The organism is Lysobacter oryzae DSM 21044, assembly GCF_059568595.1.
Genome location: NZ_JCANTQ010000013.1, coordinates 172012 through 282234 on the forward strand (window position 1 = coordinate 172012; position 110223 = coordinate 282234).

Sequence of the window (110223 nt, forward strand, 5' to 3'; positions counted from 1 at the left end):
TCAAACCGCCGCCACTAGATTCACTCACGAAACGACACCTATCGTCTGATCGAATTGGCCAGCACCAGGGCCAGCGTGGCCGCGATAACGCCGGCCATCAGGGGTATTCCAGGGAGGCGGAACAGCCCCAGTGCGATCACGATTGCGACCAGCACCAGCAGCCACTTCAACGCCATCCCCATCAACAGCCGCGCGAACGCGACGCCCGCCGGACTTACCCCTCCACCCAGTGCCACCAGCGCCGAGAGCCAGGCCGCCAGGGTGACCGCGCCGCCGCCGACCAATGCGGCCAGCATCCAGGGCAGTCCCTTGGCGAGGAAGGCCAGCACCACCAGCACGGTGGCGACGGCCTGCCAGGCGATCGCTCGCTGCGCCAGCCGCCGGCCCGCGGCGATTGGATTCGACACGCGGCAGGCTCCATACGGAGAGCGTTGGGGTGGACAAATGGGGCAGAAAAGCGCCCTGCGAAGCCGCAAAAGTATAGCAGTGGGAACTTTTCCGCGGCAACCGCGAAAAGCCGGGGCCGGCCGGTCGGCGCCCGGGGCCCGCGCCGACCGGCCGGCGCTGGAATCGCCTGAAATCAGGGCAAAAGTGACGAGCGAACCGCGGCCGCGCATTCATGGAACCTTCGCCTAGCCCCCGGGTCGGACCCCATAGGCCTGCTCCTTCCTCGTCGATCCGTCGCAGGCCTGCGAAGCCCTGGTTCCGAGGCCGGGGCTTCGTCTTTTCCGCTCCGCGCGGAATCGCGCTCGCCGGGATCGGGTTATTCCGGCGCTTCGGCCAGCGCCCACGCGACCGCGTCCTCGGCGTGGATGCGGGTGGTATCGAACAGCGGTACGACGGCGTCCGCCGGCGCCACGAGCAGGCCGATCTCGGTGCAGCCCAGCACGATGCCCTGCGCCCCCGCCGCCACCAGGTCGCCGATCGCGCTTCGGTAGAAGGCCCGCGACTCCTCGCGGATCACGCCGCGGCACAGCTCCTCGTAGATCACCGCGTGGATGCGATCGCGCGCCGGCGCGTCGGGCACGATCACCTGCAGCCCGTTGCGCTCCAGGCGCTCCCGGTAGAAGGCCTGCTCCATGGTGAAGCGCGTACCGAGCAGGCCCACCCGTGCCAGGCCGGCGGCACGGATGCGCCGCGCCGTCGCGTCGGCGATGTGCAGGAGCGGCACCGACGTCGCCGCCTCGATCTGCGGCGCGACCAGGTGCATGGTGTTGGTGCAGATGAGCAGCGCCTGCGCCCCGGCCCGCTGCAGGCGCGAAGCCGCATCCGCCAGCATCGCGCCCGCCGCGTCCCATTCGCCCCGGTGCTGCAGCGCTTCGATTTCGGCGAAATCGACGCTGTAGAGCAGGAGCTTCGCCGAATGCAGGCCACCCAGGCGGGCGCGCACGCCTTCGTTGAGCAGGCGGTAATAAGGCAGCGTGGATTCCCAGCTCATGCCGCCGAGCAGGCCGAGGGTGCGCATGCAGGTGCTCCGTTCCGAGGCCGCTCAGGATACGGCGCGCCGGCGAACCTCACCCCTCCGCAGCCCGGGTTGCAGGCGCCGGCCCGCAACAGGACCGGCACCGCGGATTGCGGCGCGCCTATTTCTTCTTCGGCAGGTAGAGGTCGGTGATCGTGCCGTCGTACACCTCGGCCGCCATGCCGACCGATTCGCTCAGGGTCGGATGCGGATGGATGGTATGGCCGATGTCGTGGACCTCGCAGCCCATCTCGATGGCGAGGCCGAGTTCGGCGATCAGGTCGCCCGCATGCACGCCCACGATGCCGGCGCCGATGATGCGGTGCGTGGCCTCGTCGAACACCAGCTTGGTGAAGCCCTCGGTGCGGCCGATGCCGATCGCGCGGCCCGATGCGGCCCAGGGGAACTTGCCCACGCCGACCTTCAGGCCCTTCCCCTTGGCTTCGGTCTCGGTCACGCCGACCCACGCGATCTCCGGATCGGTGTAGGCCACCGACGGGATCACCCGCGCGACCCACTCCTTCTTCTCGCCGGCGGCCACTTCCGCGGCGAGCTTGCCCTCATGGGTCGCCTTGTGCGCGAGCATCGGGTTACCGACGATGTCGCCGATGGCGAAGATGTGCGGCACGTTGGTGCGCATCTGCCGGTCGACCGGAATGAAGCCGCGGTCGGTGACGTTCACGCCGGCCTTGGCGGCGTCGATCTTGCCGCCGTTGGGGGCGCGCCCCACCGCGACGAGCACGCGATCGAACAGCTGCGCCTCGATCGACGCGGGCTTGCCCGCCTCGGCGCCTTCGAACGAGACCTTGAGGCCGCCTTTCTGCGCCTCGGTACCCGCGGCCTTGGTGCGCAGGTGCACGGCGACGCCCTGTTTCTTCAGGCGATCGGCGAGCGGCTTGACCAGGTCCGGATCGGCGCCCGGCATCAGCTGGTCCATGAACTCGACGACGGTGACTTCCGACCCCAGCGCGCGGTACACCGTCGCCATCTCCAGGCCGATGATGCCGCCACCGACCACCAGCAGCTTCTTCGGCACGTCGGCCAGGTCGAGCGCGTCAGTGGAATCCATCACGCGCTTGTCGTCCCACGGGAAGCCCGGCAGCTTCACCGCCTGCGAGCCCGCCGCGATGATGCATTGCTCGAAACGGATCAGCTGTGTGCCGGCCTTGCCGGCGACTTCCAGCTCGTTCGCCGAGACGAAGCGGCCGACGCCTTCGACCACGCGCACCTTGCGCTGCTTGGACATGCCGGCCAGGCCCTTGGTGAGCTGGCCGACGACCTTGTCCTTGTACTCGCGCAGCTTGTCGAGGCTGATCTTGGGCTTGCCGAAATCGATGCCGTAGTCGCTGGCGTGGGCGGCCTCGTCGACGACCGCGGCCGCGTGCAGCAACGCCTTGGACGGGATGCAGCCGACGTTGAGGCAGACGCCGCCGAGCGAGGCATAACGCTCGACCAGCACCGTATCCAGGCCGAGATCGGCGGAACGGAACGCGGCGGTGTAGCCACCGGGGCCCGAACCGAGCACGAGCATGCGGCACTCGATGTCGGCCTTGCGGCCGCTGGCCGCTGCGGCCTGCGGCGCGGAGGACGCGGGCGCCGGCGCTGTCGCCTGCGACGGCGTTGTCGTTGCCGTTTTCGTTGGCGCGGACGCCTGCGGTGCGGGAGCGGGCGCCGGCGCGGCTGTGGGCGTCGGCGCGGGTGCGTTGGCATCGGTTTCCAGGATGGCGACGACGCTGCCTTCCGACAGCTTGTCGCCGACCTTCACCTTCAACTCCACGATCTTGCCGGACGCCGCGGCCGGCACCTCCATCGTCGCCTTGTCCGACTCCAGCGTGACCAGGCCCTGGTCCTTCTGCACCACGTCGCCGACTGCGACGAGCACTTCGATCACCGGGACGTCGTCGTAACCGCCGATGTCGGGAACCTTGAGTTCGATGTTGGCCATGGCCCTTCCGTTCAATGCGTGGTGCGCGCGGCTGCCTGCAGCCGGCGCGAAATGGAATTACTTCGCCGGGCTCATCGCCGCGAGCACCTTGTCCATGCGATCGAGCGACTCGCCCAACTGGCGCCAGCGCTTCTGCCGCTTCTCGTCGCCCTCGTCGCTCGCCTCGATCAGCAGGTCGATCTGGTCGCGCATCAGCTCGCCGAGGTCGCACGAGGGCGCCAGGCCACTCACGCGCAGGTCGCCGGCGACGAACAGCCAGGTGTCCTTCTCGCTGAAGGGCGCCTGGCTGCCTTCGGGAGCGGCGACGGACAACGCACGGCGCCATGCCTCGACGAAGCGGCTCGCGACCGCGGCGGGAATCGCGGCGTCGTTGAGATCGGGCTCCTGGTTGGTGCGCAGCTCGAGCTTGGTCGCGCTCCAGAAATGCACGCGCTCGTCGGCCACCGCGCGACGCAGGGTCCAGTCGCGCCCCTCCACGGCCGGGATCAGCAGCACGCCGCTTTCGACGCCGGAACTCGGCAGCAGCGTGAAGCTCCAGGCCGGCTGGCTGCCCACCGCGAACAGCCGTTCGACCGCGCTGCCGTAGTTCTCCGTGGCCGGCGGCCACCCGCGTCCGAGCGCGAGCTTGCAGTCGTCGGCGTGCGCCGCCGGTGCCAGCAGCAGCGCCGTGGCCAGCACCAGCGCGCGGATCACAGCAGCACCCGGCGCATGTCGGCCAGCAACTGGGCGAGATAGGCGGTGAAGCGCGCCGCGGCGGCGCCATCGATCACGCGATGGTCGTAGCTGAGCGACAGGGGCAGGAGCAAACGCGGCGCGAACTGCTTGCCGTCCCACACCGGCCGGATCGCCGACTTGGACACGCCGAGGATCGCCACCTCCGGCGCATTGACGATCGGGGTGAACTTGGTGCCGCCGATGCCGCCGAGCGAACTGATCGAGAAGCAGCCACCCTGCATGTCGGCCGGGCCGAGCTTGCCGTCGCGCGCCTTCTTCGCCAGCTCGGAGGTCTCCTGCGCGATCTGCAGCACGCCCTTCTTGTCGACGTCGCGCACGACCGGGACCACCAGGCCGTTGGGCGTGTCCGCCGCGAAGCCGATGTGGAAGTACTTCTTGAGCGTGAGGTTCTCGCCACTGGCATCGAGCGAGGCGTTGAAGGTCGGATACTTCTGCAGCGCGGCGACCGAAGCCTTCATCAGGAAGGCGAGCATGGTGAGCTTGATGCCCGCCTTCTCGTTCTCCTTGTTGAGCTGCACGCGCAGCTCTTCCAGGTCGGTGATGTCGGCGTCGTCGTGCTGGGTGACGTGCGGGATCATCGCCCAGTTGCGGGCGAGGTTGGCGCCGGAGATCTTCTGGATGCGCGAGAGCTCGCGCGTCTCGATTTCGCCGAACTTGGCAAAGTCGACCTTGGGCCACGGCAGCAGGTTGAGGCCGCCTCCGGCCGTGGCCGGCGCGCCGGCGGCCGCGACGCCGCCGCCGGTCATCACCGACTTCACGAACTTCGACACGTCGTCCTTGCCGATACGGCCGCCGCGTTCGCTGCCCTTCACCTGCGCGAGGTCGACACCGAGTTCGCGGGCGAACAGGCGCACGGCCGGGCTGGCATACGGCACCTTGTCCGGCATCAGCTCGTCGGCGGTGAAGGCCACCGGCGGGGTGCGCGGCGGCCCGGCTTCGGGATCGATGCCGGGGCGGTTGTCGATGGCGGTGGCGGCTCGCGCCTGGTCCGCCGGCTGGCGTTCGATCGACTGCTGAGCGATGCGATCGGGCTGGGCGGGCACCGCCACCGGCTCGACCTTGGTCGCGGTTTCCGCCGCCATGGTCGTGGGCTGCGCCACCGGTTCGGCGCGCGGCGGCTCCGCGGGGGCCGGGGCGGCGGCATCGGTGGCTTCGATCAGCGCGACCACGCTGCCTTCGGACAGCTTGTCGCCGACCTTGACCTTGAGCTCGCGCACCACGCCGGCGAACGGCGCGGGCACTTCCATGGTGGCCTTGTCGGACTCCAGCGTGACCAGGCCCTGGTCCAGCTTCACCGTATCGCCCACGGCGACCAGCAGTTCGATCACGGGCACGTCGTCGTAGCCCCCGATGTCGGGGACGCGTGCTTCCTTCAACTCAGCCATGGGGGGCCCTGCCAGCGCGAAAGTCCCTATTGTGTCCGCTGCGCTGGGGATGCGCCAACCGATCGCGGCCGGTCGCCCGGTACTGATTTCGTATTCCTGCAACGGGAGTCACCCGCGAGCGGGTGGCGAGCGATGCCGCGTCACGGTACGCCCGCGCATGGAAGGCATCCGCGCCATGCCGGCCTGAATGTGGATTTCACAAAGCCTTTCCACCTGCGGGCTAGCCTGCCTGCGCCGTTTTATCCGCCCGGAGCCTTCGCGATGACCACCAAGCTCGACAAGCCCATCCGCCGAGAAATCGAGATCGACGACAAGGCCTACACCCTGACCATCGACGGCGATGGCCTGAAGATCGTCGAAAAAGGCCGGCGTAACGGCCAGGAATTGCGTTGGCGCGACCTGATCGGCGGCGACACTGCGCTCAGCGCCGCATTGGGCGCCAGCACCGGCGGCTGATACGGCACGCGGTAGGCGATCGTGCCCGAAGGCCCGTCGATCGTCATCCTGCGCGAACAAGCGGCCGGCTTTGCCGGCAAGGTCGTCAAGGACGTCGCCGGCAACAGCCACCTTGAACTGGAGCGCATGCGCGGCCGCCGCGTGCTCGCGCTGCGCAGCTGGGGCAAGCATTTCCTGGTGTGTTTCGACGGCTTCGCGCTGCGCGTGCACTTCATGCTGTTCGGCAGCTACCGCATCAACGAACGCCGCGACGCCGCCCCGCGCCTGAGCCTGCGCTTCGCCCGTGGGGAACTGAATTTCTACGCCTGTTCGCTCAAGTACATCGAGGGCGACCTCGACGCGGTCTACGACTGGAGCGCGGACGTGATGGCGCCGGAATGGAATCCGCGCGCCGCGCACCGCAAGTTGCGGGCGATGCCGGATGCGCTGGCCTGCGACGTGCTGCTCGACCAGGACGTGTTCGCCGGTTGCGGCAACATCATCAAGAACGAAGTCCTGCACCGCATCCGCGTGCACCCCGAGAGCACCGTCGGCGCGCTCTCGCCGCGCAAACGCGGCGAACTGGTCCGGCAGGCACGCGACTACAGCTTCGATTTCCTCGAATGGAAGAAGGCCTACGTGCTGCGCAAGCACTGGCAGGTGCATGCCAAGACCCATTGCCCGCGTGACGGCATGCGCCTGTCATACCGGGCCAAGCTCGGCCGCCGGCAGCGCCGCGCCTTCTGGTGCGAGCACTGCCAGCGGCTTTACCAGTGACGGCAGCCGTACCCCGTGATCAGTCGCCGATGATGCGCAGGCCGAAGACGAAGCTGGCGTCGGCGACATGGTTCACCGCGCCGGCCAGGTTCATCCGCACCAGGGTTTCCTGCTGGAAGAACGCCGTCGCCTGCGCATCGGTCAGGCCGTAGTTGTCGACCAGGGCGCGCTTGCTGAGGAAGCCGGCGATGCACACCGCCGAGTCGCGGCTGCGCTGGGTGAAGGCGGCGCCCGGGGCCAGCGGCACTTCGTAGAACTCCGACGAGGTCAGGCCGGTATCGAGCCGGCCGCCGAACGGCAGCCCCGTCATCGGGTTCACCAGCGCCGGATCGTTGAGCACCGGATTCTCGATGGTCAGTGTCGGGCTGTAGCGCAGCAATGCGTTGACCGGCGTCGTGCCCGGGTTCTCGTAACGCACGGTCACCAGCGGCGAGACCCAGTAGCACAGCAGCGACTTGGTCGCCCTGGGCGGCAGGCGGATGCGGGCGAGGTCGTTGAAGCTGAAGCTGGTGAACGCACCGGGCGTGAGCACCTGGCAGCCCGGACCGGTCCAGGTCGAGCAGTCGGCGGTCAGCGCGGCGTTCAACTGGGTCACGCCCAGCCAGCGCAGGTTGCGGCCGAACGAATCCACGTCGCCGACGTCCTCGACGGTGACGGCGTCCGCGGCCGCGGGCGCGACCCGCTTGCTCAGGGTCAGGCCGCGCTGCTGCTGCGGCGACACCAGGTCGGCGGAGCGGACATCGACGGCATCGGGGCGTTGCGGCGCCTGCCCGGCATGTACGAAGACGGCCGCGAGTGCCAGGCCGATGGCGCCCACGGTGATCAGACCGCGCTGACCGACTACGGATTTCCTATGCATTGCCGATGCCTCCTATGGCGTGATGGCACCGTCAATTACGCATTCGGACCAGCGCAAGGGACACCCGAACGGGTTAGGGGTGCTCCGCCTCCGCGTGCACGCGCTCGCGGCGCAGCAGGTACAGGCCGCTGGCGACGATGATCCCGGCGCCGGCCCAGGTCACCGCGTCCGGCAGCACGCCCCACAGGGTGGCGTCGAGCAGCACGCCCCACACCAGCGCCGTGTACTCGAGCGGCGCGATCAGCGAGGCCTCGCCGAGGCGGAAGGCTTCGGTGATCGCGTACTGCCCGAGCGCGCCGGCGACGCCCACGCCGGCGATCACCCACGCGTCGGCGCCGCGGATCGGCATCCATTGCGGCAGCGCCAGCAGCCCCGCGCCCAGCGCCATGAAGCACAGCAGCCAGACCATCAACGCCTGCGTGCTGTCGGTGCGCGCGATGATCCGCACCGTGATGGCCGAAACCGAGTAGCCGAACGCCGCCACCAGCACCGCCAGCCCGGCCAGGCTCAGCACGCCCTCGCCGGTGGGGCGCAGCACCACCAGCACCCCGAGCAGGCCGACACCGATCGCGGCCCAGCGCCGCGGGCCCACGCGCTCGCCAAGAAAGGGCACCGACAGCGCGGTGATCATCAGCGGCGCGACGAAGAAGATCGAATAGGCCTCCGACAGCGGCAGGCTCCGCAGGGCGTAGACGAAGCCGCCCATCATCATGATGCCGAGCACCCCGCGCAGCAGGTGCAGCGACCAGCGCACGCGGAACAGCGTCCTGGCACCGCCGGTCCACAGCGCCCACACCAGCACCAGCGGCAACGATGATGCGCCCCGGATCGCCGACACCTGGAACGGCGGATAGTGCGCGCTCAGCGCCTTCAGGCCGGCGTCCATCAGGCAGAACAGCAGCACCGCGGCCAGCATGTAGGCGATCGCCTGCAGCGACCGTCCTGGATGTGCACTCACTTCGTCGATTCCTTGCGGCAATGGCGGTCGCGTCGCTCCGGCGGCGCGCGCAACACGTGGGGGAGGTAGTAGTCGAGCAGCGAACCGGCCAACGCGACGTCCTGCGCCGGGATGAGCGTCGCGGCGTCGCGCATCCAGCCCGCCTTGCAGGCCGCGGCGTCCTGGCCGCTGGCGGCGCATTGCAACAGATGATCGAAGGCGATGCGAAACGTGCCGAAGTGCGCGCGGTCCAGCGGCGCGCCGTGCCCCGGCACCAGCACGGCGAAATCCACGGCGTCCAGGCGCCGCAGCGCGGCCTGCCAGCCCGCGCTGCAGGCCGTATCGAACAACGGCACCGGCAGCGTCACCAGGTCGCCCGCGACCAGCGTGCGCGTGGCCGGATCGAACAGCCACACGTCGCCGCCGCTCACCGCGTTGTCTTCCAGGCCCAGGTGCAGGCGCCGCCCCGCCAGCGCTACGTCCTGCTGCGATGCGGCCACCACGTGCGTCGGCGCCAGGGCGCGACCGGCATCGATGCGCGCCACTTCCTCGCGCCACCCCGCGATCGCCTCGGCCGTCGCCGCCTCCGGTTGGGCGATGAGCGCCTGCAACTGCGCGCGATAGTCGGCAAGGAAGCCATGCAGGGCTTCGTCGATCGCTGCACTGGCAAAGACTTCGGCCTGCGGAAAGGCGTCGCGCAACGCCGCATTGCCGGCGACATGGTCCAGGTGCCAGTGCGAGTTGACGATGGCGGCTACTGGCAGCCCGCTGCTGCGCGCGGCGTCGATGATGCGCGCGGTGTGTTGCGCGTGGCGGCCGCTGTCGACCACGACCAGGCCGCGGCGACCGCGCAGGAGCACGGTGTTGCCGTCGGGCTGCGCACCGGCGACGAAGGTTCCCGGCAACAGCGACACGCCGGGGGCGACAACCGTACCCGGCAACGGCGGCCGCGCCGGCGTCGCCGCGCAGCCGGCCAGCAGGGCGATCGCCACCAGTGCGCCGATGCTGCGCATGCGTACCCCGTCGTCATTGCCTCCTGGCAACGTGCCGCAGCGCGCAGGCAGCGCCAATAGGCCGCAGGTCACGTCCGCCGCAGCCGGCCGCGCAGGCCCCAGGCATAGGCGAGGTAATGGCCGAGCACCAGCCCGCCCACGGCCAGCACGCTGCCTTGCTGCGACAGCCACGCCGCGTGCCCGCCGGCCGTCCACGCCTGCGCCATGCGGTACACGCCGAAGGCGAGCCGGGCCACGACCACCAGCGTCAGCGCCAGCACCAGCCAACGGTTGGGGGTGTAGAACAGTCCTTGTGGCGTGACCTCGAAGCGCGTGAGCGCCAGGCCCAGGATCCCCGCCAGCGCGCCCGCTGCCAGACCGGCGAGGGCATGCCGCAGCGCGCCGTCGATCCAGTGGCTCGTCAGCCACGCGCTGGCGACGAACACGCACGCCGACACCAGCAACGACCAGGCGTTGACCGCCGTCACCCAGCGCGCCGCGCGCCGGCGCGCGCGGCCGCTGCGATAGCGCTGCCACAGCGCGAAGGGCAGCAACAGCAGCCACAGCAGCACCAGCGCCATGACCAACACCGGCAGCAGCAGCAACAGCGGCACCGCTCAGCCCCGCAGGCTCGCGATGTCGATCACGAAGCGGTAGCGCACGTCGGCCTTGAGCATGCGTTCGTAGGCCTCGTTGATGCGGTCGATGGCAATCAGCTCGATGTCCGAGGCGATCCCGTGGCGGGCGCAGAACTCGAGCATTTCCTGGGTCTCGCGGATGCCGCCGATCAGCGAGCCGGCCAGGCGCCGGCGCTTGCCGATGAGGGCATAGGCGGCCACCGGCGCGGGCCGCTCGGGAATGCCAAGCAACACCATGGTGCCGTCCAGGCGCAGCAGGCCGAGGTAGGCGTTGTAGTCGTGCTCGGCCGAGACCGTGTCCAGGATCAGGTCGAAGCGCCGCGCCAGCTGCTTGAACGTCGCCGGGTCGCGCGTCGCCGCGAACTCGTGCGCTCCGAGCGCGAACGCATCGGCGCGCTTGGCCTCGGAGCTGCTGAGCACCGTCACCCTGGCGCCCATCGCGCGCGCCAGCTTGACCGCCATGTGGCCGAGCCCGCCCAGCCCGACCACCGCCACCTCGCTGCCCTCGCCCGCGCCGAAATGGCGCAGCGGCGAATAGGTGGTGATGCCCGCGCACAACAGCGGCGCGGCGCGATCCAGCGGCAGCGCGTCGGGGATGCGCAGCACGTAGTCCTCGTGCACGGTGATGCGGGTGGAATAGCCGCCGTAGGTCGGCGCCTGGGTGTCGCGTTCGCGCGAGTTGTAGGTGCCGGTCATGCCCTGGTCGCAGTACTGCTCCTCGCCCGCCCGGCACGGTTCGCACTGCCGGCACGAATCGACGAAGCAGCCCACGCCGACGGCATCGCCGACGCGGAAGCGCGTGACCTCGGCGCCGGCATCGGCCACGCGCCCGACGATCTCGTGCCCGGGCACCATCGGGAAGATGCCGCCGCCCCACTCGTCGCGCGCCTGGTGGATGTCCGAATGGCACACGCCGCAGTAAAGGATGTCGATCAGCACCTCGCGCGGCCGCGGCGCGCGGCGCTCGACGGTGAAGGGCGCCAGCGGTGCGCCGGCGGTGGCGGCGGCATAGGCAGGGCTACGGTGCATGGCGCGTCCTCGCGGGGAAACCGATGATCCGGAGGCGGCAGTCTATCCAGCGCCAACGTCGCTTGCGTTACCCTTGCGCCCCCCAAAACTGCATCGCGCCCCACGGAGTTCCCATGCCGTCCTTCGACATCGTGTCCGAGGTCAACCAGCACGAGCTGACCAATGCGGTCGACCAGGCCAACCGCGAGCTGTCCACCCGCTTCGATTTCAAGGGCGTCGACGCCCGGTTCGCGCTCGAGGAGCAGGTGATCAACCAGTCCGCGCCGAGCGACTTCCAGCTCAAGCAGATGGAGGACATCCTGCGCGCGCGCCTGATCGCGCGCGGCATCGACGTGCGCTGCCTGGAATTCGGCGAAGTGGAAAGCAACCTTGCCGGCGCGCGGCAGAAGATCACGGTCAAGCAGGGCATCGAGCGCGACCTGGCGAAGAAGATCCAGGGCGCGCTCAAGGACGCCAAGCTCAAGGTCGACAGCCAGATCAACGGCGACAAGCTGCGCGTCACCGGCAAGAAGCGCGACGACCTGCAGGAAGCCATCGCCCTGCTGCGCGCCGGCAACTTCGAGCGGCCGCTGCAGTTCGACAACTTCCGCGACTGAGCGCGCCGGCGATCGCCGTGAGCATCCAGCTCGACCACCTGCTGGTTCCGTCGCACGACCGCTGCGCCGCGGCGAAGCAGCTGGCCGAACTCCTTGGCGTGCCCTGGTCGGCAACCGGCGCGGGGCCGTTCTGCCCGGTGTACGTCAACGACGGACTGACGCTGGATTTCGACCAGGCGAGCGCGCCATTCCCGGTCCAGCACTACTGCTTCCGCGTGTCGCCGCAGGAATTCGAGGCGATCCTCGGCCGCATCCGCGCCGCGGGCATCGCCTATCGCAGTACTCCGCACGGCGCGGACGATATGCAGGTGAACACCAATCACGGCGGCAGCATCGTCTACTGGAACGAACCCGCCGGGCACGTCTGGGAGCTGCTGACCGTCAGCTACGCGCGGCAACCGCCGGCATGAGCGACGCACGCGACCCGATCGCCGACACCCGCCGCTGGCTCGAGCGCGCGGTGATCGGACTGAACCTGTGCCCGTTCGCGAAGTCGGTGTACGTCAAGCAGCAGGTGCGCTTCGTCCTGTGCGAGGCGCACGACCCGCAGGCCCTGCTGGCGCTGCTGCGCGATGAGCTGCAATGGCTGCACGACGCCGATCCGCAGCAGACCGATACGACCCTGATCGTGCATCCGCACGTGCTGGCCGATTTCCTCGACTACAACGACTTCCTTGACGCCGCCGACGCCCTGGTCGCGGAACTCGGCCTGGAAGGCGAGCTGCAGGTCGCCAGCTTCCATCCCGACTACCGCTTCGCCGGCACCGGCGAGGACGACATCGGCAACTGCACCAACCGTTCGCCGTGGCCCACCCTGCACCTGCTGCGCGAGGCCAGCGTCGAGCGCGCGGTGGCGGCCTTCCCCGACCCGGATGCGATCGTCGAACGCAACATCGCCACGCTGGAAAAGCTCGGCCATGCCGGATGGCAGCGCCTGATGCAGCCGCACGGTTCGCCGGACCCGCAGGACGGCAGCACCGACGCATAAGCGCGCAAAAGAAAACGGCGGCCCGGAGGCCGCCGTTCTGGTTGCATCACGCGGGTCGCTCAGAACCCGGCGGTGAAGTTCACGCCGGCGCCCCAGTCCGCGCTGCCGTCGGACAGGCCCTTGGTCGCGTACACCTGCATCTTGCTCGCGTCGGAGGTCGGGAAGCTGTAGAAGCCGGTGACTTCGCTGCGATCGTCCGCTGCTTCCGAGGTCGGCTGGCGGTAGTCGTACATCAGGCCGGCGCTGCTGTTGCCGAGCTTGTGGCTGAAGCCGACGTTGGCATTCCAGACCGAATCGACTTCGATGAAGTCCGAGTCGCCGAGCAGGGTGTAGCCGACGCCGCCGAACAGGGTCGTCGCGTCGCCCACGCTGCGGTACACGTCCACGGCCGCGCCATAGTCGTTGGCGCCGGTGCCCAGGCCCTTGTCCTCGTCGGCGGTGGCGACCTTGACGTTGCCGGTCAGGTCCACGCCCCACTGGCCCTGCAGCGGGATCGCGTAGGTCGCCGCCAGGCGCAGGTCGCCGATGCCGGAAGTGGTGCCCGAGGTCGGCGCGGTCGGATCGCCGCCGCCACCGCCGTTACCGCGGCCGCGACCGTTGGGATTGAGGTTCACCAGGCTGCCCAGGCCCGGGACGACGTTGGCGTCGCCCTGCACGCGCAGCCACGGCAGGCTGGCCTTGAAGGTCCAGTCGCCGGTCGCGTACTTGGCGCTGAAGGGCACCGAAAGGATCTTGGTGGTGGTGTCGCTGCCGTAGTCGCCGGAGCTGTAGTCGACACCGACGCCGAGGCTGAGGCCGTCGTCGGCGTGCGCCATGCCCGCGGCGAGGAACAGGGCGAGAAATACTGCAGAACGCTTCATCGGGGTTTCCTGGTCATGGATCTGTTTTCTGGTTCGACGCGGACGACGACGGGCGCCCTGGGGCGCCCGTCGTGCGAAACCACGCAATGCTTACGGGCGGCCGCCGCGTTCGGGCTTGCTCGGACGTTCCGGACGATCGACCTTCGCCGGACGCTCGACCTTGGCGATGCGCTCGACCTTCTCCGGCTTGCCGGTCACGCGATCCGCCTTGGCCACGTGGTCGGCCTTGTGGTCGGCCGACTTGCCGCGGTTGTCCTGCGCGCCCTTTGCCGTGTCCTTGCCCTTGGCCGACTTGTCGCTGGCCACGGAGGCAGTGCCGTCTTCGGTCGCGCTGTCGGCATCGGCGTAACGGCCGCTCTTGACCTCACCCAGGCTCTTGAAGCCCAGTTCCTTCGCGATCTGGCCCCAGCCCATGCCGTCCGCGCGCATCTGCAGGATGCCGCCGGAGTAGGTGGTGGTCGTGGTGGTGGTGCCATCGGCGTTGGTCACCGTGGTGGTGGTCGCGGTGCCCAGCAGCGCCTCGTCGAAGCTCGCGGCCTTGCCGCCATCGACCAGGGCCTGCGCGAGGCCGAGCGAATGATCGACCTCGCCCCAACCCATCGGGCCGTTGGCATTGGCGATCGGCGTTTCCACGGTCACCGTTTCCATCTTCGGCGTGCCGTCGGGGTTGGTCGCGAGCGTGCCGTCCGGGTTGGTCGCCTGGCGCGTCACCGTCGAGGTCACGGTGAAGTCGCCGCCGGTGCGCAGCGCGGTGATGGCGTCGCCCGCCGCGACTTCGTCGCCGGCGAACAGCGTGCCGGCGTAGGCATCGACGAGGCGATCCTTGGTCACACCGGCATCGGTTTCAGTGGTTTCGGGCGGCGGTGCGTCCTGGGCGAACGCCGGCGTGGCGGCGAACAGCGCAGCGGCCAGCGCGGCAAACAACAAAGTGTTCTTCGCAGTCATTGCTTCTTCCCTCATCGTTGAGTCGAGCCGCTGTTGCGGCGCGGAGGAGATGCTAGGCCGGGGTCGGCCGTTCGCAACGACCGTTCAGGCTCATATTCAGGCCGGATTTCGGAATTGAGCGGCAACGCGTGACGCACGCCCCAGATTGGCGGCCTTCCGGTTCGAATATGCCGCGCGCAAAAGGAGAACGACTTCACGCTCGACCGCGCCGGATGCGTGAAGGTGGTGTGAGCGCAACGCGCTCAGTCGGATGCGAACAGGCGCTCGCGGTCGCGCGCATCCAGCAAGCGCCACTGCCCCGCCGGCAGCTCATCCAGCGCCAACCCGCCGATGCGGCTGCGATGCAACGCCAGCACGTGATTGCCGACCGCGGCGAACATGCGCCGCACCTGGTGGTAGCGGCCTTCAGTGAGCGTGAGGTGCGCGCTGCGCGCATCGATGACCTCCAGCTGCGCCGGAGCCAGCGGCGTGGTTTCCGACTCGAGCTGCAATGTCCCGCTGGCGAAGATCCCGGCCTCGTCGCCGCGCAGGTCGTTCGCAAGCGTCACTTCGTACACCTTGGGCAGGTGGGTTTTCGGCGACACGATGCGATGCAGCAGCGCGCCGTCGTCGGTCATCAGCAGCAGGCCGCTGGTGTCGCGGTCCAGCCGTCCCACCGTGGACAGCAGCGGCGAGCGCAGGCGGAAGCGCGGCGGCAGCAGGTCGTACACGATGCGGCCGGGATCCTTGGTGGAGCAGGTGTAGCCGACCGGCTTGTGCAGCATCAGCAGCACGCCCGCCGGCGGATCGAGCGCCTCGCCATCGATGCGGATGTCGTCGTGCGCGACCTTGTCGTCGGCATACAGCACCTCGCCGTTGGCGTCGGTGACCATGCCGGCGCGGAACATCGCGGCGACGTCCTTGCGGCTGCCATAGCCGAGGTTGGCGAGGAGTTTTACGAGTTTCATGGGGATATCTGCAGACGCTTGTGGTTTGGGTCATGGGCGCGGACGCGACCGCGCCGGTGCGGTGCGGCGGCCTACTTGCGGATCGCCTCGATCACCTTGAAGCCCTGCTCCTGCGCGACCACGCGCACGGCGGAGAAATGCGCGGCCAGCTCGCTTTCGTACGGCAGGTGCCGGTTGGCCACCAGCCACAGGCGGCCGCCCGGGCGCAGCGCCTCGGCGGCGACGGCGATGAAGCGGCGGCCGAGGTCGGGGCGATCGGCGCGGCCCTGGGCATGGAACGGCGGGTTGCTGACGATCACGTCGAAGCGCTTGCCCAGCCCGGTCGTGACATCGTGCCAGTGGTACTGCAGCGCCACGCGTTCGTCCTGCGCCTGCAGGTTGCGGCGCGCGAGGTCCAGCGCGCGGCGTTCGGCCTCGTACAGGTCGAGCGATGCAATGCGCGGGCAACGCACGAGCAGTTCGTGCGAGAGATAGCCGTAGCCCGCGCCCAGGTCCGCCGCGGCGCCGGCGAGATCGGACGGCAGGTGGGCGGCGAGCAGCGCGGACGCGGTGTCGATGCGGTCCCAGGCGAACACGCCGGGGCGACTCACGAAGCGCCCGCCGGCGATCGCCCGCGGCGCGTCGAGCTGCAGCCATTCCGCGCACAACGCCGCGTTGGCGGCGCCATGCAGCGGGGCGGTCCAGAACGCGCGGCACTTGTGCTTGGACAGCTGGCCCAGCGGCCCTGCGAGCCTGGCCAGGTCGGCCTCGCCGGACTTGGCGCCTTCATCGTTGCGCAGGCAGGCGAGCACGCGGCCACCGGGAGCGGTGCGCGAGATGGCGCGTGCGTACAGCGCGCGCGCCTCATCGCGCTGCCGCGGCGGCAACACCAGCACCAGCGGGTGGCGCGTGGTGTCGTCTTCCGCGGCGAGCGCCAGGCCCGAGCGCTGCAGGGCATCGGCTTCCGGCTTGAAGCTCTGCTCGCACACCAGGCCCGGGAAGGCGCGCTGGTGCAACGGCCAGCCATCGCGCGCGCGCAGGAACAGCACGCCGCCTTCGGCCGGCCACGCCAAGGGGCCGTCGAGCAATGGCAGCAGCAGGGTTTCGAGCGCGGAGTCGGGACCGTCGGCGGACACGCGCGGCCTTCAGTGAAATGAACCAGCGCAGATTCTACGTCGCACGAGCCGTTCGCCGCGGCCGCGGCATGCGCGGTCATAACGCGCGGGCAACATGGCGGCGGGCATGATCGGGCTGCCTTCAAGCAGGAGTGCCTCGAATGCGCGCCCTCTTCATCGGCGGCTCCGTCGACAACAGCGAGCTCGACCTCGATACCGACCGCCCACCGCTGCACTACCCCGAGAACACCGGCGGCGGCCAGGCCCGTTACCGCCTGCATCACGTCGGCGTACGCGACGAAGGCGACATTGCCTACGTCGTGTATGCGGCGCCCGACCTCGCCGACGAGGTGGTGAGCAACATCAGCGACGAGCGCAACTATCCGCGCCGCTTCCACGCCACGCCCGCCCTGGTCGCGCGCTGACGCAACGACATCAGCAATGCGAAGGGCGACCGCGTTCGTCGGTTGCCCCTGCTGCGCACACCGGCGAGCACGCGGTGCTCGCCGATTGGATTCGCCGCCACAACCCCTGATCAGCGCGCCGCCGCGTGCATCTTCGAATCCCAGGCTGCACGCGACTGACGTTTCTTGTCTGCATCACGCCTACGGCACCGGCCGCGGGATGCGTTGCTAGACTCGCCGCATCCTTGCCAGAGAGAACTGCGATGCGCGCACACGGTGCAAGGCCGGACCTGGGCTGGATGAGCGGCGCGCTGCTCCTGCTGGCGCTCGGGGCCTGCGGCGGTGGCGGCGGTGGCGGCTCCGGTACGACACCGCCCCCGCCCGCACCACCGCCTCCGCCGCCTCCGCCGGCGACGGACCTGCAATACCTGGCCTCGGGTCCGTCCCCCTTCACGCTCGGCTGCGATGGCGGCGGCAGCACCGGAACGCTGTTCCAGAACGCCGAAGTCGAGCCGTACGTCGCGGTCGATCCCGGCAACCCGGCCAACCTGATCGGGGTGTGGCAGCAGGACCGCTGGTCGAATGGTTCCTCGCGCGGGCTAATGAGCGCCGCTTCCAGCGATGGCGGCCAGACCTGGACGCGCACGCCGCTGCCGGTGTCGCGATGCGGAGGTGGCACCTTCGCCAACGGTGGCGACTACGCGCGCGCCACCGATCCTTGGGTCACGTTCGCCCCGGACGGGACGGCCTACGCCATGGGCCTGGTCACCACCGGCGGTTCGTTCGAGCCCGGATCGGTCAACGCCATGCTGGTGGTGCGCTCGACCGATCGCGGGCATAGCTGGAGCGCGCCGACGACCCTGATCCGCGACGGCGCCGGCTTCTTCAACGACAAGAACACGATCACCGCCGATCCGTTCAGCGCGGCCTTCGTCTATGCGACCTGGGACCGGCTGGTGGCGGGCGATGCCGGCGGCCCGACGTATTTCGCCCGTACCGTCGACGGCGGAGCGACCTGGGAACCCGCGCGCGCCATCTACGACCCGGGTCCGTCCAGCCAGACCCTCGGCAACGTCATCGTGGTCGCGCCCAACGGCATGCTGGTCAATTTGTTCACCCAGATCGACCGTCTCTCGGCTACCACCACTGCCGCGCACATGGATGTCATCCGCTCGTTCGATCGTGGCGCGACCTGGAGCGGCCCGACCCGGGTCGCCGACCTGCTGGCCGTGGGCACGCGCGATCCGCAGAGCAACGTGCCGGTGCGCGACGGCGCCAGCCTGGCGCAGATCGCGGTGGGCCCCAGCGGGCACCTGTTCGTGGTCTGGCAGGACGCGCGCTTCAACAACGGCACCTTCGATTCGATCGCCATTTCGCGTTCGACCGACAACGGCGTGACCTGGTCGGCGCCGACGCGCGTCAGTGCGGTCGGCGCTGCCGCATTCACGCCCTCGGTGCACGTGCGCGCCAACGGCGACGTCGGCGTGAGCTTCTATGACCTGCGCAACAACACCGCGGCGGCCAGCCTGCCGACCGACTATTGGCTGGCCCGCTCGTCGGATGGCGGCGTGACCTGGAGCGAGACGCGCGTGGCGACCTCGTTCGACCTCACGACCGCGCCGCAGGCCAATGGCGCGTATTTCCTCGGCGACTACCAGGCGTTGGCCAGTCGCAGCAACGTGTTCGTTCCGTTCTTCGTCAAGACCACCGGCGACCTCACCAACCGCACCGATGTCTTCGCCGCGCCCGCGGTATCGATCACCGCCGCGGCAAGCCAGCCCAGCGCGATGCAGATGGCCGTATGGCGACGCGCGCGCCGGTCCGAAGTGGCGGCCCGCGCGATTCCGGGCGACTTCCGCATGACCGACTCGCTGCAGCGCGACGTCGGCCTGCAGCTGGAACGCAGCATGCGCTGGCGCGTAGCGCAGTGGGGTGAGCGGACCATGCGCGCGCCCACCGCGCCGCCGTAAGCGTTGTTGCGTGCATGCGCATCGGGCACCGGCGTGGCGACTCGCAACCGTTCGCCGGATTCGGCCCTTGCATTCGAAATGGCGCGTGCGCAAGGGGCGCGCCCTTCGCCATTGCGGCGACGCGTTCTCCGCGAGTTCCATGAAGTCCGTCCTCGACATCGCCCACCCGACTGCGCCACTGCCCTTCCGCCACCGCCCGGACGCGTGCGCGCGGCCGCGTGACCAACGCGGGCATCCGCGCTTCATCCGCAACGGCTGATCTTCGCTCGCGCAGATCGGTCAACCGATCTCCCGAGGCAACGCGAACGTCCTCGGGCCATTCCGGGGGGCGTTTTTCTTCCTGCGGTCGCAAAGCAATCGCCAGGGTCCATCGCGATGGCGCCGGTGCGCATGCACCTGAAGGATCTGAAAGCTCTGCAGAAGGTCTCCGAGAAGATCGACACGCTGACCGTGTTCGGCGCCCTGGACGCATCACCAGGCGACGGGTGCGCTTGAAGCAGTAAAATTCCTTGCGATCGAACGGAATCGATCGCATGTAACCAATTCACGGGAAGGAACCATGAACACGCAATACGAATTTCTCCATGCCGAGGGCAGCGCCACGCCGATCAAGGGCTGGGTGCACGGCGTCCCGCTGGAAGACCAGGCGCGGCAGCAGCTGCGCAACATCGCCACGCTGCCGTTCGTCGGTCCGTGGGTCGCGGTGATGCCCGACGTCCACCTGGGCATCGGCGCGACCGTCGGGTCGGTGGTTCCCACCAGGGGCGCGATCATCCCGGCCGCGGTCGGCGTCGACATCGGCTGCGGCATGGCCGCGGTGCGGACCACGCTGCATGCCAACGACCTGCCCGACGACCTGGCGCAACTGCGCAACTCGATCGAACGCAGCATCCCGGTCGGCAATGGCCCGGGCGGCGAGCACCGGCGCATTCCCGACAGCATCGAGACGAAGCTGGCGCAGTCGGAGCTGATGGCGCGCCTCGCGGTGATCCGCGACAAGCACCCGAAGATCCGCCCGGACAAGGTCGACAAGCAGACCGGCACGCTCGGCGGCGGCAACCACTTCATCGAGATCTGCCTGGACGAGGCCGACCGGGTGTGGGTACTCCTGCACTCGGGCTCGCGCGGCACCGGCAACCTGGTCGGCACCTACTTCATCGAGCTGGCGCGTCGCCAGCTGGAGCAGCGCGTGCTCGGCTTCCACCTGCCGGACAAGGATCTCGCCTTCTTCCTCGAAGGCGAGCCGCTGTTCGGCGACTACGTCGAGGCGGTGTCGTGGGCGCAGGACTACGCCCGGGTCAACCGCGAGGCGATGATGGCGCGGGTGCTGCAGGAGATGCGCCACCGCCTGCCGAAGTTCCAGCTGGAGAAGGAGGCGGTGAACTGCCACCACAACTACGTCCAGCGCGAGGAGCACTTCGGCGAGTCGCTGCTGGTGACCCGCAAGGGCGCGGTCAGCGCGCGCGCAGGCGAGCTCGGCATCATCCCCGGCAGCATGGGCGCGCGCAGCTACATCGTGCGCGGCAAGGGCAACGCGGACAGCTTCCACAGCTGCAGCCACGGCGCCGGCCGGGTGATGAGCCGGACCGCCGCGCGCGCACGGATCACCCTGAAGCAGCACCGCGAGGCCACCGCGCACGTGGAATGCCGCAAGGACGCGGGCGTGATCGACGAGTCGCCGGCCGCCTACAAGGACATCGACGCGGTCATGGCGGCACAGGGCGACCTGGTCGAGATCGTGCACACGCTGCGGCAGGTGGTGTGCATCAAGGGATGAGGGGGCGCGCCGGTGCGCCACTGGTGCATGCGCCGACCATCGCCTGACGGCTGTGCCGCGGGGCCATCCGGAGACGTCGCTCGCGCGCCACTGCGCGCGCCACGTCGAACATGCCAACGCTGCTCCGGCGGCGTTTCTGCTGGCCCTCAACCCAGCCGCGGCAGGCGCACGCAACTCTCCCCCATCGGCACGCCGTCCGGACCGAAGCGCCGCTCGGCGAACACGATCGACTCCGCATCCACCAGCACCACCGTGCTGCAGCGCGTGCCATAACGCTCGCCGCGCACGAACGGTGGCGACAGCCAACGTTCCATGTCCAGGCCTATGCCGGTGTCCGGCAACGCCGCGTCCGGCGCCGGCAGCGTGTCGGCCAGCGCGGCGAACAGCGGCTCCAACGCCGCGGCATCGATCGGGTGCAGCGACAGCGGCGCATCCAGCCAACTGCGCAGCGCGCGCGTGGCGTGGCCGCTCTTGGGCCAGGGCGCATCGAAGGCGCCGTTCGACATCGCATGGATCCCAGGGGCCACCGGGTGGAAGTGCGCCCCGGGATGGTTGGTGGCGAACATCAGGTCCCCGCCATCCCAGGCCAGCAGGTTGTAGCGCCCGTGTTCCGCGGCGATCGGCTCCAGGCCGGCCACGAAAGCGCGCGCATCGGCGGCGCCGCGCACGAAATCCCGCACCAGCGCCCCGCGCGACCGTGGTGCGGTTTCCGGATTGCGCCCAACCCGCACGTTGGTCACCGCGGCGAGCCGCCCGCGCGTGGACGCCTGCAACCAGCTGCCGCCGGCCTGCAGGTCGCGCCCGCCGTAGACCGTGGCCGCGTCCGGGTCGAATCCGGCGGCGGCGGTGGGCCGCGCATGGAACTCGTCGCGGTTGGCGATCAGCGCCAGCGTGTAGCGCGGATGGTGCTGCCAGGCGGCGGCGATCAGGCACATGCGCGCATCATAGGCGCGCGTCGCCGCGGCCGCGTGCCGGCGGTGGCACACTGTGGCCATGACGGTCTATGTCGACGACGCCGTGCATCCCTGGCGTGGCCAGCGCTGGGCGCACCTGATGGCGGACACGCTGCAGGAGCTGCACGCGATGGCCGCGCGCCTGGGGATTCCGCGCCGCGCCTTCCAGAACAAGACCAGCGGTGCGCATTACGACGTCACCGCCGACACCCGCGAGCAGGCGATCGCCTACGGCGCGACGCCGATCTCGCGGCATGCCGACCGCGTGCTGGTGAAAGCGGTGATCGCGCGCGCCAAGGCGCAGGGCAAGGGCGAGGCGCCCTAGGGCACGACGCAGCGGCGGGGCGTGGCCCGCCTACCGTTCCAGCAGGGTGCGCAGCACCGGCAGCGTGGTGACGTCGTCGATGCCCTTGTAGCCGGCGATGGCTTCGCGCACCTGCGACAGCATCGATGGCGTGTCCGCCTGCACCAGCACCAGCATGTCGGTCTCGCCCGCGACGCTGTGGCAGGCCTGCACCTGCGGCAGCGCTTCCAGCTGCGGCATCACGTCGTCGCAGCTGAAGCCGTCGGCGTAGCGCAGCAGCAGCCACGCGCGCAGCGGTTCGCCGCCGCTGCCCAGGCGCACGGTGTACTGGGCGATCACGCCGCTGCCTTCCAGGCGGGCGATCCGCTCCTGCACCGCGCTGCGGGACAGACCCACTGTCTTGGCCAGCTGTACCGTCGACAGGCGCGCGTTGTCCTGCAGCAGCGCGATCAGGCGGCGATCGATGTCGTCGAGTGTCTTCATCGGGCGGATTATGCCGCCGCTGTGCCGGCGCTATCGGCAGATTGCCGGGTTGAGACCGGCGCACGCCCCTCCGCACAGTGTGCGCATCCCTTCCCTGGAGCATCTGCATGCAACTCGACGAGCGCACCGCCCTGATCCCGATCGACGTCCAGCAGGCGTTCGACCACGCACCGTGGCCGCCGCGCAACAATCCCGACATGGAAGCCAACGGCCTGCGCCTGCTGGAGGCGTGGCGCGCCAGTGGGCGGCCACTGATCCACGTCAACCACGCCTCGGTAGTGCCCGGCTCCACGCTGGCGGCGACCCATCCCGGCCACGCCTTCCGCCCCGGCTACGAACCGCACGCCGGCGAACCGCTGGTGACCAAGTCGGTCAACGCCGCCTTCATCGGCACCGACCTCGACCTGCGCCTGCGCCGCCTCGGCGTCACCAGCGTGGTCCTGTTCGGCATCAGCACCGACATGTGCGTGTCGACGACCGCGCGCGTCGCCGCCAACTTCGGCTACCGCACGATCGTGGTCGGCGACGCCTGCTTCTGCTTCGACCAGCCCGCCCTCGACGGCGGCGTGATCCCGGCCGCGCAGATCCATCGCGCGCACCTGGCGACGTTGCACGCGGAGTTCGCCGAGGTGATCGATACCGAGCGGCTGCTCGCCGCGCTGGCACCACCGCGCCTGCAGGCCGCGGGCTGAAGCAGGGCGCCGATTCCGGTCGCATCGGGGGCCGCCTACAATGCGGGCCCCGATGCAAGCCTCGAGCACGACCATGTCCGACACCCCGCCCGATCGCCTTTCCAACGACCCGCGCAGCAAGTTCTACGACGAAGCCCTGCTCGAGCGCGGCATCGGCATCCGCTTCAACGGCGCGGAGCGCCACAACGTCGAGGAATACTGCATCAGCGAGGGCTGGGTGAAGCTGCCGGTGGGCAAGGCGCTCGATCGCCACGGCCAGCCGATGACGATGAAGGTGAAGGGCACCGTCGAGGCGTGGTTCCTGACCGATTCATCCAAGCAGGACTGAGCGCCGCGGCACCTTCACGGTGGGACCGTGACCGCATCCACTGCCCGCGCGCGCCATCGATCCTAGAATTCCCGCCCCGCAATCACGGTGCAGTGGAAAGATCGATGCTGAACGAGGAACAGGCCAAGGACTACATGCACAAGCTGCTGGCGGCGATGGCCAAGGCCGGCGGCTCCGACCTGTTCATCGCGCACGACTTCCCGCCGAGCATGAAGGCGCACGGCGCGATGACGCCGCTGACCCAGCAGAAGCTCACGGGCGAGGTCACCGCCAAACTCGCCACCGCGCTGATGAACGAGAAGCAGCGCGCCGAGTTCGCCACCGAGATGGAATGCAACTTCGCCATCGTCGTGCCCGGCGTGTCGCGATTCCGCGTCAACGTGTTCGTGCAGCAGGGCAACGTCGGCATGGTCCTGCGCACGATCGCCGCGGAGATCCCCAACTTCGAGAAGCTGCGCCTGCCCGAGGTGCTCAAGCAGGTGGTGATGGAGAAACGCGGCCTGGTCCTGCTGGTCGGAGGCACCGGCTCGGGCAAGTCGACCTCGCTCGCGGCCATGGTCGACCACCGCAACCGCACCTCGTCCGGGCACATCATCACCGTGGAGGACCCGGTCGAGTACGCGCACGTGTCGCAGAAGTCGCTGGTCACCCACCGCGAGGTCGGCGTGGACACGCACTCCTGGCACCACGCGCTGAAGAACACCCTGCGCCAGGCGCCGGACGTGATCCTCGTCGGCGAGATCCGCGACGCCGAAACGATGGAGCACGCGATCTCCTTCGCCGAAACCGGCCACCTGTGCCTGAGCACGCTGCACGCCAACAGCGCCAGCCAGACGATGGAGCGCATCATCAACTTCTTCCCGGAAGAGCGCCGCACCCAGCTGCTGATGGACCTGTCGGCCAACCTGCGCGCGATCGTCTCGCAGCGCCTGATCCGCACCGAGGACGGCAAGGGCCGCGTCGCGGCGATCGAGATCCTGCTCAACACCCCGACCATCGCCGAGAAGATCTTCAAGGGCGAGTTCCACGAGCTCAAGGGCGTGATGGAGAAGTCGCGCGAGCTGGGCATGCGCACCTTCGACTGGGCGCTGTTCGAGCTCTACAACGAGGGCCGGATCTCCTACGAGGAAGCGATCCGCAACGCCGACTCGGCCAACGAGCTGCGCCTGAACATCAAGCTGAAGAGCCAGCGCGGCGAACCGGCCGCGGCATCGGCGACGTCGCTGTCGCTGCACCAGGAGCCGTCGCCGGAGGAAGTGGAGGCGCTGCGGCAGGAGGAACTGCGCAAGCAGCAGGCCAAGCGCGACGCGCTCGAACTGGAACGGCTGCAGATGGCCAAGCGCGCGGCCAACGGCTGAGCGCCGTGCCCGCGTCAGCATCGAAGAGGCGGGCCTGGCCCGCCTCTTTCGTTTCCGTCCGCCGGGCTAGGCCTTGAGCTTGTAGCCGGTGCGGAAGATCCACGCGATCAGCGCCAGGCACAGCCCCAGGAACGCCAGGATCGCCGCCGCGCTCACCACGATGTTGACGTCACTGACGCCGTAGAAGCTCCAGCGCATCCCGCTGATCAGGTACACGACCGGGTTGAACAGCGCGAGCTTCTGCCACAGCGGCGGCAGCATGCCGATCGAATAGAACGCGCCGCCGAGGAAGGTCAGCGGGGTCAGGATCAGCAGCGGGATCACCTGCAGTTTCTGGAAGCTGTCCGCCCACACCCCGATGATGAAACCGAACAGGCTGAAGCTCAGCGCCGTCAGCACCAGGAAGCAGCCCATCCAGAACGGGTGCGCGATCTCGTACGGCACGAAGAAGCGCGCGGTGACCAGGATCAGCGTGCCCAGCATCAGCGACTTGGTCGCCGCGGCGCCCACGTAGCCGAGCAGGATCTCGCTGGTCGACACCGGCGCCGACAGCAGCTCGTAGATCGTGCCCGACCACTTCGGCAGGTAGATCCCGAACGAGGCGTTGGACACGCTCTCGTTGAGCAGCGACAGCATCACCAGGCCCGGAATGATGAAGGCGCCGTAGCCGACGCCGTCGACGTCGCCCATGCGCGAGCCGATCGCCGCGCCGAAGACGATGAAGTACAGCGAGGTCGACAGCACCGGCGACAGGATCGACTCCAGCAGGGTGCGGAAGGTGCGCGCCATCTCGAAGCGGTAGATCGCACGGATCGCGTGCACGTTCATGCTCATGCGCGCGCCCCGCCGTTGCCGTGGACGAGGGTGACGAAGATGTCCTCGAGCGAGCTCTCGCTGGAATGCAGGTCCTTGAAGTCGATCCCCTGCTCGTTGAGCCGCCGCATCAGCGTGGCGATTCCGGTCTGCTCGCGCTGGGTGTCGAAGGTGTAGACCAGCGCGTGGCCCTCGTCGGCCAGCTCCAGGCCGAACTCCGCCAGCGCGGCGGGCACCGCGGCCAGCGGTTCCTGCAATTGCAGGGTCAGCTGCTTCTTGCCGAGCTTGCGCATCAGCACGTGCTTGTCCTCAACCACGATCAGCTCGCCGTTGCTGATGACGCCGATGCGGTCGGCCATCTCCTCGGCTTCCTCGATGTAGTGCGTGGTGAGGATGATGGTCACGCCGCTCTCGCGCAGCGCGCGCACCATCTGCCACATGTCGCGGCGCAGCTCGACGTCGACGCCGGCGGTGGGTTCGTCGAGGAACAGGATCTGCGGCTGGTGCGCCAGCGCCTTGGCGATCAGCACGCGCCGCTTCATGCCGCCGGACAGCGTCATGATCTTGCTGTCCTTCTTGTCCCACAGCGACAGGTCGCGCAGCACCTTCTCCAGGTGCGCCGGATCGGGCGCCTTGCCGAACAGGCCGCGGCTGAAGCTCACCGTCGCCCACACCGTCTCGAACGCATCGGTCGACAGCTCCTGCGGCACCAGCCCGATCTTGGCGCGGGCGGCGCGGTACTCGCGCACGATGTCGTGGCCGTCCGCGAGCACGGTGCCGGTGCTGGCGTTGACGATGCCGCAGACGATGCTGATCAGCGTGGTCTTGCCGGCGCCGTTGGGCCCGAGCAGGGCGAAGATCTCGCCGCGACGGATGTCGAGGTCGACGTGCTTGAGCGCGACATGGCCGGACGCATAGGTCTTGCTCACGTCACGGATGGAGACGACGGCATCCACGCGGGGTTCCTGCACCGGGGCGACCGGCAGATCGTAATCGACGCGCGGGGCGGGACCGTGGGCCACGCTCAGCCCATCTCGCCGAGGCTGCGCGCGGGGATCGCCGGCGCCGTGCGGGTCAGGCGCGCCAGCAGGCCGCGCACCGCGGGCACCGCGACCCACGCCACCGGCAGGGCCACGGCGAAGGCGAGCGCCCAGTTGTGCAGCCAGGCCTGCAGCAGTCCGGGCTGGAGGCCGTGGTGGAGCGTGGTCATGGCCAGGCTGATCGTGGCCGACATCACGGTCACCATCAGCGGGACGAAGGCGAGTTGGGCCTGGCGCGGCGTGAGCATGGCGGACGGGTCCTCGGGGGAGGCGCACAGGCTAGGGCCGCCGCCCCGGCCTGATAAGCCGGGATTCGAGGGAAGAATCGTCCCGGCCACGGGGCAATCGGTGGCGGCGGTCACAGTGCCGGGCCAGCTGCATGAATGCGGGCCAACCCCCGCGCGCGCGGAACGGCGATGCCGGTCAAATTTCGCGAAGTCCGTGGTGAACTTCGCTCCCGCGCGGAGTGCCGGGCTCCTACCATCGGGGCTGCACACACGCACATTCATGCTTACGAGGGGGAATCCATGAAACGCCTGCTACTGGCCGTATCGCTTGCGCTGCTGTCTCTGTCTTCGGTCGCCGTCGCCAAGGGCCACGGCCGCGGTCATGGCGGTGGCGGCCATGGCGACCACCCGCCCGGCAACCACTACGGTTGGCACAAGGGCGAACGGGTCGACGTGGTCTACATGCAGCCGCGCTACTACGTCGAGGACTACCGCGTGTACCACTTGGCGCCGCCGCCGCGCGGCCATCGCTGGATCCGCAGCCCCGACGGCCGCTTCATCCTGGTCGCCGTGGCCACCGGCATCATCGCCGACATCCTGCTGCACCACTGATCGACTAAGCCCGGCGGCGCGATGCCCAGCATCGCGCCGCGGCTGAAGGACCGCCATGAAGCGCCTGATTCTTGCCATGTCCCTCGCCTCGCTGCTGCTCACCGCGGGCGCAGCGCTGGCCGACGACCACCACCATCGCGGCGACCGCCATCATCACGACCATGACGATGATGACGACGACGACGGCTACTACCGCAAGTCCAAGCACTGGAAGCACCGCGACTACCACCGCGGCGAACGCATCGAGGTCGTGTACCTGGAACCGCGCTACTACGTCGAGGACTACGACCGCTACGAACTGCGCGAACCACCCCGCGGCCACCGCTGGGTGCGCACCGAGGACGGCCGTTTCATCCTGGTCGCCGTGGCCACCGGCATCATCGCCGACATCCTGCTGCACCACTGAGCCGCCTTCCGGCAACAAGACGAAGCCCCGCAGATGCGGGGCTTCGTGTTTTCGGGCCGGGCGTCGCTGATCAATCCTTTTCCTTGCCGATCACCTTGCCGTTCTTCGGGTCGATCTTCAGTTCGACGTCCTTGCCCTGCGGATCGTCGGCCTCGGCATTCCAGATGCCGTCCTCGTAATCGACGTCGTGCACGTTGGTGTAGCCGGCCGCGGCGAGCTTGGCGCGCACGTCGGCCTCACTGAGGTTGGCGACCTGTTCGTCGGGATAGATCTCGCCGGTGGTGGGATCGATCCGCACGTCCACGCGATTGCCGTTGGCGCTGCGCGCATCGGCCTTCCACACGCCGTCGCGGAACTTCACGTCATTGACCTTGGTGTAGCCCTGCGCCTCGAGCCGCGCCTGCACTTCGGCCTTGGTCAGTCCCGGTTGCTGCTGGGCCGCCGCCACGCTGCACAGGCAGGCCAATGCGGCACCGAGCAGCATCGGGCTGCGCTTGCGAGTCACCTTCATCCGTTACTCCTGCGGTGGGGGAGCGTGCAGTCTTGGCAGCGCCGCGCGAATCACCGGTGAACCCCAGCGGCCGCGGCTCATCGATGGTTGGGCAATGTGGAGGGCGCGTCTACGCGCGCCGGTTCGCACTCGCGAGGCGCGGGCTCCCCCGTTCGGGGGACGCTGCACGACGGTGCGCGCACGACAATGCGCGGCGAGGGAACCGCCTTTTGCCTGGAGTCCCACCATGTACAGATCGATAGTGGCGCTTGCCGTGCTGGCCGCCACGATGAGCGCAAATGCCTGGGCCGCCGACGCGGCCGCCGACCAGAAGCTGATCAAGAGCGCGATGCAGGCCGCACCTGCCAAGGTCGCCGCCAAGGCCTCCATCGTGGCGATGGGCAAGGACGGCATGCGCACCCTGCGCGACGGCGACAACGGGTTCACCTGCATGCCCGACAACCCGACCACCCCCGGCCCGGATCCGATGTGCATGGATGCCGCCGCGATGGAGTGGGCGCATGCCTGGATGGGCCACAAGGATCCTGCGACCGGCAAGATCGGCTTCATGTACATGCTCGCGGGCGGGACCGACGCCAGCAACACCGATCCCTACGCGGACAAGCCGACGGCGAGCAACCACTGGGTCAAGACCGGACCGCACGTGATGATCGTGGGCGCCGATCCGTCGTTCTACGACATGTACCCGAAGTCCGCCGATCCCGATACGTCGGTGCCCTACGTGATGTGGGCCGGCACGCCGTACCAGCACCTGATGATTCCGGTGAAGTGATCCCGGAGGGCGTCGCCGCGGGCCCGCGGCGACGCCGGATGCCGCTCAGCCTTCGCCGAGGAAGTCGGCCTTGCCGATCGGCACACCCGCCTGGCGCAGCAGGTTGTAGGCGGTGGTGACGTGGAAGAACAGGTTCGGCAGCACATAGGCGAGCAGGTAGGTCTGGCCGTCGAACTTCAGTTCGCCGCGGCGGGTCTTGACCGTGATCGCGCGCGACTCGCTGCCGGCGAACTGCTCGGCGGTGAAGCTCTCCAGGTGCGCGATCGCCGCGGCGATGCGTGCATGCAGCTGCGCGAACGTGGTCTCGTTGTCCTCGACGCTGCGCGGTTCCTGCGCGGCCAGGCGGGTGGCGCCGCGCGTGGCCATGTCGGTCGCGATCTGCACCTGCCGCACCAGCGGCAGCATGTCGAAGATCAGGCGCGACTGCAGCAGGATCTCGGGCTCGGCGCCCTTCTCGCGCGCATGCGCCTCGCCCTTGGCGAGCACCTGGTCGAGGTTGCGCAGCACGCGCACGAACACGGGCACGGAAGCGTCGTACATGGACAGGGACATGGAAACTCCGGAGCTGGGGAAGGCAGGAAGGTTACCCGCTTGCCGGTGGGGCGATTAGCCGCGGATTCCGGGACGACGCATCCCGTGGGCGGGTCACGCGCCGTGACATGGTGCGTTTAGCGCCGGCGTAACGCCGGCATGCGGAGCCGGTAACAGCGCCGTGCCTAGCGTGGCCGTCGCCCCCTTCCGGAGCCGCAAGCATGAGCACCAATCGACACGCCGCCGATCGCGCCAAGGGCGACCACACCAGTCCTCCTCCGGGCCCCGATCGCATGACCGACCAGGACCACGCCCTGCGCGCGGGCCGGCAAGGCACGACGCAGCGCAGGATGGAAGCGCCCGAGGAAGCGCGCACGCGCAAGCAGGGGCGCGACGACGGTCGCAGCGGCAGCAGGCACTGACGCCGGGCGCGGCGATCCATTCGCACGCGCGCGATCCGACCGCGCCTTCGGCGCGGGCGGCACCGGATCGTGCATCGGCGGCTGCAGTGGTTCGGGCACGTCCGGCGGCGGCGCTTCCGGCGGCGCGGGCTCGGGCTCGGGCACCGGCTGCACCGGAATCTCCCGTTGCGGCGGGGCCGGCGCCGGCGTTGGCGATTCGGGTTGCGGCGGGCGCGCGTCCGGCGTTTCCGGCGGCGGCGCAGGCGACTCGGGCGTGGCCGGCACCGGCGGTGTCGTTTGTGCATTCATGCGCAGCGATCGCTCGTCCTGCAGCTGCCCGCCGGTGCCATGGGTCGACGTGGCGCCGTTATGGCGACTTCGGCGGCGTCTTGCCGGTCTTGTCGTGCTTCATCATCGTCGCGTGCCCGGCGGCGAGCTCCTGCCGCGACAGGCTGCCGTTGCCATCGGTGTCCATCTCCGAAAACATCGTCTTGGCCCCGGCGTCGTGCTCGGCGGACGACAGCATGCCGTCACCATCGGTATCCATCTTGGCGATCTTCTCGGCCGAGGACATCTCGCGGTGCATCGCGCCATGGTCCATCGCCGCGTCGTTCGAGGTCATCGGTTCCTTCGCCTTGGCGGGCTTCATCATGGCGTGGCGTGCGTCCATTTCCGCCGCGGTGACCTTGCCGTCGCCGTCGGCATCCATCTCGCCGAACATGCTGGTCACGGCCGCGGCGTGCTCGGCCGCCGACACCATGCCGTCGTTGTTGGTGTCCATCGCCTTGAACTTGGCTCCCGGATCCTCCGCGAACGCCGGTGCGCCCAGTGCCAGCGACAACAGCGTTGCCATGCGCCATGCGGGAATGCTTCCGCGCTTCGTATCGTTCATGCCAGGCCTCCCAGGGGCCGCGGGATTGCGGCCGTCAATCGACCGCCGGCCAGTGTGCGAAGGCAGGCGTTAGCTTCGCGGGGCGCGCAGGTTAGTCCGCGTTAACGACTCGCCGATGAACGGGCCTCTCCGGCGCGCCCCGATGCGGGTCCTGCAACTTCAAACCCGTGCGCCGGGAGAGGACAATCAATGGGTCGATCCGCACCGGGAGTCCGCCATGAACGCGAAATCCGCCCTGCCCGCGCTGCTGGCGATCGGGCTGGCATCGGCCGGCACCTTGGCATCGCCCGACGCCGCCGCGCGCATCCGCTTCGTCACCGACGCCGACGCGCCGCGCAGCCTGCCCGAACAGGGCGCGGTCGCGGTGCGCTGGGAAGACCCGGCGAAGTTCAGCGAGATCCGCTACAGCAACAACAGCTGGGAGTCCCGGCGCGGCAACTGGATCGAGACGCTGGCGCAGCATGTGCGCGACTACGCCGCCCCACGCCTGTCCGCCGGCGAACGCCTGGATGTCACCATCGTCGACGTCGACCTCGCCGGTGATTTCGAACCCTGGCGCGGACCGCAGTTCCAGGACACGCGTTTCCTGCGCGACCTGTATCCGCCGCGCATCACCCTGCGCTTCACCCACACCGCGGCCGACGGCACCGTGATCGCCCAGGGCGAACGCCGGCTGGTGGATGCGGGTTACCTCATGGCGTCGGGTCGCTTCGACAGCGAGCCGCTGCGTTACGAGAAGCGGATGCTCGAGCGCTGGCTTGCGCGCGAACTGCCGCAACGGCGCAGCGCGGCGCGCTGACGCAGCCTGCAAGCAACGACAAAGGCGGCCAGCGGCCGCCTTTGTGTTCTTCGCGGCGCGCCGGACTACAGCTTCAGCGCACCGTTCTCGATGATCGGCTTGCCGTCGAGGGTGACGGTGCTGTTGGGCAGGACTAGCACCAGCCCATAGGGCACCGAGTTGTCGCCTCCCGCCCAGACATTGACGCCGGTACCCACCGTCACCGAACCGGCGGGCACCCAGGTCCCGACCTTGCTCGTCGCGGCCAGCTTCACGTTCGGATTGATGCCGACGTCGAAGAAGCCGAGCTGGTCCTTGCGGGCGTCGTCGACCGCGTCGTACTCGGCCTTGAGCCCGGCGTAGCCGGGGCCTTCGCCGGTCATGGCGGTCACCTTGCCGCCGCTGACGGTGAGCGTGAGGTTGTTCACTTCCTTGCCGCGATAGTAGCTGCGCGTGTTGACGATCTTGCCCTCCGCGCTGCCGGCGACCGGGGTGGTGTAGACCTCGCCCGCGGGCAGGTAGGCCGCGGCCGCCGCGGCGCCGCCCTTCATGTCCTCGGCGCTGACCACGCCGTCGCTCACCAGCACCGGCCGCCCCTTGATGCTCATCTTGAGGTCGGTGCCGTTGGGATTGGTGATGTGCACTTCGTTGCCGGCGGCGATGGCGGCCTTCACCTGCGCGCCGCGCGCCTGCAGTTCGCTGTAGTCGAGGTTGACGCCGTTCCAGAACGTGCGCGCCAGCTCGTCCTGCGCCAGGCCGTAGCGCTCGGCGCGCCACGAGGTCGGATACAGGTTGTTGCCGATCTCGACGTTGCGCACCTTGCGCAGGAATTTCTGCATCACCGCTTCGCCGGCCTTGCCGCGCGCGGCCATGCGCTTGGGGTCGGCGCCCTCGAACAGGTTCTCGGTGCCGTTGTTGCCCACCGAGATCACCACGTCGACCATGTCCGCGAGCTTGCTGCCCAGCGTGTTGGCCTGGGTGTCGTACTTCTCGGGCACGTCGAAGAACAGGCGCTTGTCGAGGCGGTCGCTGCCGTATTCGACGAGCGGGAAGCCGCCGACCTTGCGCACGTTGACGGCGATGTCCTCGAGCAGTTCGGCATCCTCCATCCGTCCGTTGATCAGCACGACCTCGCCTTCCTTGACCGCGGCGCTCTGGGTGACGACGCGCTGCGCGAGCTGCTCCAGGTCGGTGTACGCGGCCTTCGCCGCGGGGGCGGGCGGCGCGCTCGCGGCGGGCGCGGTGGCGGTGGTGCCTGGCGCCGCGGCTTCCGGCGCGGTGGCGCGTTGGCAGGACGCGAGCGCGGCGAGGACCGCCACGGCCAGTGCCGTCGTCAGCAATCGAGTTTTCATGGTGCGCTTCCGGGAGCCCGTGCGGGCGGAGCAACCCGAGGAACGCGGCGTTGCCGCGACAACGGCCACGCTTGCCCGCAGCGGGAATTGCGGCGCAGCCGCTGCCTTCCATGCAATCAAGGCGCTGGCGCATCCGCCTCACCCGATCAGGTGGCGACCTCGCGCGCACAAAAAAGCCCCGCCGGGTGGGCGGGGCTTCGTTCGCAAGCTCGTTCGCGCCTTACTTGCGCTGCCCGGCGCTCGCGTCGCGCGCGGCGCGGAACTCGGAATCCTGCGCCCAGTTCGGCCACGCCTTCGAGTTGGCCAGGTCACTGCCGAGCGTGTAGAGGATCTGCAGGTCGCGCACCATGCCGGTGAACGGCCAGCTCGCTTCCCACTCGTCCGCCGGCTGGTGGTAGCGGTCGCGGGTGTACATCTCGCTCCACGCCTTGGCCGCGGCGACGCCGCCGTCGACGCGGTCGTCGCCCGAGCCGAACGAGACCGCCGGCACGCCACGCTTGGCGAACGGGAAGTGGTCGGAGCGGAAGAAGTGGCCGGCTTCCGGCTTCGGATCCGGCGAGTAGCCCACGTTCCACTTCTTCGCGGTGGCGACCAGCTGGTCGAGCAGTTCCAGCTTGGCGCTGCCGGAGATGTTGAAGTCGCGCGCCGGTCCGTGCGGATCGAGCGCGTCCATGTTGATCACGCCCACGGTCTTGCCCAGCGGGTACAGCGGCTTGGACGAGTAGTACTCCGAGCCCAGCAGGCCCTTTTCCTCGGCGGTGACGTTGAGGAACACCAGCGAACGCTCGGGCTTCCTCGAAGCGTGGGCGAAGGCGCGACCCAGTTCGATCAGCGCCGCGGTGCCGGTGGCGTTGTCGACCGCGCCGTTGTAGATCTCGTCGCCCTTGGCATCGGGCTGGCCGACGCCCAGGTGGTCCCAGTGCGCGCTGTACATCACGTACTCGTCGGGACGCTTGCTGCCTTCGAGCAGGCCGACGATGTTCTGCGAGGTGATGACCTTGGAGTCGACGTCATAGTCGGCGCTGAAGCTCGCGCCCTTGAGCTCGACCGGCTTGAAGTCGCGCGTCTGCGCCTGCTTCTTCAGCGCGTCGAAATCGAGGCCGGCCTGCTTGAACAGGTCCACCGCGAAGTCGCGCTGGATCCAGCCTTCCAGCGGTGCGTGCACCGCCTTGGGGTCGTCGCGCACCACGTCGAACATGGTGTTGGTGTTGGAGTTCTTCACCGTCGCCCAGCCGTAGGAGGCCGGATCGGTCTCGTGCACGATCAGCAGGCCGGCGGCGCCCTGGCGCGCGGCTTCCTCGTACTTGTAGGTCCAGCGGCCGTAATAGGTCATGGCCTTGCCGCCGAAATCGCCCTGGCCGGTCTCGAAGTCCGGGTCGTTGATCAGGACGACGAGGATCTTGCCCTTGACGTCCACGCCCTTGAAGTCGTCCCAGTTGCGCTCGGGCGCCTTCACGCCATAACCGGCGAACACCAGCGGCGCGTCCTTGATGGTGACGTGCTTGTCGCCGTTGAGCGCGGCGCGCACGGCGATCTGCTCGCCCTGGGTCAACGCCTGCGCCTTGCCGCCCTCGCGCATCGACAGCGTCGGCGTGCCGGTGATCTCGGCGCGCAGCAGCGGCACCGCCTGGGTCCACAGGCGCTTGCCGTCCTTGAGGTCGCCGCCCGGGTGCAGGCCGGCAGCCTGCATCTGCGCGGTGACGTATTCGATGGTCTTGGTCTCGCCGGCGGTGGCGGGGCCGCGGCCCTCGAACGCGTCGGAGGCGAGCACCTTCACTTCCTCGGACAGGCGCTTGGGATCGAACGACGGCGCCTTGGGATTGGCGGCCAGGGCGGGCTGCAGCGCGAATGCCACGGCAAGGGACAGCAGGGAGGCGGCAAGCGCGCTACGTGCGGGCGCGCTCCGGGCGAATGTGTTCTTCATGCGGCACCTGGAAGGAAAAGGCGGACAGCGGCGGCCGATGGTAGCAGCGGCACGGCCGGGTCGACGCGATGACTCTTGGCCTAGCCCGACAGCCGATTCGGCATGGTTTTTCGTGTCGGTCGTCACGATGCGTAGACATGCAGGCTCACGCGGCCGCCACGTTGCTGAGCCACGCGCAACCGGATGCGCCTCGTCTTCGCGTTTTACTCGATAGCGACGCGGGATTCACGGCGCGCCGCATGCATGCAGGCCTAGCCTGCACACACCCGCCAAGGCGAGGGCGCCCACGGAGCAGCCCATGCAACGAGCCAAACCACTGCTAGCGATCGCGTTGTGCGCGGCCCCCCTCGTGGCGGCGGCACAAGTGCATGTATCGAAATCCGCGTCCCCGGTGGCAAGCGCAGCCGCTCCCTCGCCGGTCACGACCGACCGCGCGGCGCGCGGCAGCCGCAGCCTGATGGGCATGGTCATGGCGGCGCTGATCGATTCGGCGGAACAGTCCGCACGGCATCGCACGGCGCATGCACCGCAGGCGCTTCCAGCCGACGCCGATAGCGGGGCTTCGCCCGCACAGCCGCGCCCCGACACCGATCCTGCGCGCGCCACGGCGCCGGCGATCGAGGAACAGGTCGCGGTGCAGGGGCAACCCGGCGACGCCTGAACCCCGCGGCGGCTAATCCTGCGGGCGGTGCGCTAATCCGGCGCGCCGTTGGCGCCGTTTCCCGCGCCTTCGCCGATGCGGAAGCGGCAGACGTGGCCGCCGCGCACGATGCACTCCATGTGGTGGATGCGGTGCCCTGAGGCGGCCTCCATGAAGGCGAGGTCGAAGCGGCACACATCCGGGTGTTCCCGCGCGAGCGCATGGAATACGCAGTTGTACGCCTCCACCTGCGCCTCGCCACCGCGCTGCGTGGCAAGGGCCTCGTAACCCAGCGCGTCCATCCGTTCCGCCAGCGCGGCCGCCACCGCTTCGCGCGGGGCGGTCGCGTCCGTGCCGGGCTCGGCCTGGCCCATCTCGCGGCCGAGGCGCACCAGCAGCTCGCGCGCCGCGGCTTCGCCGAGTTGCGCGATCACGCCGGCCATCAGCGCGCCGGCGATCTGGCCGTAGTTGCGCGGGAACAGCGCATGGCCCTGCGCGGTGAGGCGGTAACGCGCCTGCGGCCGGCCGCCGCTGGCCAGCGGTGCGGCACGCTCGACCCAACCCTTGCCGGCCAGTGCGTTGAGGTGCTGGCGCACCGCGTTGTGGCTGATGCGCAGGCGTTCGCACAGCGCCTCCACGCCGACGCCGTCGGGTTGCTGCAGCAGGTGCCGCAGCAACGCCTGTTGGGTCGCACCGAGGTGGCGCAGTTCGGCCATGCGCGCTCAGGCCGCCTTCTGCGGGAACTGCCTGGCCAGCGCCGCCGCCATCGCATCGGCGATGGTGTCCATGTGCTGCTGCATCGCGGCCCAGGTCTTCGCTTCGGCCTGGCGGTCGCCGCGCATCACCGCGCCGATCTGCGCGGCGTGGTGCGCGCCGTGCGCGAGCAGCAGGCCGCGCACCGTGTCCTGCGGCAGGTACGGGTTGGCGCCGGCCAGGAACACCGCGATCTCGCCGGCGTTCTGCGTCAGCGTGGTCATCGCGGCATTCGCCGCGGCGCGGTCGCCGCTGCGCTCGGCATCGGTCATCGCCTTCACCGCGCCCCAATGGCCGGCGAGCAGCGCGAGCATGCGGTCGCCGGCGGGCTTGCCGTAGAAGCCGCCGACCGCGCCGGCCAGTTGCTTGGCGTTGGCGACCACGGCGTCGGCCGCCGCCTTGCTGCGCTGTCCGTCCCCGGCCTTCACCGCGAGCGCGTACTCGCGGGTGTTGGCGACGTGGCCATGCCACAGCGCGCGCAGGGTGGCCTGCAGCTTGGGGGCCGGCACCGCCGCCGTGGTGGCGGCGTTGGCGCGGGGGCCTTCGTGGGCCTGCGCCGCCGGCTCCAGCAGGAGGCCGGAGATCAGCAGGAAGGTCAGGTACTTCATGGCGGTGCTCCTGGTCATCGCAGATCGCGACAGGGGCATTTCGGGCACCGATCCTACGCTGCCTCAAGCTACCTATGTGTAAAGCCTGGGCGGCGCGGGCGCTGCAGGCCTCAGCCGGGCCCGCCTGCGCCGGCCCGCAGGACGCCGACCGCGCGCGCGATGGCCGCATCGTCGATGTCGAGGTGGGTCACCAGGCGCACGCGCGGGGTGTAGCCGATCGACAGGCGGACACCCGACGCCTCGGCGTGCTGCTTGAGCGCCGCCAGCCGCTCCGCGGCGACATCGAGGAACACCATGTTGGTGTGCTGGCCGAGCACGCGCAGCCCGGGGGCGTCCTGCAGTCCGGCGGCCAGTTCGGCCGCGCGGCGATGGTCGTCGGCGAGGCGGGCGACGTGGTGGTCGAGAGCGTGCAGGCAGGCCGCCGCGAGCAGCCCGGCCTGGCGCATGCCGCCGCCGGCGACCTTGCGCCAGCGCCGCGCCTCGTCGATCAGGGCGCGCGTGCCCAGCAGCACCGAGCCCACCGGCGCGCCCAGTCCCTTCGACAGGCACACCGACACGCTGTCGAAGTGCCGGGCGATCTCGCGCGGCGCCACGCCGTCGGCGACCGCGGCGTTGTACAAGCGCGCGCCATCGAGGTGCAGCGCGATCCCGTGCCGGTCGCACAGCGCGCGCGCATTGCGCAGGTAGGCGTGCGGCAGCGCGCGGCCGTGCCAGGTGTTCTCCAGGCACAGCAGGCGCGTGCGCGCGAAATGCGGGTCGCGCGGCTTGATCGCCTGCTCGACGACGTCCAGCGGCAGGGTGCCGTCGTCCGCCTGCACGATCGGCTGCGGCTGGATCGAGCCGAACACCGCGGCGCCGCCGCCTTCGTACTTGTAGGTGTGCGCGTCCATGCCCACCACGTATTCGTCGCCACGCTGGCAATGCGACAGCAACGCGACCAGGTTGGCCTGGGTGCCGCTGGGCGCGAACAGGCCGGCCTCGAATCCCAGCTCGTCGGCCAGGCGCTGCTGCAGCGCGTTGACGGTCGGGTCCTCGCCGTACACGTCGTCGCCGACCTCGGCGCGCGCCATCGCCTCGCGCATTGCCGCGGTGGGACGGGTGACGGTGTCGCTGCGCAGGTCGATCCAGTTCATGCAGGGCTTCCGATGGGAGCCGGGAGCATACCGGCTCGACCCGCGCTGCCGCGCTTCGCCGCGTGCCGGAAAGGCCTATCCTGTGGCGGCCTGGAGGGCACGCCCATGAGCAGCCATCGCGACTACGACCCGGACGACAACTTCGCCCGCGCCTTCAACCCCGAAGCCGACATCGACGAGGACGCCGCGATCGAGGCGCTGGCGTGGCAGCTGCTGCTGCTGATCAACCCCGGCGACGAGGATGCGGCGATGCAGCAGTTCGCCGCCTGCCGCGATGCCCTCGACGAGGGCACCGAACCGGCGGAGGCGCTGCGCGACGTGATCGACTGGAAGTCCGGCTTCTTCGTCGAGAACGAGGACCCCGCCGGGCTGATCGAGGTGCTGGACGAGCTCGCCTCGCGCTTCAACCTGCGCATCGACTGGGGCGTGGAGGATCCGGCGGACGAGGATTTCCTCGCCGACGCGGAGGTGCCGGTGCTGATCGGCACCGCCTTCGACCGCCTGCGCGAACACCACTACACGCTGTGGACCTACGAGGCCGGCGGCGAACACCAGGCCGGCTTCATCACCCACCAGCGCGACGACGAAGCCGTGCCGGTGGTGGCCACCGCGCTGGGCCTGCACGTAAGGCCCGGCGCCGGGTGAGCGCAGGGTGGGCATGGCGCCCACCGATCGTTCGCCCACCCTGCGCCCGTCAGCCCGCGAGCTTCGTCAGCATCCGCACCCAATGGTCGACGTCGTCGCCGAGCGCCTTCACCGGCAGGCGCTCGTCGCGGCCATGCGCGCGCATGTCGTCCGGCACGACGCCCCAGGAGCCGTCGACGCCGTACACCGGGATGCCGTTCTCGCGGAACGGCCGCGCATCGCTGGCGCCGGTGCTCATCTCGGGGATCACCGGCGTCTTCGGGAACATCGTGCGCACGCTCGCGATGTACGCCTGCAGCACGTCCGGGCGCAGCGGCGAATCCAGCGAGGTCTTGTAGTCGTCCAGGCGCGTGACCTCGACCTTGGCGCCGGCGATCTTCTGCAGTTCCTCGCGGATCGCATCGGGCGACACGCCCGGCAGGATGCGGCAATTGACCGTGGCCTTCGCCATCTGCGGCAACGCGTTGGGCGCGTGGCCGCCGGTGAGCATGGTCGCCACGCAGCGGGTGCGGGTGAGTCCGACTTCGCCGGCATCGGCTTCGATCGCATCGGCGGCGGCGCCGTCGCCCGGGTTCTTCAACCAGGCGCGCATGGCATCGCCGAGCGCACCGGATTCGCTCTTCTGGCGTTCGCCGAAGTACGCGCGCGTGGTGGCGTTGAGGCTGGGTTCGAAGCGGTACTCGCCCAGGCGGTTGAGCGCGGCGGACAATTCGTAGATCGCGTTGTCCGGGCGCGGCTTGGAGCTGTGGCCGCCGGCGTTGTGCGTGGTGAAGGCGAAGTCGGCGTAGGTCTTCTCCGCGGTCTGGAAGGTGAAGCCGATCGGCCGCCCGTCCTTGCCGAAGCCGCCCCCGCCGCCGTCGGCATTGAGGCCGTATTCGGCATCCAGCAGCGAGCGCCACTGGGTCGCGCCCAGGTGCGCGCCGCGGCCGGTGGTTTCCTCGTCGCCGGTGAACAGCACCACGATGTCGCGCTTGGGCTTGAAGCCCTTGGCCTTGAGCTGGAGCAGCGCGGTGGTCACCGCGACCACGCCCATCTTGTCGTCGCTGGTGCCGCGCCCGTAGAAGTAGCCGTCCTTCTCCACCAGCTTGAACGGATCCAGCGACCAGTCCTCGGCCCGCGCCTCGACGACGTCCATGTGCGCCATCAGCAGGATGGGCTTGGCGCTGGCCTTGCCGGCGGCCGGCCAGCGCACGATCAGCGCCGCGGTCTTGTTCTCCGGCGTGGCGTCGTACGGCATCACGTGGATGTCGCCTTCGGCCCAACCCGCCGCCTTGTACTGCGCGGCGAGGTACTGCGCGAGTTCGGGCACCTTGCCGCGACCGGCGACGGTCGGGATGGCGATGGAGTGCTCCAGCAGATCGCGCGCCCTGGCATGCCAGGGATTGGCATCGGCGGCGATGGCGACGGGGGCACTGGCGACAAGTGCGGCGGCCAGAATCACATTGCGCATTCGGGACCTCTCGGGTTGGCGCGACGGATCGCGCGGGGAGCCATGGCCGATCGCGGACGCAATGGCGGCAGCCTTGGAGTATTCCGCCCGCGCCGCGCCACCCACGTGTGCCACTAGTCCCGTACCGCCGCGCCGGCGCGCTCGCCGCATTCAAATCTGGGACGCGCGTCGCGTCCCGGAAATGTTGTAGGGTACGCCCGGGGGCAACACCAACAACACATGCGCGGCCGCGGCATCCGGCAACCGGGTCGCTGCGGGCGCGTGCATTCAACTCAAATGGGGAACTCGCGATGAAGCTGAAACTGCTTGGGCTTTCGATTGCAACGACGTGCGCACTGACCAGCGGCCTGGCGAATGCGGAACGGATTTCGGGTACCAGCGGCTCCGCCAGGACCGCGCGCGCAACGTCGTCGCTGTCGCCGGCCCAACGCGGCGCCATGGCCCAGCAGTTCGTCATGAAGTGGGGTTCTTACGCGCAACGCATGTACGGCGTCGACGTGCGCACCTGGGCGAAGCGCATGGTGCCGAGCTTCGTCGCTTCCGATGCGCAGAACTTCCGCCAGGCGCTGCAGCGCACTACGTTCGAAGGCGCGCTCGCGACCCTCGACGGCGCCGGCCACAAGCTGTCCGACAGCCGCGTCATCGACGCGCTGGCGCGCGGCTCGATGGCTACCGCCAGCGCGAACGTCGCGCCGGCCTCGCTGGGCGAGCTCACCCGCGACCTGGTCTACACGCAGCTGGCGCCGTGCCGCCTGGTCGACACGCGCCTCGCCGGCGGCGCCATCGCCGCGGGTACTTCGCGCGGCTTCGCCGGCTGGACCGCGCCCAGCGGCAACTTCACCGCGCAGGGCGGCGCGGCCACCGACTGCGGCCTGGGCGGCGAGAGCCCGGAAGTCCTAGTCGTGACGGTGACCGCCGTGGCCCCGCCGCAGACCGGCTACGCCACGCTGTATCCCGCCAACCTGTCCTCGCCGCCGCTGGCCGCCACCCTGATCTACCAGGCCAACCAGGTCACCAGCACGGGCGCGTCGATCACCCTGGCCAGCTACGGCGGCGCCGACTTCAAGCTGTTCAGCGAGCGCAACGCGCAGTACGTCGTCGACGTCGTCGGCTACTTCGATGCGCCGCACGCGACCGCGGTGCAGTGCACGGAAACGTTCGTCTCCGAGAACGTGGCCGGCAACGACCTGTTCGACATCGCGATCCCGTCCTGCCCGACCGGCTACACCATCACCGGCGCCGGTTGCCGCACCCCGGGCTTCAAGCAGGCCGACTGGGCGATCAACGGCCTGTTCCGCGCCGGTGCCGGCGACATGCAGGGTTACTGCTCGGGTTCGAACCTGACCAGCGGCACCATCGTCGTCGAGGGCACCGCGCAGTGCTGCCGCGTCCCCGGCCGCTGAACCGCCACCGCGCCTGAAAGGAGCCGGCCATGGGCCGGCTCTTTTTTTGCCTCGATCACGCAGGTGCACGCGCCATCCCCGGCGGCTGCCGCGACGACGCCCGGCGCGCGAGAATGACGTCCCGACCCGTGAGCGAAGGACGCCCATGCAGTACCTGATGCTGGTCTACACCGACACCGCCCTGCAGGACGCGATTCCCGCAGCCGAGTACGACACCCTGATGCGCGGCTGCCTGGAGCACGCCGACGAGCTGCGCGCCGCGGGCAAGCTGGTCGGATCACGCCAGCTGGAGCCGGCCGCCACCGCGCGCACGATCCGCAGCCGCAATGGCGGCACGACGGTGGTCGATGGGCCGTTCGCCGAAACCAAGGAACTCCTGGCCGGCTTCAACATCATCGAGGCGGACAGCTTGGAGGAAGCCGTGCGCATCGCCTCGGAGTTCCCGTGGTCGCGCACCGGCAGCATCGAAGTGCGGCCGATCCGCGACATGGATGCGGTGCGCCGGCGCGTCGGCGCGGACAAGCCGCGGCACGCCGTCGGCAGCGAAGCGCTCTAGCGCCGGCGTGGCGCCGATGCCTGCGCACGGGCTTGCGCGTCGGGCGGACGGCGCCGCCGTCCATTGTGTTCCGCGCCGCCGCGGCAATGGCCTTAGCATGGGCCCGACGTCGACCCGTGCATGCGAGGCTGCTACGCGAATGCACCGCCGCGATCCGTTCGTCGCCGGTTCCGCGCCCGCCTTGTGCCGGGCGCGCGGGTTCGTGCTGGCGCTCGCGCTGGTGCTGGCCGCCATCTCGCCCGCCTTCGCGGCGGCAGCAGGGACGGCGCTGCAGGTGCGGTATCCGGCGCAGGAATCCGCCGCCGACGCGCGCCGTGCCTATCCGCTGGCGGTGCTGCGCCTCGCGCTCGCGCGCAGCGGGCGCGCGCACGTATTGCAGGCCGCGACCACGCCGGCGTCGCAGCTGCGGACGTTGCGATTGGTGGAGGACAGCCTGCTCGACGTGGCCTGGTCGGAGACCACCAGCGAACGCGAACGCAGCCTGCGCCCGGTGCGCTTCCCCATCGACCGCGGCCTGATCGGCTGGCGCGTGCTGCTGGTGCGGCGCGACGCCGTCGGCTCGTTCGCGCAGGTGCGCGACGTCCGCGACCTCCGCCAGCGGATCGGCGCCCAAGGCCACGACTGGCCCGACCTGGCGATCCTGCGCGGCAATGGCCTGGCGGTCGCGGCCGGCAGCAGCTACGACGGCCTGTTCGCCATGCTCGCGCGCGGCCACATCGACTACCTGCCGCGCTCGGTCGCCGAAGTCGGCGACGAACTCGCCGCGCGCCCCGGCCTGCCGCTCGCGGTCGAACCCACGCTGCTGCTGCACTATCCGTCGGCGCTGTATTTCTTCGTGCATCCGGACAACGTCGCGCTCGCCGACGCCCTGGCGACCGGGCTGCAACGCAGCCAGCGCGACGGCAGCCTGCAGCGCCTGTTCGACCAGACCTACGGCGCGCAACTGGCGGCGTTGGACCTGCCGCGGCGGCGCGTGCTGGAGCTGTCCAATCCGCTGCTGCCCGCGACGACGCCGGTGCAGGATCCGGCGTGGCTGCCGACCCCGGGAGCGGCGCGGTGAGCCGCGCACCCGGCCATGAGGTGCGCGCGCGCCGTTCGGTCAGCCGGCGCCTGGTGTTCGCCGCCAGCGCGGTGGCGCTGGTGCTCGCGCTGGTGATGACGGTGGTCCAGCTGCGTTCCGCGTACCAGGGCGAGGTGGCGCACCTGCGCGAGCGCCTCGACGAGGTCGGCACCAACATCGTGCCGAGCCTGACCGAGGCGGTCTGGCAGGTCGACAGCACGCGCATCGACCTGCTGCTCGACGGCATCTCCCGCGGCGAAGGAGTCGCCTGGGTCCGCCTGCGCGACGACCGCGGCCAGGTGCGCGAACGCGGCCGACCGCCGGCGCGCGAGGTAGCATCGCGCCGCTACACCCTGACCAAGCGCGGCGATCGCGTCTTCGCGATGGGCACGCTCGACGTGGCGATGGACGATCGCACGATCGTCGCCGAGATCCGGAAGCGCGCCCTCTCGCGCACGCTGACGCTCGCCACCGCCTTGGTCGCCGGCGGCCTGCTGTTGCTGTTCCTGTTCCGCTACTGGGTCACGCGGCATCTCGCCGCGATGGCCGCATACGCGCGCGGCCTGCACCTGGATACGCTGGAGCAGCCGCTGCACCTCGACAAGGACAGCGCCGGACCGCCGGACGAGATCGACGAGGTGGCCGATTCCATCAACCGCATGCGCCAGACCCTGGTCGCGGAGCTGTCGTTGCGCCGCGTGCACGAGGGCGAGTTGCGCGCCCACCGCGAACAGCTCGAGCAGCTGGTCGCCGTGCGCACCGAGGCGCTGGAGGCGCAGCGCGACGCCGTGCAGCGCCTGGCCAATACCGACCACCTCACCGGCGTGCTCAGCCGGCGCCACTTCTACGACTGCACCGATCGCGAGACCGTGCGGGCGCAGCGCGACGGCACGCCGCTGGCGTTCCTGATGATCGACATCGACCATTTCAAGCGCATCAACGACGGCCATGGCCACGCCGTCGGCGACATGGTGCTGAAGGCGTTCGCCGCCACGTGCACGGCGGCGTTGCCCGAGTCCGCGATCTTCGGCCGGCTGGGCGGCGAGGAGTTTGCGATCGCCCTGCCCGATACGCCGCAGGCCGCGGCGCTGGCGCTGGCCGAGACCCTGCGCGCGGCGGTCGCCGCCCGCACCGTTGCCACGCATGATGGCCATGACATCGCTTTCACCGCGTCGATCGGACTCGCGCTGATGAATGCGCAGGACGCCGATGTCGATGCCGTGCTCAAGCGCTGCGACGAAGCGCTGTACCGCGCCAAGCGCGAAGGCCGCAACCGCGTCGTCCTGCACGGACGCGGCGACGCGGCGGGGATGCCCTGAGGCGCTTTGCCGCCGCGGTCCTCACTCCTTCGGCATCGGCTCCGGCGCCATCGGTTCCTTCAGTTCGATCACCAGCGTGTGCACAGCGGTCTTGCCGGTGTTCCTGGTGTCGTGGGTGACCGGGCCGCTCCACAGCACTTCGCCGGGCTTGCGATCCATCGAACGGGTGGTGCCGTCGGCCATGGTCTGCGTCGCCGCACCGCCGGAAAGGAACACCACGACGTTGTCGCCGTGCGAATGCATGCCGGTGCTCTGCCCCGGCGCCATCTGCAATTCGATGACCCGCACCTTGTCGTTGTCCAGCACCACCTTGGCCTGCTTGCCGGCGCTCACGGCGAGGTCCTGCGCCATGCCTGCCAACGGCGCGGCGGCCAGCAACACTGCGACCACTGCATGGGACCGGTTCATGGCAACTCCTCGTTCGCGGGGGTGCGCCGTTGTAGGCGCGCCGCCATACCAGCGGCCATCCCCCGTGCGGGTGCCGCGCGGGTATGCGCTCAATAGATGACGTAGATGCGCAGCGCGAACCCGCCGGGCACCGCTTCCACCCCACCCCGCGCCGCGCGTCGCCGGGCCCGCCGAGGAAGGCGTCGTTGATGAAGACGGCGAGGAAATTCCCCAGGGCCATGCCGGCCAGCACGTCGGAGGGATAGTGCTTGCCCGCTTCGATGCGCGCCCACGAGGTGCCCGCGGTCAACGCCACCAGGCCGACATCGAGCACCTGGCGCGTGCGCTCGGACATGTCGATGAAGCGCAGGTTGCGCGAGGCCAGGCGGGTGTTCACCGCGGCAGCCGAGGCGTGCCCGGAGGGAAAGCTCGGCGAACGGCTGCCATCGGGCCGGGTGCGATCGGTGCCGCGCTTGAACGCGTTGGTGACCTGGCTGGTGGCCGCGCGCGCCGCCACGCCGACGGCGAGGCCGCGCGCCTTGTTGGCGAACCACTCGTCCGCCGAATCGCCGCTGGGCGTGAACAACACCGTCGCCGCATACGCCAGGCTCGACGCGCTGCGCAGGTCGTCGCTCCAGCGCACGGCATTGCGCTGGGAACCGAACAGTGGCCGTTCGCGCCGCGCCCAGTCGGCGACTTCCCGATCCCAGTCGTCGACCTGGAAGACCACCGCGCCCGCCAGCGGTACCCACACGTGCGGATCGCGCGCCGCATTCGCCGCCGACGCGCGGATGCGCTCCCAGCCGGGTGTCAGCGTCGCGTTCTCGCCCCAGGCCGCGCCCCCTTGCGGCAGCGTGGCGCAGCCTCCGCCGGCGGCGAGCGCCAGCACGAGGCACATCCATTCCAGCAACCTGCGCACGCCCGCCATGACGACGCCTCGGTGAGCGACGCCGCCGGGGCGGCGTCAGCGATGGCGCATGGTTCTACCGGCGGTGTTATCCCGGTGTGGAACCGGGGTGCAGCCAGGGAAAGGCGGCGCACCGCCCTTCCCCACGGCGATCAGCGCACGCCGCCGCCGGCCAGCAATTGTTCGCCGGTCAGCCAGTACGAATCGTTCGAGGCGAGGAACACCGCGATCGAGGCGATGTCGTCGGGCTGGCCGATGCGGCCGAGCGGGGTCTGCGCGATTGCGTTGGTGTGGAAGTCCGAGCCGATGAAACCGGCGCTGTGGGTGCCCTCGGTCTCGATCATTCCCGGGTTCAGCGCGTTGACGCGGATCCTGCGCGGTCCCAGCTCGCGCGAGAGCACGCCGGTGATCGCGTCGACCGCGCCCTTGGTGCCGGTGTACACCGCGCTGCCCGGCGGAGTGATGCGGGTGGCGACCGAGCCGACGTTGATGATGCTGGCGCCCTCGCCCATGTGCCTGGCCGCGGCCTGCGTGGTGAGCAGCAGGCCGAGCACGTTGATGTTGAAGTGGCGGTGGAAGTCGGCCTCGGTGATGTCCTGCAGCGGCGCGAAGCCGTACACGCCGGAATTGTTGACGAGGATGTCGAGCCGGCCGAACTGCTGCACGGCCGCATCGACGATGGCTTCGGCCTCCGCCTGTTTCGACACGTCGCCGCGCACCGCGACGGCGCGGCCGCCGGCGGCCTTGATGCGGTCGACGACCGCGTCGGCGCCCTCCTTGCTCGATGCGTAGTTGACGACGACCGCCGCGCCTTCGGCGGCGAGGGCCGTGGCGATGGCGGCGCCGATGCCCTTGGATGCGCCGGTGACGACGGCGACTTTGCCTGCAAGCTTGCTCATGACGATTCCTGGTGTGGGGAGTAGCGCTGGCGCCCGCATTGCCGCGGGTCGCCACCGTGCCCCACGACGTGGGTCCGCCATGCCGGGGAAAAAGTGCCGCAACCAGGGAAGAAAAATCCCGCCGGCGGGACGGTCGCGTCAGGCCGCGGCGAGCCGGTCCTTCTGCGCACTGAGCGCTTCGTCGGCGCGGCGCGTCGAATTCATGCGTGGCGCTTCACCCCGTGGTTTCCACGTCGCGATTCCCGCACGCGGATTGCGCTGCACGCGTCGCCCAGCGCCGGACGCGCGCCGCGAATCAGCGACAGCCGATCAGCGCGCGGATGTCGGCCGCCTGCGCGATGAAGTAGTCCGCCTGTTCGCGACCCAGTTGGCGGCCACGCTGCGCGAGCGCGGTGCGGCTGAAGGCCAGCAGCGAGCGGCACGCCGTGACGCGGTTGGATCCGGACAACGCCGCCAGGGCCAGGTCGAGCTGGACGCGCAACGCCTCGCGGACCGGTACGCCCAGTTGGGTGACGTCGGCGCGCAGGTCGCGGATCGCCTGCTCCGGCGAGAGCGCATCGCGCAGCGCGAGGTTGTGGTAACTGCCCGCGGCGATCCGGGTGACGCCGCCCAGGCCGGCCGGGATGCTGACCTGGCCCTCGCTGTCGAAGCCCCACGCGATCACGGTGCCGTCCGCGCGCAGGGCCACGCAGTGCTGGACGCCACCGGCGATGGCGACGACACCGGTGAGGCCGGCGGGAACCGCGCGCGGATTGTCCTGGTCGCCCCACACCACGACGGTGCCGTCGGAGCGCAGCGCCATGCTCAGGGTATTGCCCGCGGCGACGGCAACGACATGGTCGAGTCCGCCGGGAACGGCGGATTCGCCGTCGAGATTGCTGCCCCATGCGACCACGGTGCCGTCGATGCGCAGCGCCAGGCTGTGGAAACGCCCCGCGGCGATCGCGCTTACACCGGTGAGGCCCGCGGGCACGTCCACCTGGCCGGAGCCGTTCGCGCCCCAGGCGACGACCGTGCCGTCGCGCCGCAGTGCCAGGCTGTGCAGGCCGCCGGCGGCGATCGCGGTGGCGTCGCTCAATGCGGCCGGCACCTGCAACTGCGACTGGCCGTCGTCGCCCCACGCCACCACCGTGCCATCCGCGCGCAAGGCCACGCTGTGGAACAGCCCGCCGGCCACCGCGGTGACGTTGGCGAGGCCCGCCGGCACGTCGCTCTGTCCGAATGCATTGGCGCCGAACGCGGAGACCGTGCCGTCGGCATGCACGATCAGGCTGTGCAGGTGGCCCGCGCCGATGGCGACGACATCGTTGCCGGGCGGCGGCACCGTGGTCTGGCCATCCAGGCCCAGGCCCCAGGCCACCACCGTGCCCTGCGCGAAGGCCGCGGGCGACAGCAGCACCGCGGTGGCAAGCACGAGATTGCGCAACCAGCGGCTGCTCCGTTCCCGGCGACGATCCGGGGTGACCGGACGAGGCCGGGTCCAACTGCACGCATACATCGCAACTCCTCCAAGGCGCGCAGCTTGCTGCAGCCTGTTTGCGGGCGCGGCATCGGGCGATGGCGCCGGTATGGGAAGTCACGCGAGATCCGCGCGGCGCCGGTCACGCCGCCACGGCGCGAACGTGAATGCGACAGCTGGAAGCATGCGCGGTGCCAGCTTTTTCACGGGATCATGGCGTCGGTGAATCGTTGCATCCGATTCAGCACCGGCTGCCGCGACATTCACCCGCGCCCGCCTAAGGTGCCGGCACCGTACGAGCAAGGAGGTAGTACATGAAGCTGCATGCACCGATTGCCATCGCGCTCGCCCTGGCTTTTGCCGCGGCCCCGGCCTTCGCCGACAAGGGCCGCCACCATGACGGCGAGCACCACCGCGACTGGAAATCCGAGGGGCGCCACGACAACGGCCGCCACCTGGGTTGGCAGAAGAAGGCCTGGAAGCGCGGCGAACGCATCGTGCTGGTCGACGTCGATCCGCGTTACTACGTCGACGACTACCGCGCCTATCAGCTGAGCGCGCCGCCGCGCGGCTATCGCTGGATCCGGCCGATGGACGACCGCTACCTGCTGGTCGATGTCACCACCGGGCTGATCGCGCAGGCCCTGGGCTACTGATGCCAGGCGTCGTTGCGCACGAAGGCCCCGCACTCGCGGGGCCTTCGTTCTGGGGGCGACTCAGTCGCAGCGCACCGCGGGGTTCCAGTCGGCGAACAGGCCGTTGCGGTTGCCTTGCCACAGCCACACGTGCAGCACCCATGCGTCCACGTCGGGGTTGTAGTGGAACGCCTGGCCGAACAGCTCGGGCACCGGATCGCTGCCCAGCGCATCGGCGAACACCAGGTACTCGACCGCGACCAGGCGCTTGCCGCCGGACGGCGTGGGCGCATACACCAGCAGTTCGGGCCGCAACGCATCGACCTGGTTGTCGAAGAACACGTCCCAGTTGACCTGGTGGTAGCCCATGCCGCCGTCCGGCGACGACAGGCACGGCGTCAGTTGCTCGGTCCAACCCGCGGCGATGGCGTTGTCGAGCGAATGGAACGACGCGGTCGCCAGGCGCAACGCCTGCAGCTGCGCGTTGAGCGCCGAATCCGCGGCCGCCTGCGCGCCGGGCGCTGCCGCGGCCAACGCGAGGCATGCCGCGGCCAGCACGGTCCTGTGGTTCATGGTGATTCTCCGCAAGGAAGGGGCGCGGCGCCCGCTTCCATTCGCGTGCCGCACCACGCTCAACGCGGGCAGACCGTGGCGCGGGACAGTCGCGGCCATCCCCCGAGCAGGTAGCTGACAAACGCCGGTCGGCGTGGCGGCAATAGCGCACCGTCGATCGCGGAAGGCCCAATGAACCTCATCTACGCGCACAGCTACGCCAGCGCCCGCGCTTACGCGCTGCACCACGAATTGATGCCGGGCGACTGGAAGTGGCTGCAGGACGCCAACGTCATCCGCCAGAACCCGCGCGCCGACGTGTTCAAGGCGGAACGCTGGGACGCCAGTCCGCGCCGCGAGCAGATCGACGAGGCGCTGGTGCGCGCGCAGAAGAGCCACCGCCTGGGTTCGGTGGTCGAGGTGGACGCGTTCCGGGGCACGCTCGGCGTATCCGGCACCTAGCCCGGCCGGAGTGGCGGTCTCAACGTGGTTGCAGCCACGCCGGCAGCAATGCCGCGGGGTCGACCGGCACGTCCTCCGCGCAGTCGACGCCATGCGCCTTGAGCAGCGCCTGCAGGCGTCCGTCCTTCGCCAGTTCCAGGGTTTCGGTGCAGCCGCCGAGCCAATCGCCGCCGAGGAACACCTGCGGGATGGTGCGGCTGCCGGTGCGTGCGGCCAGCACCGCGCGGATCTGGCCACCGCGATCGTCGCGCTGGTACGCGGTCGAATCGAGGTCGATGGAGCGGTAGGGAATACCGAGCTTCGCGAACAGCTTGCGCAGCGACCAGCAGAACTCGCACCACTCCAGCGCGAACAGCACCAGCGGCTGTTCGCGATCGGCGAGCACGCCCGCGACGAAGGCCTCGACCTCCGCCGACGCCGGGGGCGCCAGCGGCGTGCCCTGCGTCGCGGCCGCTGGCGGCGGCGATGGCGATGGTGGCGGCGCATCGAAGCGCGCGCCCGGGGTCGAGCGCGAGATCGCCAGCTCCTCGTCGGTCATGTCGATGCCGATGCCTTCGAACAGCGGCGTGCTCAGGTAGCGCTCGCCGGTGTCGGGCAGCATGCACAGGATGGTGGCGCCGTCGGGCGCTTCGGCGGCGAGCTGCAATGCGCCCGCCAGGGTCGCGCCGGCGGAGATACCGACGAAGATGCCCTCGCGCTGCGCCAGCTCGCGCGCCAGGCGCGTGGCGTCGCCGCCGTTGATCGGCAGCACGCGGTCGATCCAGTGCGCGGCGATGGCGTCCTCGGTGAGCTTGGGGATGAAGTCGGGCGACCAGCCCTGCATCAGGTGCGGACGGAACGCCGGGTGGCTGTCGCTGGGCGTGCCGTCGGCCGCGCGTGGCTGCGGCAGGCCGCTGCCGAGGATCGGCGCGTTGTCCGGTTCGCACACCACGATCCGCGTGTCCGGCCGCTCGGCCTTGAGCACGCGCGCCACGCCCTTGAGCGTGCCGCCGGTGCCGTAGCCGGTGACGAAATAATCGAGCCGTTCGCCGGCGAACGCGGCGAGGATTTCGCGCGCGGTCGTGCGCGAATGCATGTCGGCGTTGGCCTCGTTCTCGAACTGCCGGCACAGGAACCAGCCGTGCGCCTGCGCCAGTTCCATCGCCTTGGCGAGCATGCCGCTGCCCTTCAGCGCCGCCGGGGTCAGCACCACCTTCGCGCCGAGGAACCGCATCATCCTGCGGCGTTCGACGCTGAAGTTCTCCGCCATCGTCACCACCAGCGGATAGCCTTTCACCGCGCACACCATCGCCAGGCCGATGCCGGTGTTGCCGCTGGTCGCCTCGATCACCGTCTGCCCGGGCGCGAGCGCGCCGCGGCGCTCGGCGTCCTCGATGATGCCGAGCGCGAGCCGGTCCTTGACCGAGCCCATCGGATTGAACGACTCGACCTTGGCGAACACGTTGACGCGCGGCGGCGCCAGCTTGTTGAGGCGTACGACCGGGGTGCGCCCGACCGTGCCGAGGATGTCGTCGAAGCGATTGGCGTGCATGGCGGGTGCCTCCTGCAGGGGCACTGTGCGCGCGCGAGTGTTCGGTCGACGCGAAGTCGGCCGCGTGTCCGGGTCAGGACCGTGGGAATCCGCGGCCGCCCCTGCGCGTGCCGCGTACGATCGGTGCGCTCAGCAGTTGCCCGCGTCGACCCAGCCGTTGGCGACGCGGCGCATGCGCTGCCCACCGATGCAGCGCTCGTTCTTCGCCTCGTTGCGCTGCGCCTGTTCGCGCGCGCGCTGCTCGGCGCGCAGGCGTTGCTGGATCTTGAGCGCGGCCTCGCGGACGTCGCGCGCCGACGCTGCTGCCACCACCGGTGGCTTCGCGGCGGCAGGCTGGACGGCGGGCGGCGCGGCATGACCCGCGGTGCTGCCGAGCAAGCCGGCCCACGCCGCAACCAGCAAGCCGCCTCCGCAAACCTTCGCCTTCATCGTCATCCGTCCCCGCATTCCGGGCGCACCGCGCGCACCGGCATGGTAGTGGCTATCGCCCCGCGTGCGGGCCTCGCGATGTGCGGCCCGTCGCAATGCCGGCCACCCTTCCCTCACGGTTTGCACCCCATGCCCGCGGGACGCGCCACAATCGCGCGCCCTTCCCCTTCGAGCCACGCGCATGCCCCGTTCCGTCCGTGTTCCCGCCGCCGCGTTGGCCGCGCTCGCCATCGCGGTGCTGTCCGCCTGCGCCACGCCGCCCGCGCGTCCGCTGGGGCTCGTGCCTGGCGCCGAAGCCACGGTCGAAGGCAACGTCGTCGCCGTCGACACTGCACCGTGGGCCTACGACGGCAACGCCGTGGTCAGCCTGGCCACGTCCGCATCCGGCGTGGTCAAGGTGCAGCTGCCGGCACGCTGGAATCTATGCAAGGCCGCCGCACCCGGCGACGAGCAGGCGCTGCGGCCGGGCGATCGCGTGCGTGCCATTGGCACCGCGAGCGCGGCCGACACCATCGTGGTGTGCGCGCAACCGCAGCACCGGTTGCGCAAGGTGGAGTGAGCACCATCCGCGGGGCTTCGCGCCCCGCGCTATGTCGCCGCGCGCCGCGGCAGCTTCCAGTCCGGGCGGACGAAGTGGCAGGTGTAGCCGTCGGGATAGCGCTGCAGGTAGTCCTGATGCTCGGGTTCGGCTTCCCAGAAGTCGCCCGCGGGCGCGACCTCGGTGACCGCCTTGCCGGGCCACAGGCCGGAGGCGTCGACGTCGGCGATGGTGTCCAGCGCGATGCGCTGCTGCTCGGGCGTGGTGTAGAAGATCGCCGAGCGGTAGGACAGGCCGACGTCGTTGCCCTGGCGGTTGCGCGTGGACGGATCGTGGATCTGGAAGAAGAACTCGAGCAGGTCGCGGTAGCTGATGCGCGCCGGATCGAAGGTGATTTCCACCGCCTCGGCATGGCTGCCGTGGTTGCGGTAGGTCGCATTGGGCACGTCGCCGCCGCTGTAGCCCACGCGTGTGCCGAGCACGCCGTCCTTCGCGCGCAGCAGCTCCTGCACGCCCCAGAAGCACCCGCCGGCCAGGATCGCCTTCTCGCTCATCGCACGTCCTCCACCTGGTCCAGGTACGCGCCGTAACCGGCGGCTTCCATCTCCTCGCGCGGCACGAAGCGCAACGCGGCGGAGTTGATGCAGTAGCGCAGGCCGCCGCGATCGCGCGGACCGTCGTCGAACACGTGGCCGAGGTGGCTGTCGCCGTGCGCCGAACGCACCTCGGTGCGGATCATGCCGTGCGAGGTGTCGCGCAGCTCGTTGACGTGCGCGGATTCGATCGGCTTGGTGAAGCTGGGCCAGCCGCAGCCGGATTCGAACTTCGCCGACGACGCGAACAACGGTTCGCCGGAGACGATGTCGACGTAGATCCCGGGGCGATCGTTATGCAGGTATTCGCCGGTGCCCGGGCGCTCGGTAGCGCCTTCCTGGGTGACGCGGTACTGCTCCGGCGTCAGCTGGGCGAGGGCTTCGGGGGTCTTGCGGTAGTCGCGCATGGCGGGCTCCAGGGTGCGGGAATCGCCGCCAGGTCTTGCTTCGGGCGACCCGGCGGCAGGATCGGGTTTCCCTCAGATGGGGTCGGTCGGAGCGGAGTGCAAACCCGCGCGGCGCGACGGTCACCCTTGCAGAGGCGGCCAAGGGCCGCGGGGATTCGCGGCGCGCGCCGGGACGCGCGCCGGTTCAGCTTCAGGCAGGGGCCGTGCCGCCTGCTAGCGAGCCTCGTTCGCGCCGGCGGCGTGCAGGCGCCGGTGCAGCCGGTGCACGGCGAGCAGGCTGACGCCGACACCCAGCACGGCCAGCGCCAGCATCCACCCGCGCTCGCGACGGATCAGGCTCTCGCCGAGCAGCACGGTGCCGATCGCGAACGGCGCCTCCACCAGCGCGAGTGCCGCCAGGTAGCGGCGGAACGGCACGTGCAGGAGGCCGAACAGATAGCCCGGCAACTCCGACGGCATCGCCACCTGGAACAGCAGCGCGGTCGGGAAGTCGACCTGCGCCGGCAGGCGCCGCAAGTAGAAATCCGCCAGCCGTGCCGGCACCAGCCCGCGCATCATCGGCCGGCCCAGAAAGCGCCCCATGGCGTACGCGCCCGCGCCGCCGAGCAGCCAGCCCAGCCACAACAGCAGCGCCGTGACCGGGCGCCCCCAGTTGTACACGGCGACCGGCACGAGCACCGCGCTGGAGAAGAACGCGAGCATCGCCGACAACGCCGACAGCACCACGAACACGACCGGGCCGGCGACCGGTTGCGCCGCGATGTAGGGTTCGGCCGCGGCCAGTGCCCGCTGCAGCAACGCGAACAGCGTGTCGACCGACAGCAGCAGCGCGATCACCGCGCACAACAGCAGCACTCCCAGCGCGCGGCGCCAGTGGTGCAGGAATTGCGCGGCGCGGAGGCGGGAAAACGGCACGGTCACGATTTGCGCTCGGGAACACGCCACCAGCGTACGCCGGCAACGGCCGGCGCGGCGCGGGCGCGCGGCTGCGATGGCCCGTTCGCGGGCCCGGGGCGCGTAACCGCTCGCGTACACCCCCGGTGCTAGAGTGCCGCAGGCCGCTGCCGCACAGGCCGCGGCAAGTTCCACGCGAGGAGGCTGCCATGTCCGCCATCGCGGGCCGCGACAAGCCGCTGCCGGAAACGCCAGGCACGCGCTACACCCGCGCACTGGTCGAACTGACCCGCGCCTGCTGGCATCCGGAGTGCACCCTGCAGGACGCGTTCGCCGTGATCTGCCAGACCGCGGCGCACGCGATGCAGGTCGAACGCGTCAATATCTGGCGCCTGCAGCCGCAACCGTTGCGGCTGGAGTGCGTGCACGCCTACACCCTGTCCAGCGCCGAGCACACGCCGCGCAAGGCGCTGGAAGTCCTGCCGATGGACGGCCACTACATCGACCTGCTGCAGGTGGTGCGCGCGATCGACGCCGTGGACGTGCACGCCGATCCGAGCACCGCCAGTTCGCACGGCGCCCTGCGCGCCTACCTGGAACGGCATGACATCCGTTCCCTGCTCGATGCGCCGGTGCGGCTGGAAGGCGAACTGGTGGGCGTGATCTGCCACGAGCAGGTCGGCACGGCGCGGGTATGGACCGCGGAAGAAGTCGCCTTCGCCGGCAGCATGGGCGATTACGTGGCGATGGTGGTCGAGATCGACCGGCGTCGCCAGGCCGAGCGGCGGCTGGCGCACCTGCGCCTGCACGATCCGGCCACCGACCTGCCCAATCGCGATTACCTGATCGAACGCGTGCGCGAGCGCCTGGCCACGCCGCACGATGCGCAGGAACCGGTCGCGGTGGTGCATGTGCACGTCGCCCTGCCCTACGGCGCGGCGATGCCGGCGAACGCGCCGACCGCCGAGGAGGTGATGGCCGAACTCGCGCTGCGCCTGCGCGTGGCCGTGGGCACGCAGGGCGCGTTGGCGCGCGTGCGCGCCGACGGCTTCGCGATCCTCTCGCATCGCCACGTCTCCGAACGCGAGGTGGTCGCCATCGCCGAGCGCTGCGTCGAGGCGGTGCGCAGCGTGTCCGGCTGGCATGGCGTGGAAGCCAGCGCCGCGGTCGGCGTCGCCTTCGCCCGCGACCTCGAGGAAGGCGATCCGCGCGTGCTGCTGCGCAGCGCCGAACTGGCGAGCGAGCGTGCGGCCGCGCTGGGCCGGCACCGGTTCGAAGTGTTCGACGTCACCCAGCACCGCGCCCTGGTCGAGCGCCTGCGCATGGAACAGGCGCTGCGCGACGCGCTGGACAACGGCGATTTCACGGTGCAGTACCAGCCGGAGTACGACCTGAGCGCCGGGGCGTGGTCCGGCGCGGAGGCGCTGGTGCGCTGGCGCCAGCCCGACGGGCTGCTCGGGGCCGGCGCCTTCATCGACGTCGCCGAAGAGTCCGGCCTGATCCTGCCGCTCGGCCGCTACGTGCTGCATCAGGCCTGCCACGACGCGTGCGAATGGCCGGAGCAGGAGCCGCCGCTGACCCTGCGCGTGAACGTGTCGGCGCAACAGTTCGCCGCGCCGGGCCTGGTCGACGACGTCGCCGACGCGCTCGCGCACTGCGGACTGGCTCCGCAGCGGCTGTGCCTGGAGGTCACCGAGACCACCCTGATGCACGACACCCGCGACGCGCTGCGCACGATGGAGCGGCTGAAGGCGCTGGGCGTGGGCCTGGCGGTCGACGATTTCGGCACCGGCTATTCGTCGCTGGCGTACCTCAAGGCCTTCCCGATCGATGCGATCAAGGTCGACCGCAGCTTCGTCGCGGGCTTGCCGGACGAACGCTTCGACGTCGCGCTGGTGACCGCGATCCGCGAACTGGCGCAGGCGCTGGAGATCGACGTGGTGGCCGAGGGCGTCGAGCGCACCGAACAGCGCGATGCCCTGCGTGCGCTGGGCGTGTGCCGCATCCAGGGCTGGCTGTACGCGCCGTCGCTGGACCACGGCGTGCTGCTGGAAACCCTCGCGCAACCGCCGCGCAGCGTTGCCGCCGCGCGGCACTAGCGCCGCGCGCCTGCTTCCTGCGGCAACCGCCTAGCGCAGGCGCGTGCGATACCTCTTGCCCGCGAGCGAGAGCAGCAGGCCGACCACGGCGATCGCGCCGATGACCAGGTGCATGGTCGCCGCACCCGAGACGCCCGCCAGGGCCAGCGGCTTCATGGTGCCGATGGCGCGGCCGCCGAGGAAATGCAGCACCGCGACCAGGTACATCAGCGGCACCAGCGCGCGGTAGCGCAGCAGCACGATGAAGAACACCAGCCCGAGCAGCACCTGCTCCAGGCCCATGCGCGCCATCAGGCCGACGATGTTCTGCGCCGCGCCCGCCGGGTACGTGTCGAGCGGGATGGTCGACACCGACTGCGCACCGCCGTCGGCGCGGAGGATGTGCGCCAGGCCCAGCCCCACTTTCATCACGGCCAGCAGCACGAACAGCCACAGCGCCGGCGCCAGCCCGCGATAGCGGTTGTCGGCGACCGACGGAAACATCCGAGCCAGCATCTGCGTCCCCTTGGCATGCGCCAAGCCGGCGCGCGCCCACTGTCGGCGATGCGCGGCGCGAATGCACGTGCCGGCGCGGGTGCTCCCGAAGCGCGCGGCGTCAGACCGCGGCCAGGGTCGGCGCCATTCGCACGCCGGGGCGCAACGCGACGGTGCGGTCGGTGTCCATCAGTTGCAGTTCGCCGTCCTGGATCATCGCGGTCAGGCGCATGCCGCGGTCGAGCAACGCGACGACGGCCTCGACGCTGCCGGGGTCGATGTCGAGCACGGTCAGGTTCTTCAGCCGTGCCAGCGTGGCCGCGTTCTTGCTCCACCACACGTCCGCGGCGCGGCCGCCGTAGTTCACCACGACGACCTGGTGCGCGCGGCTGCAGGCCTTGCGGATGCGCGCCTCGTCGGGTTGGCCCAGCTCGATCCACTGCTCGATCTCGCCGGTGTAGTCGTGCCGCCACAGCGCCGGTTCGTCCTCGTCACTGAGGCCGCGTCCGAACTCGAGCCGCTCGTCCGCGTGCAGCGCGAACGCGAGCAGCCGCACCATCAGGCGCTCGTCGGTCTCCGACGGATGCTGCGCCAGGGTGAGGTTGTGCGTGGCGTAGTAGTGCCGGTCCATGTCGCTGACCTGCAACTCGGCTTTGACGATGGTGGCCTTGAGGGCCATGGCGGTTACCTGGCGCAAGGCCGGTCGGAGCGGGCGGCCATTCTATCGGCCGCGCGCGGCGGCGCGCCCCGACGTGCCTGCGCCGGCTGACCAGTTAACGCTCCGTGACCGCGGATCGGTGATTTCACGCGGCCACGCAGTGGCCTGCCAGAGGATCGGGACAACCCCACTGCCGCTTGGACGCCATGCCCGCGATCCGGACCGCCCTGCTTCTTTCCGCCCTGTGGCTGGGTTGCGGCCATGCCGCCGCGGCCGAGGCCACCCTCGACCAGGCCAACGATCCGGCCACGCATAGTGGCGCCGCGGCGATGCTGCGCGCGCAGGTGCTGCTCGAACGCGCGCACTTCTCGCCGGGCGAGGTCGATGCCAGCGGCGGCGCCAACACCCGCCGCGCCCTCGCCGCGTTCCAGCGCAACCGCGCGCTGCCCGACAGCGGCGAACTCGACGAGGCGACGTGGAGCGCGCTCGAGAGCGACACCGCGCCGGTGCTGGTCACCTACACCGTCACCGAGCAGGACGTCGCCGGGCCGTTCGTGAAACTCTCCGACGACATCATGGAGAACGCGAAGCTTGCCCAACTCGGCTACGGCAGCGCGGCCGAGGCGCTGGGCGAGAAGTTCCGTGCCAGCCCCAAGCTGCTGCAACGGCTCAATCCCGGCAAGGCGCTCGACGTCGCCGGCACCGAACTGCTGGTGCCGAACCTCGCCGAGGTCGCGCCGCCGCCGGCGGCGGCATCGCTGGTGATCGACCGCTCCGAGTCGACCGTGGAACTGCTCGATGCGCAGGGCAAGGCGATCGCGCAATACCCCGCCAGCACCGGCAGCGAGCACGACCCGTTGCCGATCGGCGAATGGAAGATCAACGGTGTCTCGCTCGATCCCGCGTTCCATTACAACCCGGCGCTGTTCTGGGATGCGGATCCGGGCCATGCGAAGGCGCGCATCGCGCCGGGACCGAACAATCCCGTTGGTGTCGCCTGGATCGACCTGTCCAAGCCGCATTACGGCATCCACGGCACCGCCGAGCCGGCGACCATCGGCAAGACCCAGTCGCACGGCTGCATCCGCGTCACCAACTGGAGCGCGCGCGAGATCGCCCACGCGGTGAAGCCCGGCATGACCGCGCTCTTGCAGGAGTAGGCGATGCTGCGCGCCGTGCTGATCTTCGTCGTGGGCGTGCTGGTCGGCGCCAATGCCGTGTACTTCACGATGACGCGCGGCGATCGCTGCGCGCGCTGCGAGCGCGCGGCGGTGAGCGCAGCGCGCGACGCGGCGGCGCCGGGCTCCACCGGCGCGTCTGCAACGTCTGCAGCGCCCGCAGCGGGCACGACGGCGCCGGCGCCTGCGACGGTTGCGCCGGTCGCGCCGCCGCCCGTGGCCGCGACCCCGCTACCGGTTGCCACCACCAGCGCGCGCGACCTCAGGCTGGCGATGCCGCTGCCCGGCCTCGCCGCCGCGCAGCTGCGCGACACCTTCAATGAGTCGCGCGGCGGCGAACGCGCGCACGAAGCCCTCGACATCATGGCGCCCGCCGGCACGCCGGTGCTCGCGGTCGCCGATGGCCATGTCGAAAAACTGTTCACCAGCGTGCGCGGCGGGCTGACCATCTACCAGTTCGACCCGAGCAACCGCTACGCGTACTACTACGCGCACCTGCAGCGCTACGCGCCGGGCTTGGCGCAGGGGCAAGCCCTGAAGCAGGGCCAGGTGATCGGCTACGTCGGCAGCACCGGCAACGCCGATCCGGGCGCGCCGCACCTGCACTTCGCGGTGTTCGAGCTCGGGCCGGAGCGGCAGTGGTGGAAGGGCACGCCGCTCAATCCGTATCCGTTGCTGGGCGGCGTGGCCAAAGCCGCCGGACCGCCGGGCAATTGAGCCGCGTGCCTGCGCGCGTTGGCGCGGCCGCTTACGGAATCAGCAACACCTTGCCCACGCTGCCGCGCCCTTCCAGCAGGGCGTGGGCCCGCGCGCCGTCGCGCAGGGCGAAGCGTGCGGCGATGGCGACCTTGAGCCGGCCGGCGCGCACCGCGGCGAACAGGCGTTCCGCGCGCTGCTGGCGCTCATGTGGTGTGGTCAGCACGTTCCACAGGTCGCCCCCGGTGAGGGTCAGCGAACGATCCATCAGCACGCGCGGATCGACTGGATCGGGGTCGCCGGCAGCCATGCCGTAGAACACCACGGTCCCGCCGGTGCGCGCGAGCGCGAGGCTGTCGCCGAGCGTGCGCCCGACCGAGTCGTACACCATGTCCACGCCGTCGGGGGCGAACGCACGCACGCGCTCGACCCAACCCGCGCCGCTGTCGACGGCGTGCACCGCGCCCGCGGCGAGCGCGGCGGCGCGCTTGTCCGCGCTTGACGCCAGCGCGATCACGCGCGCGCCCTGCGCGTGCGCGAGCTGCACCAGCAGTTGGCCGACACCGCCGCCGGCCGCGTGCACCAGCAGGGTCTCGCCCGCGCCCACGGCGTGGCTGTCCTCGAGCAGGAACTGCGCGGTCAGGCCTTGCAGCAGCAGCGCGGCCGCGGTATCGGCGCCGATGTCGTCGGGCAGCGCGATCAGCTTGTCCAATGGCACCGCGACCTGTTCGGCGTTGGCGAACGGACTGTCGGCGAAGGCCACGCGCTGGCCGACCCGGAACGCGCGCCCGGCATCACCGCGCGCGTCGTCGGCGTGCAGCGCGACGATCTCGCCCGCGCCTTCGTAGCCGGCGATCCACGGCGGCGCGCCGGCCAGGTGGTAGCGGCCCTGGCGCCGGTACACGTCGGCGAAGTTGAGCCCGATCGCTTGCATGCGCACCACCGCAACGCCCGGCGTGGCGACGGGATCGGGCACGGCGGTCCACTCCAGGACCTCGGGGCCGCCGAAGCGGGAGAAGGTGAGTGCATGCATCGTCCGGCGCTCCTCGCGCGTTCCCGCTCAGCTGCCGGTGGGCACGATGCCGGCGGTTTCCACCATCAGCACCACGGTCTTTTCCGGCGCACGCGGGCGGTGGCGCAGGCCCTTGGCGACGACGAAGCCCTGCCCGGGCGCAAGGTCCACCGTGCGGTCCTCCAGGTCGATCAGGAAGCGGCCGCTGACGACGAAGAAGAACTCGTCCTCGCGCTCGTGGTGGTGCCAGTGGTATTCGCCCTGCAGCACGCCCAGGCGCACGACCGAGTCGTTCACCGCGCACAGGGTCTGGTTGTACCAGGGGTGGGTGTTGGCCGCGACCAGCGCGGGCACGTCGATCACCTCGCCGGTCGGGTAGAGGATGTTCAGGCGCGTGTCGTACGGAGAGGGTTGCGGCTCGCTCATGGCCTGGTTCGCGACGGGACGGGACAGCAGCGTACTGCGGCGGCGCCGATCGTCCGCTGCCGCCGCTGGAACGCAGCCGCGCGGTCGCCGCGCGAGCGTGGGCCGGCGCCCGGGTTGACGCCCGCGCATGGGTTGCCTGCAGGCGGTGCGGGTGCGGCCATGGACGTGCCGCGGACCCGGTCGAGCGAGCGCGCGGCGCGAGCGCAACGAACCCGGGTACCGGCCCACGCGCAGCTTCGGCGCGCCCGGCTTCTGGCCGCCGCCAGCCTCCTCCGCATGCCAGCGTCTTTACACATGCCTGCGCCAGCGCGCCGCGCCGCAGGAGTAGCGTTTGGGCATCGCCGCAGGAATGGAGATCGGCCATGTCCCGTACGCTGCTGACCCTCGCGCTGTGCGCTTGCCTGACCACGCTCGCTGCCGGCTGCAGCAACGCCCCCGCGGCGCAACGCCCGGCACCGGGCAACCGGCTTTCGCCGGAGATGATCGCCGAGGGGCAACGCATCTTCCGCTACGACACCTTCGGCGACGAACAGGTGTGGACCGACCGCCTGCACATGAATGAAGTGGTCGCGGGCGTCGACCCGCTCACCGCGCTCGCGGTCGGACTCAAGGTCGATGCCGATGCCCTGCCGCCCGGCGTGCTCGAAGGCGCCGACCTGCGCGACCCTGCCACCACCGTCGCGCTGCTCAAGCTCAACGCGGTGGTCGGCCTGCAGGCGACGGTCGATGCGGACAACCGGATCACCCGCCTGGGCATCACCTGCGCGCTGTGCCATTCCACCGTTGACGACTCGGTGTTGCCGGGCATCGGCCACCGCCGCGACGGCTGGCCCAACCGCGACCTCGACCCGGGCCGCATCATCGCGTTGTCGCCCGCGGTGCCCGACGCGGCGAAGGCCGTCTACAACAGCTGGGGCCCGGGCAAGTACGACCCGCGCTTCAGCATCGACGGGCTCAGCACGCCACTGGTGTTGCCGCCCGCGTACGGCCTGCGCGGCATCCGCAACGAGACCTACACCGGCGACGGCCCGGTCTCGTACTGGAACGCCTATGTCGCGGTGACCCAGATGGGCGGGCACGGCAACTTCCGCGACGATCGCCTCGGCATCGACATCGTGCAGTCGCCCGACCTGGTCACGTCGAAACTGCCGGCGCTGCGCGCCTACCAGCTCAGCCTGCCTGCGCCGGCCGCCCCGGCGGGCAGCTTCGATACGGTGGCCGCGACACGCGGGCGCGCGGTGTTCGCCCAGCATTGCCTGGGCTGCCATGTCGGCTACAACGGGACCGACAACAACAGCGGGCGCCTGCACGCGCCGGCGGAAACCGGCATGGACGGCGCCTATGCCGCGCGCACGGCCAACAAGGCCTATCGCACCACCCCGCTGCGCGGCCTGTGGCAGCACCCGCCGTATTTCCACGACGGCAGCGCGGCAACGCTGGACGCCGTGGTCGCGCACTACGACGCTGTGGCGGGCCTGCAGCTGGATGCGCGAGCGCGCGCGGACCTGGTGGAGTTCCTCAAGACCCTGTGAGCATGGCTCCAGTGCACTGATTCGGCGCGCAGGCACGCGGCCTGCCGCGGGTGCTCGCGCTTTCGCCTACTTGTACGCCACGCCCGCGCTCGCCGGCCCGCCCAGGGACAGGATCTCGCTGCGGCTGAAGCCGGCCTCGCGGCACCAGCCGGCGAAATCCGCGCCGGTGAAGTCGAAGGCGTCGCCGAACTCGATCAGCATGTTGAGCGACATCAGCAGGCCGAAGGCGTTCTCGCGCCGCGCATCGTCGATCAGGTTCTCGATCACCACGAACGCACCGCCGGGCGGCAGCGCCTCGTACGCCGCGCGGACCAGGTGGCGCTTCGTCTCCAGGTTCCAGTCGTGCAGGATCATGCCCATCGTGATCACGTCCGCGCGCGGCAACGGATCCTTGAGGAAGTCCAGCGGCTGCGCCGTGATCCGCCCGGACAGCCCCGCGGCCGCGATCTCGCGTTGCGCGATCGCGGTGACTTCGGGCAGGTCGGCGCTGATGCAATGCATGTGCGGATGGCGCGTGGCCACGAACATCGACAGTTGCCCGGTCGCCCCGCCCACGTCGCACAGCGTCGCGTAGCGCGAGAAATCGAAGCGGTCGGCGAAGGCCTGGAAGTTGCCGGCGGAAATCCCGCTCATCGCGCGCATGAACTGCTCCAGGCGCTGCGGATCGCGGTACAGCTCCACGAACATCGGCGTGCCGGTGCGCTTGATCTCGTTCTGCGGCCGGCCGCTGCGCAGCGCCTCGGTCAGGTCGCCCCAGAACGGATACAGCCGCGCATTGGCCATCTCCAGGAAGCCGCCGACGTAGCGCGGACTGTTGCGGTCGAGGAACGCCGCGGTCTCGGCCGTGTTGCGGTAGCGCGCATCCGCGCCGTCGCCATCGCGTTCGAGGAAGCCCAGCGCCAGCAGCGTGTCGAAGAAATCGGGATTGGCGCGCGGATGCAGCGCGAGCGCGTCCTGCAACTGCGCGCCGGTGAGCGCGTCGGCCCCCAGTCGGGTGAACAGGCCCAGTTCGACCGCCGACAGCAGCGTCTTCGCGGGCCAGAAGCCCATGCCGACTTCGGTGATGCGGGCCGGGGAAAGATCGTTCACGGGGCACTCCTGCGGGCTGGCGGCAACCAGACAACGTGGCCGCCTGCAGGCCGCGGCCATGGCGCGGCGACGGGCGCTGCCACCGCCGCCGCGCCGCGGGATGCGCCGCCTTCGGAGCAGCATCGCGCCGCTCCAGCACGCATCCGCCTGACCCGGCCATTGCTGCATTGCATGAGGCCGAACCCACCGCCGGTCGCCGCCGGGGCTAACCCGATTGGGGGATGCGGCCTCGCTGCGCGGGGTTTTTCCCGGGGCTTTTTTCGGCCGCGCAGGTGTGCACCGCTTGTCCACAGGTTTATCCGCTGCCGCCGCGGCGATGCCGGAGTAGCGTGCGCACCGCTTCCTGGTTCTTCCCGCCCCGAGGTGCGCCCATGAGTTGGAACGCCGGTGCCAGCAGGCACTACCAAGGCCCGATCGATCGCGTGTACGTGTCGTTGCGCGAGATGCACGACGTCGATTTCTTCATCGACGAATACCTGCGCCAGCGCCGGGTCGAACTGAGCGACGACAACCGTCGCCTGGTCGGCGCCAGGCTCGCGGCGTTCGAGGGCCGCGTGCCGTATCGCTGGGACGACCTGGCCGGATTCCTGGACGGGGACTGGTGCACCGGCGCGGTGGGCGTGGGCTGACGCCGCGGCGTACTGCCATGCAGGTGGCGCAGCGTCGCGCGAAAACTTTCGCGGCGCGCGCTGCAATTGCGCCGGGGCCGGCCGCACCCGGTTTGTTGCCGACGCAAAGTGGAGATGCCGCGCCGGTGAGCTCGGTGGACGTGCCACGCCGGCACGCGTGGCGCATGCCGCACGCGCCGCTGCGCGCCCGCCTCCCAGTTCGCGTCGCCTTGTCCACTGCTTCACCCGCGCGTGGGCAGGCTTGCGGCATGACCGGGACCGCACCGCCGCACACGCCCGACGGCCGCTACTTCGTGGTGCGCGGGCGGCTCTGGCGCAGCAGCAACCCGGCGCTGCCCGCAGCCGAACGCGCGCGCCAGGTCGACGCCCTGATGGACGCCCGGCGCGCGATCGCGCAGGCGCGGCGTGCCGGTGACGACGATGGCGAGCGCGCTGCGCGCGCCCGCGTGCACGCCGCGAAGCTGGCGCTGGGCGAACGCGGGCCGCCGTGGTGGACCGACGGCGCGCCCGACTACAACCGCCGCATGGCGCGCAACACGCCCTACCGCGAATGGTTCGCGACGCTGCCGGGCGGCGACGGCTGATGCGGCCTTGCGCAAACCGCGTGCGCGACCTCGCGCCGGAAACGCGCGATGCTGGGGCCGCTCCCGGCGAGGTGATCCGAGCCATGACCGACATCTGGAACCTGCAACGCTTCGTCGACGCCCAGGCGCCCGTGTACGCCGATGTGCTCGACGAACTGCGCGACGGCCGCAAGGCCAGCCACTGGATGTGGTTCGTCTTCCCGCAACTGGGCGGCCTCGGCCACAGCCCGATGGCGCAGCGCTACGCCCTGGCGTCGCTCGCCGAAGCCCGCGCCTACCTCGCGCACCCGCTGCTCGGCGAACGCCTGCGCGAATGCACGCGGCTGGTGCTGCGCAACGGCGGCAACGACGCGCACGCGGTGTTCGGCTCGCCCGACGACTTCAAGTTCCGCTCGTGCATGACCCTGTTCCGCGCGGCGGCGCCGCAGGAGCCGCTATTCGCGCGGGCCTTGGACCGGTTCTTCGATGGCGTCGGCGATGGGAAGAGCGAGGCCTTGCTGCACGACGCCTAGGCGCTGCAACGCCGGCGCCGCGACGCAGCGTCAGGCGTTGCCCGCCGCTGCGCGAATCAGTTCGGCACGCCGCACTGCGCCGTCACGCTCGCCGCGAGCTGCAGCGCGTCCGCGCTCGGCGCGTGCGCAGTGAAGCCGCCGGTGTAGTAGGCGAAATTCCCGGTGTCGTTGTAGCCGGGCTGCGAGAAGCCCTTGGCCGCGAGGCCGACGCGCCGGGGCGGGTAGCCGTCGGCGCCTCCGGTGAAGACGAAGGCATCGCCGGCCGCGTCGGCGCCCGTGCCTTGGGTGATGCGCAGGAACGTGCCCGCGGGCATCGTCTCCTGCAGGCCCAGGGAGATCAGCGCCGAACGCACGCAGTCATGCTTGGCCTGCTGTTCGGTGCGGAAGGCCTCGGCCTCGCAGCGGTCGACATGGCCTGCGTCGGCAGCCGCCTGCAGCAACGCCAGGCCCTTGTCGTCATTGCGCGGCAGACCGGGCCGGCCGCCCAGGTACTCGCAACCGACCACGAACATCACCTGCGGCTGCCGCGTTGCCACGGCGAAGTCGAGCAGTTCGCCCGCCTTGGCGTAGTTGCCTTCGCGGCGATACAGCTGCGCCATGTTGTAGGCCACCACGCCGTTCTTGCCGAGCCGGGCCGCCTCCTCCCCCAGGCGCAGGGCAGTGGCGGTGTCGCCGCGCGCCAGCGCCTGCTGCGCCTCGGCAAGCCTGGCATCGGCGGCGGCATTGCCGGTGCTCGCCGCTGCGGCGAATGCAGGCGCGCAGGCCAGCAGCAGGAACAACAGGAAAGTGCGGAACGAACGCATGGACGGAACACCGGCAAGGAGGTCGCCGCACGATACCGGCGCCACCGGGCCGGGTCACGTCCCGCGTTGCACGACAAGCTGAATCGAACGATGGCGAGGTTGCGCCGGCGCACGCAGGCGCGCCGGCCTTGGCCGCAGTGCGGCGCGCCTTACAGGCTCGGGTCGTCGATCTCGATGGTCGCGTAATCCTCGCGCGCGCCCCGGGCGATGCGACACCGCACCGCGACGTCGTCCCCGTGCACGCGCAGCCGACCGTCGACATAGAGCACGTTGCTGCGCTCATGGTAGGAGGCGGCCCACTGGTACGGGGTGATGTTGCGCGCCACGTAGCGGGACTCGGCCTCGGCCTTGCACCAGGGCACCAGTTCGCTGGCCTGGTCGATCACCCGGGTGTGGTCATGCGCCAGGGTCGGCGCGGCGACCGCCAGGGCGAGAAGCATTGCTACACGTTTCATCGAGCCTCCTTGTGGTGGCTGCAGCGGGCCTGCCATGGAGGGGCGCCGACCGCGCAAGTGTTCGGCAACCGGCGGCACCAAGGCAAGCGCGTGTGCTGCGATGACTGCGGTGCAGCCGGCTCGGTAGGTGGATCGCCGCCGGTCGGCGCCGCACCCGTGCAAGGCGGCGGCGCCAGGTGCGCGAACCGTGCGGACGCGGCACTCTTTTCCCGGTTCCGTACGCGCTCCGCAAGGGAGGCACGCCATGCGCCCACCGTCGTCCGACACCCGCTTCGGCGGTGCGTTGCCTGAACTGTACGAACGCTACCTGGTGCCGCTCATCTTCCAGCCCTATGCCATCGACCTGGCCATGCGCACGGCGGCGCTGTCGCCGCGTCGGGTGCTCGAGGTCGCGGCCGGCACCGGGGTGGTGACGCGCGAGCTGGCCACGCGACTGCGCAGCGACGTGGACATCGTCGCCACCGACCTCAACGGACCGATGCTCGAGCAGGCCGCGCGCATCGGCACGTCGCGCCCGGTGACCTGGCAGGCGGCGGATGCCCAGCAACTGCCGTTCGCCGACGCGGCGTTCGACGTGGTGGCCTGCCAGTTTGGCGTGATGTTCTTTCCCGACAAGCCCCGGGCATTCGCCGAGGCGCGCCGCGTGCTGCGTCCGCGCGGCACCCTGTTGTTCAACGTGTGGGCCCGGATCGAGGAGAACGTGTTCGCCGAGACGGTGACCGCGGCCGTCGCGGGCGTCTTTCCCGAGGACCCGCCGCGCTTCCTGGCGCGGACGCCGCACGGTTACTTCGACCTGGCCACCATCGCGCGCGACCTGGCGCTCGGCGGCTTCACCCAGCGGCCGCGCTGCGACACCGTCACGGCCGTTGCGCGCGTCGAGCACCCGCGCGCGGCAGCGGTGGCGTACTGCGAGGGAACGCCACTGCGCAACGAGATCGAAGCGCGCGACCCCGCGCGCCTAGGTGCCGCGATCGATTCCGCCGAAGCCGCGCTGGCGCGCCGCTTCGGCAGCGGCGCCATCGCAGGCCGGATCCAGGCGCACGTGATCCAGGTCCAGCGAACGGACTGACACCCGGATGTCGCCGCCGCCCTGATGCACACTTCCCAGCCATGAGCACCGACGACCAATCCGCCGACCGCGCCGCCCTCCTCGCCAAGCGCGATCGCCTGCGTGCGCAGCAGGCCGAACGCATGGCGCGGCAGCGGCATGCGGAGAACGTGGCGCGGTTCCAGCGTTATCTCGGCGCCACGCTGGCACGCGCCGGCGTGCGCCATGAACTGCTGTGGGACGCCGCGCTGCGGCGCGGCCCGTTGTCCCGGTACCCGATCGGCTTCGCCAGCGTGCGCTGGGATCGCGTGCCGCACGCGGTCGGCACGCCCGCTGGCAGCGACGCGGACCTGCAGCAGGCGTTCGATGCCGCCCTGGGCGCACTGGCGATCGCTCCCGCCACTACGGTCATCGCCGATTGGGGCATCGCCGGCGAGCCGCGCGTCGCCCTGGCCGCCGCCGACGCTTCCATGCATGCGCTGGCGCTGATGCGGCATGGATCGGACATGTGGGTGTATGCGGAAGACGCGCCGTGGCTCATCGAGGTCTACCACGAAGGCAGCGTCACCTATGCGGACCGGCCCGGGCGAGAGGAGGACGCGGGCGATGGTTGGCGGCGTCCTGGCTGAGCACGGCGGGCCGGCCCGCCAAGCGGACGTCGTGCGGATCGGTCGAAGCGCTGGGGCGGGACAAGCAGCACCGACCCTGCGTATTCTCGCGCGCTGCTCCTGCAGGCAAGGCAAAACAAAGATCGTGGACACGACCCGCGCGCCAAGTTCAATTGCGGCACGGCTGCGCAACGCCTGCGCGTTGTGCCTGTGCGTGCTTGCCTCCGGCGCCGGCGCCGCGGCACTGCCCGACGCGACCCCGTACAAGGATTCCGACCCCGCGGCTTCCTACCTGCAGCCACCCCCGGGCATGCGCTCCAAATTCCGGGCCTCGGTGAATGCGGCGCTGATGAAGAATCCGCGCAACGTCGCCGCCCTCACCCACCGTGGGTATTTGTTCCTCGAAGGCGGCGACATCGAACGCGCGGTGCGCGATTTCGATGCCGCGGCCGCGGCGGCCGCACCGGGCTCGGCGGCGGAGCGCCACCTGCTCTGGTCGCGCGGTTGGGCGAACTACGACCTGGGGCGGTACGACGACACGCTGCGGGACTGGCAACGCGCGGTGCAGCTCCATGGCGGGCACCCGTTCTGGGCCGGCTACAGTCTTGCCCTCGTGTACTGGAGCCTGGGCCAGGCCGACACCGCGCTGGCCTGGTTCGACGCCACGGTGGCTTCCGATCCGCAGTGGGGCAGCGCCGCGGGCCTGGATGCCAAGATCGCCCACTGGAACCGGAAGCAGCAGGACAACATGCGCGCCTTGCATGCCGCGTGGTGCGCGCGAAACCGAACGAGCAGCGCGAGCGGATCGACGCGATGAAGTGCGCTGTCCTTGCCCTGTGCCTGCTCAGCCCCGCCGCGCTTGCGTGCGACACCCCGCACCTGGCCTTGTCGGGCACGGCCACGGTCAAGACCTGCAGCCCGCAGCATTCGCCCGACTGCGTCTTCGCCGGCCAGGCGGCATACCAGTACATGGAGGCGGTACCCGACTCCGACTCGGTGTTCACGATCGGCATGCAATCGAGTCCGTGGCGCATGTACGACGGCGACATGCGCATCCTCACCGTCGACGACGTCGCCGCTGCCGTGCGAGCCAAGCTCGATGGCAAGGTGGAACGCGTCGAGCTGATCGCCTCCTGGACCGGCGTTTCGCCGCAGGCGGGCGTGCCGTCCCTGGCCGAGCGCGTGTCGAAGGCGCTCGGCGGCTTTCCGGTGAAGGGCGAGGACGGCTTCCTGTGGCTGGCGCCCGACGGCACGCGCCGCACCTCGCGCCAGGCGTTCACGCTGCGCGAGGGCGCGGGTTCGTATTTCCTGCCCAAGGGCAGCGAGGTGTTCGTGCCGCTGGTGGCCGGGTGGCCGGCCTTCGTGGAAGACCGCATCCCCGACGACAACCCCGACCTGCTGCTGCGTGCCGCCGCCGGCTGGGACGTGTTCTTCCTCTGCCCGGACCGTGCGCTCGCCGGCTTCGAACGCGCGGCGGCCAAGGGCAGCGCCATCGCCGCCTACAACGCCGCGGTCATGCGCCTGGAACGCGACGCCGATGGCGACCGCGCCGCCGCGTTCGCGTTGCTCGAACGCGGCATGGCGCTGGGAGATGCACGGTCACGTGCGCGGCTCGAGATCGAGCGCGCTAGCAAGTAGCGGCGCGGTCAGCGCGGGCGCCGCACACGCGGTGCACGCCAGGGCGCTTCACCTGCACCGCATCAGGCGCAGGATGTCATCCGTCTGCGCGACGAAGTACGTCACCCGCTCCGGATACGGATCGAGCACGCCGGGGGTCGCGACCCGCGCCGAGAAGGTGCGCATCGCTTCGCATGCCAGCGGGATGCGGTTGGCCTCCACCGCCGCGAGCGCGGTGTCCAGGTAGGAATTCAGGGCGCTGCGTTCCGTCGGGTCGATCGCCAGCAGCGAGTCCAGGCCGACGTGCAGGTCGGCGATCGCTTCGGCCGGGGTGATCGGCGCGCCCACCAGGGCGAAGTTGACGGCGAAGCCCATCGACAGCTTCCTTACCCGATCCAGGCCGGGCGGCAGCGCTTTGCCTTCCTGGAAGCCCCACTCGCGGATGGTGCCGTCGCGCAGCACCACCGCGGCCTGCTGCCGCTTGCCCGCACCCAGCGCGATCGCGCGCGGCAGGCCCGCCGGCACGGGACGCGGGAAGTCGAAGTCGCCCCACACCACCACCGAGCCATCGGACTTCAGCGCCTGGTTGTAGGCGCCGCCGGCGTCGATAGCGGTGACATTCGTCAACCCGGCGGGCACGTCGGTTTGACCGTCGATGTTGTCGCCCCACGCAGTGACCTGGCCGTCGGAACCCAGCGCGAGGACGTGGGCGCGGCCGGCCGCGATCGCCACGACGTTGCGCAACCCTGGTGGCACGTCGGTCTGGCCGGCCGAGTTGTCGCCCCAGGCCACCACGCGTCCGGCGGAGGTGAGCGCGACCGCAAACCGGTTGCCGGCGTCGACCGCGATTACGTTGGCCAGTCCGGCCGGCACCGAGGTCGGGCAGGACGCGGGGTCGCCCTCCACGTTGACCGTACCGGCGCGACTGAGCACCACCAGGCAACCCAGGTCGGCGGCGATGCCCTTGGCGTTGCTCGCCCGCACCACCGGCGGCATGGTGCCGATCTGCAGCACGTCGCCGTTGTCGCGCAGTACGTACGGCACCGCGATGGCGACGGCGTCGTTGAGCGAATAGGGAATATCCAGGGTCGCGTCATCGACCTCGCCGCCCCAGGCGACCACCCGGGTGCGGGACGCGGCGAACGCCGCGGAAGAACACAGCAGCAGGCTGACCGCCAACCACCCGCACCACGCACGACCGCGCGCGCGGCGCAGTCCTTTGCGGGCGGGAGCGGTGATTGCGATCGGGGATGGGGCATGCAGCGACATGGCGTCTCCTCCAGTGAGGTGGTGCGTGGCTCGAGGCCGGCATTCCCTACTCCGGATGCTGTCGATCCGCTGCCAGATCGCCCGCGGCTACGCGAGGCGATGTCGGGATTTACGCAGGACTCCGGCGGCACCGGCCACCGTCGCGTCCATGAAATTCATGAATCGGCCGGAACGCTGATTGCAACGCATTCGATTGCGGATCGCCTACACGCGCGCGGTCGCCGCACACGGAAACGGCGGGGCTTTCGCCCCGCCGCTGCATGGCTCACCGCCAGGCGGTTACTGCTTGGTCGGTACGTTGACCTTGTCGATGCCGTGGATGACGCCATTGCTCGACTCGATGTCGGCCGAGGTCACCTGTGCGCCGTCGATGCTGAGCTTGTCGTCGGCCAGCTTCACCGGTGCCGACTGCCCGCCCATGGTCTTGGCCGCCTGCCACTTGCCAATGTCGGCCACGTGCTTGCGACCGCTGACGAGGTGGTAATTGAGCAATGACACGAGTTCCTGCTTGTTCTCGGGCTTGAGCAGGTTCTCCATCGTGCCGGCCGGCAGCTTGTCGAACGCCGCGTCGGTCGGGGCGAAGACGGTGAAGGGGCCGGCGCCGCGCAGCGTATCGCTGAGGCCGGCCGATTCGATCGCCTTGCCGAAGGTCTTGAAGGACCCGTTGGCGGCGGCGGTTTCGAGGAGATTCTTGCTGTTGGTGTTGGTGCTGGAGGTGGTCTTGGTCAGGGTGTCCATGGAATGAGTGCCTTTGGGTACGATCCGCGAAGTGCGCATCGAGAGCGGCCGAAGCCGTTACCCTGCTGGTAAGCAGAGTTGCGAGGCTCAGTGCGAAGGGGGAGAGACGTACCGCGCGGCTGAGTGGCCGTTACGACCTTGCGTCGTAGTGCCAGTGCACAGTGCGCCCCGCGTTGTTATTTGGTTGTTATCCCGCGACGCAACCGGTTACCTCGGGTGCACGCGTCGACGCGACTGCCATGCATCGTGCTGCCTGTCTTGCATCAATACGTCGGCCCGCTGCGTTCCGGACTCATGCAGGCGAGCGGAAAGTTGCCTGGGAACGGAATCCATCGCCACAGCAAAGCCGATGCCGTCGCCAGACACCTCGACGCAGCGCTTTGCCGCCCTGATGGCGCGCGGATGGAAGGCGTGGCCGCTGTGCAAGCCGTGGGCATCGACCGGCTGCTGCCGTGCAGGTAGAGGAATCGGAATCGGTGTGCGAGGCCGGAGGCGGCGGCTACGAATAGCGGCCGCGCGCGGCAGGCGCACGCTGGTCGGATAGCGACGGCGCATGGCGATGCGCGCTCGTGGTGGGAACGCCCTCATTCCCCGCCACGGCGATCGTTCGCACGCTGTTGCGGCTGCCTGACTGCGCGATCGGGCCATGCGTACTGACGTAGCGATGTTGTTTCTCTCGCCTCACGGGGCGGCTCCAGGGCGATGACGGAGTTCGACCGTACTCCTGCATCGGGCATCCCGTATGAACGGCCCGGAGCCGAACCCGCACGCCTGCAGAAACAGGCGCATAGTGCGCACCTACGACGCGATGTCGTATCGGCCTCAGCCGCGCTCACCAGCTAGTCGCACCTGAGCTCTTCCGCTGCCTATCACCGTAACCGGCGCGACGTAACAGCACTGCGCGTGACCGGCGATCAGGGAGCACCAATGGCATCCCATCTGCAGGTCCTTCGTGACCGCTTGCGTCGCGTCTTTCGGCTCGACGCGGCCTCCGCACCTCGCCCCACTCAAGCCACCGTCGTGCGCTCGGGCTGGCCTCCCCTGTCGGCGACGCCATTGCTCCGGCGTCGACGCACCGACGCGCAACCGTGGTTTCCCCACGGACCCCACGACGACTGGAAGCGCTAGCCGCTTCCGCTCGTTGAGCCCTGTGGAAGCGGCAGCGCCGCGTCCCCAACCTCATCGGCGACGCCCGCAGCATGCGCGTGGTCGATCGCGATGCGGCAGTGAGCGAAATGCCGGGACTGCGTTGGCGCTCCGACGCTACGGGTCGAAGCGGGAAGACAAGGTCAGGTTCGTCGCTGCTGCGAGCAGACGACGCACCCGACCCTGCTGTCACCACACCAGGTCGTCAGGTACCTGGAACTGCGCGTAGTACGCATCGTCTTCGGAGGTCGTGGCGGCGGACGCGGTATCCGCGTCCTGGCCATGGTCGAGCACGATCATGCTGGCGTCGCGTTCGCGCACCTTGTCCGCGGCCGCGCGCGGCAGCAGCTCGTAGCGCTCGTCCACGCGGACGATCACCAACGCGCCGGCGGACAGCTTCCTGCGCAGGTCGTCGTCGACCAGCACGGTGCGGATGGCGCCGTCGGCGCTGAAGCGGTACTCGCTGTCGCCCGCGCGCGGGACCTTGCGGTCCTCGATGATCTGCCGCGCCTGCGCGCGCAGTTCCGCGCTGCGGGCTTGGGCTTTGCGCTCGGCGGCGAGGGCGCGATCGCGCTCGGCCTTGTCGGCGCGGGCGCGTTCGGCTTCCAGCTGGATCTCGCTGGGCGCGGCCGGCCCTTTGCCATGCCGGGCCTTGTGCTGCTCGCGCGCCGCTTCTGCCACCTTGGATTTCTTGACCAGGCCCGCCTTGAGCAGTTGTTCCTGGAGCGGATTCGCCTTCGCCATGGTGCAGTTTCGCGTGCCGGGGATTTCCGGCCCATCATACCGCCCAGCCCCCGCCTCCCCGTGCCGATGCAAGCTTTGAAATACCTCGCCGGCTACCCGCAACACCTGCAGGCGCAGGTGCACGCGCTGATCGCGCAGGGCCGGCTGGGCGCGATCCTGGCCGACAAGTACGCCCAGTCCCACGGCGTGCGCAACGACGGCCAGCTGTACGACTACGTGCAGGCGCTCAAGGACCGGCACCTGCGCAAGTCGGTGCCGCTGGGCAAGGTGCTCTACGACAACCGGCTGCAGGTGGTGAAGCACGCGCTCGGCACCCACACGGCGATCTCGCGGGTGCACGGCGACCGGCTCAAGGCCAGTCGCGAGATCCGCATCGCCAGCGTGTTCCGCGATGCGCCGGCGCCGTTCCTGAAGATGATCGTGGTGCACGAGCTCGCGCACCTGAAGGAAGCCGAGCACAACAAGGCGTTCTACCAGCTGTGCACGCACATGGAGCCCGACTACCACCAGCTGGAGTTCGACCTGCGGCTGTACCTGACGCATCTCGACGCCGGACCGCGCTAGCGCCTTGCCGATGCAACCGGGTCCGTTGTCACTCGTGCTTGACCAGGGCGGCAGCGCCAGTCGCGCGCTGGTGTTCGACGGCGATGGCCGTGAACTGGCATCGGCGCGGATCGACGTCGCCGACCAGCGGCCGCGGCCGGGCTGGGTCGAGCAGGATCCGGAGGCCGTCGTCGGTTCGCTGCGGCAGGCAGCCGCCGCGGCGTTGTTGCAACTCGATGCGACGCAACGCGCGCGCGTGCAAGCCAGTGGCCTGAGTTGCCAGCGTTCCAGCCTGGTGTGCTGGGATCGCGACAGTGGCGCCGCCTTGTCGCCGATCCTCAGCTGGCAGGACACCCGCGCCGCGCAGTGGCTGGACGCGCAGGCATTGGATGCCGAGGCGATCCGCGCCAGCACCGGCCTGTATCCGAACGCGCATTTCGGCCTGAGCAAGATCCGCTGGTGCCTGGATCATCTCGACGGCGTGCAGCGCGCGGCCAGCGACGGACGCCTGGCCATTGGACCGCTCGCCGCGTTCCTCGCCTTCCGCCTGCTCGAGCAACGCCCCTGCCGGGTCGATCCCGCCAACGCCTCGCGCACCCTGCTATTCGATCTGGCGCGCGGCGACTGGAACCGCGGCTTGCTCGAACGTTTCGCCATCGATCCACGCTGGTTGCCGGAAATCGCGCGCAGCGACGCGCAGTTCGGCGACCTGGTCGTGCGCGACGGCACCGCGGCGCAACGCCTGCCGGTACGGCTGCTCAGCGGCGACCAGTCGACGGCGGCATTTGCCTTTGGCGAGCCGCGCAGCGAGGCGGCCTATCTCAATGTCGGCACCGGCGCCTTCCTCCATCGCCTGGCCGCGCAGGCGCCGGCGGCATCGCGGCTGCTGCGCAGCGTGATCCATTGGAGCCAGGCCCCGCAGTATGTCGTCGAGGGCACGGTCAACGGCGCCGGTGCGGCGCTCGCGTGGTTCGCGCAACAACACGGCTTGGCCGATGCCGGCGCGGCCCTCGACGCGCACTGGATCGATGACGCCGCCGGCGACACGCTGTTCCTCAACGGCATAGGCGGCCTCGGCTCACCCGACTGGCAGCCCCGCTTTGCGTCGCGCTTCGTCGGCGAGGCGACGATGCAACAGCAACTCGTCGCGGTTGCCGAGAGCATCGTGTTCCTCATCCAGCGCAATCTCGGCCTGCTCCAGGGCATCGGCGCGCCGTGCGCGTACGTGCTGGTCAGTGGCGGCCTCTCGCGTTCGGACCGGTTCTGCCAGGCGCTGAGCGACCTGAGCCAGTTGCCGCTGCGGCGCCCGAGTCAATGCGAAGCGACGGCGCGCGGCAGCGCATTCCTGCTCGCGGGGCGACCGGCACGGTGGGCACGGCTGCCGGAGCATCGCTTCGAACCGCAGCGCAACCCCGGGTTGCTGGCCCGGTATCGGCGCTGGAGCGAGTGCATGGCGGCGGCGCTGCTCGAGCAGGCGTAGCCGACGCGGTGCACGGCGATGCTGCGTGGCCTCGAGGCGATCCAGTCAGGGCGCACGGCAATCACGTGCGGCGACTTACCGGGGTTCCGGCTGCGCTGCGCTTACGCGGCGTGCCCGCGGGGCTGGTCGTCCATGACCGGCCTGCTCACCTGCAGCGCATCAGGCGCAGGACGTCGTCCGTCTGCGCGACGAAATACGCCACCCGCTCGTGATATGTGTCGAGCACGCCCGGTGTCGCGACGCGCGCGGCGAACGCGCGCATCGCCTCGCATGCCAGCGGCAGGCGATGGGCGGCCACCGCCGTGGCCGCGGTGTCGAGGTAGGAATTCATCGCGCTGCGTTCCGTGTCGTCGATCGCGATCAACCAGTTGAGGCTCACGCGCAGGTCGGCAATCGCTTCCGCCGCGGTGATCGGGGCGGCCACCAGCGCGTAATTGACGACATAGCCCATCGACAGCTTCCTCACCCGGTCCAGGCCGGGTGGCAGGGCCTTGCCTTCCTGGAAACCCCACTCGCGAATGGTGCCGTCGCGCAGCACCACCGCCGCCTGGCGCCATTTGCCGGCGCCCAGCGCAGTCGCGCGGGGCAATCCTTCCGGCACGGGCCGCGGGTTGTCGTAGATATCACCCCAGACGACCACCGACCCATCGGACTTCAGCGCCTGGTTGTAAGCGCCGCCAGCGTCGATGGCGGTGACATTCGTCAATCCGGCGGGCACGTCGGTTTCGCCGTCCAGGTTGCCGCCCCACGCCACCACCTGCCCATTGGAACGCAGCGCGAGGACGTGGTTGCGGCCAGCCGCGATCGCCGTGACGTTGCTTAATCCCGCTGGCACGTCGGTCTCGCCGAAGGTGTTGTCGCCCCAGACCACCACGCGCCCGGCGGAGGTGAGCGCGACGGCAAAACCCCCGCCGGCGTCGATCGCCACCACGCCGGCCAGGCCTGCGGGCACCGCGGTGGGACAGAACGCGGCGTCGCCTTGCACGGATACCGTGCCGGTGCGGTCCAGGACCACCAGGCAACCGAAATCGGAGGCGATCGCCTTGGCATTGCTCGCCCGCAGCAGCGGCGGCATGGTGCCGATCTCCAGCACGTCGCCGTTGCGGCGCAGGACGTAGGGGACCGCGACGGCGACCGCGTCGTTGAGGGAATAGGGGATATCCAGCGTCGTGTCGTCGACTTCACCGCCCCACGCGACCACGCGGGTCCGGGGCGCCGCGAACGCCGCGGCGGAACACCACAGCAGCACCGCCAGCAGCGCGCACCCCGCGCGGAAGCGAGCGGTGCGCGGCCCGTGATGAGCGGTAGCAGTGATTGCGACCCTGGTGATTGCGATCGCGGATGGGGCATGCATCGACATGGCGGCTCCTCCCTTGAGGTGCGGCGTGGCTCTAGGCCGGCATTCCCTGCTTCCGGATGCTGTCGATCCGCTGCCAGATCGTTCGCGATAACGCGGTGCGATGTCGAAAATTACGCAGGACTCCGGCGACACCGGACACGGTCGCGATGATGGGATTGCTGAATCGGCGGGAATGCCGATCGCAGCGCAAGCAGCGGGCCGTGCCGCCATCGAACTGGATCTTCTGGTCGCCTCGCGTGCGCGCTCGCGCGTCGAAACAACCACGGCCGCGAAGATTGAATCCGTGCCTCCCCTTTTTGGGGGAGAGAACATAGCGCGGTGTGGCACGTCGATATTCCGTGGATGCCCATGCAAACGCGACGGCTCGATTTGCCGCAGGCACCGCACCCACGAGTCGAACTCGCTGCGACTCGCGCAGCGGCATCGCCTACCCACCCGGGTAAGGGCGCGCAGCCGGGTTGTGCGGGAGCATGGGCGCCGGTTGCGTCACTGCGAACGCACCACCGTCAGCGCGAAAGGACCGGCGCTGACCGGCGGGAACCGATCGGTCCAAATCGGAGCCGCCCCAATGCCGACATACATCGCCCTCTCCACGTTCACCGACCAGGGCATCCGCAACGTCAAGGACACCACCAAGCGCGCCGCCGCCGTCAAGGAGATGGCGAAGAAGTTCGGCACCGACATGTCGCAGATCTACTGGACGCTCGGGCACTACGACCTGGTGACGATCATCGAGGCTCAAGACGAGCAGGCCGCCCTCACCTTCGCCATGGCCGTGGGTGCCGCCGGCAACATCCGCACCCACACCCTGCGCGCTTTCACCGCCGACGAGATGGGCGCGGTGCTGGCCAGGATGCCGTGAGGGCACGTCCCGCGATCCGGCGAAGCCAGGCGCACTGAATGTGCGCGCGTCCAACTTGCTGCATCAGTCAACGCTCCCCTTACCGCAGGCAGCGGCGCCGGCGCCGCATGCGATGCCCGCCTCTTTCAGGAATGCGCGTCCGTCGACCGGCCGTGGCCGCGCCCACATGGAGATCCACGATATGAAATCCCTTCCCCTGGCCTTGGCGGCCCTCGCCCTGGTCGGCGCCGGCGTCGCCGCGCTGCCGGCCCACGCCGCGCCGGCCGAATGCACGCCCGCCGGCGACTGCACCGCGTACCGCAACCGGGTGACGTTCCCTGCCAACGCCCTGTCGTACGGCGGTCCCGCGCCGTTCGTGCTGGAGGCACGCGGCGTCACCTGGGGCAGCAACAACGGCACCGCCACGCTGACCGTGCGCCGCCCGCTCGATTTCCGCGGCGACAAGTTGCGGCTGACCTTCGTGTACCAGGCCACCAGTGGCCTGCCCGGCACCAACGTGTTCGCGGTGGATGCCATCACCTTCCACCATGGCAGCGGCTTCGAGACCTACGGCGGATTCCTCTCGCCGGCGCTGGAGCTGCCCGAAGACGAGACGGCGTTGCTCGAGCAGTCGGTGGTGGTCGAACCCGGCGAGGGCTGGAACCCCGACGGCCCGTGGTGGTATTTCGAGATCAAGCGCCAGGGCAGCAACGACAGCAGCCTGCGGCTGATGGCGGTGACGCTGGAGTACTAGGGTCGCGCGTGTGCACCAATCGTGCTTGCCGCCTTCGCGCGTGCAGCGCGCGGCGGCCGTGCGTAGCCGGTCAGGTTTGAGGGCGCGCACTCGGCCCGATTGAATCCGATCCTTGCCGCGGAACTGCTGCCAGCGGTCAGCCGCGTGCATCCGGCACCGGAAGGACGCCGCCATCGGAGTTGGTTGCTTCGGTAGCCAGCGCCGGCAGGGTCAGTTCGACCAGTTCGGCGGTCCAGTCTTCCGCGCGCACGCGGCAATGCTCGGCCAGGTAAGCGCTGTCGCGCGCATGCGCGGCGACCGGGCCCGAACCCGCTTCGGCCAGGCACTGCCGCCATGCCGCCAGCAAGCCAGCGGGATCGGGATGCGTGGCGACGAGCGCCCGCAGCACCAGGTCCTGGACGTGCACCTGCGCCTGCAGGCTGCACAGCGCCTCTTCGGTAATACGGTCCATGCACGTGCTCCATCAGCAGGCGCGGCTGCCGGGATCGCCCGGCAGCCGCCCGTGGTTCATGGGTTCACGACCGATCCCACCTGGATGCGGCGCGGCGTGGATTCGGGGCGCTTGGGGATGCTGATCGTCAGCACGCCGTTGTGGCCCGAGGCGGCGATGCCGTCGGGATCGGCGCTGTCGGGCAGCGCGAAGCGGCGATGGAAGGTGCCGTGGCGCCGCTCGATGCGCGAGAAGCGCTCGTTCTCGCGCACGCTCTCCTCGCGGCGCTCGCCCTTGATCGTGAGCATGCCCTTGTCCATCTGCACCTCGATGTCCTGCGGGTCGACGCCCGGGATATCGGCGTACAGCAGGAAGCGGTTGCCCTCTTCCTTGATGTCCACGCGCGGCACCCACTGGCTGGTGACGACCGACGATTCGTCGGCGGCGTTCTGGAACAGGTTCCCCTCGAACAGGCGATCGAAGATCTGCTTGACCGGATCCTTCATCGCACCCTGTCCGGGCCACTGGGGATTGCGAACCATCTCGTTCATGGCTGGGTCTCCAATTGGCAGGACGGTCACTCCGTCCGGCCACGGGAGTAGGTTCGCGGCTGCGGTTTTCAAGGGCCGTCGGCGGCCGCGTTGGGCGCGTTGAAAATCCGTTCAGCGTCGCAACGCCGACTACTGCCGACGGTCTGCGGTTCCTGCCCGCCGGGATCCGGACGCGACCTGCATGGCCATCACGTGCGTTGCTGTTTGCACTGTCCGGGGTTGAATGCCGCCGCACCTGCGCATCAGCGAGCCACGACACGCGTCACGGCTCGGCCGCTCAGCGCGCCACTACCCTGTGCGCCTCATCCCGTCCCGAGACATCCCGAATGAAATGCCTGCTCGCCTTGCTGCTCGTGCTGTCGCTGTCCGGCTGCGAACTGCTGCCGGTCGAACTGGTGCACCCGGCCGGCAAGGACTTGGTCTGCCACAAGGGCAAGAAGACGCTGGAACTGCCGCGCGAAGCCGTCAGCGCCCATCTTGGCCATGGTGACCGCCGGGGACCGTGCCGCTGAGGGTGGCGGCGCGGCAGGCAATGCCGTAGCGGCCGCGCGACCGCCCCCATGCGGGGGAGGCAAACCCTGACCGGAGGCCCGGTGGCGCCGCGTTGGTCCCATTGCATGCAGCAGTGCGCGCGGAAGACAGGGATTGACGTCGTACGGATCGCAGGGAAGGAGATGCCTCATGCGCCACGCACAATGGACCAGGCCGGCCGCGGTGCAGCGCCGGCAGCCATGGAAGTTCGCGCTGCTCGTCGCCGTGCTGGTGACGACCTGCTTACTCGGCAGCGAAGCGAATGCGACCCGCTACCTGCACAAGAGCCTGGAGCAGACCGCCCACGAGTCGGCGGTGATCTTCATCGGCACCGTGACCGGGATTGCCTACGAGGATGATCCCCGCGAAGGGCTGCCGTTCACGACGGTGCGCCTGCAGCGCCTCGAGATCATCAAGGGCGAACGCCACCTCACCCGGAACAAGGAGGTCACGTTGTGGTTCCGTGGCGGGCTGGCCCGCGACGGCGCCATGGAGCGCATCGTCGGCATGCCGGAATTGCGGATGGGCGAGACCTACCTGCTGATGTTGCGCGGCGGCGAATGGACCCTCAATCCGATCGTCGGCTGGAGCCAGGGGGCGTTCCGCCTGGTGCCCGTCGGCGGCGGCAAGTCGCGCCTGGTGCTGACGCTCGACGGCGCCGTGGTGATGGATGTCAGTGATGGCGAACTGAAGCTGGGACGCGTGCCGTTCGACGAAGCGTTCGCACTGCCGCAGCCCGATGCGCGCGGCCAACTGCAGTTGGCGGGCGGCATGCAGTCGTCGCCCTCGCCGAATGCCAGCCTCTATCGCGAAGACAACGCCGCGGAACTGGAAGCGCGGGACGCCGCGCGCGCACAAGCGCAGATGCCGGATCGATTGCGGGAGGACGCGCGCGGCCAGCGTGGCAAGCGATTGATCGAGCGCCTCGGCGGGCAACCGATGCAGGCGGACGCGTTCGTCGACGCGATACGCCGGATCGCTCGGCAGCAGCCGGGGCCGGAGCAGCAATACCGGGCGCTGCCGCGCTTCCTGCCGCGGACGATGACGACGCTCGCGCCGCCGCGCCCCAACGGTTCGCCGGACAAGGAGGCTCCATGAACGCCCGCACCTTGTGGCTCGCCACGCTCGCGCTGGCCGGCACCAGCGCACCCGCGTGGGCCTCGCGGCCGTTCGGCGCCTTCGACAACGATGCGACCACGGCCATCGCCACCATTTCCTTCCCGGCCAGCACCGTCTGGCGCGCCGACCTGATGAATGCCCTGGGCCGATGGAACGGCATGGTCGGCATGCACTTCGAGTTCGACCCGCTCGTCGATGACACCGATGGCAGGTACGGCCTGGGCAACGGCCAGAACGAAATCGCCTTCACCGACAATGCCGGCACCGGCGGCAGCCTTGGATTGACGTCGACCCTCAGCCGCGGCTTCGAGATCCTCGAATCCGACACGGTGTTCGACAACTCGCAGACATGGGAGGTCGGAGCGCACGATCCGCGCGTGACCGAAGGCAACCCCAGCTTCCGCTTCACCATCGTCCATGAACTGGGGCATTTCCTCGGCCTGGATCACGAGGACAACCGGATGTCGGTCGTGCTCAGCACGGCCTCAGGCTTCTATGGCGGCAACGAGGACACGCGTGCGCAACCGCATCCGGACGACGCGGTGGGCGCACGCGGTCTCTATCCGTTCCCCAACCAGGAGGTCGACCTGGCGATCTCCAATTTCCGTTGGGTGTCGTCCAATGCCACCGACCTCATCCTCGCGGGCGGCACGCAAACCGTCCGCAGGGGCGCGAGCTTCACCACCGGATTCGCCTTCGGCAACCTGGGCACCGGCACCATCGACCGGTTCGACTTCCGCGTGGTGCTCTCCACCAACGACATCATCTCCACCAGCGATCCCATCATCGCGACCGGCTCGGGCTGGGGCACCGCCGGCTTCTACGGCGACTTCAAGTTCGATGTCGCGGTTCCGGCCGGGACGGCCGCAGGCGAATACTTCGTCGGCGCGATCCTCGATCCCGACAATCGCATCCCCGAACAACGCGAAGGCAACAACCGCGTGGCGTTCCCGGGGAAGATCCGCGTGCCGTAGGCCAGGCGCCGCGGCAGCAACGGGTGCACCTGCAGCGGATGGCGGTGGCGCTGGACCAGACCTGCGCGCAGCGCCACTGCTTCCGTGCTTAGCCGCGTTGCAGGAGGCGCGCACGACCGGTTCACCCGCCCCCTCTTAGGCTGGCCCCACCCCGGTCCCTGCGCGGCCCGACGTTGACGCAGGCCCGTCCCCGGCCGGCGCCATCAGGTTCGAGCCGAGCCCTGCCGCCCCCCGTCGGATCCCTTTCGCCGTGAGCGCCGCGTTGCCTTCTCCGTCCCCGCCCGCCCCGGTTCCCGGCGGCGCGGACGCGAGCCGCGCGCTGGTGCAGCGGCTGCTGCGTGCCTCCCAGGCCTGCGCGCTGTTGGCGATCGCGGTGGGCGCCTTCGGGCTGATCGGCACGTTCGCCGGGATCGGCGTGCTGACCAGCGTCCACCCCAACCTGGGTCCGATCCCGCCGGCCAGCGCACTGGCGGCGACGCTGGCCGGGACGGCGTTGTTGTTGCTGCATCCGCGCTACCACGACAGCGCGTGGGAGCGGCTCGCGCGACTGCTGCCGTGGCCCTTGCTCGCGCTCAGCGTGCTCACCCTCGCCGAGTACCTGCTGCGCGCGCGCTTCCACGAACGGTTCTTCCTCGATTCCACGCACGCCGTGCACGGCGCGTACCCCGGGCACATGTCGATGGTCGCCGCGCTGGGTTTCACCCTGCTGGGCGCCGCGCTGCTGCTGGTCTGGCGCGGAACGCGCAGCGCGCATCGGGCGGCGAAGCTGCTGGCGCTCGCCACCGCGGTGATGCTGCTGGTCGGCCTGCTGGGCCTGCTCTACGGCCAGGCCTCGCTGTACGCGATGCCGGTCTTCGATCGCGTCTCCGTGCATGCCATCGCCGCGTTGCTGCTGGTCGCCGCCGGCATCCTCGGAGTGCAGCCGGCGCGCGGATTCCCGAGCCTGCTGGCCAGTCCCGACGCCGGCGGCCGGCTGGCGCGGCGGCTGCTGCCGTTCGCGTTCGCCACCCCGCTGCTGCTCGGCTGGCTGCGCCTGCTGGGCGAGCGCGCCGGCCTGTTCCGCCCCGACGAGGGCGTGGACCTGATGGTGGTCACGCTGGTGGTGCTATTCGTGGCGCTGATCTGGTGGAACGCGCGCCGGCTCGACCGCGCCGCCCGCAAGGCCCGGCAGGACCAGGCCGCCTTGCAGGCCTACGCCGAAGAAGTGCGCGACCTCTACGAACGCGCGCCGTGCGGCTACCACTCGCTCGACGGCGACGGCGTGATCGTCCGCATCAATGACACCGAGCTGGCGTGGCTGGGCTACGCGCGCGACGAGGTCGTCGGCAAGCTGCGCTTCCAGGACCTGCTGACGCCGCACAGCCAGCAGCTGTTCCGCGAGCGCTTCCCGAAATACCTGGCGCAGGGCGAGCACTACGACGTCGAGTACGAAATGCGCCGCAAGGACGGCAGCGTGCTGCCGGTCAGCCTCAGCGCGACGACGGTGCTGGATGCAGAGGGCCGCTACGTAATGAGCCGCTCCACCGTCTTCGACATCACCGAGCGGCGGCGGGTGGAGCAGGCGCTGCGCGAGAGCGAAGCGGCGGTGCGGGCGCTCGCGCTGACCGACCCGCTGACCGGCATGGCCAACCGGCGCCGGCTCGACCAGACGCTGCACGGCGAGATCGCCCGGGTGCAGCGCTATGGCGGGCGCCTGTCGGTAGTGCTGACCGACCTGGACCACTTCAAGCGCATCAACGACGAGCACGGCCACGCCATCGGCGACCAGGTGCTGCACGCGTTCGCGCGGATCATCCGCGACCACGTCCGCGAGACCGACCTGGTGGCGCGCTACGGCGGCGAGGAATTCGTGATCGTGATGCCGGAGGCAAGCGCGCACGACGCGCAGGCCTGCGCCGAACGCATCCGCGCCGCGCTCGCCGCACAGATCCTGCCGCCGCTGGCGCGGCCCATCACCGCCACCTTCGGCGTCGCCGAGTTCGCCCCCGACGACAGCGATCGCTCGCTGCTGCATCGCGCCGACCAGGCGCTGTACCGCGGCAAGGCGAGCGGGCGCAATTGCGTGCGGCTGGCGGAGGCGGGGCCACCGCCGCGCTCGTAGCGGCGCCGTGCGGCACCCGGATCGTCGAACGGTTGGGGCAGGACATCGCCGGGCGCGATGCCGCGCTCGCCGCGCCGCGCCGATTGCTCATGCGGTTGGTCGCTCCACGCCCGCCGCTACCGGCCTCGGCGAACGCGCGCCCGCCCTGCGTGGCGGGCCGTAGCGCTGGCAGGGCACTGATGTTCGTCGAGGGCGGCCTTGACGAGGCTTTTGCGGCCGCATGAACATCGCTGCAAATCCCGGCCGAACAGGCCTCGAAAGGAATCGCAGATGACCCGACTCTTGTTGCCCGCACTGCTTGTGGTGTCCTTCAGTGCAAGCGCGATCGTCATTCGAGATGACGTTGCTGATGCGAAGTATCGGGTTCCGGAATCCGAGTTTCCCGCCCTGGTCGACATGCCCGGGGAAGGTCATGGAGTACTGATTGCTCCGCGGTGGGTTGTTACCGCTGCGCATGCCATCACCTGGCAACCTGAAATCCAGCGGATAACCGTCGGCGGGGTGCCCAGGGACGTCGCGCGTCTTGTGATCCACCCCGGCTACAGGAAGCCGCCGCACCAGCTCCTGGAGCAGGCATTGGCCACCTGGGACTGGACCCTCTTCCGGGTGCTGCTCTCCTCCTCGGACGACATCGCACTTGTGGAATTGGCGCAACCCGTTACCGACATCCGACCTGTCGCAATCAACACGAGCGACGGTGAGTTCGGCCAAACCATCACGATCATGGGCAAAGGGGCTACAGGCAACGGCGTCGGCGGGTACGAATTCAGCGGCTCCCACCGCACCGAGCTTCGCCGTGCCTACAACAAGGTCACCAGCGCTGATGGCCGCTGGCTGTGTTACACGTTCGACGATCCGGCGCACGCCCTGCCCCTCGAGGGGGCGTCAGGAAGTGGCGACAGCGGCGGGCCGGTCCTCGTGCAGACCGAAAAGACCTGGCTGTTGGCCGGACTGACTTCCTGGTCGGATCCCCAGAGCTCCATCCGGACACCGGGGCGGTATGGCCAGATCAGTTGCAATGTGCGCCTGAGCCATTACCAAGACTGGATCGAAAGCGTCATCTCTGCACAGCCGTAACTGGGCCTGCCTTGCAAGGCAGGTTCCTCATCGCGGCGCTGGGTGAACCTGGCCGCCTTGTCGTCGGGCGCCGGCTTCCCCACGACCTGATCGACGCTTCGAGGCCCGCCAGCGTCGAAGGCTTGGTCAACTTCGTCAGCAATGCGAGCACCGCCTGGACACGTTGTCGCGTGGTGGTCACGGCGACGGGCGCGGGGCCATTGGGCTGGGCAGGACCACATCCAAGCCCGGGGGATTGGCGGCAAGCCGACCGCCGGGCTTTTTGAGTTCGCAGCACGCGGCACTGCACCACCGCAGGTGCAACGCACAAGGCGGCACGAACCTCGCGCAATCGCGCCGCACCTCGCGCGCCTCACGATCGCGCCACCACCTCCGCCGACCGCGCATCGTCCGCGCCCGCACGCGCCGCGCGCGCCACGTCGCGGAACACCAGCATCCGCCCCACCTGCGCCGACGCGCCGTCCCAGAACCCCTGCACCGGTGCGAACGCGCGCGGATTGCGGAACGTGCCAAACAGCAGATCGAACAGCGGCAGGTCGCTGTAGTTGTACGCGTGCACGCCGCGCTGGTGGTGCACCGAGTGGCTCTCCGGCCGCTGGATGACGTAGCCGAGCCAGCGCGGCGTGCGCACGTTGGCGTGCTGGAACACCGCCATGAACGTGGTGACGTACAGCACCAGCGTCGCTGCCTGCGGCGACAGGCCGACCAGCAGCACCAGGCACAGGCTGCCCAGCGCGGTCCAACCGAGCATGTCGAGCGGGCTGAACCAGAACGCGCCGTAGGTATCCAGGCGCTCGGCGCTGTGGTGCATCTGGTGGAAGCCGCGCCACAGCAGGTTGGACGCGTGCATGCCGCGGTGCCAGGCGTACACGCCGCCCTCGTACACGAGCACGCCGACCACCGCGCCTGCCCACGTGGGCAGGCCGGTCAGGTCGAACAGCTGGTACGGCAGCAGCCAGTCCGACCACCACAGCGGCAGGTACGAGGACAGCAGGAAGTAGACGAGGAAGGCGGCCAGGCCGCGCAGGTGCCACCCGGGCACGCACGGCAGCGGGCGGGCCGGGAACAGCGCCTCCCACAGGATCAGCGCCGCATACACGGCGAACACGGTCAGGGAGATCGGGTCGAGCAACAACTGGGTCAGGCTGGGCATGGCGGTACTCCGGGGGATGCGCGGCCAAGGTAGGCCGCGCGCCCGCGGAGGACTAAAGTCGTTTCCGCAACAAACCGGAGGAATCCGCCAGTGGCCCGCGCGACCTTCGACATCGCCATCCTCGCCTTCCCGGGGATCGGCGCATCCACCCTGTACGGCATGTACGACCTGCTGGCCGGCGCCGGCCGCGACTGGGAAACCTTCATCGAGGGCGTGCCGACGCAAGGCCGGCTGTTCCCGCGCATCCTCACCCGCGACGGCGAGCCCCTCACCGTCGGCAACGGCGTGCGCGTGTGCCCCGATGGCCGCTTCGAGGATTGCCCGGCGCCCGCCGTGGTGTGCGTGCCGGAACTGAGCAACGCGCCGGGCGAGGACTTCGCCAGCGAACTCGCGGTGGAGATCGACTGGCTGCGGCGCTGGCACGAGCGCGGCGCCACCATCGCCACCGCGTGCTCGGGCACGGTGCTGCTGGCCGAGACCGGCCTGCTCGACGGCCACGCCGCGACCACGCACTGGGCGTTCTGCGACTTCCTGCAGGCGCGCTACCCGCGCATCCAGGTGCAGCGCGAACGCGCGCTGGTGGTCGCGGGCGAAGGCCAGCGCCTGCTGATGGCCGGCGGCGGCGCCTCGTGGATGGACATGGCGCTGTTCCTGATCGCGCGCCTGCTGGACGTGGAAGCGGCGATGCGCAGCGCCAAGCTCAACCTGATCGACTGGCACGAAGTCGGCCAGCAACCCTTCGCCACCCTGGCGCGCACGCGCCAGCAGGAGGACGCGCTGATCGGCGAGGTGCAGGCCTGGATCGGCGAGCACTACGCGGTGCGCAGCCCGGTCGCGGCGATGGTCGCGCGCAGCGGCCTGCCCGAGCGCTCGTTCGAACGCCGCTTCCGCAAGGCCACGGGCCTGACCCCGCTGGCCTACGTGCACACCCTGCGGCTGGAGGAAGCCAAGCAGCAGCTCGAAACCACCCACCTGCCGATCGAAGCCATCGCCGGCGAATGCGGCTACGAGGACGCCGGCTACTTCAGCCGCCTGTTCAACAAGCGCGTGGGCCTGACCCCGGCGCAATACCGCCTGCGGTTCGGGCGGTTGCGGGAGGTGTTGGGGCGGTGAGGGGGACGCGGCGCGGGCCGAACGGCGGCGGTGTAGCTCGGAGGGTCCGCGCTTGGACCTGTTTAGGTCGAAGCTTCGAGCTTTGGGGTCCAGGAGCCGGGCTTTCACGTTCACGCTTGGACCTTGAGGGGTCGAAGCGCGAGGCTCGCGGGGTGGAAGGTAGGACCCCGTGGGGTGGATGCGCCGGGCGTTGAGGTCGAAGCCTCGCCCCCTTGGGGCGGAAGCTCCGCGCTTTGAGGTCCAAAGCTGGACCCGTCGGGGTCGAAGCTTCGGGCTGTTGGGGTGAAAGGTCGGACCCCGGCAGGTGCACAGCCCGCCTTCGTCGCCTGAATCGCCTATCGGCTAGTAGTCGCGGACGTCCAAGAAAAATTCTTAGCCACGCACCAAGCCTCGCTTTGCTACGGTCCCCGCGTCGCGCAAGGACACGGGGGGTGTCCGATGGTGACCATTAAAGCCGTCGCCGTAGGGGCTGCCCTCGCGATGAGCGCAGGCCTGCTCGGCCCCGCCCACGCGCACGGCGGCGGGCTCAATGCCGAAGGCTGTCACCACGATCGCAAGCACGGTGGCTATCACTGCCATCGTGCGTCGGCGGTTCGTTCGCCTACTGCGAACTACGCCCCGTCACCTGAAGACAGCTCGCGCTTTGTACGCGATCGGAACGGCTCGACCTACTTCGCCAACTGCAGCGCCGCGCGTGCCGCAGGCGCGGCGCCGGTGCGGCGCGGCGAGCCCGGGTACGGGCGCCATCTGGACCGCGATGGCGATGGCGTGGGCTGCGAATAGCGCCGGATCGAACGACCGCTCTTGCCGCTGCCGCGCATCGTCCCCGCGGCAAGCGGCCAACAGGGGGACGAAGGAGATAGCTCATGCAGGATGGTGCACTTGTTGGAACGGAGGACGTCAGCGTTCTCGTAGCGACCACGCTGGCTCGCAGGGTGATGGATGCCATTCCCTTCCCGATTTCCATTCGAATTCCTTCGGCACGCGCCGAGCAGGAAGGCGATGGCGAACTCGGCGAGGCCGACCTGGAGTTCACCCCGATCCGCACCGAGGGCGAAGACGATCTTCCCGAACTATCGGAAATCAACGACACGTTCGCGTCTGGCATCAGTGAGATGGTGCAGCGCGTGCGCGAGGGGACGGTCGACGAATCCAGCGCCGACCCGGCCCAACTCAAAGCCCTGAAAGCACTCGCGGGCGTGCTGGACGCCAACCCGGACAAGGCGGCCTTCTACCAGGCCAATCCGGGGGATATTGATGCCGCTTTGACGGAGCTGGTCTCCAAGCGCTGGGTCGACGTGAATGTGGAATGGGTCAAGGTCGAGATCGACAAGCCTCTCCTGACCCTGTCCAACCCAATCCTGCTTTCCAACATGGTCGTGCACGTCCAGGCGAAGGTTAAAGCCTGCATCAAGGTGCTCGGCAAGAAGTTCTGCGCCACCGTCACCTCACCCAGGATTCGGCTGGAAGCGCGCCAAGCCCGCCTCGAACTCGGGAGCTCCGGGGCTAAGGTCACGGCCTTGCCGCAGTTCAAGGACCTCGACATCGTCCTGAAAATCAAGATCTGGAAATGGACCGTCAAGGTCACCGTCGGCATCACCGGCCTGGTCAACAAGCAGCTCAGAAAACAGGGCCCGATCCAGCTTCTCGATCTTTCGGCATTCGAGCAGCCCATTCCGTACAGCACCAAGCGCGTGACGTTCGAATCGTTCGAGTTCCCGGCGGATCCGAAGGGATTGGTTGCACGGGCATCGATGAAGGTTGCGTAGTAGTTGCCTCATTGAGGCGGCGGGTATCCGCCGCCTCATCCTGCCGGAGCGTCAAAAATGGAATCGCTTGATCTGAAACCTGGTCGCCAAAGGGGAGCTTCATGACGATCGAGGAAGGTGTTGCGGGTGCCGCGTGGACCGAGTGGGAAGTGGAGGCCGTCGTGGCCGACTACTTGCAGATGCTGCGCATGCAGGAACTGGGGCAGAAGCCCAACAAGACCGAGCACAAGCGCCGGCTCATGCAGCTCTTGCCCGCGCGTAACGAAGCCTCGATCGAGTACAAGCACCGAAACATCAGCGCCGTTCTCAACCTTTACGGCGCCCAGACCCTCTCCGGCTACAAGCCGCTCCCGAATTTCCAGCGCCTGCTGATCGATGTAGTCGGCCGTGCGCTTGAACGCGACCGGGCCTTGGACGAGGCGGCCGTTCGCGCCGTGGAGACGCCGGCCGTGCCGCCGCTGGTGGAGGACTTCCACGACTTTGTCGTGGACGTGCCAAAGTCGGCGAAGGTGGAAGTCCGCGAACGCAACCTGCAGTGGATGCGTGGGACGGCGATCAAGCGCGACTACTTGGAGCGAGAGTCTCGCAACCGATCGCTTGGCCATGCCGGCGAATTGCTGGTAATGGAGTACGAGGCCCGCCGGCTGCATGGCATGGGCGCCACTAAACTGGCTGAGCGAATCGAGCATGTCTCCCGCAGCACGGGTGACGGATTGGGATTCGACGTCCTGTCTTTCGACGGCGACGGACGTGAACGCTTCATTGAGGTCAAGACAACGTCTTACGTTGCGGAGACGCCGTTCTTCATCTCGCCCAACGAAGTCGACTTCTCGGACGCCCACGCGGACCAGTTTCACCTGTACCGGCTGTTCGCGTTCCGCGACAAGCCGCAGATGTTCACGCTCCCTGGGGCAGTGGCGGCCAATTGCCTGCTCGATCCGGTGAGCTATCGCGCCACATTGCTGGGCAACTCGGTGGGCTAGAACCCACCCTACGATTCGAACGCATTTGGATGTAGGGCGGGCTCAAGCCCGCCTTACGCGGGTTATCCGATCGACGAAACGTTCCAGAAGTGAGCCGCAGCCCCACCCGTGTGCGCTGCGCTTACCCGGGCTACGCTGGCTGACCCGTTTTTCCAGAAAAATGAGCCTGACCCCTTTTCCGCGGACCCCTTCTCCGCGGGATGACCGATTCTCGCTTTTCCCAACGTTAGCCTGACCAGGCTCCAACTGTTTCGGAGGCCGAGTATGAAGGTCGCCTTCTTGAGAGCGCTCGCCCTGTTCCTACTGGTTCTTCCCAGTTCGGCGATATGGGCCTGTCCAAAAGACCAATACAACAGTTGCACTCTTGGCGTGTGCATCTGCCTGCCGAAGATCGACGGCGATGTTGGAAAGGGCGCCGAGGATACGAAGCGGGAAGCGAATAGACTGACCCATAACGTCGCAAGAGAACTTGGAAAAACTCCGCAGGCTCTAGCGGAGTGCGCGGCGAATGTTTCGAAATGCGCGACCGAAATCGCATCCGCTCCTGTGGCTCTGTCAGCGCAGTCGTATATCGACGGCTTGTACCGCCAATCAGAGGGGAGAGTGCACCCTCTGACTCCCGAGTTCATCAGCCTCGCACAGCCGTACTACAGCATTGACCTGCACGGCGTGACTTATGCTGATGACATTGATACCGGCCACGGAATGGTGCTCGCGTACTGCGATCGGATCTTTTTCACGCGTAGTGGAAATCTCTGGGTCGACAAGAACGAACTACATCTTGTCCTGCACGAGTTGGAACATCTCGTGCAATGCCAGAAGCGCGGTCGCAGTACATTTCTCGCCGAATACATTGTGAAAGGCCTCGTCGACATATCGCAAGGTCGATTCAATGTTCACGATAGTCATGAAATGGAGCGCGCCGCGGACGCCAAAGCCGATCGTCTGACGGATGCACTGTGGGACAAGATCCAGTCCGGCGCAGTGCCGATTCCTATAGCGCAGCGAGGAATTGCTCTTCCTTCCCAACCAGTTCCGCGCCTTTGCCAGACACACGTAGGAACGTGCCCGATCCCGGCCTCATCGGCGCCGAGTGGCAGCTCCTGCTTCTGCTATAGCCCCTACGGTTACATTCCAGGACTCACGAACTGAGTAACGGACATTGCCGGGTTAGCGCCGACGACGGTGCACGCGCCGGCTCAGCCTCCCTTTTCCCTATCCGGTCGACGAAACGTTCAAGAAGTGAGCCGCAACCCCACCCGCATCCGCTCCGCTTACCCGGGCTACGGTGGCTGGAAGCGGCCAGCCATCTAGCTCGGCAAAAGATTGGTAGGCGACGTCGGCTTCAGGAAAAGCCAAAAACACAATGCTCGCCTTGAGGCGAGCATTGTGCAGAAATCCCATTGCGGACAATTGACCTACACTCCGTTAGCCATCGAGCCCTATTTTTTGGGCTTGGGGGCGAAAACGCCACTGCTGGCCAATCTACGAGATACAGCTTCGAGATGTGGGTCGGACGTCTTAAATCGTCCCGTGACGACGTTTCTAGCTGCGTGACCGCACACGGGCGCCGAAAGCGGGAGCGCGAACTGAACTTGCTGCTTACCCTTGCCCTTCATTTGACACCCCCTCGAACGAATGCAGCTACATCATGCACGATTTTGTCTTCGTAAAGCGTGAAGCTGTCCAGATGTCTTCGATAGATCGGGACTGCCGCCTTGCGCTCGAACTCTATGAGCCTGCCTTGCCGCTTGCGATCAGTCTTCATAGCGAATAGATCAAGGATGTGCCGAGGGGCGAATCCTTGGAACTGGCGAAAGACGACTTTCTCAGAAACGCGATCATCTTCAGTGATGGCGTCGGGATGCAGCTTCACCGCGAGACTCTTCTCGTAGGGTTCGATGTAGACGACAGATCGAACGCCCGCAGCGACGATGTGGCGAGCGCAATTGTGGCAAGGGTAGGTTGTCACAACCATCGTGGCCCCATCCAAGCTGTGCCGCTTGTCTCTAGCCACTGCGAGAATCGCTGCCATTTCTGCATGAATAGCTCGGGAGAATTCGATGAGCGCAGATATTCCGGAACTGTCAATCGCGCCTCGAATTTCTTCGTCCGTCAACTGAACAGGCACCTGCTTCTTGCCCTCAATAAGCGGAGCTTCGGCGGCCTTTTTTGCGATAGCGGAACGAATTCCTTCCACGACGCGATTCTCGATCTTCCACTTCTCATCGTCGTTGTGACAGATGCGATCGCGCCAACTAAAACACCGGTTATCCGGCTTTCCTTCGCCGTACAAGCCTCCCCCAAACTTAGGAACATCATTCCACCCTACAGATATTAGATCACCACTTCCGTCGACAAGCGCCGCCCCAACTTGGCGAGACATACAAGCAGACTTAGAGGCCGCTGTTGCCGCATGAAACATCGCAGACTCTTCGGACGTTGGATTGTGTAGCCTGGTGCCGAAGAGAACGTCCAAGAATCGAAGCAGACTTTCATCAATGTTGTCGTAGTTTTCCGTGTCGTTACGGATAAAGAAGTCGGCAGAGCAGAATGCCTTGCGAACCTTCTGTCCGAATTCAGCCTTCTCCCCCATGTCCCGATTCAAGATGTCTGGGATCTTCCCGCTAGGCATGCCCATATGTTCAAGGCGTGTATGCCGCATGTGGTCAGCCGCAGAAACACCAATTACCCAAAGAATGTTTCCGTAGACCTCCCTCAACTGGGCGATCTCTTCCGGGTGCTTTAGTGAGTCAATGATGTGTACGCGGCGCTTAGGCAACGGAACATCTTTCTCATCGCCCGAGTCACCCTTCACTTTTCGGAATCCGTCCGAATGACGGATCTCCGAAATCCTGCTTATAGCCAACTTCGCCAGAAAATCATGCCCATTGTCTTTACGCAGCTTGTTGCCGGCGTCCTGGTAGGAAGTTATGCGATCAGCAAGGGATGCGTCATTGATCGTCGATGCGGCATGTCTCTTTATGAAATCGCTTAGCTTAATAACGTCGGGAACGTCATAGCCGAATTCGGACTCGAGCTTCTGCTTAAGCAATCTTGCAGTTGTCGTGACGCCAGATGCCACCGGGCCGATCAACGCAATAATCAGCTCTGTGGAGAGTCGATCGCGAATCTCTTCGTCGAGTTTCTGCCTTTCATCGACGTTGCGTATCTCTTCAACGAGCTTCACCGACTCCATCCCCCCGCTCCTCCTCTCAAACACCCCAGAAAGAGAACGGCGAATACGCGCTTCGCCGGTCGCGACCCCTTTGCTGAACGTAGGCCAGAAGAGGGCTCATCCGTTCTCCGGCAATCTTGAACTGCCTAATAGCCAGTGCCACTTAAGAATTTTTCTCAGCTCAGCGTTAATCGATGTGAACGAATAGGGGGCGGTTTACTTCGCCCTTTGTCGGCTTTGCCTAATCAAACCCCAACCGGATTCGGCTTCTCACTATCAATCTTGTACTGCTTGATAGCCCTGGCCACATCCTTCCCCGTCATCTTCCCTTCCGCCGCCAAAGCCGCGATCGCCGCGTGGGCGATGTAGTAGCGGTCGACTTCGAAGTGGCGGCGCAGGTTGGCGCGGGTGTCGGAGCGGCCGAAGCCGTCGGTGCCGAGCACGGTGTACTTCATCGGCACGTATTCGCGGATCTGGTTGGCGAAGGCGCGCACGTAATCGGTGGCGGCGATGGCCGGGCCCTGGCGGCCTTCGAGCAGCTCGGTGACGTAGGGCTTGCGCGGGGTCCTGGCTTCCGGGTTCATGCGGTTGAAGCGTTCGGCGTCGGCGCCGTCGCGGGCGAGCTCGGTGAAGCTGGGGCAGGACCAGATGTCGGCGGTGACGCCGAAATCCTTGTCGAGCAGTTCGGCCGCGGCGATGGCCTCGCGCAGGATGGTGCCGGAGCCGAGCAGCTGCACGCGCAGCTCGCCCTTCTTCGGCTTGCCCTTGCCCTGCAGCAGGTACATGCCCTTGATGATGCCTTCGGCTGCACCTTCCGGCATGTCCGGGTGGGTGTAGTTCTCGTTCATCAGGGTGATGTAGTAGTACTCGTCCTGCTGCTCGGCGAGCATGCGCTGCATGCCGTGCTGGACGATGGTCGCGACTTCGAAGCCGAAGGTCGGGTCGTAGCTGCGGCAGTTGGGGATGGCGCTGGCGAGCAGGTGGCTGTGGCCATCCTCGTGCTGCAGGCCTTCACCGTTCAACGTGGTGCGGCCGGCGGTGGCGCCGAGCAGGAAGCCGCGCGCGCGCATGTCCGCCGCCTGCCAGGCGCTGTCGCCGATGCGCTGGAAGCCGAACATCGAGTAGTAGATGTAGAACGGCAGCATCGGCAGGTCGTTGGTGCTGTAGCTGGTCGCGCAGGCCATCCACGACGAGAACGCGCCGCACTCGGTGATGCCCTCCTCCAGCACCTGGCCGGCGGCGTCCTCGCGGTAGTACATCAGCTGGTCGCGGTCGACCGGCTTGTACTTCTGGCCGTAGGGCGCGTAGATGCCGAGCTGGCGGAACAGGCCTTCCATGCCGAAGGTGCGCGCCTCGTCGGCGACGATCGGCACGCAGCGCGGGCCGACCTGCTTGTCGCGCAGGATGATGTTGAGGGTCTGCACGAACGACATGGTGGTGCTGATCTCGCGATCGCCGCTGGACTTGAGCAGGCGGTCGAAGGCTTCCAGCTTGGGCACCTCGAGCGACTGCGTGCTCTTGCGGCGGCGCTGCGGCAGGTAGCCACCCAGGGCCTTGCGGCGCTCGTGCATGTATTCGACTTCCGGCGAGTCCTTGCCGGGGTGGTAGAACGGCACCGCGCTGTCCTTGAGCTGGTCGTCGCTGACCGGGATGTTGAAGCGGTCGCGGAAGATCCGGATCTGCTCGTCGTCGAGCTTCTTGGTCTGGTGCGTGGGGTTGAGCGCTTCGCCAGCCTGGCCCATGCCGTAGCCCTTCACCGTCTTGGCGAGGATCACGGTGGGCATGCCCTTGGTCTGCACGGCGTTGGCGTACGCGGCGTAGACCTTGTGAGGGTCGTGGCCGCCGCGGTTGAGGCGCCAGATGTCGTCGTCGGACATGTTGGCGACCATGGCCTTGGTCTCGGGGTACTTGCCGAAGAAATGTTCGCGCGTGTACGCGCCGCCGAAGGCCTTGCAGTTCTGGTATTCGCCGTCGACGGTTTCCATCATCAGCTTGCGCAGCACGCCTTGGGTGTCGCGCGCGAGCAGCGGATCCCAGTAGCTGCCCCAGATGGTCTTGACCACGTTCCAGCCGGCGCCGCGGAAGATGCCTTCCAGCTCCTGGATGATCTTGCCGTTACCGCGCACCGGGCCATCGAGGCGCTGCAGGTTGCAGTTGATGACGAAGACCAGGTTGTCGAGGCCTTCGCGGCCGGCGACCGAGATCGCGCCGAGGGATTCGGGCTCGTCGGTCTCGCCGTCGCCCATGAAGCACCAGATCTTGCGGTCGGACTTCGGGATCAGGCCGCGGCCTTCGAGGTACTTCCAGTTGCGCGCCTGGTAGATCGCGCTGATCGGGCCCAGGCCCATCGACACGGTCGGCACCTGCCAGTAGTCCGGCATCAGCCACGGGTGCGGATACGAGGAGATGCCGCGGCCGTCGACTTCCATGCGGAAGTTGTCGAGCTGGTCCTCGCTGATGCGGCCTTCGAGGAAGCTGCGCGCGTAGATGCCCGGCGAGCTGTGGCCCTGCACGGCGATGACGTCGCCCGGATGGTCGCCGTCCGGACCGCGCCAGAAGTGGTTGAAGCCGACGTCGTAGAGCGTGGCGGCGGAGGCGAAGCTCGCGATGTGGCCGCCGAGGTCGCCCGGCTTGCGGTTGGCGCGCACGACCATGGCGAGCGCGTTCCAGCGGATCAGCGAGCGGATGCGCCATTCCATCGCGGCATCGCCGGGGCTCTTGGCCTCCAGGTGCGCGGGGATGGTGTTGATGTATTCGGTGGTGGGCTGGAACGGCAGGTGCGCGCCGGCGCGGCGCGTGACTTCGACCATGCCGTCAAGCAGTTGGTGGGCGCGACCGGCGCCTTCGCGGTCGATGACCGCCTGCATGGATTCGATCCATTCCCTGGTTTCGGTCGGATCGGGGTCGTTCTGCAGCAGCTCGTTCAGCCAGTTCGTCATGGGGGCTCCGCGCGGCGCGCTGGCCGGCGTGTGGGTCGTGGATTTAGAGCCGGGATTCTAGCAGCGGGGGTGCGGGTGGGGACCCGGGGCGGCTGGGCGCGGCCGCGGGCTGGCGACGATTTCAGCGGCGGCGGCGGTGAGCGCGACCGGTGTGCGCACGCTGTGTGCGCCACGCGGCGCGCGCCGGCGGGTCACGCACGCGCAGCTACCAGAATCGGCATTGCCTGGGCAGTCGTGTCGGCGGGACGCAGCATGTTCGATGAATGCGTCAGATTTGTGCGGTGGTTCGCACGGACACATTCGGCAAACCCCTAGCATCTGCGTCCCCGACAGCGAGCCATTCCCCCGATGGCCCCCCGCACCAGCCTCGTCATCACCACCTACAACTGGAAGGAGGCGCTGGCCCTGTGCCTGGACAGCGTCGCCGCGCAGCGCGTGCTGCCCGACGAGGTCGTCGTCGCCGACGACGGCTCGCGCGAGGACACCGCCCGCGTCGTCGAGGCGTACGCGCGCGACTTCCCGGTGCCGCTGCGCCATGCCTGGCAGGAGGACCGCGGTTTCCGCGCCGCGCGCGTGCGCAACCTTGGCGTCGCCGCCAGCACCGGCAAGTACGTGATCTTCCTCGACGGCGACATGGTGCTGCACCCGCGGTTCGTCGCCGACCACCATGCGCTGATCCGCCCCGGCAGCTACCTGCTCGGGGGCCGCCTCAATGCCGCGCCGGCGGAAGCCGCGCGCCTGCTCGCCGGCGGCACGCCGCGGTTCTCGCCGCGCATGCCGTTCGCGCGCGGCTCCGGCGAACTCAAGCGCAAGCACGCGTTGCGCCTGCCGTGGCTGGCAGCGTGGAAGGCGTCGCGCCGCAAGGGCGGCGTGGCGATGAGCTGCAACCTGGGCGTCTGGCGCCACGACCTGGACATGGTCAACGGCTTCGACGACGACTACGAAGGCTGGGGCCGCGAGGACGACGACCTGACCCTGCGCCTGCGCCACGCCGGCGTGGAACGGCGCCTGCTGCGCTATGCCGGGCTCGCGGTCCACCTCTGGCACAAGACGCGCTGGCCGGACGGCGTGCCGCCGAACCAGGCGCTGCCCAACGATGCCCTGCTCCAGCGCACCCGCGACACGCGGGCGATCCGCTGCGCGCGCGGGCTCGACGCGCACGTCGCGCGCGCGCGGCAAACGGTGGCCGTGGCCTAGTCAGCCAACGGCGTCGGCATGCACCTGCAATACCGCCACATACACCTCGCCCTGCAGCGGACGCGGCGTCGCCGACAGGCGCGCGAGCACGCGGGCCAGCCAGCGCGTGCCGCGATCGCGCCGGCGATGCAGCAGGCGGTACGGATCGCTGACGCTGCCTTCCCACGCGCAGGCGAACCCGGCCTCGCTCCAGCAGCGGCGCAGCACCGCGGGCGCGAGCGGCATGATGTGGCCCTGCTCGCGGTAGTCCGGTTCGCGGAACCACTGGAACATGCCTTCGCGCACGAACATCGCCTGCGACACCGGGTTGGCGAGGTTCGGCGTCGACACCACGAGGTGGCCGCCCGGGCCGAGCAGTTGCCGGCACTGGCGGAAGAAGTGCCGCGGATTCTCCAGGTGCTCGATCAGCTCCAGCGCGATCACCGCGTCGAAGCGCGACGGCAGTTGCGCGGCGAAGGGCTGGTTGAGGTCGAGCGCAACGAAGGGAATGCGCTCGCGCGGGGTGAAGTTGGCGTCGAACAGGTCGCTGGCGCACACGCGGTAACCGCGGTCGGCCAGGCGCTGGCTGAGGGCGCCGGCGCCGGCGCCGAGTTCGAGCACGCTGGCCTGCGCGGGCAGCGCGAGCGCGAGCCGTTCCGCGGCGAGTTCGTGCAGGCCCGGTGCGGCGAAGATCGGGATGCCTTCGTAGCCGTAGTTCAACCTGCCTTCGAACCGGTTGGCGAAGTTGCGCGCGCGTTCGCGCGCGGTCTGGTCAACGGAGGTCTGCGACACGATCGGTCCCTGGAAAGAGTGCGCGCCAGTATGCCGTGCACCCGCACCGCGGAAGTTGACGCGGCGCGGTGTTTGCGCGACGCGCGCGCCGGGTGCATGGCGCGCACGCAACCGGAACGCGCCGCATGAAGGTCAGTGTCATCGTCACCACCTACAACTGGCCGCAGGCGCTGGACCTGGTGCTGCGCGGCCTGGCGCGGCAGACGCGCCTGCCGGACGAGGTGATCGTCGCCGACGACGGTTCCGGCGCGGAGACGCGACGGTTGCTGGAGGACCGCGCGCGCGCGTTCCCGGTGCCGTTGCGCCACCACTGGCAGGAGGACATCGGCTTCCGCGCGGCGCGCTCGCGCAATCGCGCGATCGCGGCGGCGCGCGGCGACTACGTGCTGATGCTCGACGGCGACATGGTGATGCACCGCGACTTCGTCGCCGACCACCTGCGCCACGCGCGGGCGGGAAGTTTCGTGCAGGGTTCGCGCGCGCTCACGACCCCGGCGCTGTCGCAGCGGATGCTGGCGCAGGGCACGGTCGACCTGGGCGTGTTCACGCCGCAACTGGAACGGCGGCGCAATGCGCTGCGCTGGCCCGCGCTCGCCGCGCTCAACCTGCGCCGCGCCGGACTCCGGCCGCCGCGCGCGATCAAGACCTGCAACCAGGGCTGGTTCCGCGCCGACCTGCTGCGCGTCAACGGCTTCGACGAACGCATGGAAGGCTGGGGCCGCGAGGACAGCGAACTGGCCTGGCGCGCGTGGCACGCGGGCATCGCGCCGCGGCACCTGCGCTTCGCCGCGCTGGCCTGGCACCTGCACCACCGCGAGCGGCACGTGGCCGGCGAGAGCCCGAACGACCGCTACCTGCGCGAGACGCGCGCCTCGCGCAAGGTGCGGGCGGAACTCGGGATCGACCAGCACCTGGCGGAATTCGCGCGGCAGCCCTTGGCCGACCTGCGCGCGCGCTGAGGCCGCGGGCCGCGTCGGCCGCGCGAGCGCGCGCGTGGCGCGTCAATGGCAGGACGCGCCCGGGCTTTGCTGCGGTTTGCCGGCGGGCGGCGCATCGCCTGCGTGCACCCGTCCCAGCCGCAACGCATTGCTCACCACCGACACCGAACTCAGGCTCATCGCCAGCGCGGCGATCATCGGGCTGAGCAGCAGGCCGGACACCGGGTACAGCAGGCCCGCGGCGATCGGCACGCCCAGCGCGTTGTAGACGAAGGCGAAGCCGAGGTTCTGCTTCATGTTGGCGACGGTGCTCTCGGAGATCGCGCGTGCCTGCACGATCCGGCGCAGGTCGCCCTTGACCAGCGTGAGCTGCGCGCTCGACATCGCCACGTCGGTGCCGGTGCCCATGGCGATGCCGACATCGGCCGCGGCCAGCGCCGGTGCGTCGTTGATGCCGTCGCCGGCCATGGCGACGCGGCGGCCTTCGGCCTTGAGGCGTTGCACCAGTGCGACCTTGTCCGCGGGGCGCACTTCGCCGTGCACTTCCTCGATGCCGAGCGTGTAGGCCACGGCCGCTGCGGTGGCCTGCGCGTCGCCCGAAGCCATGACGATGCGCATGCCATCGGCGCGCAGCGCATTGAGTGCGGGCAGCGTGGTCGGCTTGATCGGATCGGCGACCGCGACCGCGCCGGCGAGGCGGCCATCGACGGCGAGGAACATCACGCTGGCGCCTTCGCGGCGCAGTTGTTCGGCGCGCGGCAGCAGCGGGGCGGCATCGGCGCCGGCTTCCGCGAGCAGGGCCTGGTTGCCCATCACCAGCGCGCGTCCGCCGATGCGGCCCTGCACGCCGCGGCCGGTGATCGAATCGAAGCCGTCGACCGCTTGCAGTACGACGCCACGCCGCTTCGCCTCGGCGAGGATCGCCTCGGCCAACGGATGCTCGCTGCCCTGCTCCAGGCTCGCGGCCAGCTGCAGCACCTGGTCGGCATCGAAACCGTCGGCGGCGAGGGTGTCGCGCCACGCGGGCCGGCCTTCGGTCAGGGTGCCGGTCTTGTCGACGATGAGGGTGTCGATGCGGCGTAGGCGCTCGATCGCCTCGGCATCGCGGAACAGCACGCCCGCCTGCGCGGCGCGGCCGGTCGCGACCATGATCGACATCGGCGTCGCCAGGCCGAGTGCGCACGGGCACGCGATGATCAGCACCGACACCGCGTTGAGCACGGCGTAGGTCCACGACGGTTCGGGCCCGAACAGGCCCCAGCCGAGAAAGGTCAGCAGCGCCGCGGCCAGCACCGCCAGCACGAACCAGAACGCGACCACGTCGGCCATGCGCTGCATCGGCGCGCGCGAACGCTGCGCCTGCGCCACCAGCTGCACGATCTGCGCCAGCACCGTCGCCGAACCCACCTGGTCGGCGCGGATCACCAGGCTGCCGGTGCCGTTGAGGGTGGCGCCGATCACCTTGGCGCCGGCTTCCTTCGCCACCGGGATCGGTTCGCCGGTGAGCATGGATTCGTCGAGGCTGGAGCGGCCTTCGAGCACGGTGCCGTCGACCGGCACCTTCTCGCCGGGGCGCACGCGCAGGCGGTCGCCGACGTGCACGTGCGCGAGCGGGATGTCCTCCTCGTTGCCGTCGGCGCCGATGCGGCGCGCGGTCTTGGGCGCGAGGCCGAGCAGCGCCTTGATCGCCGCCGAGGTCTTCGAGCGCGCGCGCAGCTCCAGCAACTGGCCCAGCAGGGTGAGCGAGACGATCACCGCCGCGGCTTCGAAGTACACGCCGACGCGACCGTGCTCGCGGAACGAGGCCGGGAACAGGTCCGGCGCGAGCGTCGCCACCACGCTGTAGCCGAAGGCGGCGCCGACGCCGATGCCGATCAGGGTCCACATGTTCGGGCTGCGGTTGCGGATCGACTGCGCGCAGCGCACGAAGAACGGCGCGCCCGCCCACAACACCACCGGCGTGCTCAGGGCGAATTCGAGCCAGGTGCGTGTTCCGGTGGAGAGGAAGGTGATGCGGTGGCCGAGCATCGCCAGCGCCAGCACCACGGCGGTGAGCGGCAACGTCCACCAGAAGCGGTGACTGAAGTCGCGCAGCTCGGGGTTGTCGTCATCCTCCAGGCCGGGCATTTCCGGCTCCAGCGCCATGCCGCAGATCGGACAGGTACCGGGGCCGACCTGGCGGATCTGCGGGTGCATCGGGCAGGTGTAGATCGTCCCCGCCGGTGCCGCTGCCACGGGCGCGGACGGCGGCGTGGCCGCCGCCGGCTGCAGGTACGGCGCCGGGTCGGCGACGAACTTCTCGCGGCAGCGCGCGGAGCAGAAGTGGTAGTCGTGGCCCGCGTGCGTGGCGTGGTGCTGGGTAGTGGCGGGGTTCACGCGCATGCCGCACACGGGATCGATCACGGTCGCGTCGGCGGTCCCGGCGACGTGGCCCGCATCGTGGCCGGCGGCAGCGTGATCGTGGCCGGCGTGGCCGTGCCCGCCATGGGAATGCGGATGCGTGCTCATGCGCTTTATTTCCCGTGGGTTGAATACGGGACGGTCGTGCCGTCGCGCCGCACCAGCTCCACCGTGTACGGCCGCACCGGTGCGCCCGCCACTTCCATCCCCGGCGAACCGATCGGCATGCCCGGCAGCACCAGGCCGCGCGCGTCGGGCTTGTCCTTGAGCAGCCGCTTGATGTCGCTCGCGGGCACGTGGCCCTCGACGATGTAGCCGCCAATCTCCGCCGTGTGGCAGGAGCCCTTGCCGTACGGCACGCCGAGGCGTTCCTTGAGCGGATTGAGGTTTTCCTCGTTGCGGACTTCGACGCGGAAGCCGGCCTGGCGCAGATGGTCGACCCAGGCAATGCAGCAGCCGCAGGTAGGACTCTTGTGCACCAGTGCGAGTGGCAACGGCCGCGTGGGCGTGGCGGCGTGGCGCGATGCAGGCGTGGCGGCGGACTTGGGCGTGGCACGCGGCTGCGCCGCCGGCACGCCGTCGCGTGCGACAGCGGGCAACGCGACGACCAGCGCGAGCAGCAGCGTGGCGGGACGGTGGAGCTTCAGGGCGGTTTTCATCGCGATCATCCTCGTGTGCTGTGTTCGCTCGGATCAGTGCTGGTGCGGGTGCGCTTCGCGCGCGTCGTGTTCTTCGGGCTCGGGCGCAGCGGTCGGCGACGGCGCGGTGGTCGCTGCGGCGGCGCGATCGGGCGCGTGCACATGGCGGGTGCCGTCGGCGTGCACGTGCGTCGCCGGTGCCGATGCGGGCGGGATGGCGTCATCGCGCATCGGCTCCGCGCGCCCGTCGGCATCGTCATGCGCATGCGCGCCGGCCTGGTGGTCGGCCATGCCGGCGTGCAGATGCCCGGCGCTTTCGCCGCCACCATGCGAGTGGCCGCCACTGCGCGCGACGAGCGCCCGGTACCCGGCTGCATCCAGCGCGGGCAGCTGCTGCACGAACGCGACCATGTTCCAGATGTAGGTGTCGTCCATGCTCTTGCCCCACGCTGGCATGCCCGAAGCCTTGATGCCGTGCTTGATGGTCCAGAAAGCCGCGGCGGCATCCACGCGCTCCCGCGTGAGGTTGGGCGGCGCGGGATACAGACCCCTGCTGATTTCGGTCGCCGCCGCGCCCGGCATCAGGTGGCAGCCGGTGCACATCGCGTCGTAGTTGCCGGCGCCCTGGGCGATGCGCGCCGGATCCTCCAGGTCCGGGACCTGCAGATCGCGCGCGCGCGCTTCGATGGAGCGTTCGCGCAGCGACTGCAGCAGGGAGAAGACCGGCCGCGAGTGCGGCGCATCGGCGCCGATGTCGTACATGCCGGACCAGACGAAACCTGCTGTCGCGGCGATGGCGACGCCCAGTACGGCGCCCAGGGTGAGCAGCGATGTGCGGAACGGGACGGGCATGGCGCTAGTTCCTCAGAACCAGATGCGGAGGCCCGCGACGATGCGGGTGTCGTGGACGGCCTCGCCGTCGTCGCGGCGCAGGTCGGCGGTGCGCCCGAACGACCACTCGCGCACCACGCCCACGTACGGCGCGAACTGGCGGGTGATCTCGTAGCGCAGGCGCACGCCTGCTTCGGCCGAGCTCAGCCCCGAGCCGACGCCGCGGCGCGCGTCGGTCTGGCCGTAGGCATTGAGCTCCAGCAGCGGCTGCAGGATCAGGCGGTTGGTGAGCAGGGTTTCGTACTCGGCCTCCAGCCGCGCCGCGCTCTGTCCGCCCTGGCCGACATAGGCCGTGGCCTCGACTTCGAACTTGTACGGCGCCAGGCCCTGCACGCCGATCGCGGCGAAGTCCTGCGACGCCCCCGGCGCGAAGTCGTGGCGCACGCCGGCGACCACGTCCCACCAGCGCGCGACGGCGCGTCCGTACAGCACTTCGAGGTCGGCGCTGTCGGTGCGGTGGGCGACGCGCTCGCCTTCGCTGCGCAGCCACAGCTTGTTGCGATCGGTGCCGATCCAGGCCTGGCCTTCCCACGCCAAGCCGCGGCCTTCGTCCGCGTCGAACGCTTCCAGGCGGTTGAACTGCACGAAGGAATGGATGCCGTTGTCGTGCACCGGGTGATCGTGCGGCGGCGGCTGCGCGGCGGCGCGGTCGGCATCGGTGAGCACGGGGATCGGGGTGAGCGGCGCGTCGCTGGGGCGCGGCATCGCGTGGCCCATCGCGGCGTGATCCATGCCGCCGTGATCGGTCGGCGCGGGTTGGGCGCTGTCGTGCTGCATGCCGCCGTGGTCCATGCCGGTGTGATCCATGCCGCCGTGATCCATGCCGCTGTGATCGGTCGGCGCCGATTGTGCGGGTGGCATCGCGTGGTCCATCGCCGAATGATCCAGCGTCGGCGTTGCGGCAGGCTTGGGCTTTGCCCTGGGCTTCTGCTTCGGCGTGGCCTGGTGCCGGGTGTGGTCGTGCGCCGCCGGCTGGGAAGCCGCCGGCGCGGGCGGCATCGGCATCTGGTGCTGCGCGTGGTCCTGCGCGGCGGCATTGAACGCCAGCAGCACGCCGGCGGCGAGCGGGGCGAATGTCGTGATTGTCTTCATTCCTCGACCCTCACGGTGCGCATCATTCCCGCTTCCATGTGGTACAGCAGGTGGCAGTGGTAGGCCCAGCTGCCGAGCGCGTCGGCGCGGACGCGGTAGCTGCGGCGGCTGCCGGGCGGCATGTCGATGGTGTGCTTGCGCACGTGGAAGTTGCCGTGCTCGTCCTCGAGGTCGCTCCACATGCCGTGCAGGTGGATCGGGTGGGTCATCATCGTGTCGTTGACCAGCACGATGCGCAGGCGCTCGCCGTAGTTGAAGCGCAGCGGTTCGGCTTCGGAGAACTTCTGCCCGTTGAAGCCCCAGGCGAAGCGTTCCATGTGGCCGGTGAGATGCAGCTCGACCTCGCGGCCCGGATCGCGGCCGTCGGGATCGGCGAACGCGCTCTTCAGCATCGAATAGCTGAGCACGTTGCGGCCGTTGTCGCGCAGGCCGATGCCGGGATCGTCAAGCTTGGGCACCGGGGCCATGGTCTGCATGTCGACCAGCGGGTTGTGGTCCTCGCTGGCCGGATGCGCCTGCATGCCGCCGGCGCCGTGCGCCGCGTGCGCCGCGGCAGCGGGTTGCGCGGGAGCGGCGTGATCCATGCCGGGCATGTCCTGCATGCCCATGTTCGCGCCGCAGCCGCCTTCCATCCCCTTCATGCCCATGCTGGCGCCGCAACCGCCTTCCATGCCCTTCATGCTGGACATGTCGTGGCCCATGCCGCCGTGGCCCATGTCGGCCATGGTCAGGAGCGGGCGCGGATCGACGGATGGCACCGGCGCACGCAGGCCCTCGCGCACCGCGAGCGTGCCGCTGACGTAACCGGTGCGGCCCATGTCCTGGGCGAAGATCGTGAACGCGTCCTGCCCCGACGGCTCGACGATCACGTCGAAGGTCTCGGCGGTGGCGATGCGGAATTCGTCGACCGTCACCGGATGCACGTACTGGCCGTCGGCGGCGACCACGGTCATCTTCAGCCCGGGAATGCGCACGTCGAAGTGGGTCATCGACGAGCCGTTGATGAAGCGCAGCCGCACCTTCTCGCCGGAACGGAACAGCGCGGTCCAGTTGCCCAGCGCCGTGGTGCCGTTCATCAGGTAGGTGTAGGTGTTGGCGTTGACGTCCGACAGGTCGGTCGGCGACATGCGCATCGCGCCCCACATCCTGCGATCGTCGATCGTCGCGGCGACGCCGTTGCGGCGCGCGTCGCGCAGGAAATCGCCGACGGTGCGCTGGTAGTAGTTGTCGTACATCGACATCTTCTTCAGCCGCGCGAACAGCGCCGCCGGGTCCAGGTCGGTCCAGTCCGAGAGCAGCACCACGTAGTCGCGGTCGAACGCGAACGGCTCGGGCTCGAGCGGATCGATCACCAGCGGTCCGTACAGCCCGACCTGCTCCTGGTACATCGAATGGCTGTGGTACCAGTAGGTGCCGCCCTGCCGGACGGTGAAGCGGTAGTGGTAGGTCTCGCCCGGATGGATGCCGGCGAAGCTCAGCCCGGGCACGCCGTCCATGTTCGCGGGCAGCAGGATGCCGTGCCAGTGGATCGAGGTCTCGTGGCCGTGGATCGAACCGGCGGGCAGCGCGTTGGTGACGCGCAGGTTGACCGTGGTCCCTTCGCGCCAGCGCAGCAGCGGCGCGGGAATGGAACCGTTGACGGTGACCGCGCTGCGGGTGCGGCCGGTGAAGTTCATCGGCGTCTCGCCGATGGTGAGGTCGAACTCGGTGCCGGCCAGCACGCCGGGATAGCCGGCGGAGGGCAGCGCCCAGCCGGGGCGCGGCCACAGGCCGAGGCCGGCGACGGCGCCGCCGGCGGCCAGGCCCTGGACGAAGCGGCGGCGCGACGGCTTCGACAGTCCGTTGCGGTCGCGGCCGAATGCATCAGATGACATGGAGACTCCGTGGGAAATCGATGCGCGACGCCAAGTGTCGCGCGGACGCGTGCAGCGGCGATGGCCGCGCTGCGCGCATGCGGGAGGGCGCCGTGGGCGCCGGTGACCACTTAGCCGATGGGAGGTCGGATCGGGTGCGGCAGCGCCGGCGCGGCATGGCCGAGCGCCAGCGTGCGCACGCTGCGGGCGTGTTCGGGCGCGGCCGCGGGCCACTGCAGCGCGGGCACGCCGAGCTGGGCGATGTGCACGCAGGCGCAGCGGCAGGTGCCGGACTTGCAGCAGTCGGGCGCGTGCTTGGGCTGGGCCGGTGCCGGCGCTTCGCTGGCCGGTGCGGGCTGCTGCGCCGTCGCGTGGTGGCCATGGCAAGGCATGGCGTCGGCTGCGGTGATGGACGGCGGCGTTGTCGCGGTTTCGTGCGGGGACATCGGCATTGATGGCGACATCGACATCGGCATCTGCGCCGACGCGGCCGCCGAGGCCACCCCATTCAGGATGAGGCAGAGACTGAGGAACACCCGCAGCAGGAGCGAGCCGGTTGGCATGTGCGTACTTTACCCGCGCCGCGCCGGGGTCGAGTGCAGGTTTCGTAAACCCTGGTGCGCTCCAGGGTTTCGCCGCGCCCGCGTTTCAGCCGGCCGGCGCGAAGGTCAGCCCGTGGTCCGCGGCGAAGCGCGCGCAGGCCTCGCGCATGCGCGCCTGCTGCGCCGCGCGTGCGGCCGGCGCGCTCAGTACGAACGAACCGGTCTCGCCGGCAATGTTGATCAGGTCCTGGCGCACGCGCTCGATGTCGGAGGCGTTCGCGGCACGGACCGGGCGCAGGTGGTTGCGCTCGTCCGGCCCGCCGACCCAGCGGGTGAGGAAGTTGCCGATCGCCTTGCCGATGGAGAGCTCGCGCTTGAGCTCGACGTGGACCTCGGCCGTGCCCAGCTTCATGCCGAGGGTGTCGAGCCAGTCCTGCCACTTGAAGTCGTTGAAGCGGCGCGCCAGCACCAGCGCGCGCCACGGCACGCCCAGGGTGTCGGCGAAGATCGCGCCGTGCAGGGACTCGGTCAGCACGCGTTCGCAACTGGCGATCGCGTCGGCGACGGCCTGCGGCGACTGGCGCGGATCGATCGGGTACAGCCCGGCCTCGCGCGCGAGCCGGTCCCAGTCGAAGCTGTCGTAGCTCTTGTGGTGCGGCACCAGGCCGATGCGGCCTTGGATCGGCGCGCGCGCGCGCTGCAGCGGCGGCCACAGCACCGCGGCATCGCCCAGGCCGAGCGCGGGATCGAGCTGGCACTTCCTGGCGGTGCCCGGACCGCGCACCCAGTACACCTTCCACTCGTCGCCGAGCTGCGGCGTGCCGCGGTAACCGCAGCCCGAGCCGAGCACGACCTTGGGACCGTCCGGCTGGGTCCCGCCGAGGATGGTGCCGATGCCGTACAGCCAGGTGTCCGGGTGCTTGTCGCCGAGGTCGGGGAACAGCGCCGGCCACAGCTCGACGTTGAGGTCGTCGCCGAAATTTCCCTGCGGCAGCTTGCAGTACTTCAGGCGCATGCCCTGCTCTCTCCCTTGCTGCGGACAGGGACATCGCGCCGCTGGACGCGATGCCCGGTGCGTGCCGTTACTTGCGCGCGGCGCGGATCTGCGCGTCGACCGCGGCGATCGCGGTCATGTTGACCACGCGGCGCGGCGTCGAGGCCGGGGTCAGGATGTGCGCCGGCTTGTCCAGGCCCATCAGGATCGGGCCGATCGCCACGCCGTCGGTCATCACCCGCACCATGTTGTAGGTGATGTTGGCGGCATCGAGGTTGGGCATCACGAACAGGTTGGCGCGGCCCTTGAGCGTGGTGTTGGGGAACATGCGCAGGCGCAGCTCCTCGTCCCACGCGGTGTCGGCCATCATCTCGCCGTCGACCTCGAGCTTGGGCACGCGCTCGCGGATCAGCTGGTAGGCCTTGCGCATCTTCGCCGCCGACGGGTTGTCGTGGCTGCCGTAGTTGGAGTGCGACAGCAGCGCCACCTTGGGCTCGATGCCGAACAGCTTCAGGCGGTAGGTCGCCTGCAGGGTGGCCTCGGCGATCTGCTCGGCGCTCGGCTCGACCTGCACGTGGGTGTCGAGGAAGAACCACACGCCCCGGTCGTTGATCACGCCGGTCATCGCCGCGGTGCCGGTCACGCCCTTCTCGAAGTCGAACACGCTGCGCATGTAGCCCAGCTTCTTGTGGAAGCGGCCGACCAGGCCGCAGATCATCGCGTCGGCTTCGCCGCGTTCGACCATCAGCGCGGCGATCAGGGTCGGGCGCGAGCGCAGCAGGTTCTTGGCCGCGGCCGGGGTGACGCCGCGGCGCTCGGTGGTGGCGTGGTACTGCTGCCAGTAGTCGTCGAAGCGCGGGTCGGAATTGATGTTGGTCAGCTCGAAGTCGACGCCGGCCTGCATGCGCAGGCCCAGGCGCGCGATGCGCGATTCGATCACTTCCGGGCGGCCGATCAGGATCGGGAACGCAAGCTCCTCGTCGATCACCGTCTGCACCGCGCGCAGCACGGTCTCTTCCTCGCCTTCGGCGTAGACCACGCGCTTCCTGTCGCTGCGCGCGCGGTCGTAGACCGGCTTCATGATCAGGCCGGTGCGGTAGATGAAGGTCGCGAGCTTTTCCTCGTACGCCTTCATGTCGAGGATCGGGCGCGTGGCCATGCCCGAGTCCATCGCCGCGCGCGCCACCGCCGGCGCGAGCAGGGTCAGCAGGCGCGGGTCGAACGGGCGCGGGATCAGGTAATCGGGGCCGAACTTGGGGATCTCGCCGCCGTACGCGCCGGCCAGGTCGGACGATTCCATGCGCGCGATCTGCGCGATCGCGCGCACGCAGGCGAGCTTCATCGCCTCGTTGATCTCGGTCGCGCCCACGTCGAGCGCGCCGCGGAAGATGTACGGGAAGCACAGCGCGTTGTTGACCTGGTTCGGGTAGTCCGAACGGCCGGTGGCGATGATGCAGTCCGGACGCACCTTCTTCGCGTCTTCCGGCAGGATTTCCGGGTACGGATTGGCCAGGGCGAGGATGATCGGCTTGTCGGCCATCGTCGCGACCATCTCCGGCTTGAGCACGCCGCCGGCGGACAGGCCGAGGAAGATGTCGGCGCCGTGCATGATGTCGGCGAGGGTGCGCTTGTCGGTGTCGCGCGCGTAGCGCTGCTTGTCCGGGTCCATGTGGCCGCGGCCGGTGTAGAGCACGCCGTCGCGGTCGACCGCGAGGATGTTCTCCGGCTTCATGCCGAGCGCGACCAGCATGTCCAGGCAGGCGATGCCGGCGGCACCCGCGCCCGACGTGGCCAGCTTCACCTGGTCGATCTTCTTGCCGACGATCTCCAGCGCGTTGAGCACGGCGCTGCCGACGATGATCGCGGTGCCGTGCTGGTCGTCGTGGAACACCGGGATGTTCATGCGCTCGCGCAGCTTGCGCTCGACGATGAAGCACTCCGGCGCCTTGATGTCCTCGAGGTTGATGCCGCCGAAGGTCGGCTCGAGCGAGGCGATGATCTCGACCAGCTTGTCCGGGTCCTTCTCGTCGACCTCGATGTCGAACACGTCGATGCCGGCGAACTTCTGGAACAGCACGCCCTTGCCTTCCATCACCGGCTTGCCGGCGAGCGGACCGATGTCGCCCAGGCCGAGCACCGCGGTGCCGTTGGAGATCACCGCCACCAGGTTGCCGCGCGCGGTGTAGTCGCTGGCGAGCTTGGGATCGCGGGCGATCTCCTCGCAGGCGTAGGCGACGCCGGGCGAATAGGCGAGCGCAAGATCGCGCTGGGTCACCATCGGC

Annotated in this window: 115 protein-coding genes and 3 pseudogenes (2 of these 118 cut by a window edge); 53 read left to right on the forward strand and 65 right to left on the reverse strand. The window is 69.4% G+C overall.

What is annotated here, in order from left to right:
* The 6 genes from atpB to BP05_RS13065 all read right to left on the reverse strand — a co-directional run.
* Window positions 1-28 carry the beginning of a F0F1 ATP synthase subunit A gene (atpB, locus tag BP05_RS13040; protein WP_496364143.1) on the reverse strand. 806 nt of this gene lie to the left of the window's left edge, so the window shows 28 of its 834 coding nt (coding positions 1-28); it begins with the start codon at window positions 26-28; its stop codon lies beyond the left edge, outside the window.
* A 10-nt stretch (window positions 29-38) separates the two neighbouring features.
* Window positions 39-407: an ATP synthase subunit I gene (locus BP05_RS13045; protein ID WP_496364145.1), complete on the reverse strand. Its 369-nt coding sequence runs from the start codon at window positions 405-407 to the stop codon at window positions 39-41.
* Between the two features lie 356 nt (window positions 408-763).
* Entirely contained in the window at window positions 764-1465 is a 702-nt protein-coding gene (locus BP05_RS13050; RefSeq protein WP_496364147.1) for an aspartate/glutamate racemase family protein, read from the reverse strand.
* A gap of 118 nt (window positions 1466-1583) precedes the next feature.
* Window positions 1584-3407, reverse strand: a complete 1824-nt coding sequence (gene lpdA, locus BP05_RS13055; RefSeq protein ID WP_496364149.1) for a dihydrolipoyl dehydrogenase — start codon at window positions 3405-3407, stop codon at window positions 1584-1586.
* Window positions 3408-3464: 57 nt separating this feature from the next.
* Entirely contained in the window at window positions 3465-4100 is a 636-nt protein-coding gene (locus BP05_RS13060; RefSeq protein ID WP_496364151.1) for a hypothetical protein, read from the reverse strand.
* Window positions 4097-5527 (reverse strand): dihydrolipoyllysine-residue acetyltransferase, encoded by a 1431-nt coding sequence (locus BP05_RS13065; protein WP_496364153.1) that lies wholly within the window; start codon window positions 5525-5527, stop codon window positions 4097-4099. Before BP05_RS13065 ends, BP05_RS13060 begins: the two co-directional genes overlap by 4 nt.
* Window positions 5528-5788: 261 nt before the next feature.
* On the opposite strand from BP05_RS13065, the gene BP05_RS13070 reads away from it, so the two are divergent.
* Window positions 5789-5983: a hypothetical protein gene (locus BP05_RS13070; protein WP_496364155.1), complete on the forward strand. Its 195-nt coding sequence runs from the start codon at window positions 5789-5791 to the stop codon at window positions 5981-5983.
* A gap of 21 nt (window positions 5984-6004) precedes the next feature.
* Window positions 6005-6739, forward strand: a complete 735-nt coding sequence (locus tag BP05_RS13075; RefSeq protein WP_496364157.1) for a DNA-formamidopyrimidine glycosylase family protein — start codon at window positions 6005-6007, stop codon at window positions 6737-6739.
* Window positions 6740-6758: 19 nt separating this feature from the next.
* Here the strand turns inward: BP05_RS13075 and BP05_RS13080 are convergent, their stop codons facing one another.
* The 5 genes from BP05_RS13080 to BP05_RS13100 all read right to left on the reverse strand — a co-directional run bounded on the left by BP05_RS13080 (window position 6759) and on the right by BP05_RS13100 (window position 11194).
* Window positions 6759-7598, reverse strand: coding sequence for a hypothetical protein (locus tag BP05_RS13080; RefSeq protein WP_496364159.1), 840 nt, complete (start codon window positions 7596-7598; stop codon window positions 6759-6761).
* 73 nt (window positions 7599-7671) lie between these two features.
* A complete protein-coding gene (locus BP05_RS13085) occupies window positions 7672-8514 on the reverse strand; it encodes a DMT family transporter (RefSeq protein ID WP_496364448.1) in 843 nt (280 codons plus the stop codon).
* Window positions 8515-8552: 38 nt separating this feature from the next.
* Window positions 8553-9548 (reverse strand): MBL fold metallo-hydrolase, encoded by a 996-nt coding sequence (locus tag BP05_RS13090; RefSeq protein ID WP_496364161.1) that lies wholly within the window; start codon window positions 9546-9548, stop codon window positions 8553-8555.
* Window positions 9549-9616: 68 nt separating this feature from the next.
* On the reverse strand, window positions 9617-10141 hold the full coding sequence (locus tag BP05_RS13095) for a DUF1453 domain-containing protein (protein ID WP_496364163.1): 525 nt from the start codon (window positions 10139-10141) through the stop codon (window positions 9617-9619).
* Between the two features lie 3 nt (window positions 10142-10144).
* Window positions 10145-11194 (reverse strand): NAD(P)-dependent alcohol dehydrogenase, encoded by a 1050-nt coding sequence (locus BP05_RS13100; protein ID WP_496364164.1) that lies wholly within the window; start codon window positions 11192-11194, stop codon window positions 10145-10147.
* Window positions 11195-11307: 113 nt separating this feature from the next.
* Between BP05_RS13100 and BP05_RS13105 the strand changes: the two genes are divergently transcribed.
* The 3 genes from BP05_RS13105 to BP05_RS13115 are packed head-to-tail and all read left to right on the forward strand — an operon-like array spanning window position 11308 to window position 12778.
* Window positions 11308-11790 carry a YajQ family cyclic di-GMP-binding protein gene (locus tag BP05_RS13105; RefSeq protein ID WP_496364166.1) on the forward strand — a complete coding sequence of 161 codons (483 nt, stop codon included), beginning with the start codon at window positions 11308-11310 and terminating at the stop codon, window positions 11788-11790.
* Between the two features lie 17 nt (window positions 11791-11807).
* On the forward strand, window positions 11808-12200 hold the full coding sequence (locus BP05_RS13110) for a VOC family protein (protein WP_496364168.1): 393 nt from the start codon (window positions 11808-11810) through the stop codon (window positions 12198-12200).
* On the forward strand, window positions 12197-12778 hold the full coding sequence (locus BP05_RS13115) for a DUF1415 domain-containing protein (RefSeq protein WP_496364170.1): 582 nt from the start codon (window positions 12197-12199) through the stop codon (window positions 12776-12778). The genes BP05_RS13110 and BP05_RS13115 overlap by 4 nt, the downstream gene beginning before the upstream one ends.
* A 59-nt stretch (window positions 12779-12837) precedes the next feature.
* Here BP05_RS13115 and BP05_RS13120 read toward each other — a convergent pair whose 3' ends face one another.
* The 4 genes from BP05_RS13120 to BP05_RS13135 all read right to left on the reverse strand — a co-directional run bounded on the left by BP05_RS13120 (window position 12838) and on the right by BP05_RS13135 (window position 16645).
* Window positions 12838-13638 carry a transporter gene (locus BP05_RS13120; protein WP_496364172.1) on the reverse strand — a complete coding sequence of 267 codons (801 nt, stop codon included), beginning with the start codon at window positions 13636-13638 and terminating at the stop codon, window positions 12838-12840.
* Between the two features lie 90 nt (window positions 13639-13728).
* Window positions 13729-14583 (reverse strand): hypothetical protein, encoded by an 855-nt coding sequence (locus BP05_RS13125; RefSeq protein WP_496364174.1) that lies wholly within the window; start codon window positions 14581-14583, stop codon window positions 13729-13731.
* Between the two features lie 242 nt (window positions 14584-14825).
* Window positions 14826-15530 (reverse strand): pseudouridine synthase, encoded by a 705-nt coding sequence (locus BP05_RS13130; RefSeq protein WP_496364176.1) that lies wholly within the window; start codon window positions 15528-15530, stop codon window positions 14826-14828.
* A gap of 71 nt (window positions 15531-15601) precedes the next feature.
* Window positions 15602-16645, reverse strand: coding sequence for a class I SAM-dependent methyltransferase (locus BP05_RS13135; RefSeq protein WP_496364178.1), 1044 nt, complete (start codon window positions 16643-16645; stop codon window positions 15602-15604).
* A 140-nt stretch (window positions 16646-16785) separates the two neighbouring features.
* Here BP05_RS13135 and BP05_RS13140 point away from each other — a divergent pair, with 140 nt between their 5' ends.
* From BP05_RS13140 to BP05_RS13150, 3 genes are all read left to right on the forward strand, one after another.
* Complete coding sequence (locus tag BP05_RS13140) at window positions 16786-17049, forward strand: hypothetical protein (protein ID WP_496364180.1); 264 nt, start codon at window positions 16786-16788, stop codon at window positions 17047-17049.
* A 242-nt stretch (window positions 17050-17291) separates the two neighbouring features.
* Window positions 17292-18998, forward strand: a complete 1707-nt coding sequence (locus tag BP05_RS13145; protein ID WP_496364182.1) for a sialidase family protein — start codon at window positions 17292-17294, stop codon at window positions 18996-18998.
* A 559-nt stretch (window positions 18999-19557) separates the two neighbouring features.
* Entirely contained in the window at window positions 19558-20775 is a 1218-nt protein-coding gene (locus tag BP05_RS13150) for an RtcB family protein (RefSeq protein ID WP_496364184.1), read from the forward strand.
* Between the two features lie 146 nt (window positions 20776-20921).
* Here BP05_RS13150 and BP05_RS13155 read toward each other — a convergent pair whose 3' ends face one another.
* A complete protein-coding gene (locus BP05_RS13155) occupies window positions 20922-21710 on the reverse strand; it encodes an NRDE family protein (protein ID WP_496364186.1) in 789 nt (262 codons plus the stop codon).
* Window positions 21711-21768: 58 nt separating this feature from the next.
* Here BP05_RS13155 and BP05_RS13160 point away from each other — a divergent pair, with 58 nt between their 5' ends.
* Window positions 21769-22053: a DUF4031 domain-containing protein gene (locus BP05_RS13160; protein WP_496364188.1), complete on the forward strand. Its 285-nt coding sequence runs from the start codon at window positions 21769-21771 to the stop codon at window positions 22051-22053.
* A 30-nt stretch (window positions 22054-22083) separates the two neighbouring features.
* Here BP05_RS13160 and BP05_RS13165 read toward each other — a convergent pair whose 3' ends face one another.
* Entirely contained in the window at window positions 22084-22515 is a 432-nt protein-coding gene (locus tag BP05_RS13165) for an Lrp/AsnC family transcriptional regulator (RefSeq protein ID WP_496364190.1), read from the reverse strand.
* A gap of 107 nt (window positions 22516-22622) precedes the next feature.
* Between BP05_RS13165 and BP05_RS13170 the strand changes: the two genes are divergently transcribed.
* The 3 genes and pseudogenes from BP05_RS13170 to BP05_RS13180 form a co-directional block, all read left to right on the forward strand.
* Window positions 22623-23207, forward strand: coding sequence for a cysteine hydrolase family protein (locus BP05_RS13170; protein ID WP_496364192.1), 585 nt, complete (start codon window positions 22623-22625; stop codon window positions 23205-23207).
* A gap of 73 nt (window positions 23208-23280) precedes the next feature.
* Entirely contained in the window at window positions 23281-23535 is a 255-nt protein-coding gene (locus tag BP05_RS13175) for a DUF3297 family protein (RefSeq protein ID WP_496364194.1), read from the forward strand.
* 104 nt (window positions 23536-23639) lie between these two features.
* Window positions 23640-24749: pseudogene (locus BP05_RS13180) on the forward strand (PilT/PilU family type 4a pilus ATPase); the annotation flags it as partial.
* A gap of 210 nt (window positions 24750-24959) precedes the next feature.
* On the opposite strand, the gene BP05_RS13185 reads toward BP05_RS13180, so the two are convergent.
* The 3 genes from BP05_RS13185 to BP05_RS13195 form a co-directional block, all read right to left on the reverse strand.
* Window positions 24960-25721 carry an ABC transporter permease gene (locus BP05_RS13185; protein ID WP_496364450.1) on the reverse strand — a complete coding sequence of 254 codons (762 nt, stop codon included), beginning with the start codon at window positions 25719-25721 and terminating at the stop codon, window positions 24960-24962.
* A 2-nt stretch (window positions 25722-25723) separates the two neighbouring features.
* Window positions 25724-26662, reverse strand: coding sequence for an ABC transporter ATP-binding protein (locus BP05_RS13190; protein ID WP_496364452.1), 939 nt, complete (start codon window positions 26660-26662; stop codon window positions 25724-25726).
* Window positions 26663-26730: 68 nt separating this feature from the next.
* The gene (locus BP05_RS13195) at window positions 26731-26994 is read right to left on the reverse strand and encodes a DUF2798 domain-containing protein (RefSeq protein ID WP_496364196.1); all 264 of its coding nucleotides are present in this window, start codon (window positions 26992-26994) and stop codon (window positions 26731-26733) included.
* Between the two features lie 279 nt (window positions 26995-27273).
* Here BP05_RS13195 and BP05_RS13200 point away from each other — a divergent pair, with 279 nt between their 5' ends.
* Window positions 27274-27585 carry an RcnB family protein gene (locus BP05_RS13200; RefSeq protein WP_496364198.1) on the forward strand — a complete coding sequence of 104 codons (312 nt, stop codon included), beginning with the start codon at window positions 27274-27276 and terminating at the stop codon, window positions 27583-27585.
* A gap of 55 nt (window positions 27586-27640) precedes the next feature.
* Complete coding sequence (locus tag BP05_RS13205) at window positions 27641-27991, forward strand: RcnB family protein (protein WP_496364200.1); 351 nt, start codon at window positions 27641-27643, stop codon at window positions 27989-27991.
* Between the two features lie 70 nt (window positions 27992-28061).
* Here the strand turns inward: BP05_RS13205 and BP05_RS13210 are convergent, their stop codons facing one another.
* A complete protein-coding gene (locus BP05_RS13210; RefSeq protein ID WP_496364202.1) occupies window positions 28062-28502 on the reverse strand; it encodes a PepSY domain-containing protein in 441 nt (146 codons plus the stop codon).
* Window positions 28503-28728: 226 nt separating this feature from the next.
* Here BP05_RS13210 and BP05_RS13215 point away from each other — a divergent pair, with 226 nt between their 5' ends.
* Window positions 28729-29274 (forward strand): hypothetical protein, encoded by a 546-nt coding sequence (locus BP05_RS13215; RefSeq protein ID WP_496364204.1) that lies wholly within the window; start codon window positions 28729-28731, stop codon window positions 29272-29274.
* A 45-nt stretch (window positions 29275-29319) separates the two neighbouring features.
* On the opposite strand, the gene BP05_RS13220 is transcribed toward BP05_RS13215, so the two are convergent.
* On the reverse strand, window positions 29320-29826 hold the full coding sequence (locus tag BP05_RS13220) for a DUF1993 domain-containing protein (protein WP_496364206.1): 507 nt from the start codon (window positions 29824-29826) through the stop codon (window positions 29320-29322).
* Window positions 29827-30026: 200 nt separating this feature from the next.
* Here BP05_RS13220 and BP05_RS13225 point away from each other — a divergent pair, with 200 nt between their 5' ends.
* On the forward strand, window positions 30027-30227 hold the full coding sequence (locus BP05_RS13225; protein WP_496364208.1) for a hypothetical protein: 201 nt from the start codon (window positions 30027-30029) through the stop codon (window positions 30225-30227).
* A gap of 346 nt (window positions 30228-30573) precedes the next feature.
* On the opposite strand, the gene BP05_RS13230 is transcribed toward BP05_RS13225, so the two are convergent.
* Window positions 30574-31098, reverse strand: a complete 525-nt coding sequence (locus BP05_RS13230) for an EF-hand domain-containing protein (protein WP_496364210.1) — start codon at window positions 31096-31098, stop codon at window positions 30574-30576.
* Window positions 31099-31315: 217 nt separating this feature from the next.
* On the opposite strand from BP05_RS13230, the gene BP05_RS13235 reads away from it, so the two are divergent.
* The gene (locus BP05_RS13235) at window positions 31316-31897 is read left to right on the forward strand and encodes a DUF3016 domain-containing protein (RefSeq protein WP_496364212.1); all 582 of its coding nucleotides are present in this window, start codon (window positions 31316-31318) and stop codon (window positions 31895-31897) included.
* Between the two features lie 65 nt (window positions 31898-31962).
* On the opposite strand, the gene BP05_RS13240 is transcribed toward BP05_RS13235, so the two are convergent.
* Together BP05_RS13240 and BP05_RS13245 are read right to left on the reverse strand one after the other, a co-directional pair.
* Window positions 31963-33228, reverse strand: a complete 1266-nt coding sequence (locus BP05_RS13240) for an aminopeptidase (RefSeq protein ID WP_496364214.1) — start codon at window positions 33226-33228, stop codon at window positions 31963-31965.
* Between the two features lie 220 nt (window positions 33229-33448).
* Window positions 33449-35152 carry a M28 family metallopeptidase gene (locus BP05_RS13245; RefSeq protein ID WP_496364216.1) on the reverse strand — a complete coding sequence of 568 codons (1704 nt, stop codon included), beginning with the start codon at window positions 35150-35152 and terminating at the stop codon, window positions 33449-33451.
* 391 nt (window positions 35153-35543) lie between these two features.
* Here BP05_RS13245 and BP05_RS13250 point away from each other — a divergent pair, with 391 nt between their 5' ends.
* A complete protein-coding gene (locus BP05_RS13250) occupies window positions 35544-35813 on the forward strand; it encodes a hypothetical protein (RefSeq protein ID WP_496364218.1) in 270 nt (89 codons plus the stop codon).
* A 32-nt stretch (window positions 35814-35845) separates the two neighbouring features.
* Here the strand turns inward: BP05_RS13250 and BP05_RS13255 are convergent, their stop codons facing one another.
* From BP05_RS13255 to ltaE, 3 genes are all read right to left on the reverse strand, one after another.
* Entirely contained in the window at window positions 35846-36508 is a 663-nt protein-coding gene (locus tag BP05_RS13255; RefSeq protein ID WP_496364220.1) for a helix-turn-helix transcriptional regulator, read from the reverse strand.
* A 6-nt stretch (window positions 36509-36514) separates the two neighbouring features.
* Complete coding sequence (locus tag BP05_RS13260; RefSeq protein ID WP_496364222.1) at window positions 36515-37153, reverse strand: hypothetical protein; 639 nt, start codon at window positions 37151-37153, stop codon at window positions 36515-36517.
* A 110-nt stretch (window positions 37154-37263) separates the two neighbouring features.
* Window positions 37264-38286 carry a low-specificity L-threonine aldolase gene (gene ltaE / locus BP05_RS13265; RefSeq protein ID WP_496364224.1) on the reverse strand — a complete coding sequence of 341 codons (1023 nt, stop codon included), beginning with the start codon at window positions 38284-38286 and terminating at the stop codon, window positions 37264-37266.
* A gap of 105 nt (window positions 38287-38391) precedes the next feature.
* Here ltaE and BP05_RS13270 point away from each other — a divergent pair, with 105 nt between their 5' ends.
* Window positions 38392-38931: a DUF6630 family protein gene (locus BP05_RS13270; protein WP_496364226.1), complete on the forward strand. Its 540-nt coding sequence runs from the start codon at window positions 38392-38394 to the stop codon at window positions 38929-38931.
* Between the two features lie 49 nt (window positions 38932-38980).
* Here the strand turns inward: BP05_RS13270 and BP05_RS13275 are convergent, their stop codons facing one another.
* Window positions 38981-40381, reverse strand: a complete 1401-nt coding sequence (locus BP05_RS13275) for a M20/M25/M40 family metallo-hydrolase (RefSeq protein ID WP_496364228.1) — start codon at window positions 40379-40381, stop codon at window positions 38981-38983.
* Between the two features lie 290 nt (window positions 40382-40671).
* Here BP05_RS13275 and BP05_RS13280 point away from each other — a divergent pair, with 290 nt between their 5' ends.
* From BP05_RS13280 to BP05_RS13295, 4 genes are all read left to right on the forward strand, one after another.
* Window positions 40672-41784, forward strand: a complete 1113-nt coding sequence (locus tag BP05_RS13280) for a hypothetical protein (protein WP_496364230.1) — start codon at window positions 40672-40674, stop codon at window positions 41782-41784.
* 145 nt (window positions 41785-41929) lie between these two features.
* The gene (locus BP05_RS13285) at window positions 41930-42340 is read left to right on the forward strand and encodes a YciI family protein (RefSeq protein ID WP_496364232.1); all 411 of its coding nucleotides are present in this window, start codon (window positions 41930-41932) and stop codon (window positions 42338-42340) included.
* A 139-nt stretch (window positions 42341-42479) separates the two neighbouring features.
* A complete protein-coding gene (locus BP05_RS13290) occupies window positions 42480-43400 on the forward strand; it encodes a transporter substrate-binding domain-containing protein (protein WP_496364233.1) in 921 nt (306 codons plus the stop codon).
* A complete protein-coding gene (locus tag BP05_RS13295; protein ID WP_496364235.1) occupies window positions 43397-44719 on the forward strand; it encodes a GGDEF domain-containing protein in 1323 nt (440 codons plus the stop codon). Before BP05_RS13290 ends, BP05_RS13295 begins: the two co-directional genes overlap by 4 nt.
* A gap of 21 nt (window positions 44720-44740) precedes the next feature.
* Here BP05_RS13295 and BP05_RS13300 read toward each other — a convergent pair whose 3' ends face one another.
* The 4 genes and pseudogenes from BP05_RS13300 to BP05_RS13315 all read right to left on the reverse strand — a co-directional run bounded on the left by BP05_RS13300 (window position 44741) and on the right by BP05_RS13315 (window position 48338).
* On the reverse strand, window positions 44741-45127 hold the full coding sequence (locus BP05_RS13300; RefSeq protein WP_496364468.1) for a cupin domain-containing protein: 387 nt from the start codon (window positions 45125-45127) through the stop codon (window positions 44741-44743).
* Window positions 45128-45374: 247 nt separating this feature from the next.
* A pseudogene (locus tag BP05_RS13305) lies at window positions 45375-46034 on the reverse strand (hypothetical protein); the annotation flags it as partial.
* A gap of 131 nt (window positions 46035-46165) precedes the next feature.
* Window positions 46166-46912 (reverse strand): glucose 1-dehydrogenase, encoded by a 747-nt coding sequence (locus BP05_RS13310; protein WP_496364237.1) that lies wholly within the window; start codon window positions 46910-46912, stop codon window positions 46166-46168.
* Between the two features lie 295 nt (window positions 46913-47207).
* A complete protein-coding gene (locus tag BP05_RS13315) occupies window positions 47208-48338 on the reverse strand; it encodes an RCC1 domain-containing protein (protein ID WP_496364239.1) in 1131 nt (376 codons plus the stop codon).
* Between the two features lie 347 nt (window positions 48339-48685).
* Here BP05_RS13315 and BP05_RS13320 point away from each other — a divergent pair, with 347 nt between their 5' ends.
* The gene (locus BP05_RS13320; RefSeq protein WP_496364241.1) at window positions 48686-49027 is read left to right on the forward strand and encodes an RcnB family protein; all 342 of its coding nucleotides are present in this window, start codon (window positions 48686-48688) and stop codon (window positions 49025-49027) included.
* A 60-nt stretch (window positions 49028-49087) separates the two neighbouring features.
* Here BP05_RS13320 and BP05_RS13325 read toward each other — a convergent pair whose 3' ends face one another.
* Window positions 49088-49579 (reverse strand): hypothetical protein, encoded by a 492-nt coding sequence (locus BP05_RS13325; RefSeq protein ID WP_496364243.1) that lies wholly within the window; start codon window positions 49577-49579, stop codon window positions 49088-49090.
* A 171-nt stretch (window positions 49580-49750) separates the two neighbouring features.
* Between BP05_RS13325 and BP05_RS13330 the strand changes: the two genes are divergently transcribed.
* Window positions 49751-50020, forward strand: a complete 270-nt coding sequence (locus BP05_RS13330; RefSeq protein WP_496364245.1) for a hypothetical protein — start codon at window positions 49751-49753, stop codon at window positions 50018-50020.
* Between the two features lie 19 nt (window positions 50021-50039).
* Here BP05_RS13330 and BP05_RS13335 read toward each other — a convergent pair whose 3' ends face one another.
* The 3 genes and pseudogenes from BP05_RS13335 to BP05_RS13345 form a co-directional block, all read right to left on the reverse strand.
* A complete protein-coding gene (locus BP05_RS13335) occupies window positions 50040-50558 on the reverse strand; it encodes a glutaredoxin domain-containing protein (RefSeq protein ID WP_496364454.1) in 519 nt (172 codons plus the stop codon).
* Window positions 50538-51551: pseudogene (gene cysK, locus BP05_RS13340) on the reverse strand (cysteine synthase A); the annotation flags it as partial. The gene BP05_RS13335 and the pseudogene cysK, both read right to left, overlap by 21 nt.
* A 129-nt stretch (window positions 51552-51680) precedes the next feature.
* A complete protein-coding gene (locus tag BP05_RS13345; RefSeq protein WP_496364247.1) occupies window positions 51681-51980 on the reverse strand; it encodes a hypothetical protein in 300 nt (99 codons plus the stop codon).
* Window positions 51981-52161: 181 nt separating this feature from the next.
* Between BP05_RS13345 and BP05_RS13350 the strand changes: the two genes are divergently transcribed.
* Window positions 52162-52539, forward strand: a complete 378-nt coding sequence (locus BP05_RS13350; protein WP_496364249.1) for a hypothetical protein — start codon at window positions 52162-52164, stop codon at window positions 52537-52539.
* Window positions 52540-52568: 29 nt separating this feature from the next.
* Here BP05_RS13350 and msrA read toward each other — a convergent pair whose 3' ends face one another.
* The 3 genes from msrA to BP05_RS13365 all read right to left on the reverse strand — a co-directional run bounded on the left by msrA (window position 52569) and on the right by BP05_RS13365 (window position 54433).
* The gene (gene msrA, locus BP05_RS13355) at window positions 52569-53072 is read right to left on the reverse strand and encodes a peptide-methionine (S)-S-oxide reductase MsrA (RefSeq protein WP_496364251.1); all 504 of its coding nucleotides are present in this window, start codon (window positions 53070-53072) and stop codon (window positions 52569-52571) included.
* Window positions 53069-53518, reverse strand: a complete 450-nt coding sequence (msrB, locus tag BP05_RS13360) for a peptide-methionine (R)-S-oxide reductase MsrB (RefSeq protein WP_496364253.1) — start codon at window positions 53516-53518, stop codon at window positions 53069-53071. Before msrB ends, msrA begins: the two co-directional genes overlap by 4 nt.
* Window positions 53519-53731: 213 nt before the next feature.
* A complete protein-coding gene (locus BP05_RS13365) occupies window positions 53732-54433 on the reverse strand; it encodes a VTT domain-containing protein (protein WP_496364255.1) in 702 nt (233 codons plus the stop codon).
* Between the two features lie 188 nt (window positions 54434-54621).
* Here BP05_RS13365 and BP05_RS13370 point away from each other — a divergent pair, with 188 nt between their 5' ends.
* On the forward strand, window positions 54622-56511 hold the full coding sequence (locus BP05_RS13370) for a putative bifunctional diguanylate cyclase/phosphodiesterase (protein ID WP_496364257.1): 1890 nt from the start codon (window positions 54622-54624) through the stop codon (window positions 56509-56511).
* 30 nt (window positions 56512-56541) lie between these two features.
* Here BP05_RS13370 and BP05_RS13375 read toward each other — a convergent pair whose 3' ends face one another.
* Complete coding sequence (locus tag BP05_RS13375) at window positions 56542-57006, reverse strand: hypothetical protein (protein ID WP_496364259.1); 465 nt, start codon at window positions 57004-57006, stop codon at window positions 56542-56544.
* A 100-nt stretch (window positions 57007-57106) separates the two neighbouring features.
* Entirely contained in the window at window positions 57107-57664 is a 558-nt protein-coding gene (locus BP05_RS13380; protein WP_496364261.1) for a YaeQ family protein, read from the reverse strand.
* A gap of 185 nt (window positions 57665-57849) precedes the next feature.
* Between BP05_RS13380 and BP05_RS13385 the strand changes: the two genes are divergently transcribed.
* Entirely contained in the window at window positions 57850-58803 is a 954-nt protein-coding gene (locus BP05_RS13385; protein WP_496364263.1) for a L,D-transpeptidase family protein, read from the forward strand.
* Window positions 58804-58809: 6 nt separating this feature from the next.
* The gene (locus tag BP05_RS13390; protein ID WP_496364456.1) at window positions 58810-59538 is read left to right on the forward strand and encodes a M23 family metallopeptidase; all 729 of its coding nucleotides are present in this window, start codon (window positions 58810-58812) and stop codon (window positions 59536-59538) included.
* A gap of 31 nt (window positions 59539-59569) precedes the next feature.
* Here BP05_RS13390 and BP05_RS13395 read toward each other — a convergent pair whose 3' ends face one another.
* Together BP05_RS13395 and BP05_RS13400 are read right to left on the reverse strand one after the other, a co-directional pair.
* The gene (locus tag BP05_RS13395; protein WP_496364265.1) at window positions 59570-60550 is read right to left on the reverse strand and encodes a quinone oxidoreductase family protein; all 981 of its coding nucleotides are present in this window, start codon (window positions 60548-60550) and stop codon (window positions 59570-59572) included.
* 27 nt (window positions 60551-60577) lie between these two features.
* Window positions 60578-60955: a cupin domain-containing protein gene (locus BP05_RS13400; protein WP_496364267.1), complete on the reverse strand. Its 378-nt coding sequence runs from the start codon at window positions 60953-60955 to the stop codon at window positions 60578-60580.
* Between the two features lie 362 nt (window positions 60956-61317).
* Between BP05_RS13400 and BP05_RS13405 the strand changes: the two genes are divergently transcribed.
* On the forward strand, window positions 61318-62487 hold the full coding sequence (locus BP05_RS13405; RefSeq protein WP_496364269.1) for a c-type cytochrome: 1170 nt from the start codon (window positions 61318-61320) through the stop codon (window positions 62485-62487).
* A gap of 66 nt (window positions 62488-62553) precedes the next feature.
* Here BP05_RS13405 and BP05_RS13410 read toward each other — a convergent pair whose 3' ends face one another.
* Complete coding sequence (locus BP05_RS13410; protein WP_496364271.1) at window positions 62554-63576, reverse strand: methyltransferase; 1023 nt, start codon at window positions 63574-63576, stop codon at window positions 62554-62556.
* 371 nt (window positions 63577-63947) lie between these two features.
* Here BP05_RS13410 and BP05_RS13415 point away from each other — a divergent pair, with 371 nt between their 5' ends.
* The 3 genes from BP05_RS13415 (at window position 63948) to BP05_RS13425 (ending at window position 65301) form a co-directional block, all read left to right on the forward strand.
* A complete protein-coding gene (locus BP05_RS13415) occupies window positions 63948-64205 on the forward strand; it encodes a hypothetical protein (protein ID WP_496364273.1) in 258 nt (85 codons plus the stop codon).
* A gap of 248 nt (window positions 64206-64453) precedes the next feature.
* Window positions 64454-64789: a hypothetical protein gene (locus BP05_RS13420; protein WP_496364275.1), complete on the forward strand. Its 336-nt coding sequence runs from the start codon at window positions 64454-64456 to the stop codon at window positions 64787-64789.
* 83 nt (window positions 64790-64872) lie between these two features.
* On the forward strand, window positions 64873-65301 hold the full coding sequence (locus BP05_RS13425) for a DUF1810 domain-containing protein (RefSeq protein ID WP_496364277.1): 429 nt from the start codon (window positions 64873-64875) through the stop codon (window positions 65299-65301).
* Window positions 65302-65357: 56 nt separating this feature from the next.
* Here BP05_RS13425 and BP05_RS13430 read toward each other — a convergent pair whose 3' ends face one another.
* On the reverse strand, window positions 65358-66104 hold the full coding sequence (locus BP05_RS13430; protein ID WP_496364279.1) for a hypothetical protein: 747 nt from the start codon (window positions 66102-66104) through the stop codon (window positions 65358-65360).
* Between the two features lie 149 nt (window positions 66105-66253).
* A complete protein-coding gene (locus BP05_RS13435; protein ID WP_496364281.1) occupies window positions 66254-66559 on the reverse strand; it encodes a hypothetical protein in 306 nt (101 codons plus the stop codon).
* Between the two features lie 244 nt (window positions 66560-66803).
* Here BP05_RS13435 and BP05_RS13440 point away from each other — a divergent pair, with 244 nt between their 5' ends.
* From BP05_RS13440 to BP05_RS13455, 4 genes are all read left to right on the forward strand, one after another.
* Window positions 66804-67628, forward strand: coding sequence for a class I SAM-dependent methyltransferase (locus BP05_RS13440; RefSeq protein ID WP_496364283.1), 825 nt, complete (start codon window positions 66804-66806; stop codon window positions 67626-67628).
* A 41-nt stretch (window positions 67629-67669) separates the two neighbouring features.
* On the forward strand, window positions 67670-68236 hold the full coding sequence (locus tag BP05_RS13445) for a hypothetical protein (RefSeq protein WP_496364285.1): 567 nt from the start codon (window positions 67670-67672) through the stop codon (window positions 68234-68236).
* A gap of 124 nt (window positions 68237-68360) precedes the next feature.
* On the forward strand, window positions 68361-69032 hold the full coding sequence (locus tag BP05_RS13450; protein WP_496364287.1) for a tetratricopeptide repeat protein: 672 nt from the start codon (window positions 68361-68363) through the stop codon (window positions 69030-69032).
* A complete protein-coding gene (locus BP05_RS13455) occupies window positions 68987-69853 on the forward strand; it encodes a DUF8616 domain-containing protein (protein ID WP_496364289.1) in 867 nt (288 codons plus the stop codon). Before BP05_RS13450 ends, BP05_RS13455 begins: the two co-directional genes overlap by 46 nt.
* A 48-nt stretch (window positions 69854-69901) precedes the next feature.
* Here the strand turns inward: BP05_RS13455 and BP05_RS13460 are convergent, their stop codons facing one another.
* From BP05_RS13460 to BP05_RS13470, 3 genes are all read right to left on the reverse strand, one after another.
* Window positions 69902-71101, reverse strand: a complete 1200-nt coding sequence (locus BP05_RS13460; RefSeq protein WP_496364291.1) for an RCC1 domain-containing protein — start codon at window positions 71099-71101, stop codon at window positions 69902-69904.
* A gap of 279 nt (window positions 71102-71380) precedes the next feature.
* Entirely contained in the window at window positions 71381-71839 is a 459-nt protein-coding gene (locus BP05_RS13465; RefSeq protein ID WP_496364293.1) for a fasciclin domain-containing protein, read from the reverse strand.
* A 1335-nt stretch (window positions 71840-73174) separates the two neighbouring features.
* The gene (locus BP05_RS13470; protein WP_496364295.1) at window positions 73175-73729 is read right to left on the reverse strand and encodes a DUF2058 domain-containing protein; all 555 of its coding nucleotides are present in this window, start codon (window positions 73727-73729) and stop codon (window positions 73175-73177) included.
* Between the two features lie 66 nt (window positions 73730-73795).
* On the opposite strand from BP05_RS13470, the gene BP05_RS13475 reads away from it, so the two are divergent.
* Both BP05_RS13475 and BP05_RS13480 read left to right on the forward strand, forming a co-directional pair.
* The gene (locus tag BP05_RS13475; protein WP_496364297.1) at window positions 73796-74293 is read left to right on the forward strand and encodes a M48 metallopeptidase family protein; all 498 of its coding nucleotides are present in this window, start codon (window positions 73796-73798) and stop codon (window positions 74291-74293) included.
* A gap of 34 nt (window positions 74294-74327) precedes the next feature.
* Window positions 74328-75752: an FGGY family carbohydrate kinase gene (locus BP05_RS13480; protein ID WP_496364458.1), complete on the forward strand. Its 1425-nt coding sequence runs from the start codon at window positions 74328-74330 to the stop codon at window positions 75750-75752.
* A 145-nt stretch (window positions 75753-75897) separates the two neighbouring features.
* Here BP05_RS13480 and BP05_RS13485 read toward each other — a convergent pair whose 3' ends face one another.
* Complete coding sequence (locus BP05_RS13485; protein WP_496364299.1) at window positions 75898-77112, reverse strand: RCC1 domain-containing protein; 1215 nt, start codon at window positions 77110-77112, stop codon at window positions 75898-75900.
* A 568-nt stretch (window positions 77113-77680) separates the two neighbouring features.
* Here BP05_RS13485 and BP05_RS13490 point away from each other — a divergent pair.
* Window positions 77681-77974: a GYD domain-containing protein gene (locus BP05_RS13490; protein WP_496364301.1), complete on the forward strand. Its 294-nt coding sequence runs from the start codon at window positions 77681-77683 to the stop codon at window positions 77972-77974.
* Window positions 77975-78155: 181 nt separating this feature from the next.
* Window positions 78156-78707 (forward strand): hypothetical protein, encoded by a 552-nt coding sequence (locus BP05_RS13495; RefSeq protein ID WP_496364303.1) that lies wholly within the window; start codon window positions 78156-78158, stop codon window positions 78705-78707.
* Between the two features lie 136 nt (window positions 78708-78843).
* Here the strand turns inward: BP05_RS13495 and BP05_RS13500 are convergent, their stop codons facing one another.
* Window positions 78844-79158, reverse strand: coding sequence for a hypothetical protein (locus BP05_RS13500; protein WP_496364305.1), 315 nt, complete (start codon window positions 79156-79158; stop codon window positions 78844-78846).
* A gap of 56 nt (window positions 79159-79214) precedes the next feature.
* Window positions 79215-79679: an Hsp20/alpha crystallin family protein gene (locus tag BP05_RS13505; protein WP_496364460.1), complete on the reverse strand. Its 465-nt coding sequence runs from the start codon at window positions 79677-79679 to the stop codon at window positions 79215-79217.
* 335 nt (window positions 79680-80014) lie between these two features.
* On the opposite strand from BP05_RS13505, the gene BP05_RS13510 reads away from it, so the two are divergent.
* From BP05_RS13510 to BP05_RS13530, 5 genes are all read left to right on the forward strand, one after another.
* Window positions 80015-80200 carry a hypothetical protein gene (locus BP05_RS13510; protein WP_496364307.1) on the forward strand — a complete coding sequence of 62 codons (186 nt, stop codon included), beginning with the start codon at window positions 80015-80017 and terminating at the stop codon, window positions 80198-80200.
* A 169-nt stretch (window positions 80201-80369) separates the two neighbouring features.
* Window positions 80370-81317 (forward strand): hypothetical protein, encoded by a 948-nt coding sequence (locus BP05_RS13515; RefSeq protein WP_496364308.1) that lies wholly within the window; start codon window positions 80370-80372, stop codon window positions 81315-81317.
* A complete protein-coding gene (locus BP05_RS13520) occupies window positions 81314-82312 on the forward strand; it encodes a matrixin family metalloprotease (protein WP_496364310.1) in 999 nt (332 codons plus the stop codon). Before BP05_RS13515 ends, BP05_RS13520 begins: the two co-directional genes overlap by 4 nt.
* Before the next feature lie 262 nt (window positions 82313-82574).
* Complete coding sequence (locus BP05_RS13525) at window positions 82575-84413, forward strand: GGDEF domain-containing protein (RefSeq protein WP_496364312.1); 1839 nt, start codon at window positions 82575-82577, stop codon at window positions 84411-84413.
* 270 nt (window positions 84414-84683) lie between these two features.
* On the forward strand, window positions 84684-85490 hold the full coding sequence (locus tag BP05_RS13530) for a S1 family peptidase (protein WP_496364314.1): 807 nt from the start codon (window positions 84684-84686) through the stop codon (window positions 85488-85490).
* 352 nt (window positions 85491-85842) lie between these two features.
* Here the strand turns inward: BP05_RS13530 and BP05_RS13535 are convergent, their stop codons facing one another.
* Window positions 85843-86643 carry a sterol desaturase family protein gene (locus tag BP05_RS13535; protein WP_496364316.1) on the reverse strand — a complete coding sequence of 267 codons (801 nt, stop codon included), beginning with the start codon at window positions 86641-86643 and terminating at the stop codon, window positions 85843-85845.
* Window positions 86644-86733: 90 nt separating this feature from the next.
* On the opposite strand from BP05_RS13535, the gene BP05_RS13540 reads away from it, so the two are divergent.
* From BP05_RS13540 to BP05_RS13560, 5 genes are all read left to right on the forward strand, one after another.
* A complete protein-coding gene (locus tag BP05_RS13540; RefSeq protein WP_496364318.1) occupies window positions 86734-87756 on the forward strand; it encodes a GlxA family transcriptional regulator in 1023 nt (340 codons plus the stop codon).
* 480 nt (window positions 87757-88236) lie between these two features.
* The gene (locus BP05_RS13545) at window positions 88237-88539 is read left to right on the forward strand and encodes an excalibur calcium-binding domain-containing protein (protein ID WP_496364320.1); all 303 of its coding nucleotides are present in this window, start codon (window positions 88237-88239) and stop codon (window positions 88537-88539) included.
* 83 nt (window positions 88540-88622) lie between these two features.
* Window positions 88623-89525: a hypothetical protein gene (locus BP05_RS13550; protein WP_496364322.1), complete on the forward strand. Its 903-nt coding sequence runs from the start codon at window positions 88623-88625 to the stop codon at window positions 89523-89525.
* 101 nt (window positions 89526-89626) lie between these two features.
* Complete coding sequence (locus tag BP05_RS13555) at window positions 89627-90508, forward strand: protein NO VEIN domain-containing protein (RefSeq protein WP_496364324.1); 882 nt, start codon at window positions 89627-89629, stop codon at window positions 90506-90508.
* A 264-nt stretch (window positions 90509-90772) separates the two neighbouring features.
* Window positions 90773-91660: a hypothetical protein gene (locus BP05_RS13560; RefSeq protein WP_496364326.1), complete on the forward strand. Its 888-nt coding sequence runs from the start codon at window positions 90773-90775 to the stop codon at window positions 91658-91660.
* Window positions 91661-92123: 463 nt separating this feature from the next.
* On the opposite strand, the gene BP05_RS13565 is transcribed toward BP05_RS13560, so the two are convergent.
* Together BP05_RS13565 and aceE are read right to left on the reverse strand one after the other, a co-directional pair.
* Entirely contained in the window at window positions 92124-93707 is a 1584-nt protein-coding gene (locus BP05_RS13565; protein ID WP_496364328.1) for an anti-phage dCTP deaminase, read from the reverse strand.
* Between the two features lie 224 nt (window positions 93708-93931).
* Complete coding sequence (gene aceE / locus BP05_RS13570) at window positions 93932-96625, reverse strand: pyruvate dehydrogenase (acetyl-transferring), homodimeric type (protein WP_496364330.1); 2694 nt, start codon at window positions 96623-96625, stop codon at window positions 93932-93934.
* A gap of 348 nt (window positions 96626-96973) precedes the next feature.
* On the opposite strand from aceE, the gene BP05_RS13575 reads away from it, so the two are divergent.
* A complete protein-coding gene (locus tag BP05_RS13575; RefSeq protein WP_496364332.1) occupies window positions 96974-97822 on the forward strand; it encodes a glycosyltransferase family 2 protein in 849 nt (282 codons plus the stop codon).
* Here BP05_RS13575 and BP05_RS13580 read toward each other — a convergent pair whose 3' ends face one another.
* Entirely contained in the window at window positions 97823-98593 is a 771-nt protein-coding gene (locus BP05_RS13580; protein WP_496364334.1) for a class I SAM-dependent methyltransferase, read from the reverse strand.
* 125 nt (window positions 98594-98718) lie between these two features.
* On the opposite strand from BP05_RS13580, the gene BP05_RS13585 reads away from it, so the two are divergent.
* Complete coding sequence (locus BP05_RS13585; protein ID WP_496364336.1) at window positions 98719-99552, forward strand: glycosyltransferase family 2 protein; 834 nt, start codon at window positions 98719-98721, stop codon at window positions 99550-99552.
* Window positions 99553-99594: 42 nt separating this feature from the next.
* On the opposite strand, the gene BP05_RS13590 is transcribed toward BP05_RS13585, so the two are convergent.
* From BP05_RS13590 to BP05_RS13625, 8 genes are all read right to left on the reverse strand, one after another.
* On the reverse strand, window positions 99595-102039 hold the full coding sequence (locus BP05_RS13590) for a heavy metal translocating P-type ATPase (RefSeq protein WP_496364338.1): 2445 nt from the start codon (window positions 102037-102039) through the stop codon (window positions 99595-99597).
* A gap of 5 nt (window positions 102040-102044) precedes the next feature.
* Entirely contained in the window at window positions 102045-102590 is a 546-nt protein-coding gene (locus tag BP05_RS13595; protein ID WP_496364340.1) for a DUF411 domain-containing protein, read from the reverse strand.
* Window positions 102591-102623: 33 nt separating this feature from the next.
* The gene (locus BP05_RS13600) at window positions 102624-103421 is read right to left on the reverse strand and encodes a c-type cytochrome (RefSeq protein ID WP_496364342.1); all 798 of its coding nucleotides are present in this window, start codon (window positions 103419-103421) and stop codon (window positions 102624-102626) included.
* 12 nt (window positions 103422-103433) lie between these two features.
* Window positions 103434-104552: a copper resistance protein B gene (locus tag BP05_RS13605; protein ID WP_496364344.1), complete on the reverse strand. Its 1119-nt coding sequence runs from the start codon at window positions 104550-104552 to the stop codon at window positions 103434-103436.
* Complete coding sequence (locus tag BP05_RS13610) at window positions 104549-106426, reverse strand: copper resistance system multicopper oxidase (RefSeq protein WP_496364346.1); 1878 nt, start codon at window positions 106424-106426, stop codon at window positions 104549-104551. Before BP05_RS13610 ends, BP05_RS13605 begins: the two co-directional genes overlap by 4 nt.
* Window positions 106427-106536: 110 nt before the next feature.
* Complete coding sequence (locus tag BP05_RS13615; protein WP_496364348.1) at window positions 106537-106968, reverse strand: CopL family metal-binding regulatory protein; 432 nt, start codon at window positions 106966-106968, stop codon at window positions 106537-106539.
* An 85-nt stretch (window positions 106969-107053) separates the two neighbouring features.
* Window positions 107054-107962 carry a polysaccharide pyruvyl transferase family protein gene (locus BP05_RS13620; RefSeq protein WP_496364350.1) on the reverse strand — a complete coding sequence of 303 codons (909 nt, stop codon included), beginning with the start codon at window positions 107960-107962 and terminating at the stop codon, window positions 107054-107056.
* Window positions 107963-108029: 67 nt separating this feature from the next.
* Window positions 108030-110223, reverse strand: the 3' portion of a protein-coding gene (locus BP05_RS13625) for an NADP-dependent malic enzyme (protein ID WP_496364352.1). It continues 80 nt past the right edge of the window; only the last 2194 of its 2274 coding nucleotides appear in the window; its start codon lies beyond the right edge, outside the window; the stop codon is at window positions 108030-108032.

Excerpts from the sequence above, each read along its gene's own strand:
- BP05_RS13050 (WP_496364147.1), bottom strand. The coding sequence starts at position 1,465 with ATGCGCACCCTCGGCCTGCTCGGCGGCATGAGCTGGGAATCCACGCTG.
- lpdA (WP_496364149.1), bottom strand. The coding sequence starts at position 3,407 with ATGGCCAACATCGAACTCAAGGTTCCCGACATCGGCGGTTACGACGAC.
- BP05_RS13065 (WP_496364153.1), bottom strand. The coding sequence starts at position 5,527 with ATGGCTGAGTTGAAGGAAGCACGCGTCCCCGACATCGGGGGCTACGAC.
- BP05_RS13070 (WP_496364155.1), top strand. The coding sequence starts at position 5,789 with ATGACCACCAAGCTCGACAAGCCCATCCGCCGAGAAATCGAGATCGAC.
- BP05_RS13080 (WP_496364159.1), bottom strand. The coding sequence starts at position 7,598 with ATGCATAGGAAATCCGTAGTCGGTCAGCGCGGTCTGATCACCGTGGGC.
- BP05_RS13085 (WP_496364448.1), bottom strand. The coding sequence starts at position 8,514 with ATGCTGGCCGCGGTGCTGCTGTTCTGCCTGATGGACGCCGGCCTGAAG.
- BP05_RS13090 (WP_496364161.1), bottom strand. The coding sequence starts at position 9,548 with ATGCGCAGCATCGGCGCACTGGTGGCGATCGCCCTGCTGGCCGGCTGC.
- BP05_RS13100 (WP_496364164.1), bottom strand. The coding sequence starts at position 11,194 with ATGCACCGTAGCCCTGCCTATGCCGCCGCCACCGCCGGCGCACCGCTG.
- BP05_RS13105 (WP_496364166.1), top strand. The coding sequence starts at position 11,308 with ATGCCGTCCTTCGACATCGTGTCCGAGGTCAACCAGCACGAGCTGACC.
- BP05_RS13115 (WP_496364170.1), top strand. The coding sequence starts at position 12,197 with ATGAGCGACGCACGCGACCCGATCGCCGACACCCGCCGCTGGCTCGAG.
- BP05_RS13120 (WP_496364172.1), bottom strand. The coding sequence starts at position 13,638 with ATGAAGCGTTCTGCAGTATTTCTCGCCCTGTTCCTCGCCGCGGGCATG.
- BP05_RS13125 (WP_496364174.1), bottom strand. The coding sequence starts at position 14,583 with ATGACTGCGAAGAACACTTTGTTGTTTGCCGCGCTGGCCGCTGCGCTG.
- BP05_RS13130 (WP_496364176.1), bottom strand. The coding sequence starts at position 15,530 with ATGAAACTCGTAAAACTCCTCGCCAACCTCGGCTATGGCAGCCGCAAG.
- BP05_RS13140 (WP_496364180.1), top strand. The coding sequence starts at position 16,786 with ATGCGCGCCCTCTTCATCGGCGGCTCCGTCGACAACAGCGAGCTCGAC.
- BP05_RS13145 (WP_496364182.1), top strand. The coding sequence starts at position 17,292 with ATGCGCGCACACGGTGCAAGGCCGGACCTGGGCTGGATGAGCGGCGCG.
- BP05_RS13150 (WP_496364184.1), top strand. The coding sequence starts at position 19,558 with ATGAACACGCAATACGAATTTCTCCATGCCGAGGGCAGCGCCACGCCG.
- BP05_RS13155 (WP_496364186.1), bottom strand. The coding sequence starts at position 21,710 with ATGTGCCTGATCGCCGCCGCCTGGCAGCACCATCCGCGCTACACGCTG.
- BP05_RS13160 (WP_496364188.1), top strand. The coding sequence starts at position 21,769 with ATGACGGTCTATGTCGACGACGCCGTGCATCCCTGGCGTGGCCAGCGC.
- BP05_RS13165 (WP_496364190.1), bottom strand. The coding sequence starts at position 22,515 with ATGAAGACACTCGACGACATCGATCGCCGCCTGATCGCGCTGCTGCAG.
- BP05_RS13170 (WP_496364192.1), top strand. The coding sequence starts at position 22,623 with ATGCAACTCGACGAGCGCACCGCCCTGATCCCGATCGACGTCCAGCAG.
- BP05_RS13175 (WP_496364194.1), top strand. The coding sequence starts at position 23,281 with ATGTCCGACACCCCGCCCGATCGCCTTTCCAACGACCCGCGCAGCAAG.
- BP05_RS13185 (WP_496364450.1), bottom strand. The coding sequence starts at position 25,721 with ATGAACGTGCACGCGATCCGTGCGATCTACCGCTTCGAGATGGCGCGC.
- BP05_RS13195 (WP_496364196.1), bottom strand. The coding sequence starts at position 26,994 with ATGCTCACGCCGCGCCAGGCCCAACTCGCCTTCGTCCCGCTGATGGTG.
- BP05_RS13200 (WP_496364198.1), top strand. The coding sequence starts at position 27,274 with ATGAAACGCCTGCTACTGGCCGTATCGCTTGCGCTGCTGTCTCTGTCT.
- BP05_RS13205 (WP_496364200.1), top strand. The coding sequence starts at position 27,641 with ATGAAGCGCCTGATTCTTGCCATGTCCCTCGCCTCGCTGCTGCTCACC.
- BP05_RS13210 (WP_496364202.1), bottom strand. The coding sequence starts at position 28,502 with ATGAAGGTGACTCGCAAGCGCAGCCCGATGCTGCTCGGTGCCGCATTG.
- BP05_RS13215 (WP_496364204.1), top strand. The coding sequence starts at position 28,729 with ATGTACAGATCGATAGTGGCGCTTGCCGTGCTGGCCGCCACGATGAGC.
- BP05_RS13220 (WP_496364206.1), bottom strand. The coding sequence starts at position 29,826 with ATGTCCCTGTCCATGTACGACGCTTCCGTGCCCGTGTTCGTGCGCGTG.
- BP05_RS13225 (WP_496364208.1), top strand. The coding sequence starts at position 30,027 with ATGAGCACCAATCGACACGCCGCCGATCGCGCCAAGGGCGACCACACC.
- BP05_RS13230 (WP_496364210.1), bottom strand. The coding sequence starts at position 31,098 with ATGAACGATACGAAGCGCGGAAGCATTCCCGCATGGCGCATGGCAACG.
- BP05_RS13235 (WP_496364212.1), top strand. The coding sequence starts at position 31,316 with ATGAACGCGAAATCCGCCCTGCCCGCGCTGCTGGCGATCGGGCTGGCA.
- BP05_RS13240 (WP_496364214.1), bottom strand. The coding sequence starts at position 33,228 with ATGAAAACTCGATTGCTGACGACGGCACTGGCCGTGGCGGTCCTCGCC.
- BP05_RS13245 (WP_496364216.1), bottom strand. The coding sequence starts at position 35,152 with ATGAAGAACACATTCGCCCGGAGCGCGCCCGCACGTAGCGCGCTTGCC.
- BP05_RS13255 (WP_496364220.1), bottom strand. The coding sequence starts at position 36,508 with ATGGCCGAACTGCGCCACCTCGGTGCGACCCAACAGGCGTTGCTGCGG.
- BP05_RS13260 (WP_496364222.1), bottom strand. The coding sequence starts at position 37,153 with ATGAAGTACCTGACCTTCCTGCTGATCTCCGGCCTCCTGCTGGAGCCG.
- ltaE (WP_496364224.1), bottom strand. The coding sequence starts at position 38,286 with ATGAACTGGATCGACCTGCGCAGCGACACCGTCACCCGTCCCACCGCG.
- BP05_RS13270 (WP_496364226.1), top strand. The coding sequence starts at position 38,392 with ATGAGCAGCCATCGCGACTACGACCCGGACGACAACTTCGCCCGCGCC.
- BP05_RS13275 (WP_496364228.1), bottom strand. The coding sequence starts at position 40,381 with ATGCGCAATGTGATTCTGGCCGCCGCACTTGTCGCCAGTGCCCCCGTC.
- BP05_RS13280 (WP_496364230.1), top strand. The coding sequence starts at position 40,672 with ATGAAGCTGAAACTGCTTGGGCTTTCGATTGCAACGACGTGCGCACTG.
- BP05_RS13285 (WP_496364232.1), top strand. The coding sequence starts at position 41,930 with ATGCAGTACCTGATGCTGGTCTACACCGACACCGCCCTGCAGGACGCG.
- BP05_RS13290 (WP_496364233.1), top strand. The coding sequence starts at position 42,480 with ATGCACCGCCGCGATCCGTTCGTCGCCGGTTCCGCGCCCGCCTTGTGC.
- BP05_RS13300 (WP_496364468.1), bottom strand. The coding sequence starts at position 45,127 with ATGAACCGGTCCCATGCAGTGGTCGCAGTGTTGCTGGCCGCCGCGCCG.
- BP05_RS13310 (WP_496364237.1), bottom strand. The coding sequence starts at position 46,912 with ATGAGCAAGCTTGCAGGCAAAGTCGCCGTCGTCACCGGCGCATCCAAG.
- BP05_RS13320 (WP_496364241.1), top strand. The coding sequence starts at position 48,686 with ATGAAGCTGCATGCACCGATTGCCATCGCGCTCGCCCTGGCTTTTGCC.
- BP05_RS13325 (WP_496364243.1), bottom strand. The coding sequence starts at position 49,579 with ATGAACCACAGGACCGTGCTGGCCGCGGCATGCCTCGCGTTGGCCGCG.
- BP05_RS13330 (WP_496364245.1), top strand. The coding sequence starts at position 49,751 with ATGAACCTCATCTACGCGCACAGCTACGCCAGCGCCCGCGCTTACGCG.
- BP05_RS13335 (WP_496364454.1), bottom strand. The coding sequence starts at position 50,558 with ATGACCGACGAGGAGCTGGCGATCTCGCGCTCGACCCCGGGCGCGCGC.
- BP05_RS13345 (WP_496364247.1), bottom strand. The coding sequence starts at position 51,980 with ATGAAGGCGAAGGTTTGCGGAGGCGGCTTGCTGGTTGCGGCGTGGGCC.
- BP05_RS13350 (WP_496364249.1), top strand. The coding sequence starts at position 52,162 with ATGCCCCGTTCCGTCCGTGTTCCCGCCGCCGCGTTGGCCGCGCTCGCC.
- msrA (WP_496364251.1), bottom strand. The coding sequence starts at position 53,072 with ATGAGCGAGAAGGCGATCCTGGCCGGCGGGTGCTTCTGGGGCGTGCAG.
- msrB (WP_496364253.1), bottom strand. The coding sequence starts at position 53,518 with ATGCGCGACTACCGCAAGACCCCCGAAGCCCTCGCCCAGCTGACGCCG.
- BP05_RS13370 (WP_496364257.1), top strand. The coding sequence starts at position 54,622 with ATGTCCGCCATCGCGGGCCGCGACAAGCCGCTGCCGGAAACGCCAGGC.
- BP05_RS13375 (WP_496364259.1), bottom strand. The coding sequence starts at position 57,006 with ATGCTGGCTCGGATGTTTCCGTCGGTCGCCGACAACCGCTATCGCGGG.
- BP05_RS13380 (WP_496364261.1), bottom strand. The coding sequence starts at position 57,664 with ATGGCCCTCAAGGCCACCATCGTCAAAGCCGAGTTGCAGGTCAGCGAC.
- BP05_RS13385 (WP_496364263.1), top strand. The coding sequence starts at position 57,850 with ATGCCCGCGATCCGGACCGCCCTGCTTCTTTCCGCCCTGTGGCTGGGT.
- BP05_RS13395 (WP_496364265.1), bottom strand. The coding sequence starts at position 60,550 with ATGCATGCACTCACCTTCTCCCGCTTCGGCGGCCCCGAGGTCCTGGAG.
- BP05_RS13400 (WP_496364267.1), bottom strand. The coding sequence starts at position 60,955 with ATGAGCGAGCCGCAACCCTCTCCGTACGACACGCGCCTGAACATCCTC.
- BP05_RS13405 (WP_496364269.1), top strand. The coding sequence starts at position 61,318 with ATGTCCCGTACGCTGCTGACCCTCGCGCTGTGCGCTTGCCTGACCACG.
- BP05_RS13415 (WP_496364273.1), top strand. The coding sequence starts at position 63,948 with ATGAGTTGGAACGCCGGTGCCAGCAGGCACTACCAAGGCCCGATCGAT.
- BP05_RS13420 (WP_496364275.1), top strand. The coding sequence starts at position 64,454 with ATGACCGGGACCGCACCGCCGCACACGCCCGACGGCCGCTACTTCGTG.
- BP05_RS13425 (WP_496364277.1), top strand. The coding sequence starts at position 64,873 with ATGACCGACATCTGGAACCTGCAACGCTTCGTCGACGCCCAGGCGCCC.
- BP05_RS13430 (WP_496364279.1), bottom strand. The coding sequence starts at position 66,104 with ATGCGTTCGTTCCGCACTTTCCTGTTGTTCCTGCTGCTGGCCTGCGCG.
- BP05_RS13435 (WP_496364281.1), bottom strand. The coding sequence starts at position 66,559 with ATGAAACGTGTAGCAATGCTTCTCGCCCTGGCGGTCGCCGCGCCGACC.
- BP05_RS13440 (WP_496364283.1), top strand. The coding sequence starts at position 66,804 with ATGCGCCCACCGTCGTCCGACACCCGCTTCGGCGGTGCGTTGCCTGAA.
- BP05_RS13445 (WP_496364285.1), top strand. The coding sequence starts at position 67,670 with ATGAGCACCGACGACCAATCCGCCGACCGCGCCGCCCTCCTCGCCAAG.
- BP05_RS13460 (WP_496364291.1), bottom strand. The coding sequence starts at position 71,101 with ATGTCGCTGCATGCCCCATCCCCGATCGCAATCACCGCTCCCGCCCGC.
- BP05_RS13465 (WP_496364293.1), bottom strand. The coding sequence starts at position 71,839 with ATGGACACCCTGACCAAGACCACCTCCAGCACCAACACCAACAGCAAG.
- BP05_RS13470 (WP_496364295.1), bottom strand. The coding sequence starts at position 73,729 with ATGGCGAAGGCGAATCCGCTCCAGGAACAACTGCTCAAGGCGGGCCTG.
- BP05_RS13475 (WP_496364297.1), top strand. The coding sequence starts at position 73,796 with ATGCAAGCTTTGAAATACCTCGCCGGCTACCCGCAACACCTGCAGGCG.
- BP05_RS13485 (WP_496364299.1), bottom strand. The coding sequence starts at position 77,112 with ATGTCGATGCATGCCCCATCCGCGATCGCAATCACCAGGGTCGCAATC.
- BP05_RS13490 (WP_496364301.1), top strand. The coding sequence starts at position 77,681 with ATGCCGACATACATCGCCCTCTCCACGTTCACCGACCAGGGCATCCGC.
- BP05_RS13495 (WP_496364303.1), top strand. The coding sequence starts at position 78,156 with ATGAAATCCCTTCCCCTGGCCTTGGCGGCCCTCGCCCTGGTCGGCGCC.
- BP05_RS13500 (WP_496364305.1), bottom strand. The coding sequence starts at position 79,158 with ATGGACCGTATTACCGAAGAGGCGCTGTGCAGCCTGCAGGCGCAGGTG.
- BP05_RS13505 (WP_496364460.1), bottom strand. The coding sequence starts at position 79,679 with ATGGTTCGCAATCCCCAGTGGCCCGGACAGGGTGCGATGAAGGATCCG.
- BP05_RS13510 (WP_496364307.1), top strand. The coding sequence starts at position 80,015 with ATGAAATGCCTGCTCGCCTTGCTGCTCGTGCTGTCGCTGTCCGGCTGC.
- BP05_RS13515 (WP_496364308.1), top strand. The coding sequence starts at position 80,370 with ATGCGCCACGCACAATGGACCAGGCCGGCCGCGGTGCAGCGCCGGCAG.
- BP05_RS13520 (WP_496364310.1), top strand. The coding sequence starts at position 81,314 with ATGAACGCCCGCACCTTGTGGCTCGCCACGCTCGCGCTGGCCGGCACC.
- BP05_RS13530 (WP_496364314.1), top strand. The coding sequence starts at position 84,684 with ATGACCCGACTCTTGTTGCCCGCACTGCTTGTGGTGTCCTTCAGTGCA.
- BP05_RS13535 (WP_496364316.1), bottom strand. The coding sequence starts at position 86,643 with ATGCCCAGCCTGACCCAGTTGTTGCTCGACCCGATCTCCCTGACCGTG.
- BP05_RS13545 (WP_496364320.1), top strand. The coding sequence starts at position 88,237 with ATGAGCGCAGGCCTGCTCGGCCCCGCCCACGCGCACGGCGGCGGGCTC.
- BP05_RS13550 (WP_496364322.1), top strand. The coding sequence starts at position 88,623 with ATGCAGGATGGTGCACTTGTTGGAACGGAGGACGTCAGCGTTCTCGTA.
- BP05_RS13555 (WP_496364324.1), top strand. The coding sequence starts at position 89,627 with ATGACGATCGAGGAAGGTGTTGCGGGTGCCGCGTGGACCGAGTGGGAA.
- BP05_RS13560 (WP_496364326.1), top strand. The coding sequence starts at position 90,773 with ATGAAGGTCGCCTTCTTGAGAGCGCTCGCCCTGTTCCTACTGGTTCTT.
- BP05_RS13565 (WP_496364328.1), bottom strand. The coding sequence starts at position 93,707 with ATGGAGTCGGTGAAGCTCGTTGAAGAGATACGCAACGTCGATGAAAGG.
- aceE (WP_496364330.1), bottom strand. The coding sequence starts at position 96,625 with ATGACGAACTGGCTGAACGAGCTGCTGCAGAACGACCCCGATCCGACC.
- BP05_RS13575 (WP_496364332.1), top strand. The coding sequence starts at position 96,974 with ATGGCCCCCCGCACCAGCCTCGTCATCACCACCTACAACTGGAAGGAG.
- BP05_RS13585 (WP_496364336.1), top strand. The coding sequence starts at position 98,719 with ATGAAGGTCAGTGTCATCGTCACCACCTACAACTGGCCGCAGGCGCTG.
- BP05_RS13590 (WP_496364338.1), bottom strand. The coding sequence starts at position 102,039 with ATGAGCACGCATCCGCATTCCCATGGCGGGCACGGCCACGCCGGCCAC.
- BP05_RS13595 (WP_496364340.1), bottom strand. The coding sequence starts at position 102,590 with ATGAAAACCGCCCTGAAGCTCCACCGTCCCGCCACGCTGCTGCTCGCG.
- BP05_RS13600 (WP_496364342.1), bottom strand. The coding sequence starts at position 103,421 with ATGCCCGTCCCGTTCCGCACATCGCTGCTCACCCTGGGCGCCGTACTG.
- BP05_RS13605 (WP_496364344.1), bottom strand. The coding sequence starts at position 104,552 with ATGAAGACAATCACGACATTCGCCCCGCTCGCCGCCGGCGTGCTGCTG.
- BP05_RS13610 (WP_496364346.1), bottom strand. The coding sequence starts at position 106,426 with ATGTCATCTGATGCATTCGGCCGCGACCGCAACGGACTGTCGAAGCCG.
- BP05_RS13615 (WP_496364348.1), bottom strand. The coding sequence starts at position 106,968 with ATGCCAACCGGCTCGCTCCTGCTGCGGGTGTTCCTCAGTCTCTGCCTC.
- BP05_RS13620 (WP_496364350.1), bottom strand. The coding sequence starts at position 107,962 with ATGCGCCTGAAGTACTGCAAGCTGCCGCAGGGAAATTTCGGCGACGAC.